The sequence below is a fragment of the Vicinamibacteria bacterium genome, from assembly GCA_035570235.1.
Taxonomy (GTDB): Bacteria; Acidobacteriota; Vicinamibacteria; order Fen-336; family Fen-336; genus DATMML01.
Map to the genome: position 1 here is coordinate 1 of DATMML010000015.1, position 114,878 is coordinate 114,878.

A 114,878-nucleotide genomic window follows, 5' to 3' on the forward strand; every position below is an offset into this window, starting at 1 on the left:
CCGCAGTCTCACGCCAACTCAAGACTCTCTCTCAAGGAAGCTCCGTCCCCCCCGGCCGTCCTGGCCGGAGGACAGTCAGGGCAGAGGGCCGTCCGCCTAGGCCCCGCTCCTGCAGCGGCATAGCGTCGCCCAAGAGTGGCACCATTTCTGCTTAGTGCAGGAGTGAGCGGCCGGTATCGTGCTTCCGCCGCGAAAGGAGGCGTCCGTGCAACGAGCCATGGCGGTCCTCACCTTGGCCCTTGTGGCGGCCGTGCCGGCGTCCGCGCGTGCAGGCGGTCTGGACCTGCGGCTGGGCGCGTTTTTTCCGAGCGGCAACAGCAACCTCTTCGACGACGATAATCAACTCTACCTTCACAATGGTCATCCCGTCACCAAGAGCGACTTCAACGGCATCTACGGCGGCTTGGAGTACAACGCCCGTCTCGCCCGCAATGTGGAGATCGGGTTCAGCGTCGACGGCTACGGCCGCTCGCTGGACACGTCCTACCGTGATTTTGTGTCGCCGAGCGGAGATGAGATCCGGCAGACCCTGCGACTGAACATCGTGCCGGTGGGGGTCTCGATTCGGATTGTGCCCACCAACCGCCGCGCCGCCCTGGCGCCCTACATTGCGGTGGGGGCGGACCTCGTCTTTTGGAACTACGAAGAATTTGGTGACTTCGTGGACTTCTCGGCCCCCGCTCCTCAGCCCATCGTCCCGGACCATTTCAAATCGAGCGGCGTCAGCCCGGGGGCGCACGTGGCGGTGGGCCTGCGGATCGCGCTAAGCCGCGACTTCAGCCTGGTGGGGGAAGGTCGGTACCTGTGGGCCAAAGCGGACATGGGGGGCGACTTCGCGGCCACCCAACCTGGCCTCGGGAACCGCATCGACCTAGGGGGCGCGAGCGCCACCCTGGGGATCCACCTCCGCTTCTAGCCCTTCGGCGACCAGACGCCCGCCTTGGCCCGGGACCGTCCCGGGCGAGGCGGGGCCGCCCTCCCGGGACTCGTCGCGACCTTCGCGGCTCGCGGGCACACTGCCGACCGTCTCTTTTCTAAGATCGCCGGCTCCAAAACGGGCGGTCGGGCGGGCCTGGGCCCGGAGGCCGGCGCGACGCTTTTGCCCTTCTGCCGCGCGAGCCGGTTAAACTATTAGGACCGTGTACGGATTCGTCCTGTGGGTGCAGGAGGTGCTGGTCCCGCTGCTCGGGACGGCGGGGTTGTTCGTGGCCGCTTTTCTGGACTCCTCGTTCCTGAGCCTGCCCGAAATCAACGATCTGCTGGTGGTGACCGCGGCTTCCGCTCGGCCGGAGACGGCCTGGTTCGCTGTAACCATGGCCACCTTGGGCTCCTTGACGGGGTGCTCCTTGCTCTGGTGGTTGGGGCGCCGGGGAGGCGAGGCACTCCTCGTGCGGCGCTTCGGGCCCGAGCGGACGGAGCGGACGCGGGCCGCGTTCCGGCGCTTTGGGGTGCTCTCCCTGGCCGTGCCCGCGCTCTTGCCCCCGCCCATTCCCTTCAAGATCTTCGTGCTGTCCGCGGGCGTGTTCGCCTTTCCCTACCGCCGCTTCTTGCTCACCCTCCTCGTGGCCCGGGGGCTTCGCTACACGTTTTGGGGCCTCATGGGCATCGTCTACGAGGATGAGGCCTTGAACCTGCTGCACACGATCGATCAATGGACGGCGGAGCACACCCCGATCCTGCTCGCGGTGGTGGCGGCGATCGCTCTGCTCGCCCTCGCGCGCTACCTCCGCCGTAGAACCCGCCCGGACGCCGGCATTGGTGGGGTCCGGTGAGTCTGGTATCATGGCCATCATGAAACCAGCCCGCTTCACCGCTCTCTGCATGGGGCTCTTGGCCGCATCCACGCTGGCCGGGGGTTTCTTGGGTGACCGGGTGCTCGCGGGGGGCGGCCGCCTCTCCGATCACCTGCGTCTGTACACCGCCATGCTGGGAGCGGTGGAAGACGAGTACGCGGAGGAGGTCAAGAGCGATCGCTTGGTTTCGGCTTCCATCCGGGAGCTGCTCCGGACCCTCGACCCCCACTCGAATTTCTTCGAAGCCAAGGAATACACGAACCTTCAAGAGCGGCAGAAGGGCTCCTACTACGGCCTCGGGATCACCGTGCAGGCCATCGATGGGAACATCACCGTGGTGGCCCCCTTCGAGGGCACGCCCGCCTTCCGGCTGGGCATCCGGGCCGGGGACGTGATCAGCCGTATCGAGGGACAAGACGCCCGAGGCATGACCATCGACGACGCCGTGAAGCGGCTGCGCGGCCCGAAGGGGACGCCCATCCACATCACCATCTTGCGCCAGGGCTACGAGGCCCCCCTCGAGTTCACAGTGATCCGCGACGCCATCCCCCTCCATTCCGTGCCCTATTACTTCATGGCCAACAAGACGGTGGGTTACGTGCGGCTCACCGATTTCAACGAGACCACCGCCTGCCGCCCCGGGGAGGGGACGGACTGCGAGCGGGAGCTGGAGAGAGCCCTGAAGAGTATGCAGCGGAGCGGGGCCACGTCGTTCCTGCTGGACATCCGGGACAATCCGGGAGGGCTGCTCGACCAGGCCTTCGCCGTCTCCAACCTCTTCTTGAAGAAGGGCCAGCTCGTGGTCTTCACTCGCGGGCGGGCGAAGCGGGACGAGTCGAACTACGTCACGGAGGCGGAAAGCCCCTTCGTGGGCGTCCCCCTCGTGGTCCTGACCTCCCGGCACAGCGCGAGCGCGGCCGAGATCGTGGCGGGGGCCATACAGGATCACGACCGGGGCCTGATTGTGGGGGAGACCACCTTCGGGAAGGGTCTCGTCCAGACCATCATGCCCCTGAGGAACGTGCGCGGCTACGCCCTCGCGCTGACCACCGCCCGCTACTACACGCCCTCCGGCCGGTCCATCCAGCGGGACTACGGCTCCACCGCCCTCGAGGAGTACTACTCCCCGCGTGACCGCAAGCCCTGCGACCAGGGGACGGGGGAGGCCAAGCTGACCGACGCCGGGCGCAAGGTCTACGGGGGCGACGGCATCACCCCCGATTACTGCGTGGAGCCGGAGACGCCTTCCAAGTTCGTCGCCGGCCTCATCACCCGCCAGGCCATCCTGAACTTCTCCCGCGCCTACGAGGCGGCGGAGGGGACGGGGGTCGCCCAGATCGCGGGCACGGGCTCGCGTTCCCAGGCCCAGTCGTCGAAGGTCCGGTTGATCGGGCGTGACTTCAAGGTGGACGACCGCGTGTTCGCCGAATTCCGGGCCTCCTTGAGCGCCCAGAAGCTGCGCTATACGGAGGAGGAGTTGACGGCGAACAAAGAGGCCCTGTCCCGATTGATCCTGGAGGAGGTGCTGCGCCAGGTCTTCGGGGAGGGGGAGGCGCGCAAGCGCACCCTGGCCTTCGACCCCCAGGTCAAGAAGGCCCTGGAGCTCGCCCCCCGCGCCGAGCGGCTCCTCTCGGACCCCCAGCGCTACGTGGCCGAGCGAGAGGCGGAGAGGCGGCTGGCCTCTCTGGCGAGATAACTCTCGGCGAGGCCGGCGGTTTGAGCCGGCCTCACAGGCGTGCTATCCTCCCGTCCCCGCGGAGGGCCAATCATGTTCACGCGCATCGGCCGTTTCTTTAAGGCCATCTTCAACGCCATCCTGGGCGAGGCGGAGGCCCAAGTTCCCCTCTCCATGCTGGAGCAGTCCGTGCGGGAGATGCTCGACAACCTCCGCTCCCTGCGGGAGGCCACCGCGACCACCATCGCCTTCGAGACCAAGGCCAAGCGGGACCTGGACGCCCAGAACGCCCGGGTCCGGAACTTGGACAAGCAGGCGGAGGAAGGGCTCCGCCAGGGGAACGAGAAGCTGGCCCGGCGCGCCCTGCAGCTCCAGGTCGAGGCCAAGGGCACCCGCGAGCGAGCGGATCAGACGTACAAGGCGTCCAAGCTGCGGGCGGACAACGCGCGCGCCAAGCTGACGGTGGAAGAGGAGCGGGTGCAGGGCAAGATCCGCCAGCTCGGCGAACTCAAAGCCATCCACCAAATGAACGAGGCCCAGCGGCGCATGCAGGCCATCACCGACGAGTACAACATCGACGGAGCGGTCAACGTGTTCGACAAGACCGCGGGCTCGATCCAGGAGCAGGCGGACAAGCTCTCCGCCATGGACACGATTGCGGTTTCGGAGGGCGAGGACCTGGACCGGCAGCTGGCGGCCATCAGCCAGAAGACCGAGGTGGACGCCGCCTTGGAAGCCCTGAAGAGCCGCCTGGCCGAGGCTCCGACCCCGAGCGCCGCTCCCGCCAAAGAGCGCCAGAAGATCTCCTCCGCCTTCGACGAGAAGTAGCCCCCCCGGGCGGCGTTCGCGAAAGTGCTAGAATGGGAGGTTGCCGCGCCCGGGGAGAGCCCGGGAGGCGGCGGCGCTCCATGCCCGCATCCATCGTCGCCCGCGGCGTCCGCGTCCACAACCTCAAGGGCATCGATGTCTCCATTCCCACCCGCAAGCTGGTGGTGGTCACGGGCGTCTCCGGTTCCGGCAAGAGCAGCCTGGCCTTCGACACCCTCTACGCCGAGGGGCAGCGCCGCTACGTGGAGAGCCTGTCCGCCTATGCCCGCCAGTTCCTGGAGAGGATGGAGAAGCCCGCGCTGGACGGCGTGGACGGGGTCTGCCCGGCCATCGCCATCCGGCAGCGTTCGCCCGCCCGCAACCCCCGCTCCACGGTGGCCACCGCCACCGAAGTTCATGATCATCTGCGGGTCCTGTTCGCCCGTATCGGCCACACGTTTTGCGACTCCTGCGGGAGCGAGGTCGTGCGGGACACCGCGGAGTCCGTGGCGGAGCGGCTCCTCGGACTCGCCCCCGGGACCCGGCTGCTTCTGGGCTTCCCCGTCTGGGCGGGGGGCACGCCGCCGGCCGACGTCTTCGAGCGCCTCCGCAAGCGTGGGTTCTCGCGGGTGCTCCGGGGTGAAGAGATCGCGTCCATCGAGGAGGGGGAGGCGGGGGGAGCCGTCCCGGACCCCCTGGTCGTGCTGGTCGACCGGCTGGAGGCAGGGGGGGCGGCGCGCTCCCGCCTGACCGACTCCGTCGAGACCGCGCTTGCCGAGGGCGGGGGCCAGGCCCAGGTGCAAGTGGTGGGCGGTCCTCTCCTCCGGTTCTCGGAGAGCTTCTCGTGCGCCCGCTGCGCCCGGTCCTTTCCCGAGCCCCAGCCCAGCCTCTTCTCCTTCAACAACCCGGTGGGGGCATGCCCCACCTGCCACGGTTTCGGGAACCTGATCCAAGTGGATCTCGACCTCGTGATTCCGGACAAGGAGAAGAGCCTGGCCGGGGGCGCGGTGGAGCCCTGGAACAAACCCCACTATCGGAGCCTGCTCGCCGACCTCAAGCGTTTCGCGCGGCGGCGGGGGATCTCGATCGAGACGCCTTGGTCGCGTCTCGACGAAGCCCACCGGCGGCTGGTCCTGGAGGGGGACGAGGAGTTCCCCGGGATCCTGGGCTTCTTCCGCTGGCTGGAGGCCAAGAAGTACAAGGTCCAGGTTCGGGTCTTCCTAAGCCGGTACCGGGGCTACCAGGAATGCCCGACCTGCCACGGCAGCCGCCTGCGGAAGGAGGCCCTGTGCGTCAAGATCGGGGGCCGCAGCCTGGATGAGGTATCGGCGTTTTCCGTCCGGGAAGCGCGCGCTTTCCTGGGGAGCTTGGACCTGGAGAAGGGGGAACGTCGGGTCGCTTCCAAGGTGCTCTCGGAGATCAATCGCCGCCTGGGCTTCCTGGGGGACGTGGGCCTCGACTATCTGACTCTGAACCGGCCGTCGGGCACGCTCGCGGGTGGAGAGGCCCAGAGGATCGCCCTCGCCACCGCCCTGGGCACGGGGCTGGTGGGAACGCTCTACGTCCTCGACGAGCCCTCGGTTGGTCTGCACCCGCGGGACACCGATCGGCTGATCCGGATCCTGGGCGCGCTGCGGGACCAGGGCAATACCGTGCTCGTGGTGGAGCACGACCCCGCGATCATGAGAGCCGCGGACTACATCATCGACCTCGGTCCAGGGGCCGGCGAACAGGGGGGACGGGTGGTGTTCCAGGGCAGCTTCCCGCAGCTGCTGGAGGACGGCCGCAGCCTCACCGGAAAGTATCTGCGGGGCGAGCTGCGGATCGGGGTCCCGCCCCGCCGCCGGCGGGGCAACGGCCTCAGCCTCGCCGTGCGGGGGGCCCGCACCCACAACCTCAAGAGCATCGACGTGCGGATACCGCTGGGGGCGTTCACCTGCGTGACCGGGGTCTCGGGCTCCGGCAAGTCCACCCTCGTCCATGACGTCCTCTGCGGGGCCATCTTGCGGCGTCGCCTGGGGGGCGAGCGCCCGCCGGGAGGGGAGACCGTCGAGGGCATCGAGTTCGTGGACGAAGTCGAGCTCGTCGACCAGTCGCCCATCGGCCGCAGCCCCCGCTCGAACCCCGTCACCTACCTCAAGGCCTTCGATGGGATCCGCGAGCTTTTCGCGGGCACCGCCGACGCCCGCCGGCTCGGCCTCACCGCCAGCCACTTCTCGTTCAACGTGCCGGGGGGCCGGTGCGAGGCCTGCGGGGGCGACGGCCAGGTGCGGGTGGACATGCAGTTCCTGGCGGATATCTACCTGGTCTGTGAAGCCTGCGGCGGCCGCCGCTACCGGGCCCCCGTTCTAGAGGTGCGTTACCGGGGCCGGACCATCGATCAGGTCCTGGACATGACCGTGCACGAAGCTCTCCACTTCTTCGCCGGCCAGCCGCGGGTGGTGCGCCGGCTCAAGGTGTTCGAGCAGATCGGCCTCGGTTACCTCCACCTCGGGCAGCCCGCGAACACCCTCTCCGGGGGAGAAGCCCAGCGGGTGAAGCTGGCCGCCCACCTTCTGCGACGGCCAGGTTCGAGGGTCCTGTACGTGCTCGACGAGCCCACCACCGGCCTGCACATGGGCGATGTGAGCGAGCTGCTGAGCTGCCTGCAGCGGCTGCTCGAGGGGGGAGCCACCCTGCTCGTGATCGAGCACAACCTGGACGTGATCAAGCAGGCGGACTGGGTGATCGACCTGGGGCCGGAGGGAGGGGTGGAGGGTGGCCAAGTGATCTTCCAGGGAACCCCGGAGGGCCTGGCCGCCCATGGTCGGGGGATCACCTCCTCTTACCTCCGCGCCGCCTTGAACGGCTCGCACGCGCGGGGGGAGGCAGCGAGCTGATCCCCGGGGGGCCGAAAGGCTTGTTGATCGGGGGATTCGATTTGATATCATCCCCGCGCATGACGGGCGCGACGAGGGGCAACCGGGGGAGGATGCAATGCGAATGACCCGCGCGCTGGCACCGGCCGTGCTGGCGATCGTGCTTTTTGTCCCCGACCCCGCGGGGGCGGTCGCCCGTCCTTCCTTCACCGATCTTATCGCCAACCTCAAGAGCCCGGTCGCCAAGACGCGCGAGGAGGCGGCGGTGGCCCTGGGCAAGAGCCGCCGGCGCGAGGCGGTAGCCCCGCTCTCCGCCCTCATCCGTGACCCCGAGCCCCGGGTGCGGCTGGAGGTGGTGCGGGCCCTGCGCGAGCTGCGTGATCTCTCCGCCGTGCCCGCGCTGGCGGCGGCGATCGCGGACGGCGACCTGAAGGTTCGGGAAGAGGTGATCGGGACCCTGGTCGAGCTCTACGCCGACCGCGACCGCAGCGGGCCCGTGGATCGCTTCCTGCAGCTGTTCTCCGACGAATACGACCGTTCCTCCCTCCCGCCCTTCACCACCGTGGACCCGAGCGTGGTCCGGGCCCTGGCCACGGCCCTCCGGGAGCAGGACAAGGGCATCCGGGAGGATGCGGCTTACGCGATCGGCATCGTCGACGGCCGCGGCGCGGTCCGCGACCTGGTGGCCGCGCTCCAGGACGCGGAGGCGCGGGTGAGGGCGGCCGCCGCCACCGCCATTGGCAAAGTGGGAACGGTGGAGGACGGCAAGGCTTTGATCCCGCTCCTGGGGGATGAGTCCACGGAGGTCCGCAACCGAGTGCTGCAAGCCCTGGGGGTCCTCAAGGTGAAGGAGGCGGGGCCCGCGCTGCGGGAGCTCTACGAGGCCAACCGGAGGAAGGACTTCGCGGTCAAAGTCCTGGCCTGCCTCAGTCGGATCGGCGACCCGAGCCAGGCCGATCTCTTCCGCCAGCTGCTGCAGGACCCCGACACGGACACGAGGCGGCTCGCTATCGAGGGCCTGGGGCGAATCTTGGATCCGTCGCTGCTGCCCGCCTTCAAGAAGGACTACCAGCGGGAGCGGAGCGACGAGCTGCGTCTGGCCTACAGCTTCGCCCTCACCTTGCTCGGGGACCACGCATTTGTCGACAGCCTCGTGCTCAGCCTGCCCTCGCGGACGCTCGGCACCCGGGCCCGGAACTACTTGCTCGAGATCGGTCCCAGCCTCCTCCCCGAGCTTTACCCCTACCTCAACGATCCCGAGGCGGAGATCCGGGCCAACCTCTGCGACATCATGGCCGAGCTCGGCAACCCGGAGGCCGTCCCCAAGATTGAGCCGCTCCTCAGCGATCCCAGCGCGAACGTGGCCGACCGGGCCAACCGAGCGGTGGAGCGCCTGCGCCGGAGCGCAGCCCCCCCCTCTGCCGCCCCTCCCGCCTCGCTCCGTTAAGCCGACCCGTCCGGGTGTGCTATGAGCCCTCGATTCCTGACCCTTCTCGTGATCCTTGCCGGCGTGGGGTGTCAGCGTCCGCCCGCGGGGGGCGGCGAAAGTGCCGGCCCTGCGGCCGCTGATCCCTGGAGGGAGGCCCGGGCCCTAATCGAGGCCGGGCAGCTCGACGCGGCCCTGGCCAAGATCCCCGGGGACTCCCGCGATCCGGAGGCGCTCGTCCTGCTCGGGAGGGTGTGGGCGCGGAAGGCGGCCACGGCACCCCTCCCCACACCTCCCCCGCCCCCCTCTCCCCTGGCGCGGGGGACGGCGCCCCCCGCCGCGCCCGAGTTCAAGCCCGAGGAGCTGCAGGCCCTCGAGTTCTATGAAAGGGCGGTGGGGGCGAGGCCCGACCATGCCGGCGCTCACCTGGGCCTGGCCGAACTCCTGGCGCCGCACGCGCATGCCCGGCTCGAGCGCGAGCGCGAGGCTGCGGCCCAGGCGGCCAGCCGGCGGGGCCGCAAGGGAAAGGCGCCCGAGCCCGCCGCGCCCGTGCCGGAGGGGCCGGACGCGAGCATCGAACGCGTGGTGCGCGAGTACCGCCTGGCCGCCCAGGGCGACCCTCGGGCCAAGGCCCCGGTGGAGGAGCTCATCACGTTTGCCGAAAACGCGGGGCGCTTGGAGGACGCCAACCTGGCCTTTCAGGAGCTGCTCCGGCGGGACAAGGAGAAGGCGGAGCCGTTTATTCGCTACGGGGACTTCCTCCTCCACCAAAAGAAGGACGGGATGGGGGCCATCGGCGAGTACGCCCAGGCTCTGATGTGGAAGCCGGACGACGACGCCACCCGGGCCAAAATCGCCGATATTTACTTGGCCATGGCCGCCGAGCATCTCGGCCAGCGCGAATATGCCTCCGCGGAGGCGCGCCTGAAGGACGCCCAGAGATACATCACGGATAAGAACTCGCCCCAGGGACTGAAGATCCAGGACGAGCTGTCACAGCTGATGCAGATCCGGGGGCGGCCGCCCGGCCGCTGAGGGGAGGGCGCCAGCCCCCGTTCCTCAGAAGGGGGTATGGCCCTGGCCGTTGTCGTCGATGTAGATGAGACCGCTCTCGCTGGGGGTCCCCGCGGAGTCGAAAGCGGTGATCACCTGGCCTCCCACGATCAGCCGAGAGGCGGCAACGCCTCCGCTCGCGGTCTCGACCAGATGGGGATCGTAGACCCGCACGAAGTAGGGCTCGTCGCGGGGAGGAAAGTTGGCGGGTACGCCCGTCACCGTCCCCGACCAGGTGAGGGTGCCGGGGGTGAGGGTGAGCAAGACCCCCGCCTGGATCCCGGGCGGCGGCTGGCGCATCCAGCTCCCGAAGAAGACTACGGGATTCTCGCAGAGGGCGACGTTGCTGGGGATTACGGCCACGCAGCCCGCGGGCTGGCGATACTCCAGCCGCACTGAAACCAGGCGGGGCACGGACACCGGGGAGGGCCCCTCCATGGTCTGCACCTGGAAGCAGGCGCTCGTGAGGCTGGCGGCCACCAGCAGCGCTCCCCGTCCCCCGCGCGCGATGACGGTCATCGTTCTCCCCGGGCCCGCGGGGGATTCGGCCGCCCCGCCGGGCTTCCCGCCATTTCGACCCGATGATACCATCTCCGCGTTCCCATGGCAGACCGCGCTCAGACCCTGGTCCTCGTCCTCGATGATGACGACGACGTGCGCCGCACGTGCCTGGACCTCTTGCAGGCGCGCGGTCATCAGGCGGTGGGAGCGGCGTCGGTGGGAGAGGGCCTGCGGCTGTTCGACGAGCGGCGCCCGCAGGCCGTGCTCCTGGACCTGAAGCTCCCGGATGGCGCGGGAATCGACGTGCTCCGAGAGATGGAGCGGCGGGCCCCGGGGACGCCGGTGGTGGTCATATCGGGGTATGGCAACGTCACGGAGGCGGTGGAGTCCATGCGCGTGGGGGCTGCCGACTTCATCGAGAAGCCGGTGGCCCGCGAGCGTCTGTTCCAGGTTCTGGACCGGGTCCTGGATTCGCCCAACCTGGGGCGGGAGGCGGATCTCGAGAAGCTGGCCGACGGTTCGCGCTATGGCACGGTGGGCCGATCCGATCCCATGCGGCGCATCTATCAACTCGTGGAGATGGCCGCCCCCACCAAGTGCCGGGTCCTGATCTCGGGGGAGCGGGGGACGGGGAAAGAGCTGATCGCACGCGCCATCCACGCCCTCTCCCCGCGGCGGGACAAGGCCTTCATCCAGATGAACTGTGCGGCCATCCCCGCGGAGCTCATCGAGAGCGAGATGTTCGGCCACGTTCGGGGGGCCTTCACGGGCGCCCTCGGCGACCGCAAGGGCAAGTTCGAGAGCGCGGCCCACGGCACCCTGTTCCTGGACGAGATCGGGGACATGAGCCTGATGACCCAGGTGAAGTTGCTCCGTGTCCTGCAAGAGGGGGAGGTCACCCCGGTGGGGAGCGCGGAGAGCCGGCCCGTCGATGTGCGCATCCTGGCTGCCACCAGCAAGAACCTGGTCGAAGAGATCGAGCGGGGAGCCTTCCGGGAGGACCTTTACGACCGCCTCAATGTCCTCAACATCGCCGTCCCCCCCCTGCGGGCGAGGCGGGAGGACATCCCCGAGCTGGCCCAGCACTTCCTGCGCCTGTCCAGCGTGGAAAACGACCTCAAGCCCAAGCGGCTCGCGCCGCGGGCAGTGGACTTCCTGACCCAGCTCCCCTGGCGGGGCAACGTGCGCGAGCTGCGCAACCTGATGGAGCGGCTGGTGGTGCTGGTGAGCAAGGAGGTCGTGACGCACCGCGATGTGATGGAGGCGCTCCAGATGACGGGGGCGGGGGCGCCCGCGGACGGCGGCCCCCTGCCCCTGCGCCAGGCGCGATCGCGCTTCGAGCGGCAGTACATCCTGGAGCGGCTCTCTGCGAACCGAGGGAACCTCGGGGAGACGGCCCGCGACCTCGGGATCGAGCGGACCAACCTCTATCGGAAGATGAAGCAACTCGGCCTCAGCAGCGATAAAGGGGCCCGCACCCACACGGGGGCTCGGAAGACAACGAGCTAGCGACGGTGGTGCCCCCCCGCACGGAACTAACCGGGATCCCCCCCCAGGGGCGAGCCTTCGCCCCACCGGGCCCAGGAGTTCCAGCAAGGCGCGGACATCGGCGGGGTCGGCGATTCCCATTGCCGAACCGATGTTGCAGGACCGATAGCGGCTAGTTGCAATCACGCAGCATTCTGGGGGCCCCTTTTTCGGCTACTCGCCCGCAAAGTGCTGATTTATTGGATAATTAGTCATTTGGCTGATCGTTGGCGCGCTTCCTGCTTTAGAGGGTGTGCGATTGGGATCGCTTCATCCAGCCCTTTGCCGGCTGGTAGCGTCGGGGCCATCCGAAGCGTTCGACGAGGTTTGGAGGGAGCCGCGTCGGGCGCATCGGGCGTGGGGGTCACGTCGACCCCGCGGGCATCCGATGACCTCCAGCCGGGCCAGGCGGGTGACAGCGATCCCTTTTTTCTTGCCCTTCCCGCCCCTTTGACCGCCTCCCGCCCTGCGGTGTAGATTCAGCGTTTCGCCCTTCGGCGGGAGATTCACGAGTGGCCGCAAAGAAAGCCTTCATCACCGGCATCACCGGCCAGGACGGCAGCTACCTGGCGGAGCTCCTCCTCGAGAAGGGGTACGAGGTCCACGGGCTGGTGCGTCGGAGCAGCTCGTTCAACACCTGGCGCATCGACCACGTGCGTGACCATCTGATCCTTCACTACGGGGACCTCGTGGACCAGAACAGCCTGATCCGCACCCTGGAGGGCGTTTCCCCGGACGAGGTCTACAACCTGGCCGCCCAGAGCCACGTCAAGGTTTCCTTCGAGATGCCGGAGTACACCGGCAACGTTACCGCGCTCGGGGTCTTGCGCCTCCTCGACGCCCTGCGCGAGCTGGGCTTCTCCGCCCGCGTGTACCAGGCGGGCAGCTCGGAAATGTACGGCCTCGTCCAGGAGACGCCCCAGACGGAGCGCACGCCCTTCCATCCCCGCTCGCCCTACGGGGTGTCCAAGGTCTTCGGCCATTGGACCGCGATCAACTACCGGGAAGGCTACGGCATGCACGTCTCCAACGGCATCCTCTTCAACCACGAGTCGCCCCGGCGGGGGGAGAACTTTGTGACCCGCAAGATCACCATGGGCCTGGCCGCGATCAAGAAGGGGAAGACCCGCGAGCTGCGGCTCGGGAACCTGGAGGCCCGCCGGGACTGGGGCTTTGCCAAGGACTACGCCGAGGCCATGTGGCTCATGCTCCAGCGCGATAAGCCGGACGACTACGTGGTGGCCACGGGGGAGAACCACTCCGTGCGGGAGTTCCTGGAGGAGGCCTTTTCCTACGCCGGCCTCGATTGGCGGGAGTACGTGAAGGTGGACCCCAAGTACTTTCGCCCCGCGGAGGTGGATCTGCTTCTCGGCGACCCCGCCAAGGCCCAAAAGGTCCTGGGCTGGAAGACCCGGGTCGGATTCCGGGAGCTCGTCCGCCTCATGGTAGACGCGGACATGGAGGGGCAGGGCCGCTAGGCGGCGGGGACGGGGCCGGCCTTGGTCTCGATGAGCGCGTCCAGCTCCTGCTTCAGGCGGCCCAGGATCTCGTCGTAGGTGAACATCCCCACCGTCTCCGTCTGGCGCTTCAGGTTGACGTGGGTGGGGCCGCACCAGAGACCGAGGTCCGCGTCGTCGGTCTCTCCGGGGCCGTTCACCCGGCAGCCCATGACGGCGATGGTGAGGGCGTGCCGCTCGGCGTAGACCGACATCTTCTTCACCGCCTCCGCCAGCTCCACGAATTTCTCGTTCTCCACCCTCGAGCAGGAGGGGCAGGAGATGATGTTGAGGCGGTCGTCGTCGAAGACAGGGACCGAGCGGTAGCGGCCGGCGGCGATGTCGGCCAGGATTTGCTGGCCGACCACCACCTCCTCGTACTTGCGGGGGTTGGGGAGGGTGAGGCTGACCCGCAGGGTGTCGCCGATCCCCCGGGAGAGGAGCTGCTCGAAGGCCACCCGGGTCTTTATGATCCCCTCGGGAGGGACACCGGCCTCGGTCACGCCCAGGTGGAGGGGGACGTCGGGGCGGAGGGCCGCGAAGCGGGTGTTGGCGTCGATCACCTTGCGGGGGTGTGAGTCCTTGAGGCTCACCACGTAGCGGTCAAAGCCCAGCTCGTCCAGCATCCGGCAATGGTCGAGGGCCGACTCCACGAGGGCGGCGACGTCGTCCTCGGGATGGCGGGCCTTGGTCTCCGGGTCCACGCTCCCGCAGTTGACGCCCACGCGAATCGCGCAATCGTGGTCGCGGGCGACCGCGGCCAGGAAGCGCACCTTCTCCCGGACCGGCTTCTCCTTCTCGTGATGGTAGAGATGGCCGGGGTTGTAGCGCACCTTGTCCACGTGGGGGGCCACCTGGGCGGCCAGGCGGTAGTTCTCCTGCAGATCCACGACCAGGTTGGCCGTGGTCTGCCGCCGGATCTCGGCCAGGGCTTCCACGTCCCGGGTGTTGTCGACGGCAATGCGGACGAGGGCCGCCCCCGCCTGGGCGATGGACTCTGCTTGGGCCACGGTGGCGTCGATGTCCTGGGTGCGGGTGGCGCACATGCTCTGCACCCCCACCGGGTGGCCTGCGCCCAGGGCCACCTTCCCGATGCGCACGGTGCGGGTCGGGTTCCGCTTCATACCTTCCCGCATCGTAACAGAGGCGCTCGGCTGCGCCAAGGCGCCCTCATTCCATCTGCTCCAGGGCCCGCACTCCCTGCCGCATGGGAAACCAGAAGGTGGCCAGGCTCGTGGCGAGGGCGGCCACGAGGCAGAGGGCCATCAGCACCCGGCGGCCCAGCGCGATCGGCTCCCCCCGGTATTGGTGCCAGAGATAGACGGATGCCGGCCAGGCGAGGAGACCGACCACGACCAGGATGAAGAGAACGGCGAGGACCATGAAGGCGATGCCCCCGTAGGAGCCCGCGACCTGGGTGAGGTTCTCGGCGGAGAAGCGCGGATACCGCGCCCCCATCCCCGCGGCCAGGCCCACGAGGGCGAAACTCATAAAGAAGATGGCCACCCCCCCCAGCACCCGCAGAACGGGGGTCACCCCCAGCAACTCGTTGGAGACGAGGGTCAAGGTCTCGGCCAGGAATAGGATGGGGACGAGGCCGGTCCAGAACTTCGACCACAGGAAGGCCGTCATGGTGACGGGGGAGGCCCGGACCAGCCAAAAGGCGGAGCCCTCGGCGGACACGGCAGGGAAGACGAAACGCACCGCGACCGCAGAGAGCACGAACGCGGCCATGCCCAGGTTCACAAAGGCGTAGGCGTTCTTGATCACGCCGCTCATGTAGGGGATCCGCTCCAGGTCCAGGACCCGGAAGTTGTAGACGTAGACCAGGGCCAAGGCCAGGAGGAGCAGGAGCTGCGACCACTGGGCGGTGTCCCGCAGGAAGACCTTGAGGTCCTTGAGGAGCAAGTGGCGGGAGACGGGCGTGAGGGGCAGGTAGGAGGCGAGGGTCTCCAGAAGCCGCAGGCGGGTGAAGCGCGCCTTGCGGGCCTCCTGCGCCTTGCTCCAGGCCGAGAAGTAGTGCCGGGTGAAGGCCAGGCGGGTCAGGATGGTGAAGGCGAGGGCGGTGGTCCACAGGGACCCCAGGTGCAAGACGTCGATCCCGCCCTGGAGGGCGGTGAAGAGGCTCTCCCCGGCCCAGAAGGAGGGCAGGAGGGGCGTGAGGGGGGACTGCAGGGTCGCGAAGAAGGCGGTCACGTCGGGGAGGGATTGGACGCTGAGCAGCCGCTCCGGGCGCAGAACCCGAAGGAGCAGGATCAGGCTGATGGCAAAGAGCACGCCCATCAGCATCAGGACATCCCGGGCCCGGCGGGCGGGGAAGATGCTGACCAAGAGCAGGGTCAACGCGCAGCCCGCGGCCACGGGGATGATCACGAAGGGCACGAGCGTCAAGCCGGCGGTCAGGTAGTAGCCAGCCCCCGCACAGCGGGCCAGGCCCACGGCCAAGAGCACGGGCAAGAGGAAGGTGACCACCATCCAGGAGGATTGGCCCAGGGTCTGGACGTAGCGGGAGTAGAAGAGACGGTGCCGGGGAACCGGGGCCGCCACCAAGAGGCGTAGGTCTTCGGAGAGGAAGAAGGTGGAGAGGGAGGTGACGAGGGCGCTGAAGGCGAGGAAGGAAAGGAAGGTCAAGAAGAGCCAGGACAGACCCAGGCGCACCAGGTAGTCCCCGAGTTCCTCGTAGTCCAGGAGCTGCAGGGTGAGGTAGAAGACGACCGCGAAGATGGCGACCCCAACCAGAAGGCCGATGCTCCCGAAGAGCGTGACCCGGGCCGCGTCCCCACGCTCCCGGCGGCGCATCCGGTTCCGCAAAGCCAGGAGGACGGGCCGCAGGAGGTAGGGGAAGGCCTCCGTCACAGCGCCTCGTCGATCTCCTGCAGGCCGCCGCCGCCGGTCAGCTTCAGGAAGACCGGGGTCAGATGCTCGGCCTCGCCTCCGGCCAGGATGCGCAGCTCGTCCACCGTCCCCCGGGCGATGATGCGGCCCCCCTGGATAATGCTGATGCGATCGCACATCTCCTGGGCCACCTCCAGGGTGTGGGTGCTCATCAATATGGCCACGCCCTTCCGGCTCATCACCCGGAACACATCCTTGATGAGCCGCGCTCCGCGGGGGTCAAGACCTACCATGGGCTCATCCACGAGGATGGCCCGCGGCCGATGAAGAAAGGCCGCGCATAGGACCAGCCGCTGCTTCATGCCGTGGGAAAAGCTCTCGATGAGCTCACCCTCCCAGGGGCCGAGTTCGAAGAGGTCCAGCATCTCCAGGAGGCGCCCCTGCACGGCCTGGGCTTCGAGGCCGTAGAGGCCCGCGTGGAAGCGAAGGAACTCGCCCGCGGTGAGCTTTTCGTAGAGGAAGGGCCGGTCGGGGATGAACCCGAGGGCGCTCTTGGCGGCCTCCGGTTCCCGGGACAGGTCGTGCCCGTCAATGACGATGCGCCCGCGGGTGGGCTTGAGCAACCCCGCGATGATACGGATGGTGGTGGTCTTGCCCGCCCCGTTCGGCCCCAGGAAGCCGTGGATCTCGCCTTTGGGCACCTCCAGACTGACGCCGTCCACGGCCGTGAACGCTCCGTATCTCTTGACCAGGTCTTGGACCAGGATCATTACCGCTCCCTACCGCCTGAGAAAGGACCAGCAGCCCCGTCCGCCGCCGTCCCGACGCGGGATCGGGATGTCGAGGGGCGGGCGGTCCATGTTTTGGCCAACCAGGACGGGGGTGGATCCGGGCCGTGTCTGGAGCTCGAGGATGCTGAGCCGTGCCCGGCCGACGATGCCGAGGATGGCGGCCTGACGGTCCAGCCCGCCGCGAGCCAGGCGGATATGGGTGGCATCGGCGGGGAACTGGTTCAGGGTGGGATCCACGGGCAGCCAGAGCCCGCGCCCGGGGGGCCCCTCCACGTAGACCTCGGGCCAGGCGTGGTAGTAGAAAGCGCCCCGCACGTACACGAGCCCAACCGCGATCCGGGAGGGGATACGGAGCGAGCGGGCCATGGCCACGTAGAGGACGGTGTGTTCGTTGCAGTCGCCGACGCGGGTGCGCAGGACCTCGAGGGCGTCGGGGAGGCTCACCGTCGGCTTCTTCTCCAGAATCGCGTGGACGTAGCGAACCAGTTTCTCGGCCCTCTCTCGGGGCCCGCGCGCCTCGGAAGTGGCCCCTTTGGCCTCGTTCACGATCGCAGGGGCATCGCTCTCCAGGAACGGCTCCGGAGCCAGGAAGCCCGCGGCTTCCGGGTCGGCGGGACCGGGGAGCAAGGTGCGGGCATCGACGATCTCGAAGACGTCGCCCGAGACCGACTGCCCGGCGCCTTGGAGCTCGGGGTCGGAGAAGCCCTCCCCCCCCGTGAGCCGCACCCGCAGGCGTTCCACCGCGGTAGGGTCATCGATCCGTCGGGAGGGGGGGGCCACCACCGGCACCGCGGCCGCCTCCAGCATGTCGGTCTGGATCTGACCGGGGACGGCCAGGGCGGTGGCCCGCTCCGGGGACTCCCGGACCACGATCATGCCGATCGGGCTCTCCTCGCGGACCACCTCCCCGAGGTCGGTCAGCCAGGAGGTGGACTTCACGCCAGCGAAGACCGTCTCCACGCGAAAGGCGGGCACGGGCCGGCCCGCCGACCCCACGATCTCGCGCGCCTTCACCTCCAGGACCATGCGCGCGTTGTGGAGCGTGGCCGGATCGAAGACCGAGACCTCGAACTTCTTGCCCGGGGCCAAGCCCTCCGCGGCCAACCGGCGGGGCAGGCTCATGGCCAGAGCCGGGGCCTCGGGAAGGATCCGGGTCTCGGACCGGGTGCCGGACGGCGTGCGCACGGTGAGGGTCAGGCGGAGGCCCTCCAGAACGCCCTCCACCACGGTGGGCCCGGTGCCGGGGTCGAGGGAGAAGGAAAACCTGCGCAGGGCGAAAGCGGAGTCGACCCGGGCCGTGCTCTGGATGCGGACCGCGGTCGGGGCCCCGAGCAGGTTCATTTGCAAGCGCGCGTCTTCCTGCAGGTCATAGCCCTCGGGGTTTGGGCTGACCTGGCTCACAGAGAATCCGATCTTCTCGTTGCGATAGTAGATGCCCCGCCATTGGGCGGTCGAGCCGTAGCGGGCCAGGTCGGCGGCGAGGGCCACGGCGGGCGTCAGGTAGGCCTGGCGAACCAGAAACCCCATCTGCGCGAGCCAGGCCAGAAGCACGAGCAAAGAGAGGCCGCGCCCCAGAAGGGGAGGGACGGGACGGAGGAACGTCACACCATGACCTGGAGCGCCCCGCCCGGCATGAGCCATTATACCGCCCGGGGCGGCGGGCCACGGCTCTGCGTCGGCCCTTGGGCGCGGTGCTAGACTCCCGGGGTGGACCCCTCCGCGGTCGAGATCGTGCTCGTGCGGCCCGCCCGTCCCGGCAACGTGGGGGCCGCCGGCCGGGCCATGAAGAACATGGGAATCCGCGTGCTCAAGCTGGTGGGTCCCCCCGTGGCGCTCCAGGGGCCGGAAGCGCGCCGGCTCGCGCACGGCGCCGAGGACGTGCTCGATGGCGCCACCGTTTGGGAAGACCTGGGCGCAGCCGTGGCCCCGAGCACGCTGGTCGTGGGTACGTCAGGCCGTCCCGCCCCCGGGGCTTGGACGCCCCGTCAGATGGCGCACGAAGCCACCGCCCTGGCCGGGGGGGGACGGGTCAGCCTGGTTTTCGGCCCCGAGGCCACCGGCCTGACGCGGGAAGAGCTGGCTCTCTGCCACCGGCGCGTACATATCCCGACCGACAGCGCCCAGCCTTCCTTGAATCTCGCCCAGGCCGTCCTCCTCGTGGCTTATGAGATCCGGCTCTCCTCGATCGGCCCCCGCGAGGAGGAGGCGGAGGCCCGCGCCTCCACGGGCGAGCAGGAGCAGGCCCTGGACGAACTGCGCCACGCCCTGCTCGGCATAGGCTATCTGAACCCGGACAACCCGGAGGCCATCCTGGCCGAGATCCGGGTCCTGCTCTCGCGGGCGGGACCGACGCCGCGCGAAGTGTCCCTCCTGCGTGGCCTCGCCCGCCAGATCGGCTGGGCGGCGCGGATTGCGCGCGGGCGGGCGGCGAGCAGATAATGTCGAACCGGTGGATCGCGGGAGGCGAGAGTGAGCGAGCTGCGGGTCCCTACCGTGGCCCTGAATGCCGAGGTGCTGTGCGGAGACGGTCGCACCTTCCTCGGCCGCATCTTCGTGCCTGCCTCCGCCCTAGGCCATGCCGGGGCCATGCGTCCTGAGGAGTGGATGAACGAGCCCTCCGACTTCTTCCCCTTCCTGCCCGACGACGCGGAAGGGCCGGTGATCCTCAACCGGCGGGAGATCCTCATCATCAGCGTCCCCGCATCTGCGGACGCGGACGAGGTCTTGGAAGAGGCCGCGAACCCCCGCCGGCGGGTGGCCATCGAGTGCGGAGGCCGCCGGTTGGAGGGCGTCATTGTGATCGACATGCCCCAGAACCAGAGCCGGGTCCTGGACTACCTGAACCGGGCGGGGGGGTTCCTGACCCTGCGCGCGGGCGAGCGGCACCACCTCATCCGGAAGGGGCGCATCACGCGCGTCCTGGAACTCCAGGGGGAATGAGGCCGTGTCCCTGGATCGGCTCATCCAGCAAGCGGCCAAGGCGGGGGGGCAGGAGCTGCGGCTCCTCCCCGGCCGCAGGATCGTGATCCTGACCCCGGCCGGGGAGCGCGAAGTGCAAGGCCCGCTCCAGACCCCGGCCAGCATCGAGGAGCTGCTCGCCCCCGTCCTCAGCGAGGACTCGAGGAAGAGCCTGGCCGCCGGCACTCGCGCGGAATGGCGGATGGAGGTGGCGGGGGTGGGAGAGGTACGAGCCCTAGCCGAGCTCCGGCCGGGCTCGACGCGGGCCGTGTTCAGCCTGGACAACGTTCGGGCCCCCGTCCCCGCCTCCGCCGCGCCCCGGGCCAAGCCCGCCGGCACCGCGGCCGAGATGGAGGAGCTGCTCACCCTGCTCTTCGACATGAAGGCCTCCGACCTGCACCTCTCCGTGGGCTCGCCCCCCCTGGTCCGCCACGATGGCGAGATTAAGCCGTTCCCCGGCCGGGCTGTACTGACCCCCGCCGACACCGAACGCCTGCTCTGGCCCATCGCTCCCGAGCGAAACCGGGACGAGTTCAAGCGGCGCAACGACACCGACTTTGCTTATGAAATCCCGGGGGTGGCCCGTTACCGCTGCAATTTCTTCCGGGATCGGAAGGGGATGGGGGGGGTCTTCCGCGTCATCCCCACCCAGATCATCACCGCCGAGGAGATGGGCCTCTCTAGGGAGATTCTCCAACTCTGTCACCTGCCCAAGGGCCTGGTCTTGGTCACCGGCCCCACGGGGTCGGGCAAGTCGACGACGCTGTGTGCGCTCATCGACTACATCAACCGCTCCCGCACCGACCACATCATCACCATCGAGGACCCCCTCGAGTTCGTCCACGAGAACAAGAAGTGCCTGATCAACCAGCGGCAGGTGGGAGACCACACCGCCTCCTTCAAGGACGCCCTGCGCGCGGCCTTGCGCGAGGATCCCGACATCGTGCTGGTGGGGGAGATGCGGGACCTGGAGACGGTGGCCATCGCCATCGAGACCGCGGAGACCGGTCACCTGGTCTTCGGCACCCTCCACACCTCGTCCGCCCCCTCCACCGTGGACCGGATCATCGACCAGTTCCCCGCCGATCGCCAGGGACAGATCCGGGTCATGCTCGCGGAGAGCCTGAAGGGTGTCATCAGCCAGATGCTGTGCAAGAAGATCGGGGGCGGCCGCGTGCCCGTGCTGGAGGTGCTGATCGGGATCCCTTCCGTCGCCAACCTCATCCGGGAGGCCAAGATCTTCCAGATCCCGTCCATCATGCAGACGGGAAAGAAGTACGGCATGTGCCTCATGAACGAGAGCTTTACCGACCTCGTGAAGAGGAAGATCGTGGATCCCCAGGAAGCCTACGCCAAGACGCTCGACAAGACGGGGTTGCTCTCCTCCTTCCGGAAGAACGGCATCGACACCTCCTGGGCGCCGGCCGAGCCAGCCACGGGCGCGGCTCCCCACGCATGATGGGCTCCGCGATGGCAGGAGGCGGCCCCCCATAAGCCCGCCCCGGGACGAGGTCAGCGCGGCCGCCGAGCGGGCCCTCCTCGTGGGGCTCACCGCAGGGCGAGGGACCCGGGTGCGGACCGAGTCGTCGGTGGAGGAGCTCGGCCTCCTCGCCCGCTCCGCGGGAGCGCGCGTGGTGGGCAGCCTGATCCAGGAGCGGAAGCGGCAGGACCCCGCCACCCTCATCGGTCGGGGCAAGGTGCAGGACGTGGTCCGCCTTTCCGAGGAGCGGGACGCGAACCTCCTTCTCTTCAACGACGAACTCACTCCCGCCCAGCAGCGGAACCTCGAGAAAGCGGTGGGGCGCAAGACCCTCGACCGCACGCAGCTCATTCTCGACATCTTCGCGCGGCGGGCGCGCACCCGGGAGGGCCGGCTCCAGGTGGAGCTGGCCCAGCTCGACTACCTGCTGCCCCGGCTCACGGGACGTGGCGTTCTGCTCTCCCGCCTGGGGGGCGGGATCGGAACGCGGGGGCCCGGAGAGACCAAGCTGGAGACCGACCGACGCCGGATCCGACAGCGGATCCAGGCCGTTCGGCGGGAGATCGAGAAGGTGGGGCGTGAGCGCAACACCCGCCGCGAGGCCCGGCAACGGGGGGCGGTGCCGGTAGTGGCCCTCGTCGGCTACACAAACGCGGGGAAATCCACCCTCTTCAACGCCCTCACCCGGGCACGGGCCCCCGTCTCGGATCAGCTCTTCCTGACCCTCGATCCCCTGGTGCGGCGGGTGCGGCTGGGGGCGGGCCGGGGGGTGCTGCTCGTGGACACCGTGGGGTTCATCCAGAAGCTTCCCCATACCCTCGTGCCCGCCTTCCGGGCGACCCTGGAGGAGGTGGTGGCGGCCGACCTCCTCCTCCACGTGGTGGACGGCTCCGCAGACGACGTGGAGGAGCGGGAGGGGGCGGTGGAGAAGGCGCTCCGGGAGATCGGAGCCGGCGAGCGTCCCTCCATCCTGGTCCTCAACAAGTGCGACCGCACGCTGCCCGCCCGATCCGCGGCCCTGAGGGGCGCCCGCCCGGGATCGCTCCTGGTCTCCGCGGAAACCGGCGAAGGCCTCCCCGAGCTCACCGCGGAGTTAGCCGCCCGCCTCGACCTGCTGCCCCGCAGCGTCCGCTTGCGTTTCCGGGCCGAGGACGCGCGCGGCATCGCCGGCGTCTACGCCTGCAGCCGCGTGCTCTCCCACGAGGTGATCGGGGAGGAGGTCCGGATCGACGCCGAGATTCCGGAGCGCCTCCTCCCTCGGTTCCGGGAGCACCTGATTTGAGGCCGGCCCGGGAAATCGCAGCCACCCTCCTGGCCGCAGCCGCTCTCTCCTGCGCGCGCCCCACCCCCCCCCGCGTGCCGGAGGGCGAGGACTACGTGTTTCCGGGCGCGCGCCCGGGAGAGCTGGGGCTGGAGGAGAGCCGCCGGATCGAGAAGGCCTGGCGGAGCCTGACCTCGGGGGACGCGGCCGCAGCCACGGAGAGCTTCCGCCGGCTGCTCGCGCAGCGGCCGGGCCTCGTCCCCGCGGAAACGGGACTCGGCTACGCGCGGCTGCGGGCCGGCCGCTTCGGGGAGGCCGGTACCGTCTTTGACTCCGTCCTCGCCCGCGCGCCGGACTATCTGCCCGCACTCCTGGGGGCGGGGTCGGCCGCGTCGCGGCGGGGCGAGGCCCTGGCCGCCCTCGGCTTCTACCGCCGAGCGCAGGTGGTGGCCCCCCAGGATTCCGTGGCCCGGCGGAGGCTGGCCGAGGTGAAGCTGCAGGTCACGGAGCGGCGGGTGGCGGAGGCCCACGCGGCGCTCCAGGCCGGGGACGGGGAACGGGCCGTCGAGATGTACCGCCTGGCCTTAGAGGTCGCTCCCGAAGTGGGAGGCCTGCGTCTGGAATTGGCCAACCTGCTTGTCTCCCGGGGCGAGGCCGCCGCCGCCGCCGCCGTGCTGGAGGCGGATCCGGAGGCGGATCGCCAGGTGCTCATCCGTCTGGGCGAGGTTCTGATCGGCCTCGGCGAATACCCCCGGGCCCTCGAGGCTTACCGGCGCCTCCTGGCCCGGGACCCCCGGGACCCGGAAGCGCTCCGGCGTTCCCGGGAGGCCCGCGAGGCCCTGGAGCTCCTCCAGATGCCGGAGGAGTACCGGCTCATCGCGGCCGCCCCTCGCATCACCCGGGCCGACCTCGCCGCCCTGGTGTCCGTGAGAGTGACCGCGCTTGCCCGGATCACGAATCGCGAGCCGAAAGTGGCGGTCGACATCTCGGGCTCCTGGGCCCGCGAGCACATTGTCACCGTCCTCGCTCTCGACATCATGGACGTCTACCCCAACCACACCTTCCAGCCGGGGGCCTTCGTGCGGCGGGGCGACCTCGCCCGCGCCCTAGGCCGCACCCTCGACCTCCTCCGCTACCCCCGCTCCCCGTCCCCGGCCCTGACCGACATGCCGCCCACCAACCTGTTCCACGACGACGCGGTGAGGGCGGTGGGAGCGGGGCTCCTCGAGCTGAGCCCGACCGGGGCTTTCGAGCCGTGGCGCCCGGTCTCCGGCCGCGAGGCCCTGGACGTACTCGAAGCCCTGGTCCGCCTGGTCGGGCCCTGACCTCTCGGGAACGGCGCTCCCTTTGGCCCCCGGGTAACACCCGCCCGGGAATGCTGATACCATCCGCCTCGGAGGCACCCTATGGACGAGCGTGAGCTCCTGCGCACCGTCCCGCTCTTCTCGGAACTGAGCGACACCGACATCGCCAGCCTCGGGCGCCTGGCCACGAGGCGAAAGTTCCCCAAGGACACGGTTGTCTTCTTCGAGAACGAGGAGGGCGACTTCTTCTTCATGATCCTGGAGGGGAGGATCAAGGTCACGATCCTGGGGGACGACGGCCGGGAGATCATCCTCTCCGTGCTCGGGCCGGGCGACTTTTTCGGGGAGATGGCGCTCCTCGACAACGAGCCGCGGTCGGCCACCGCCATCGCGGTGGAGGAGAGCGAGCTGCTCTCCCTCCACCGCACGGACTTCCAAAGCGTGCTCGCCGACAATCGGGCCATCACGACCGCCCTCATCCGGGTCCTCACCGCCCGCCTCCGACATGCAAACCACCAGATCTCAACCCTCGCCCTTCTAGACGTCTACGGGCGAGTGGCGCGGGTCATCCTGGACATGGCCCGGGAGGAGGGGCGACGGCTCAAGGACGGCCGGATCGCATTCCGGCGGGCCACCCACCAGGAGATCGCGAACCGCATCGGGACCACGCGGGAGACCGTGACCCGCATGCTGAAGGACCTAGAGCGCCAAGCCTTGATCCGGGTGGAGGGTCGCGAGATCGTGCTCCAGCCGGGGTTCGAGAAGGTCTTCGACTAGCCCGGCCGGGCGCCCGTGCTTGCCGGGCGCAACCCTTGCCGCATCGTCTTCGCCCCTGACCGCTCATCTCCCTCTCATCGGCCACGCCACCGTCCCTTGCCGCGCCTAGGAGGGTGCCTCTCCGCCGGGGCGGCGTCCAGCGCGTGCTATGCTGATCGCCCCACTGAGGTCGTTTGGCGGCTTTCATCGATCACGAGCGGCGTCTCCGAACACCCTGGCGGATCGCCATCTTCCTGGCCAGCATCATCGGTGTCGAGCTCGGCGGCGCCCTCGTGGTCGGAATCGGACTCGCGGGTCTGCTCCTCCTGGGCGGGAAGAACCTACAGACGCTGCAGACGCCGGACGGGCGCGTGTGGGGCCTGATCGCGGCCGCCTTTCCGCTCGCCGCGCTCACCCTGGGCGTGGTCTGGTTCTGCCGGAGGGTGCTCGATCGGCGACCGATGCGGTCTTTAGGCCTGGGTCGACCGCGGGCCTCGGCCCTCACGGGGTTTGCCGGCGGGCTCGCCCTGATCACGTTACCAGCCGGGCTGCTGATCGGGATCGGTGGCTATCGGTTCGTCGGAGTATCGGCTTCCCTGCAGACCGCCGCCCTGGTCCCCACGCTGCTGCTGGCCGCCTTCCAGGAGGAGATCGTTTGCCGGGGCTATATCCTGCAAAACCTGATCGACATAGGGCGCCCGATCACGGGTGTCCTGGTCTCGTCGGTTCTATTCTGGCTGTCCCACAGCTTCAACGAGGGCGTCTGGTCGTCTCCGCTCCCCTCGGTGAACTTGCTCCTGGCCGGCGTCCTCCTGGCCCTCGCCTACCAGGTGGGCGGCGACCTGTGGTTTCCCACCACCCTGCACTTCGGCTGGAACTTCGGACAGGGCGTCCTCCTGCAGTTGCCCATCAGCGGCCTCCGCACCGACGGGCTCTTTGATCTCGAGCTGACGGGGCGGCTCCCCGCCTGGATCACGGGCGGGGCCTTCGGTCTGGAGTCGTCGGCCGTCGTGGCCTCGGTACAGCTTCTGGCGGTTCTGGCGCTGGCCGGGATTCTCCGGCAGCGACCAAAGAACGACCCGCCTGCGGTCGAGCCCCCGCGGACGGACATCCTGCCGCCGCCGGCGCCCGCGGCCCCCCCTCCGGGACGACCCTTTCCTTGGCTCTACGTCGGTTTGGGCTGTGCGGTCCTGGCCGCAGGCGGGCTGATCCTGGCCGGGATCGTGGTGTACTACGCGGACCGCTCGATCAAACAGTGGGTGAGCGAGGCGAGAGACCCGGCGGCGCGAGAGGCCAAGGCCAAGCGCCTGTTGGGTGCCGCGGAGCTCCCGGAGGGATATGCCGCCGTGGCCTCAGCTTCCGTCCCGTACCTCTTCGACGTGGTCCTGCTGTCCGACTCACGGCCGAGGGCGGGGGGTCGCCCGCTGCTGGGTGAACAGGGCTTCTTATATACGAGGATGCGGTGGGCCCAACCGGCGGACCGCGAAGAGCTGCGCGAGGTGGTCGACGGCCGGCGGGGCCAGGCGCGCCTCCTGAGCCAGCAGCAGATCGCCGTCCACGGGAGTGTGTTGCGCCGGGGCCATCTGACGACGGCCGGAGCCTCCGTCACCTACACGGTGGAACGCGGCGAGTTTTCCTATACGTCGTTCTCGCACTCGGGGCTTCACGCCCTGCTCCTCATTGAGTGTGCCGCCGACCCCGGGGCCCGGATCGGCGTCTGGTTCACCCCGGAGGGGGCGGGAAGCGAGGTCTCGCCGCCTGGGCTTGAGGGATCGCCGGCCGACGATGCTGCGCTGAGCGCCTTCCTCGACCACTTCCGCTTCTGCGGCTAGGGCACCGCTCGCGCGGAGCGGCGGCCCGATGGGAGGCACGATTTTCGGGCGCCCCTGAGGCTAGTCGAGCCCGCCCCTCCCCCCGGCTCGGGTGCGGGCCTTGGGGGCTTCCAGTCGGAGCAGGCCGTCGCGAAAGGTGGCGGTGACGCGAGCCGGGTCCACCTCCTCTCCTAGGCGGAAGGTGCGGGAGAAGGACCCGTAGCTGCGCTCCATGCGGTGAAAGGACTCGGGCCGCGTGCCTCCCGCCCGCCGCTCGCCCTTCACGGCCAGGGTGTCGCCGTCGACCTGGATCTCGATATCGTCCTGCCCCATCCCGGGCAGCTCGATCTCCACCACGAAGGCCTCTCCCGTCTCGTACACGTCGGCGAGCGGGACCCAGCATCCGGAGAGGGTAAAGGAGTCCTCCATCCGGCCCCGGTCCAGGGATGCCTCGAACAGGCGGTTCATGCGTTCCTGGAGATTCAGGAGGTCCTGGAGGGGGTCGGACCGGTGAAGGGGCACGCCCCAAGTGTACGGCGGTCCGGGGGGCCGGGCAACGGGCTCACCCGCCCAGGCGCTTCTTCAACTCGGCCAGTAGGGCCAGGGCCTGGAGGGGGGTCAGCAGGTCGGGGTCCGCCCGGCGGAGTTCGTCGAGGACCGACTCATCCTGCCCGGAGAAGAGGGCGAGCTGGCGCCCCGTGGCCGTCGCTCCCCCCTCCGCGTGGGCGAGGCGGGGCCGGCCCTCGCGGTCGAATTCCGTCCGCTCCAGGTTGGCCAGGATCTCCTGGGCCCGAACCACCACGGGGGCGGGGAGGCCGGCCAGCCTCGCCACATGGATCCCGAAGGACCGGTCGGAGCCGCCGGGCTCGATCTTGCGGAGGAAGATTACGCTGTCGCGCCACTCGCGGGCGGAGACGTGGAGGTTGCCAACCCCGGGGCGGTCGGCCGCGAGATCGGTCAGCTCGTGGTAGTGGGTGGCGAAGAGGGTCTTGGCCCCCGCCTTCTCCGCGATGTGCTCGGCTACCGCCCAGGCGATGGAGAGGCCGTCGAAGGTGGCCGTGCCCCGGCCAATCTCGTCGAGCAGGATCAGGCTGCGGGGAGTGGCATGCCGGAGGATGTGGGCCGTCTCCTGCATTTCCACCATGAAGGTGGATTGTCCGCGCAGGATCTGGTCGGTGGCCCCCACCCGCGTGAAGATGCGGTCCAGCACTCCCACCTTGGCCTCGCGGGCGGGAACGAAGCTGCCCATCTGGGCCATGAGGGCGATGAGAGCGGTCTGGCGGAGGAAGGTGGACTTTCCGCCCATGTTGGGGCCGGTGAGAATGAAGAGACGGGGGCTGCCCTCCCCCTGAGCGAGGTCGTTGGCCACGAACGGCTCGGGGAGGACCCGTTCCATCACCGGGTGGCGGCCGTCCGCGTAGGTCAGCTCGTCCCCCCGCGAGACCCTGGGCTTCACGTAGTCGTAGCGGCAGGCCGCCTCCGCGAGGGCGGCCAGGACGTCCAGGCCGGCCGCGGCCCGCGACGTGGCCTGAAGGCCGCGCCCGGCCGCCGCCACCCGGCCGCGCAGGGCCTCGAAGAGCTCCTCTTCGCGCGCTTGGATCCGCTCGTCGGCGCGGAGGACCTTGTCCTCGTATTCCTTAAGCTCCGGGGTAATGAAGCGTTCGCCGCCGGCGATGGTCTGCTTGCGGATGTAGTCCGAGGGTACGAGGCCGAGGTTGGGCTTGCTGACCTCGAGGTAGTAGCCGAAGACACGGTTGAAGCGCACTTTCAGGGAGCCGATCCCGGTCCGGATCCGCTCCCGCTCCTCGATTCCGGCGATGGTGGTGCGCCCCCCGCGGCTGATCCCTCGCAGCTCATCCAGCTCGGGGTCCACCCCGTCGCGCACCACGCCGCCGTCCGCGAGCGAGGCGGGCGGAGCGTCCACGAGCGTGGCCTCGATGTCGGCCGCGACCTCCAGGGGAGGGTCCACCTCCTTGGCCAGGCGGCGGGAGAGGGGGGCCTGGCATTCCCCCAGGGCCTCCTGCGCGGCGGGGAGCGCGCGCAGGGATGCGGCCAACGCGATCAGATCGCGCGGCCCGGCCGTCCCCAGGGCCACGCGGCCGAGGATGCGATCCAGGTCCTGGACCCCACCCAAGGCCTCGCGCAGACGGCCGCGTTCCAGGGTGCGGAACGCCATTTCCTCCACCGCGTCCAGCCGGTCTTGGATCCGCTCCACCTCCAGCAAGGGGCGGAGGATCCACTCCCGCAGGAGGCGGGAGCCCATGGCGGTGCCCGTCTGGTCCAGGACCTCCAGGAGGGTGCCCTGGCGGCCCCCGTCCGCGAGGTTCTCTACGATCTCCAGGTTGCGGCGGGTGAGGCCGTCGATGACCAGCACCTCCGAGGGCCCCCGGGTGACGAGACCCGTCACGTGGGTGAGGTCCCGCTTCTGGGTCTCCTGGACGTAGCGGAGGGCAGCCCCCGCAGCCGCGGTGGCGCGGGGCCGGCCCTCGCAACCAAAGGCCTCCAGGGTCAGGACCCCAAATTGGGCGAGGAGCTGGCGCCGGGCAGCCCCGGGATCGAAGGCGCGCTCCTCCATCTCCGCGCGCGGGATTGAGGCCTCGGGCTGGACCGGGTCCGTGAGCCAGGAGGGGAGGGTCACGCCCCGCGGCACCAGGATTTCGCGGGGCCGGGTGGCTCCGATCTCATCCCGGAGACGCTCCCAGTAGCCCGGCGCCTCCCACTCCGCAACGAAGAACTCGCCCGTGGTGGGCTCGAGCCAGGCGGCCCCCAGGGTGGCGGGCCCGGGATCGAGGGCGAGCACGAAGGAGGTCTCGCGCGCCTCCAGGGCGGAGGCCTCCAGCTGCGTGGCGGGGGTGATCACGCGCACCACCTCCCGCTTGACCACGCCCTTGGCCAGCCGGGCATCCTCCATCTGCTCGCAGAGGGCGACCCGGAAGCCCCTCTTGACCAGACGGGCGATGTAGGTCGAGGCCGCATGGTAGGGAACGCCGCACATGGGCACCGGTGCTCCCTCCTTGTCCTTGGAGCGGGAGGTGAGGGCGATCTCGAGGGTCTTGGCCGCCACCACCGCATCCTCGAAGAACATCTCGTAGAAGTCCCCCATGCGGAAGAAGAGCAAGGCGTCGGGATGTTCCGCCTTGAGGCGGTGGTACTGCAGCATGGCCGGGGTGGGGACGGCAGCAGAGGCGGGCAAGGGGTGATCCAAAGCATAACCTAGCTCGCGCGCGAGCGTGAGACGCGGGGGCGCGCGACCAAAGTCTGGTTTGGATTGGTCTAAGCTTAGCTCGGCGCGCCTGGTCCATCTGGCCAGCGGGGAGGAGGCTTGCGCATCCTGGCCGTTGACACCAGCACCCCCTGGGGGAGCGTGGCGCTCCGCGAGGGGACAAAGACCCGGGGCGAGGTCCGCCTCCAGGGGGGCGAGGGCCACTCCCGGTGGCTCTTGCCCGCCATCGATTCCTTGCTCGGCGGGCTCGGCCTCGCGGCCTCCGATGTGGAGGCTTACGCCGTGGCCACCGGCCCCGGCTCTTTTACCGGACTCAGGGTGGGCATCAGCACGATCCAGGGCCTGGCCTTGGCCTCCCCTCGGCCCTGCCTCGGTCTTTCCACCCTCGATGCCCTCGCCGCGCTCGTCACGGAGGGTGTCGACCCCCGCCTGGCGATGATGGACGCGGGGCGGGGCGAGGTCTACGCCGCCCTCTACGAAGCCAGCGGCCCCCTCCGGGGGGAGCGGCGGGTGGGGGCGGTGGAAGCGTTCCTGGACGAAATCAAAGGCGAGGTCATCTTCGTGGGCGACGGCGCCGAGCTTCACCGCGCGCAGATCCAGGCCGCCCTGCCGGGGGCCCGCTTCGCCCCCGGCCCCTGGTTCGTGGCCGCCGCGCTGGGACGGCTGGCCGAGCCCCGTCTGGCCGCGGGCGAGGGGCAGGGCCCGGAAGCGCTGCGGCCCCTCTACCTGCGCCAGGCGCAGATCCGGAAGGCATCGCCTTGACCCTGCCTCCTCTCTTTTTGGAGCGGGCTCGCGAGGACGACCTCGACGCCCTCCTCGACCTGGAGCGCCGCTCCTTCACGCATCCCTGGACCGCGCAGCACTTCCGGGAGGAGCTCGCCCCGCCCGGGACCCTGCTCGTCCTGCGCGGGCCCGCCCCGTCCCTGGCGCCCGGGCGGGGGATCGCGGCCTACAGCGCCCATCGGCTGGTGGGGGAGGAGCTGAGCGTCCTCAACCTGGCGGTGTCGGCTCCCCACCGCCGGCGCGGCTTGGCCCGCTGGCTGCTATCCTTCGCGTTGGACACGGGCTCCCGTCGCGGTGCCCGGCGCGCCTTCCTGGAAGTGCGGCGCAGCAATAGGGCCGCTCTCGCCCTGTACCAGGGGCTGGGCTTCCAGGTCCAATCCATACGCCGCGGCTACTACGCGGACCCCGGGGAGGACGCCCTCGTCCTCGTGCACTCCCTGCTCCCCCGGGGGCTCCCACGGGGCCTCGGGGATGATCCTTGAAATCCGGGAAACCGCGTGTTACCGTCTCAGAAAAGGGGGAGAACGGCTCCGGTTCGTCGCCCAATGCCCCCGACCCAGTGTCTGGTTTCACCTTTGGAGCACTTGACCGACCGCGAGCCCGGCCGCCGGTTGCTACGAAGCAGGGGCGGCCCCAGGCGAGTGGATCCGACTCGGTGCCGTTCGTGGTACCGTGGCCCCCTGCCCCGCACATGACGGGCGCTGCGGCCAGGAGGGCAGGTAGACGTACGTGGAGCGGCCGGACTCCGCCGACGAATGGCGGACCGCCGCCGGAATCGTGAACGGCACGTCGAGGACGCCGACCCCGACTCAAGACAGCGACAGGAGGTGCCGATGTCCCAGGACCCGGTCAGGGACGATCTCCTCAGGCACAACGAGGAGTACCGCCGTCTGGACGAGCAGCACCATGAGTACGAGACCCGCCTGAACACCTTGACACAGAAGGCGGTCTTGACCGACGAAGAGCAGGTCGAAGAGATAACCATCAAGAAGAAGAAGCTGCAAGTGAAGGACCGGATGCAGGCCATTGCCCGTCAGGTCCGAGAAGGAGCCGTTCACCCCTAGGTCCTCCCGGCCCGTGGCTCGCACGGGCGGGGGGATCGGCACGACGACGATGTTTTGGGCGGAGGGCCCCGCACGGGCCCTTTGCCTTTCTCCCGCGGGCCGTCCGCGGGCGGAGGAGCCGGACAAGAGATGGCGATCGCCCGCGACGGATGGCCCTTCATCCTGATCCCCCTCCTGGTGAGCGCCGTCCTGTTCGGATTGCGGTTCCCCGGGCCGGGGACGGCGCTCGCCGCCCTCGGCCTCTTCACCGCCTTCTTCTTCCGCGACCCCGAGCGTCAGGTGCCGCAGGACCCGCGGCTCGTGCTCTCTCCGGCCGACGGCAAGGTGGTCGTCCTGGCGGAGGCGCCCCCCGGCCACCCCTTGGGCCCCGGGGCCTGGCAGCTCTCGATCTTCCTCTCCATCTTCGACGTCCACGTGAACCGGGCCCCGGTGGGAGGCCGGATCGTGGAGGTGGACTATCACAAAGGCGAGTTCCTGCCCGCCTTCGACGACAAGGCTTCCCTGCGCAACGAGCAGAATGCGGTCACCATCCAGGAGAGGCAGACGCGCGTGATCTTCAAGCAGATCGCCGGCCTCATCGCCCGGCGGATCGTGTTCGAGAAGCGCGTGGACGACCTCGTGACCCCCGGCGAGCGGGTGGGGCTCATCCGCTTCGGCAGCCGGGTGGACGTGTTTCTGCCCCGCGAGTTCAAGGCTCGGGTCAAGGTGGGAGAGAGGGTGCGGGGGGGCACCTCCATCCTCGCCGAGCGGTCCGCCCCATGAGCGCGGTCCCGCCCGACCGACTCCTGCAGGGCCCGCCCCGGCCGCGCCGCTTTCGGCGCGGGGCCTCCATCCTGCCCAGCCTCTTCACGACCGGAAACCTCTTCCTTGGCTTCTGGGCCATCATCAAGACCCTGGACGGGCGGTACGGGGAGGCCGCGCCCCTGATCGGGGTGGCCATCGTGCTCGACATGCTGGACGGGCGCATTGCCCGCCTGACCGGGACCACCAGCGAGTTCGGGGGAGAATTCGACAGCCTGGCCGACGCCATCTCCTTCGGGGTGGCCCCCGCGCTCCTCGCGTACCGCTGGGCCTTGGAGCCCCTCCCCCGGGTGGGCTGGCTGGCCGCCTTTCTCTTCGTGGTCTGCGGCGTCCTGCGCCTGGCCCGCTTCAACGTCCAGCGACACGCCGTGGACGGCCGCTTTTTCGTGGGCCTGCCCATCCCGGCCGCAGCCGGACAGATCGCGGCCATCGTCTACTTTGCCCCCGAGGCGGTCGGCTCCCGCCTCCACGGCTCGCTGGTCCTGACCCTGGTCGTGATCCTGGCCTTCTTGATGGTGAGTACGCTGCGTTACCGCTCCTTCAAGGGCCTCGACCTCCGCCAGCGCCGAAGCTACATCATCATCCTCCCCATCGCGGTGGTGTTCGTGTCCATCGCCACCCATCCCGGGTTCTCGCTGCTGGCCTTGGCGAGCCTGTATACGGTGTGGGGCCCCACCCTGTACCTGCTGGGTGCGCTCCGGCGCCGGCACGAGCCGCCGGCGGCGGTGGCCACGGGCGAAGCCCACTCCTCGCCGTGACGAGGGCGGCGGTCTCCCACCCCTCGATTGGCGTGGGGGGTGTGCTCATCCATGAGGGTCGGGTGCTCCTCATACGCCGGGGCAAGGAGCCCTTGCGCGGCCGCTGGGTGGTGCCGGGGGGGACGGTCGAGGTGGGGGAGACGCTGGAGACGGCCCTGGTACGCGAGATGGAGGAGGAGACGGGGATTCGGGTGAGGCCGTCAGACCTGCTCACCGTCTTCGACCGCATCCAGCGCGAGGGCAGCCGGGTGCTTTATCACTACGTGATCGTGGACTACCTCTGCGACTACCTGTCGGGGGCGCCCCGCGCGGGCTCGGACGCGGAGGCCGTGGCCCTGGTGAGCCCCGAGGAGCTCCCCGCCTACGACTTGCCCCCGAAGGCCTTGGAGGTCGTCCAGGACGCGTTCAAGAGGCGGTCCGGGTCCCCCTGACCGGCTCAGGGAGCGCCCTCCATGGGAAGCCACAGGATGGCGCGGGTGGGCGTGCCGGGCGCGCTCGTGAGGGAGACGCCCCCTCCGTGGTCCTCGGCGATCTTCTTGACGAGGGCGAGGCCGAGGCCGCTGCCGCTGGTCTTGGTCGAGAAGGAGGGCTCGAAGATCCGGTCTCGAGCCTCCGGCTCCAGCCCGGGGCCGGAATCCTCCACCTCTATCTCCACCCGGCCGGGCCCCGGACGCACGTGGACGGTGATCGTCCCCCTCTCGCCCACCGCCTGGAGGGCGTTCTCGACCAGGTTGAGGAGGGCCCGCTCCACCAGCCGGCGGTCCAGGCGGACGGGGAGGAGTGAGGGGGCGACGTCTAAGGTGAGGCGAACCCCCGGGGGCAGGCCGGCCAGGTAGGGATCGACCGCGTCCCGGGCCAGGGCGGCCAGATCCTGGGGCTCCAAGCGGGGGGCGGGAGGGCGGGCGAAGGCGGAAAACTCGGTCACGATTCCGCGCAGGGTTCGCACCTGCTTCAGGATGGTGTCCGTGCATGCGGCCAGGGTGGCCGCGAAGTCCACGCCGGGGTCATGGAAGACCCGCCGCAGGTGTTCGGCCGAGAGCTGGATGGGGGTGAGGGGGTTCTTGACGTCGTGGGCGACCTGGCGGGCCATCTCCGCCCATGCGGCCAGGCGGTTGCTGCGCTCCAGGTCTCGGCGCTGCCGGTCCAGGTCCCGCGCCATCTGGTTGAAGGATTCCACCAGCTCATGCAGCTCGTCGCGGCTGCTCGTGGTCACCCTCGTCTCCAGGTCCCCCGCGGCCACGAGCCGGGTGGCCCGGGTGAGGTCGCGGATCGGCCCCGAGATCCGCCGGGCCATCGACTGGGCGAGGGCCGCGGCCAGGACCAGGAACGCGACCGAAGCCAGGCGAATGGTCCGGTCCAACTCCTCGAGCGTGGTCTGCACCTCCTTCTGACCCAGGGCCAGGGGAATGGAGAGGACGCCGGGCTCGAGATCGTCGAGGTGCACCGGCACCGAGACCACCAGGGTGGAGAAACTGCCGATCCTCTCCGTGCCCACGACGGAAGGCATCTGGTCCAGGATCAAGGCCCGGAACACCGAGCCCGAGACGCGGGGCGGGAGAAGGCCCGAGGCATAGAGCTCGCGCTTGCTGGAGGCCAGGAGGCGCCCCCGGCCGAAGACGTCGAGGTCGTTGCGGATGAGGCTCGATACCCAGACGAGGGCGGCGTCGGTCACGGGCTCCTTGCCGGGGGCCTCGCCGCGCTGGAAGAACGCGAAGTCCTCCACCGCCTTCTTGGCCACCGCGGCTCGCTCCAGGGCCTGGTCCTCGGATTCCCGATGCAGGCGTTCGACCAGGAAGCGCCGCACCACCACCTCCAGCACGGTCACGGGGACGATGGACACCGCGATGAAGGCGAGAAAGAGGCGGAGCGCGAAACGACCCCGGATGGTCTCCCGCACCGAGGACAGCGAGAGGGTCGGCCTCCGGGCCAGGCTCCGGACGAAGATCAGGAGCAGGAGGACGAGGAGGGCGAGGAGGGTGAGGCCCGCGCAGGCCTCCACGAGATCGGCGGCGTAGCGCCCGGCGGCCAGCTGCGGGAAGGCGAGGCCATAGGTAGCCTGTCCGTCCGAGAACAGAAAGGTGTGGTGGGGTTGGCCGTCCAGCGGCAACGTGACCCAGAGCCCGGTCGGGTTCTGCCCCACGCGCGCCGCGAGCTCCGGGTGCAGGGCGGGTGGCCGGTCGGCGGAGCTGAAGGCGACGCGGCCCTGGCCATCGTAGACGAGGAGGCTCGCCGATGGGTCGCGGGCCGCGCTTCGCCCCCCCGTCCGGAAGAGGAGCGAATAGGGGTCGCGCCCGGGAATGAAGGGAAGGTTCCAGAAGTCCTCCGCCACGTACACGTGGACCGCCCCGTGGGCCGCACCGTGATAGGAGAGCCGTCGCCGTGCGTGCCGCACGTGCCGCTCCGCGCTGGCCAGGGTCATGCGCTCGTCCTCGACCCGCCAGGCATCGTCGGGGGGGAGGGGCCGCGGAGGGCCTGCCACGGAAAGGGTGGGCAGGTTGAGCGCGAAGCGGCTGATCACCACCCCCCCGCTGTCCTGGATCTCCACCGCCGAGGAGAAGGAGAAGGTGGCGAGGTCCGTGGCCGACCAGACCGCGAAGGCGAGCTCCTCGACGCCGGCGGGGCTGGGCCCGGGCGGGGTGTCCTCCAGCAGGTTCAGAGCGTCGATGCGCCGCTGGCTCTCCGCGAGCACGTACTCCCGCCATTGGGGCTGCCGCCGGATGAGGGGCGCATGGTCGCGCTCGATTTGTAGCCGGGTGTTCTTCTCCGCCAAGTGTACGAGGCTGGGATAGAGCAAAAGGCCGAGGAGCCCGACCGCGGCCACCGCCAGCCCGGCCCGCGCTCCCGCGGAGGCGACCCGGAGCGGGGGCTCCCAGAGATGCCGCCCCCAAGCGAGGGCGGCGGTGAGCAGCAACATCGCCGTTCCCGGAAAGAGGGGAAGGCCCACGAAGTCCCGCGGCCACGCCCGAAGCGCGAAGAAGAGGAGCCCGGCCCCCACCAGGAGGTAGCCCGCCCGCGCTCGCCGGCCGGGAGGCCAGGGACCGCCGAGGCTGAACAGCGCGGTCAGGAGGAGGAGGCCGGCGCTGAGCATAAAGAGAAGGGAGATCTGGATCACGAGGTGGGAGGCGCTGGCGGGAAAGAGGGAGATGGTCTCGAGGTCCAACGAGCAGTTGGCGGAGGTGTCGGAGACCCAGGCGAACACCCCGCCGAGGAGGGGCAGGGCGAGAAGCCCGCTGATGAGGGCCCGCAGGGCCGAGGGAGAGGCCGGCGCGAGCGCGAGCGCCCGCGCGAGTAGAAGCCCCGCCGCCACCAGCACCCAGAGAGAGGTCGCGAGGAGGTCGAGCGGGCTCTTCAGGAGGGGGCCGAGGAGGGTCGAAGCGTACACGTCTGGGGAGAGGAGGGGGGACAAGGGGGAGGGCAAGGGCGGGCCCAAGGCGAGCAGGACCAGCCGCAAGGCCGTGGTCGCGAGCAGGAGGCGCCACCCGAGGCGCGGTCGTCCCCCCGGGGGGGCCAGCGTCCAGAAGAGGATCGCCGCGCAGGCCAGAGCCGAGATCGCACGCCGGTAGAGCAGGCCCAAGGCGCGGCTGGTCTCCTCCCGGCCCTGGGCCGTGACGCGTAGGGCTCCGAGCAGCCCCGAGGGGCCCTTGAGCAGCGCCTCTCGGGAGGGAAGGCCGGCCGGGGGGGGAGGAAAGCCCCGCGGGCCCTCGTCCCGCGCATCCACGTAGTGGATGTCGATACCGGGATCACCGCCCGCCAGGCGGTCGAAGTCGCTCAGGTACTCGTTGTGAATGTTCCGCTGCACCTTGACGGGGATCTCGGCGGTGGCGAGGCCAAGGACCTGCCCACCCGGGCCCGAGACGGGGGCGGTGGCAACCAGGGTGGTGGTCACGCTCCCGGCGAGGACGAACACCCCACGCCGGATGCCGGCCACGGCCTCCAAGCCGCGTAGGTCGGCGGTACGGCTGGTCCAGGCGAGGGTAGCGAAGGGCAGGGCGTGAAGGGCGAGCGCGGGCCGCTCGTCGCGGTCTTCGCCGAGGGCGTCCAGGGCCCGGAAGAGCCGAGCCAGGCCGGCCCGGTCCCCGCCCAGGGCGGGGACGGCGTCGGGCAGGGCGGCCACGCGGTCGGCCGCAACCTCCAGCTCCGAGACCAGCCGCCGCGTGCGCTCTTGCACCCTCTCCAGGCGGGCCTGGAGCCGGAGGTCGACCTCGCGGTCCCAGGCCCGCTCCTGGAAGCGGACGTGCAGGCGGCCGATCCCACCCAAGAGGAGAGCCGCGGCCAGGAAGAGGAAGGGGAGCCGCCGCGGCCAGGGCCGGGCGGGGGGCGGCGGCCCGGTCGCCTCGTGCGCGGTCACATCAAGCGATCAGCGCGAGGAGCGGATCTCGAGGATGCGCCAGTCCCCGCCCTCCTCGCACAAGGTGAAGGTGAGGATGTCCGTCGAGTCGGGACCGCCGTGCCGGGGCCGGCGCAGCCAGCGGGCCCGGGCGAAGGCGGTTCCCGCCGACGAGAGGGTGACGTCGGTCTTAGGGAAGGCGAGCTCGCGCGTCGAGTATTGATCGAAAATCTGGGCGAAGATCACCTGGAGCTGGCTGGGGGCGTACCACCTCTGTCCGCCAGGCACGTCCTTGAGCTCCACCCGGACCTTGCCCGCGGTGGAGAAGGAGAGGCGGAGGGCGGTGGCATCCCCCTGCCGGAAGGCGTTCTCGATGCTGCGGAGCCGAGACCAGACCGCCTCGTTGGCTTGCGCGTGGCCGGTGGCCGCCACGAGGATCAGGGCGAACGCCCGGATCCCCACGCCGAGCCGATAGCACATCCGTCCTTGATCGTAGACCCGCACACGAATCCCCGTCAACGGAGGTGCAGAAGTGGTGCCGGGCCCAGCGGGCTCAAGCACAGTCAGTTGCGGGGAAGGCCTCGTCCTCGCCGGGGGACGCCCTGTCCCTGGGGGAGGCCGGCTCAGAGACGGTAGAGCATCCAGTAGATCACAACCCCGGTAACCGAGACGTAGCCCCAGAGGGGGAGGGTCACGCGAGCGACCCGGCGGTGGGCGTCGAAGCGCTCGCGGAGGGCCCGCACCAGGGTCACGAGCACGAGGGGCACGATGGCCACGGCAAGGAGGGTGTGGCTGAGCAGGATGGCGAAGTAGGCGGCGCGCAGGATCCCGCGGCCCCCGAAGGGCACCGAGCCCACGCGGGCGTGGTAGACGAGGTAGGACACGAGGAAGAGGCTGGAACTCACGACGGCGGCCAGCATGCAATTGCGGTGGGCGGAGCGGCGGCCGGTGCGGATGAAGCCGTAGCCGGTGGCCAGAAGAACCGCGCTCGTCGCGTTCAAGGTGGCGTTAAGGGCGGGAAGGTCGGCCACGCTCATGTGCCCGTCCGGCCCCCCGCGGGAAGGGGGAGAGGACCGGGCGACTTCACCTGAGGAGCAGCAGGAGCCGGGCCCAGCGGGCGATCTCGCGCGTGATGCGTACTCGGAAGAGGATGACGGCCAGGGAGCCGAAGACCAGGTAAGGAGCGAAAAGCATGACCAGGATCGCGGTATTGACGGTGCCCCCGATCTGACGGCCCTCGGGCGACTGGGTGAGGACGGTCTTACAGATGGAGCACTGGGCGGCGGCGGGCCCCCCGGCTAGCATCAGGACACCCAGGACCAAGAGGCCCAGGGCCAAGCGGCGTCCGGCCCGCCCCCTCATCGCAGCGTCTGGTGCATCACGTTCCAGCTCTCGGGCGTGATGAAGGCCAGAAGGATCAGGGAGGTGACCATGATGCCCGTGAAGACCATCACCGCCAAATTGGCCTTCTCGTACCGGAGGTGCATGAAATTCCCCCCGATCATGAGGGCCTTGACCATCATGAAGGAGACGAGGAACCCGATCAGGAACCAGCGGGGCAGGTGGAGGAGCTCCGCGGCCAGCATGGACACGGTGATGACGAGCAGTATCCCCCAGGTCACCCAGTAGACCCGGTAGGGGTTGGCATGGCTGGTATCGCTCATGGCTCTCCTTCCTATCCTACAGCAGGTAGAAGAGGGTGAAGATGAACACCCACACCAAGTCCACGAAGTGCCAGTAGAGGCCCGCCATCTCCACCCCCTGGGCGGGGGTCTTGCCCAGGGCGGTGCGGATGGCGGTGATGGTGAGGATCACCAGCCCGGAGAAGACGTGGGAACCATGAAAGCCGGTGAGCACGAAAAACGTCGCGGGAAACTGGGGCGGCACGCCGAGATGCCCGAGCTCGCTACCGGCCAAGGCGCCCGCAAGCCGGGCGCCCTCGCCGATGAAGTGGGTCCACTCGTAGGCCTGGCAGCCCAGGAAGGCCGCCCCCCCCAGGATGGTGAGGAAGAGGAACCGCGTCGCCGTCTTGCGGTCCCCCAGCTTCGAGGCGCCCACCGCCGTGCCCATGGTCGCGCTGGAAGTGATCAGGATGAAGGTCATGAGCGCGATGAAGGGCATGCTGAAGACCTCGGTCTGCTTTGGCCAGGGGAGCGGGCTCGCCATGCGTAGGAAGGCGTAGCCGCAAAGCAGGCCGGAGAAGAGCAGGCCGTCGGTGACGATGAAGATCCACATCATCGTCTTCTGCCAACTCGCGCCGAAGGGCGCGGCCCCTCCGCCCCAGTGGGCTTCCATCACGGCGGCGTGCGAGGCGTCCGACATCGTTCTCCTCCTTCAGAGCACGAAGAGCAGGAACAAGAGGTAGACCCAGAGGGCGTCCAGGAAGTGCCAGTAGGTGGCGAACAGGCGCAGGCCGTCCCCGCCCGGCAGGTAGGTCAAGCGGCGCAGACCCAGGAACGCCACCGCGAACCAGGCCAGGCCCCCGAGGAGGTGGGCCCCGTGGACGCCGGTCAACAGGTAGAAGAAAGAACTGTGGGGGTTGAAAGCCAGAAAAATGCCGCGGGCGGCCAGCTCCCGCCACGCCATGACCTGCCCGGTCAGAAAGAGACCGCCCAGAAGCCCGGTCACGCCGAGCAGGGCTTGGGCCGACCGCGCATCCCAGGCCCGCAGCCGGCGCCGGGCTGCCTCCAGGGTGGCACTGCTGGCGAGAAGGGCGGCGGTGTTGAGCCAGAGGACGGAGGGGGCGGGGAGGGGTCGCCAATCCCCCGAGGCCCGGCGCAGGATGACGGCGCTCGTGAAACCGATGAAGAGCATGCTGACCGTGCCCAGGAACGCCCAGAGACCGAAGCGCTCGGGGTCACCGAGGAGGCCCGCCGAGCCCTCGCCGGAGGGTCCGCCCTCCCCGCCCGCGCGTACCCCGCCTCCCCCCGGGCCACCGGGGCCGGAGAGGGCGGGCGCTTTCTCTAGGAGCTCCGCGGGCATGGATCAGTGGCCGGCCACGGCCCCGATGGGCGCGGGGTCGGTCTGCAGGACGTGATCGCGGGGGGCGTCGGGCACGCTGTAGTCATAGGGCCACCGGTGGACCTCCGGGATCGCCCCCGGCCAGTTCCCGTGGGGGGGCGGAGAGGGGGTCGTCCATTCCAGCCCGTTGGCTTGCCAGGGATTCTCCCCCGCCTTCTCTCCCTTGAATGCGCTCCAGAAGAAGTTGATGAAGAAGAGGACCTGGGAGGAGCCCAGCACGAACGCGCTGATGGTGATGAACTGGTTGATGGGCTGAAGGTCCTTCAGGAACGGGTACTGATAAGGGTCGTAGAGCCGCCGCATTTGCCCGGCCAGGCCCAGGTAGTGCATGGGGAAGAACGTGCAGTAGTAGGCCACGAAGGTGAACCAGAAGTGGACCTTGCCCAGGCCGTCGTTCATCAGTCGCCCGAACATCTTCGGAAACCAGAAGCTCGTGGCCCCGAAGACGCCAAACAGCGCCGCCCCCGCCATGATCAGGTGGAAATGGGCGACAACGAAATAGGTGTCGTGCACGTGGATGTCGACCGCGGACTGGGCCAGCCAGGGGCCGGAGAGACCCCCGCTGATGAAGAGCGAGACCACGCCCATGGCCCACAGCATCGGGGTTTTGTATTGGATGCGAGACCGCCAGAGGGTGGCCAGCCAGTTGAAGACCTTCACCGCGGAGGGAACCGCGATGAGCACGGTACCCACCGCGAAGGCCATGCCCAGGTAAGGGCTCATCCCGCTCACGAACATGTGGTGCCCCCACACCACGAAGCTCAGGCCCGCGATCGCCACCATGGCCCCCACCATGCTCCGGTAGCCGAAGATCGGGCGGCGGGAGAAGACAGCGATGATATCGGAGGTGAAGCCCAGAGCGGGCAGCATGAGGATGTAGACCTCGGGGTGGCCCAGGAACCAGAAGAGGTGCTGCCAGAGAAGCGGCGACCCCCCCTGGTGGAGGGGCGAGCCGTCGGGCGCGAGCAGAGGCACTCCCGAGAGAACGGTGCCGGCGGGAATGAAGAAGCTGGTCCCGAAGTGGCGGTCGAAGATCAGCATCAGGCAGGCCGCGGTCAGGGCCGGGAAGGCGAGCAGGCCCAGGATAGCCACCAGCATCATCGACCACATGGTGAGGGGCATGCGCATCATGGACAGGCCCTTGGTGCGCAGGTTCAGGATCGTGGTGAGAAAGTTCAGGCCCCCCATGGTGAAGGCGGCTATGAAGAACACCATCCCGATGATCCAGAGGGTCTGGCCGGTCTCCGACCCGGGCACCGCGTGCCGGAGGGCGGAGAGCGGAGGATAGGAGGTCCAGCCGCCGGCCGCCGCCCCCGCCCCCACGAAGAAGGAGCTCAGGATGACCAGGCAGCCGACCAGGAACGTCCAGTAGGAGAGGCCGTTCAAGAAGGGAAAGGCCATGTCGCGGGCCCCCGCCTGGAGCGGGATCAGGAGGTTCCCGAAACCGCTCACGGGAGCGGTGGAGAGCACGAAGAAGACCATGATCGTGCCGTGCATGGTGAAGAGCATGGCGTAGAACTCGGGGTTCATGACGCCGTCGGTGTAGCCGCTGGGGAGGATGCGAGTGAGCAGGGGCCAGGCTTTTTCCGGCCAGGCGAGCTGGAGCCTGACCATCATGGCGAGGAGGCCTGCCACCAGGGCCATGACCATGGCCGTGACGTAGTACTGGATGGCGATGACCTTGTGGTCCTTGCTGAAAACGTAGCGCCAGATGAAGGCCTGGGGCGCGTGGGCGTGGGCTTCCTCGGCGTGAGCCTCGGGGGCATGGGCCATGGGATGGAGTCTCCTTGTTCTCCCGCTACTCGGCCAGGGACTGCTTGATCCGGGCCTCCAGCTCCTCGGGGGGCACCACGTGGACCTGGCCGCGCATGCGGTAGTGGCCGAGGCCGCAATGCTGGGCACAGGCGATGTCGAAGTCCCCCGTCTGGGTGGGCACGAACCAGGTCTCCACCGTCATTCCCGGCATGGCGTCCTGCTTCACGCGGAAGTTGGGCAGGAAGAAGCTGTGGATCACGTCCAGAGAGCGGATGAGGACCCGCACCGGGCGCCCCGCGGGCAGGAAGAGCTGGTTCTGCATCATGATGTCGTCGGCCGCGTTGGGGTCCGAGCGGTCCAACCCGATGAAGTTGAAAGCCTCAGGGCTGACCAGTTTGGGGTCGGTCCGGCCGAAGATCCCGTCCTTGCCCGGATAGCGGATGTTCCAGGCGAACTGCTGGCCCGTGACCTCCACGACGAAGGCGTCCGCGGGGGGGGCGGACGTGATCTGGGCCCACAGCCCGAGGGCGTTGAACAGGAGCACGGTCATGATGCCGGCCGTAATCAGCGTCCACGTCCACTCCAGGCGGGAGTTGTGGTGCCAGTAGATGGCGCGCGCTCCCTCCCCGTCCTGGTAGCGAAAGCTGAACCACGCCAGGAGCAGGTTGGTGCCGATGAAGACCACCCCCGTCAGCACCAGGGAGACCCCGATGGCGTGATCGATAGCCCCTCGGTCGGAGTTGAGCGGGGGCAGCCACGTCTTGGTGAAAAAGAAGGTGGCCAGGGCCACCAGAGCGACGGTGGCTAGACCGAAAAGCAGGCCCGGCAGCTTTGCCATCCCGGTCCTCCGTTGCCCCCGGTTCTTGCGCCGGCCGACGGCCCCGAAGAGGAGCCGGGGGCACCTTCGCGGGCGGGTGAGAAGGAAAGAAGAAGAGGAAGTGGAAGCACGGTTGTGATGCGGCGAACACTACTCCAGGAGGGCGAGCCCGTCAATACCGCTCCCCGCGTGTCCCTCAACGCCGATCGGCCAGCAGAAGGAGGAAGAGCGCCGGCAAGTAGGTGACGGAGGCCAGGAAGAGGCCACGCGCCGCGGCCAGGCTGCGGAGCACGGCCAGGCGGACGGCGAACCCGAGAAGCACCACTCCCATGGCGGCCGCGCCCGCCAGGTAGACCACGCCCGCGCGACCGGCTACGGCCGGGGCCAAGCTCACGAGGAGAAGGGCGAGGCAGTGGAGGACGGCCTGTCGTCCGGTCAGGTGTCCCTCTCGATCCAGGACCGGGAGCACGGGCAGCCCTCCGCGCGCGTAGTCGTCGCGGTAGATCCAGGCAATGGCCAGGGTGTGGGGAACCTGCCAGAGAAACACGATCGCGAAGAGAGCGTAAGCGCCCGGTTCGAGGCCAGCGCCCGTGGCGGTCCAGCCGATCACAGGGGGCAGCGCCCCCGGCACGGCGCCCACCAAGGTGGAGAGCGAGGTCCGCCGCTTCAGGGGCGTGTAAAGAAAGAGGTAGCTCGCCCAGGTAGCCAGGGCCACGGCTGCGCAGAGCCACCCCGAGAGCCAGGCCAGCGTCCCCAGCCCCAGCCCGCTCAGGATCAGGCCAAAGAGCAGCGCTTCGACCGGGCGCAGACGCCCGGCCGGCAAGGGGCGCGGGCGGGTGCGCTGCATGAGGGCGTCGGTATCCCGCTCCAGGAGCATGTTGAGCGCGCTCGCGCCCCCCGCTACGAGCGCGATCCCCAAGAGCGCGGGGGTGAGAACGGCCCCCGACACCCGGCCGGGCGAGGCCATCACGAAGCCGACCAAAGCGGTAAAGACCACAAGGAGGGTGATCCGGGGCTTCGTCAACTCCAGGTAGTCGGCGGCCGAGGCTCGGCTGGCGGCGAGAGCGGGGCTGCTCATGCGGGGTCGCCGAGGGCGGCCATCCGGACCGCGTGGGCCTCGCGGGGGGGGCGAAGGAGGCGAAACGCCCGCAGAGCCGTGAACCAAACGACTCCGAGCAGGGCCGCCCCCACGGCCACGTGGGCGGTGGTGGGCAGAACGGCCTTCCCCGAGAGCACGGTCGTCGCCCCCAGGCCGATCTGGGCGACCACGAGGGCGAAGGCCAGTGCGGCGGGGCGCTGGAAGCGAGGATCCGCCGAGCGCCAGCTCCGCCCGAGGAGCCACAAGACCGTGCCCAGCACCATCAGGGCGCCTAGGCGGTGGGCGAAGTGCACCGCCACTCCGGGCCGATCGAACGCGGGCCAGAGGCGGCCGAAGGCGAGCGGGAAGTCGGGGATGGCGAGGCCGGCGCCCGTGTGGCGGAGGACCGCGCCCAGGATGAGCTGGCCGTAAGCCACAACCGCGGCAACCAGCGCGGCCCCCCGCAGGCCGACCTCGTCGGTCGTAACCCCCGCGGTGCGCCATTCGCGCGAGGTGGAGTAGGCGAGGGCGACGATGAGGCAGAAGAACGTCTGGGCCAGGCAGGCGTGCAGCACGGAGATGGCGGGGGGGAGGAGGTAGAGGACGGTCAGGCCCCCGAGCAACCCCTGGGCGGCGACCGCGGCCAAGGCGCCCCAGGCCAGCCCGCGAACCCCTCTCCGCCGCTCGTCCACCGTCGTCCAGACCGCGAGGACGAGGGTCAGGAGGCCGACCGTGGCCGCGGCCATGCGGTGCCCGTGCTCGTAGAAGACTCCCCCCACCATGGGAGGCATCAGCATCCCGTAAGAGAGCGGCCAGTCGGGGACAGCAAGGCCGGAGCCGGTGCTGGTCACGAGACCGCCGATGAAGATCAGGGCCAGGGTGGCGGCCAGGGTGAGCAGACACCACCGGTGGCGCCACGGATTGACCGCGACCGGTTGCATGCTCAAGAGGGTCGGACTCCTCGAGTCAGGGCTCCCCGGGAGCGGCAGCCCCGTTGGCCCTGGGGACTCAGCCTTTGAACGAGAAGTTCAGCTTGGCCGCCTCGCCGTCCTTCACCGTGAGCTTCAGATCTTGGGTCTTCAGCTTGCCGTGGTAGGCCTCGACTTCGTACTCCCCCGCGGGAAGGCCCTTGATCTCGAACGTGCCGTCCTCCTTGCTGACGGTGAAAAAGGGGTGGTCGAAGACAGAGATGAAGGCGCGCATCCAGGGGTGCACGTCGCAGCCCACGGGGATCATGATCTCCGGCTTCTCCATAGTCCTCTTGGATTCCATGCCCTGGTGGGGCTGTCCGATGTTGAACTCGGGGTTCACCTGCGGGCGGGGGTGGATGTTGTGGAGGGTATCGTCGCTGTTCCGGATGACCAGGGGCTGGCCCACCATCTTCACCACCATGTGTGGCCAATAGTCGCAGCCTTTCTGATCGAGGAGGACGGGCTCGCTGGAAGAGGGGTAGGTGCCGTGGAGACCGCTCTTCACGTAGACGAGCACGTCCGCCAGGCCGCCGTCCTTCACCCGCAACTGCCACCTCTCCAGACCCTCCTTGTGCATGGCCGCGCACTTGGGATCCGCGTTCAGCTTCACCCTCTCCGCGGGGGGGACCGTCCCCTCGAACGCGACCTTGCCGGAGACGGAGGCCGTCCCCGTGCTTGCCCCGGAAGCGGCGGTGGAGGCCGCGGCTCCCGTCGTGGCCGCCGCGGGGGCGGAGGCTTCCGACTTGGGGGACTCACCGCCCCCGCAGGCGACGCTGACCCCGAGGAGGCAGAGGGCCAAGAGGGCGAGGAAATTTCTCGTAATCATTGCGGGGCTCCTCAATTAGGAATGACTTCGGCTAGGGACATCGGCGACGCAGGCCTTAGTGTAGCCACGCCTCCCGCCTTGTCAAGGTTTGGAGGGAGACGGAGATGGAGAGGGAGCGGGGGATGGAGATGGAGAGGGAGGGGGACCGCCGGGTTCCCCCGGCTCCGCGAGCTTCAAGGCCACGACGGACCGGTTGCGGAGGCCCAGATAGAGCCGCCCGTCCAGGAGAAGCGGAGGAGTGCGGATCTGCGCGGTGGTCTTGAGGCCGCCGTGGCGGGCCCCCGTCTTCAGGTCGAAGCCCAGGATCTCGTTCTCGTGGCAGGCCACGAGCACGGCCGTCCCCACCGGCATCGGGCTGCAAAGGGGCCGCGAAGGGAGGGGCGCGCGCCAAGCCAAGTTGCCGTTGCTGCGGTTGATGGCGTAGAGGACAGCGTCGAAGGCGGCGACCAGGACCAGGTTTCCCTGCAGCGCGGGCGCGCTCTGGACGTCCGCCCCCACCTTCCAGCGCCAGGCAAGCCGGCCTTTCTCCAGGCTCAGGGCCACGACTCGGCGGTCAGTGGTGCCGAGGAAGATCCGGTGGTCCCCGGCCACCCGGGGGGGGGCCAGCAGGGTGGAGGCGGTGCGAAACGTCCAGAGGGAGACCCCGGTCGCGCGGTCGCGGCAGCGCAGGGTACCGTCCTGCTCTCCCACCAGCAAGCGCGCCCCAAAGACCTCGGGGAGGGAGCTCGCGGCCGTTCCTCCTCCCACCGACCACAAGACGGCACCCGTCTGGGCGTCGAGCGCGGCCAGCCCGTTGCCCGCCACCAGTATCCGGTCCCCATCCACGACCGGAGCCAGCCCGCCCGAGACCGCGGAGTTCGCGCGCCAGAGGACGGAGCCCGACTCCGGGTGGAGGCGCAACACGGTGCCGTCGGCCTGACGTAGCACGAGAGCGGTCGGCCCGCCGGCCACAAGCCCGGCCAGCCCGCTAACCTTCCAGGCCGGAGCCCCTGTGTCGCGGTCGAGAGCGAGCACCGTGCCGTCGCGGGTGGTGACGAAGATCCGCTTCTCGTCTGCGGCCAACGGTCCCTCCACGAGGTCCTCCAGGGCCGCGGTCCAAAGGGTGGTCATGGGAAAAAGGGCGGGGGAGGGGGGAGGCTTGAGGCGGCCGCCGCAGGCCACGAGCGAGGGGAGGAGGAGCAGGGAGGCGAGCCCGCGGACTCTCAAAGCGTCCGCACTATACCACCCAGCCGTGCGCGGACCCGATCCGCGCCGCGGGGAAGGTATAATCCCCGTTTCCTGGGGGGCCGCGCTTCGTTCATGGAACGAGACACCATCGCCATCCTCGATTTCGGCTCGCAATACACGCAACTCATCGCACGCCGCTTTCGCGAGCTGCAGGTCTATTCCGAGATCCTGCCCCCCAACATCCGCGCGTCTCGGCTCCGGGCACGGCCTCTGCGCGGAATCGTGCTCTCGGGGGGCCCGGACAGCGTCTATGCCCGAACCGCGCCCCGCTGCGATAAGGCCATCTTCGACCTGGGCGTGCCCGTGCTCGGGATCTGCTACGGCATGCAGCTCATGGCCCATACGCTCGGCGGCGACGTGCGGCGGGCGGGGGGGAGCGAGTACGGCCACGCCCTCTTCGAGCCCCGGGGCGACGGGCCCCTGCTGCGGGGGCTGAGGTCGCCGACCCGGGTCTGGATGAGCCATGGGGATTCCATCCTGCAGGCTCCCCCGGGCTTTCGGGTCATGGGGTCGAGCGGGGCCAACCCGGTGGCGGCCATGGAGGCTCCGGAGCGGCGCCTTTTCGGCATCCTCTTTCATCCCGAGGTCGTCCACACCGAGGAGGGAATGACCGTTCTCACCAACTTCCTCGACATCTGTGGCTGCGACCGGCACTGGAACGCGGCCTCCTTCATCGAGGATGCGGTGTCCAGGATCCGGGCCACGGTCGGTGAGGGGCGGGTGATATGCGCGCTCTCCGGGGGCGTGGACTCCGCGGTGACCGCCCTCCTCGTGCACCGCGCGGTGGGGGACCGGCTCACTTCCGTCTTCGTGGACAACGGCCTTCTCCGCCTCGACGAGGCGGCCCAGGTTCGGCAGCGCTTCGCCCAGAGGTTGAAGCTGAAGGTGGTCTTCGTGGACGCGGCCCGCCGGTTCCTGGCCCGGCTCAAGGGAGTCGCGGATCCCGAACAGAAGCGCAAGATCATCGGCCGGGAATTCATCGAGGTCTTCAAGGCCGCCAAGGCGGGCAAGGCCGACTTTCTGGCCCAGGGCACCCTCTACCCGGACGTGATCGAGTCCACGTCCGTGCGCGGCCCCTCGGTCGTCATCAAGAGCCACCACAACGTGGGGGGCCTTCCCAAGGGGCTGAAGTTCAAGCTGGTGGAGCCGTTGCGGGAGCTTTTCAAGGACGAGGTGCGGGCGGTGGGCCTGCGCCTGGGGCTGGACGAGGAGTTCGTCTATCGGCAGCCGTTTCCCGGCCCTGGCTTGGCCGTGCGCTGCCTGGGCCCGGTCAGTCGGAAGCGGCTCGACCTGCTGCGGGCTGCGGACGCCGTGCTCGTGCAGGAAATCAAGGCCGCCGGCCTTTACCGCTCCCTCTGGCAGTCGTTCGCGGTCCTCTTGCCCGTGCGCTCGGTGGGGGTGATGGGAGACGACCGCACCTACCAGTTCACCGCCGCCATCCGGGCGGTGGACTCCAAAGATGGCATGACCGCGGACTGGGCCCGCCTGCCCCACGACCTCTTGGCCCGGATTTCGAGTCGGATCGTCAACGAGGTGCGGGGGATAAATCGCGTGGTCTATGACGTGAGCAGCAAGCCTCCTTCCACGATCGAATGGGAATGACGGACGGACGGACGGGTGCGGGGAGGGCGTGTCGCTCGCGCCGGCCCCCAGCTCTTGATCTCTCGCCCCCCGCGCGGACATCGGCATGACTGAGTTCGTCCATCTCCACCTGCATACCGAGTACAGCCTGCTCGACGGGGCTATTCACGTTGACGAGCTCGTGGACGAGGCGGGCCGCCTGGGCATGAAGGCCATGGCCATCACCGACCACGGCAACCTGTTCGGAGCGGTGGCCTTCCACGACGCCTGCCGGGAAAGGGGCCTCCGGCCCATCCTGGGCTGCGAGATCTACGTGGCAACGGGAAGCCGCCTCGACAAATCAGCGGCCGGAATCACGGAGGCCTACAACCACTTAACCCTCCTCGCCTCCGACGCAAACGGCTACCACAACCTGGTGAAGCTGGTCTCCCTCGCCTATACCGAGGGCTTTTATCACCGGCCGCGAGTGGACAAGGAGCTCTTGGCGCGCCACCACGAGGGTCTCGTCGGCCTCTCCGGGTGCCTCTCGAGCGAGATCTCGGTCCACCTGCGCAACGGCCGGGAGGCCGCCGCCCTGGAGGCGGTCGGCCAGTTCACGGAGATCTTCGGTCGGGAACGCTTCTACTTGGAGATCATGGACCACGGCATCGAGGAGCAGCGGCGGGTTAACCAAGGCCTGCTCCGCCTCCGGGACCGGACCGGTCTTCCCCTCGTGGCCACCAACGACGCCCACTACCTGCATCGGGACGACCACCAGGCCCACGACGTGCTTCTGTGCATCGGCTCCGGGAAGAAAGTCCACGACAAGGACCGGCTGCGCTTCGACACCCAGGAGTTCTACCTCAAGAGCCCGCAAGAGATGGCCGCGCTTTTTCCGGACCACCCCGAGGCCATCCGCAATACGGTGCGCATCGCGGAGATGTGCGACTTCACGCTCAAGGGCGTCTCCAGCCTGCCCGCCTTCGACGTCCCCCCTGGCTTCACCGTGGACAGCTACTTCGAGAAGGTGACCCGGGACGGGTTCCGCGAGCGCCGCAGCCTCCTGGCCCCGCGGGCGGAAGCGGGTAGCCTGCGCTATCCGCTCAGCCTCTACGAGGAGCGTCTGGAGAAGGAGATTGGGGTCATCCACCGGGTGGGCTTCGCCGGCTACTTCCTGATCGTCTGGGACTTCATCCGCTACGCGCGCGAGCAGGGCATCCCGGTGGGTCCCGGACGGGGCTCGGCCGCGGGCAGCCTCGTCGCCTATAGCCTCCGCATCACCGACATCGACCCCATCGAGTACGACCTGATCTTCGAGCGCTTCTTGAACGAACAGCGGGTCAGCCCCCCCGACATCGACATCGACTTCTGCGAGGCCCGCCGGGGCGAGGTCATCGAGTACGTGACCCGCAAGTATGGCCGCGAGAACGTAGCCCAGATCATCACCTTCGGGACCATGAAGGCCAAGGCGGTGGTGCGGGACGTGGGCCGCGTGCTCGACATGACCTATGCCGAGGTCGACAAGATCGCGAAGATGATTCCCTTCGACCTGCGCATGACTCTGGATAAGGCGCTCGCCGAGTCTCCACCCTTGCAGGATGCCTATGAGAGAGACCCCAAGGTCAAGGAACTGATCGACATCTCGCGCCGCCTGGAGGGCACCACCCGCCACGCCTCCACCCACGCCGCGGGCGTGGTCATCTCCCCCCAACCCCTCACGGACGTGGTGCCGCTCTTCAAGGGCAGCACCGCCGACATCACCACCCAGTTCGACATGAAAGGGGTGGAGCGGGTCGGTCTCTTGAAGATGGACTTCCTGGGTCTGCGCACCCTCACCCTCATCGACAACTGCGTGAAGATGATCGCGGCCCAAACCGGCGAGCGCCTGGAGCCGGAGAAACTTCCGCTCGACGATGCCCGGACCTACGAATTGTTCACCCAGGGCCGCACCAGCGGTCTCTTCCAGTTCGAGTCGGACGGCATGCGCGACATCCTCAAGCGCTTCAAGCCCGACCAGCTGGAGCACCTGACCGCTCTCAACGCTCTCTACCGGCCGGGACCGATGCAGATGATCGATGACTTCATCCGGCGTCGGTACGGGCAGACCAAGGTCACCTACGAGCACCCCGCCCTGGAGCCAATCCTGAAGGGCACGTATGGGGTCATGGTCTACCAGGAGCAGGTCATGCAAATCGCCTCCGCTCTCGCCGGCTTTGCCCTGGGCGAGGCCGACATCCTTCGCAAGGCGATGGGCAAGAAGAACGCAGAGGTCATGGCCACCCAGAAGCAGACGTTTCTGGAGGGCTGCAAGGCCAGGGGCGTCCCCGAGAAGAAGGCGGGCCGGATCTGGGACCACATGGAGCAATTCGCGGGGTATGGCTTTAACAAGTCCCACTCCGCGGCTTACGCCTGGCTGGCTTACCAGACCGCATACCTGAAAGCGAACTACCCCCCCTTCTTCATGGCCGCCCTCCTCACCTCGGAACGCGCCAACACGGACAAGATGGTGAGCTACATCGGGGAGTGCCGGGAGATGGGGATCAACGTGCTCCCCCCCGACGTCAACCAGTCCGACATCTTCTTCACCGTGGTCGAAGGCCAACACCTCCGCTTCGGCCTGGCCGCCATCAAGAACGTGGGCGAGGGGGCGGTGGAGGCGGTGCTGCGCGCCCGCGCGGACGGCCCCTTCCGCTCCCTTTTTGATTTCTGCGAGCGCGTGGACTTGCGGGCGGTGAACCGGCGGGTGGTGGAGAGCTTCATCAAGAGCGGCTCCTTCGACTCCCTGGACTTCCGGCGGGCCGCCCTTTTCGCGGCCATCGACCGAGCGACGGAGGCGGGCCAGAAGCGACAGCGAGACTACGAGCAGGGCCAGTCCAGCCTGTTCGGGGAGGGGGGAGCGACGGGGGAGACCGCGACCGGGGGGGATCGGATACCCGACGCGGTACCCTGGGGAGAGGGCGAGCGGCTCGCCCACGAGAAGGAGTCCCTGGGCTTCTTCATCACTGGCCACCCCTTGGAGCGTTTTCGAGCCGAGCTCGCGCAGTGGGCCACCGCGACGACGGGCAGCCTCGCCGAGCGGGCGGAGGCCCCCGAGGTGACGCTGGGAGGGATCATCACCGCCCTGCGGCTCATCAAGACCCGCAAAGGCGACCGCATGGCCAGCTTCCTTCTGGAGGACCTCGAGGGCAGCGCCGAGGCCCTCGTCTTTCCGGAGACCTACAAGAAAATGGCCGGGCGGCTGGCCGATGACGAGCTGGTGCTGGTGAAGGGGAAAGCCGAAGTGCTCGACGAGGGTCGCGGCCGCCTCCTGGTCTCCGAGGTCCTGCCCCTCGAGGCCGCTAAGCTCGCCCAAGCCCGCTACGTGACCATCCGGGTCCCCCTCGCGGTCTGGGACCGCTCCAAGGGGGAGAGGCTCCGCGATATACTCGGGTCGCACCGCGGCGAGTGTCCGGTGACCCTGGAGTTGGTGCGGCCGGGGGCCTTCGCGGTGGCCCTGGCCCCGAGCGCGTACTATCGGGTCAAGCCCGACGCTCTGCTCCGGGACGAGGTCGAGGCCCTGCTGGGCCCGGGGACACTGATCCTGGCCCGTACGAACGGCGCGGCACAAGGGCAAGCCTGATGGCCAACGGCGACTTTGAAGCTCCCCTCCTGGATCTGCAGAAGCGGATCGACGCTCTGGCCGCGTTCCCCGGGGACGAAGCCAAGGAGAAGGAAGCCAAGCGCCTGCGCGCCGAGCTCGACGAGAAGCGCCGCGACGTCTTCGCCCGACTCACGCCCTGGCAGAAGACGCTGGTAGCCCGGCATCCGAACCGGCCCTACACCCTCGACTACGTCCAAGCCCTCTTCACGGAGTGGACGGAGGTGCACGGGGACCGGAGATACGCGGATGACCCGGCCCTGGTTTGCGGCTTCGCGCTCTACAAGGATCGACCCGTGGCCGTGATCGGCCACCAGAAGGGTCGCGACACCAAGCAGAAGATTTATCGCAACTTCGGCATGCCCAAGCCGGAGGGCTACCGGAAGGCGCTCCGCGTGATGCGATTGGCGGAGAAGTTTTCGCGTCCCCTCATCAGCCTGGTGGACACCCCGGGGGCCTACCCGGGGGTGGACGCGGAGGAGCGGGGGCAGGCGGAGGCCATCGCCTTCAACCTGCGCGAAATGGCGGGCCTGCGGACACCCATCGTGGTCACCATCACCGGGGAAGGGGGCAGTGGGGGCGCCCTCGCCATCGCGGTGGGCGACCGCGTGAACATGCTTGAGCACGCCGTGTACTCGGTCATTTCCCCCGAAGGCTGCGCGTCCATCCTCTGGCGCGATGCGGGGCGGGCGGAAGAGGCGGCTACCGCAATGAAGATCACGGCCGGGGACCTGAAGCAGCTCGGCCTCGTGGACCAGATCGTGCCCGAACCCCCGGGAGGCGCCCACGTGGCCCCCGAGATGCTCTTCAAGAACCTCGACGCCGTGCTGTCGGCCCAGCTCGGGGAGCTCACCGCCTTGAGCCCCGAGGCCCTGCTGGAGGCCCGCTACCAGAAGTTCCGGAACATGGGCCGCGCGGGTCGGGAGTTCCTGGAGGCCCCGCCCTGAACGTCCTCCGCCGGGTCCCCCGGGCCCGGACAATCGCGGCCCCCGGGGCCACCCCCGGGCGTGCCCGCCGCTAACCCCCTAAACACCGCCGCCGGTAGAATGATCGAGTGGAGGCGCATAATTGCGGTCGTCATTCCGCCCGCGTCGTGCCCCTCGCGCCCGGAGCCACGGGCTCGGGCGACGAACGCCGACGAACACCTAAGAGAGCCCCCAGCCCCGGGGAGCCGCTGATCGCGCGCGGGTCGTCCCGCACGGCTTTCCCCTTCCCGCTTTCATGACCCCCGACGCCACGCGTACGTTGCGGAGGGCTCTCCTGGGCCTCCTGGTGGTGGTGACGGCCGCGGTGGCCTGGAGCCTGCGCCGGCCGCCGCCACCCCCTCCGGCGGCCGGTCCGACCGGCACCCAGTCCTCGGGGGCCAGCTTCGGGGGGCTCGTCTATCGGAGCTTCCAGGAAGGGAAGGAAAACTACGTCGTCCGCGCTCGGGCCAGTGCGGGTCAGGACCAAGAGGGAATGCATCTTCAAGGTGTCGAGGTGACTTTCCCCCGCATGGTCGACGGAAAGCCGGCCGACTCCACCGTCTCCTCCGAGGAGTGCCTCTACGATCCCGTCCGCCAGAAAGCGTTCTTCCACGGTCACGTGCGGGTGGTGACGGGGGAGGGGCTCGAACTGGAGACGGAGTCCTTGAGCTACCGGGGCGATCAAGGACGGGCGGAGAGCAAGGAAGCCGTCCGGTTCAAGCGCAACACCCTCTCCGGAAGCTCCACCGGCCTCGTTTATCAAGCGGGGGAGGGCCGAATCGAACTCCTGGCCGACGCCGTCCTGCACATCGAGAACGGCGGCGACCGTCCCCCCACCGAGATCCGAAGCGCCTACGCCTCCGCCATGCGTGACCAGTCCGCGGTGCGCTTCGACGGCGACGTGCAAGTCACCCAGGACGCGGACAGCCTCCGAGCCGACCACCTCACCCTCGACCTGACCTCCGACCGCGAGGCTATCGACCACGCGCTGGCCCTCGACAACGTCGAGGCGCGGACGGGCGCCGCCTCCGCGCTGCCCGGGGTTCCCTCCACCGCGGGCCGGGGCCCGCGCATCCTGCGTTGCCGCCGCCTGGCCATTTGGTTCCGCGAGAACCGTCAGCCGCAGGAGGCGACCGCGGTTCGGAACGCGGAACTCGAGGCCTTCCCCGGCCCCGGCGAGCCCCCCGAGCACCGCCGCCTCCAGGCCCACGCCATCACCTTCCGCTTCGACGAGGAAGGGCGGCTCCAGCAGGTGGAGGCCGGGGTGGGCGTGCTCCTGAGCGCGGAGCCCATTCCCCCCGCCCAGGCCCTGCCCCGCACCGTACGCTGCGAAAGCCTCACGGCCATTATCGACCCTCTTCTCGGTGACCTGCGGACGGCCGACTTCGCGGGCTCCGTGGAGTTCACGCAGGGGAAGCGGCGGGCCACCAGCCAGACCGCGCGGTACGACCAGGCCCTGTCCACCCTCAACCTCAGCCTCCAGCCCCGCCTCGTGGACGAGGAGCAGGGGAGCGATCTCCGGGCCGACGGCATCGACCTCGGCACCCAGAACGGAAACCTGGCCGCGCGTGAAAACGTGCGCCACCTCTTCGCGGGCAAGCACGGTCCCCTGCGCTCGGGCGCCCTGGCCCGCGACACCCCGACCGTGATCATCGCGGACAAACTCGACTACGACGGGGCCTCCCACACCGCCCGCTACCAGGACAATGCCCTCCTCCGCTCCGGTCAGGACGAGACCCGCGCGCCCCTGATCATCCTGGAGGAGCCGGTGGGCGCTCCGCGCCGCCTCCGCGCGCGGGGAGGGGTGGTCTCAGTCCTGAACCCGCACTCCTCCTCAACCCCGGGGAAGCCGCCCGCTCCCGTGGAGGTGCGGGGGCGGGAAATGGTCTATGAGGAAGCGAAGCAACGGATCGTCTACACCGGGGAGGTCGCCATCCGCCAGGGGGACATCCGGTCGAAGAGCCCCGAGGCCACCGTGTTCCTGTCCCCGGACGGCTCGGCCGTTAAGACGGTGGTGGCGGGGGAGCCGGTGGAGGTGGTGCAGGGGGAGCGCAAGGGTGTGGGGGCGCGTGGCACCTACACCCCGGACACCGAGACCTTCAATCTGGTCGGAGAGAAGGTGACCGTCAACGACCCCACCCAGCAGGTGGAGGGCCGATCTTTGACCTTCCATGTGGGCGACGATAGGATCCTCGTCGATGGCCGGGAGGAGGTCCGCACCGAGTCCATCTTCAAACGGGCTCCCCCGAAGAAATGAGATGACGATCCTCCGAGCCGCCGCTCTGACCAAGTCCTACGGCCGGCGCGTCGTGGTGGGAGAGGTGAACCTCGACATCCAGAACGGGGAGGTGGTGGGCCTTCTGGGCCCGAACGGAGCGGGTAAGACCACCACCTTCTACATGGTCGTGGGCCTGACCCGGCCCGACCGCGGCCAGGTCTTCCTGGGCGACGAGGACATCACCGCCCTTCCCATGTACCTGCGCGCGAGGGCGGGAATCGGCTATCTGCCCCAGGAGGCCAGCGTCTTCCGCCGGCTGACCACGGAGGAGAACGTGCTCGCCATCCTGGAGATGCTGGGCCTGCCCGCTTCCCAGCGCCGGCCGCGCGCGCGGAGCCTGCTCGAGGAGCTGGGCATCCTGGCCAAGGCCCGTCAGCCCGCCTACACCCTCTCCGGGGGGGAGCGCCGGCGGCTCGAGATCTGCCGCGCCCTGGCCACCTCCCCCTCTTTCATCCTCCTGGACGAGCCCTTTGCCGGCATAGACCCCATCGCGGTCATCGACATCCAGAAGATCATCGCCCACCTGAAGGATCGCGGGATCGGTGTCCTGATCACGGACCACAACGTCCGCGAGACCTTGAAAATCACGGACCGGGCCTATATTCTGAGGGACGGCAATGTATTCCGTTCCGGGACCCCTCGCGCGCTGGCCTCCGATCCGGAGGTACGCCGGGTTTACCTCGGCGAGGCCTTCCATCTCGACGACCGTGGCCCCGAGGCCTGAGGACAGCGGAGCGCGACGCTCCGGGGTCTGAGCTTGGCCATCCACCAGAAGTTGGGGCTCTCCGCCCGCCTCTCCCAGAGGCTCATCCTCACCCCCTCCCTCCAGCAGGCCATCAAGCTGCTCCCCCTGACCACCCTGGAGCTGGCGGAGGTCCTGGAGCAGGAGGTGATGGAGAATCCCCTGCTGGAGGAGGTGCCCGCCCAGGAGGTCGCCGCGGAGGAGGTGGCCCAGGAGGAAGCCAAGGAGGAGCAAGCCCGGACCGATCCCCTGAAGGACATCGAGATCGAGAAGTTCTTCGAGGATTACTTCGACGACGGGGCAGCGCGGCGCAGCCGGCCCTCCGAGGTGCCGGAGATGCCCCCCATCGAGAACACCCTCACCGAGTCCCCCGACCTCTACGACCACCTCCTTTGGCAACTCCACATGTCGCCGTCGGACGAGCTCACGGTCGAGATCGCGGAAGCGATCATCCACAACCTGGACGAGGACGGGATGTTGCAGGCCTCCCTGGAGGAAATCGCGAACATGGGCCCCTACCCGCCGGAGGAGGTTCAGAAGGCCCTGGACGCGGTCCAGGCCCTGGACCCGCGGGGGGTCGCCGCCCGGGACCTCACGGAATGCCTCCGCCTCCAGCTTAAGTTCCTCGGGTTGGAGGGCTCTCCCGCCGACGTCATGGTCCGCGACTACCTGAAGCAGCTCCAGAGCCATCAGTACGCCGAGATCGGCCGCCAGATGGCGCTCACCCCCGAGGAGGTGTCCCAGCACCTGGAGATCATCCGTCGCGAGCTGGACCCCAAGCCGGGCAGCAAGTACTGCCCCGACCGCGCGACCTACATCCTGCCTGACGTGTTCGTGGTCAAGGAGGGCGACGACTACAAGATCGTGCTGAACGACGACGGGCTGCCCAAGCTGCGAATCAGCCCCACCTACCGGAGGATGCTGGACGAGAAGGAGGCGGGCTCGGAGGAGACGCGGAACTACGTGAAGGACAAGCTCCGCAGCGCGCTCTGGCTGCTCAAGAGCGTCGACCAGCGCCAGCGCACCATATACAAGGTCGCGGAGTCCATCGTGCGCCACCAGCGCGCCTTCCTGGACCACGGCGTCACGCAGCTGAAGCCGCTGGTCCTGCGCGATGTGGCCACCGACATCGGCATGCACGAGTCCACCGTCTCCCGGGTGGTGGCCAACAAGTACATGCACACTCCGCGCGGGGTCTACGAGCTGCGCTTCTTCTTCCACAGCGGGATCACCTCCACCATGGGGGAAGCCATAAGCTCCGTGACCATCAAGGACCGAATTCGCAAGATGATCGACAACGAGGACACCGCCCATCCCCTTTCCGACTCCCGCATTGCCGAAGTGCTGGAGGCGGACGGCCTGCCGCTGGCCCGGCGGACGGTGGCCAAGTACCGGGAGGAGTTGCGCATCCCCCCCTCCAACCTGCGCAAGGCGGTCCACTGAAACCCGCAGGGAAGCGCCGGCCGGGAGGTGAGGGGATGAGGATCGAGTTCACGGGGCGTCATGCGGAGGTACCCCCGGAGATAAAGAGGCTGGCAGAGCGAAAGCTCGCGAAGCTGGCCCGGGTGCTTCCTAGCGGCATCATCCGCGCCCACGTGATCGTGACCACGGACAAGCACCGGCAGATCGCGGAGGTCAGCGTTCACTCCAAACACCTGGACCTGACCGCCGAGGAGGCGAGCTCGGATCTGGGAGCCTCGCTCTCCACCGTAATCGACAAGCTGACGCGTCGGGCCCAGCACCAGGTGGGCAAGTGGCGGACGCGCAAGCGGGCGGGGCCGGACCGCACCCGACTCCGCCCCCCCGAGGAGCAGCCGGCGGAACTCGGGCCCCGGGTCATCCGCAGCCGTCGCTTCCCGTTGAAGCCAATGACCCTGGACGAAGCGGCCCTCGAGGTGGGCCACAGCCCGGAGGGCTTCCTGGTCTTCCGCGACGCCGCCACCGAGCGGGTGAGCGTGCTCTACAAGCGGAAGGACGGAAACCTGGGCCTCATAGAGCCCGAGGCCTGATGCGCGGGGTAGCCTCCCCGCGCCCCCGGTCGGCGGAGTCGGCCCGGAAGGGGAAGGGTCGGCGGGGGGGGAAAAGGGGGCGGGCTCTCCCCGCCCCCGCCGGGACCGCGGTCTCGGTGCGGGACCTCCTGGGACCGGAGGCCGCGGCCCTGCAGCTCCGCATCGCGGCGGGGCGGGCGGGCCTCGATCACGAGGTCCAGCAGTCCCGGGTCCAGCGGCCCGGCCTCGCCCTCACCGGCTACACGGACTACGTCCGCTACGGCCGCGTGCAGATCATGGGGGCGAGCGAAATCGGATACCTGCGCAAGCTCAGCCCCCGGCGCCGGGCGGCCATCCTGGCCAAGCTCGCCCGCTGCCGGATTTCCTGCTTCGTGGTGACCAAAGGGCTCGCCCCGCCCCCGGAGCTGCTGGCCGCCGCCGAGGCCCGCGGCATCCCGCTGCTCCTCACCCCCCTGGAGTCCACCCCCCTCATCAAGCACCTCTCGAGCTTTCTGGACGAGCGGCTGGCCCTGCGGCTGCATCTCCACTCGGTGCTGATCGATGTGTTCGGCCTGGGCGTGCTGATCATGGGCGAGAGCGGGATCGGAAAGTCGGAATGCGCGCTCGACCTCATCGACCGCGGCCACCGCCTGGTGGCCGACGACGTGGTGGAGATCAAGCGCATGGCGGACACCTTGGTGGGATCCTCCCCCGACCTCACCCGGTACCACATGGAACTGCGCGGGCTGGGGGTGATCAATATCAAGGACCTCTACGGCGTCTCCTCGATCCGCCTCTCTAAACGGGTGGAGCTCGTGCTGAACCTCGAGCGCTGGGAAGCGGGCAAGGAGTACGACCGCTTGGGGCTCCAGGGCGAGACCTTTCTGATTCTCGGGGTGGAGGTTCCCCTCCTCCGGATGCCGGTGGCCCCCGGGCGCAACATAGCCATCCTGGCCGAGGTCGCCGCCCGCAACCAGCTCCTCAAGGAGCGGGGCTATGACGCTGCCCGGCGCTTCGCGGATCGGGTGGACGAGATGATTGAGGGGGAGGGAGAGCCGGTCCTGGGGCGGGCGGCGGGTGCGCGCCCGCGGCGGAGGGCGCGCGCGAGGAGCCGGGCGTGAGCCCGCGGCCGGGGGCCGGTCCCCGCATCCTCATGATCACCGGCCTCTCCGGCTCCGGGAAGACCCACGTCTCCCGGGCCCTCGAGGACATCTCTTGGTTCTGTGTGGACAACCTGCCGACCCCCCTCATCCCGCGCTTTGCGGAGCTGATCCGCGGATCCCGCCAGCTCCAGCGCTCGGCCCTGGTCGTGGACGTGCGCGAACCGGGATTTCTGAAGCGCTTCCCCCAGGTCTACCGGAAGCTCCGCGAGAAGGGGGTAGCGGCCAGCCTCCTCTTCCTGGAGGCAGATGAGAAGGTGCTCGTGCGGCGCTTCAGCGAGACCCGCCGGCCCCACCCCCTGGCCGTGAACCAGCCCGCCATCGACGGGATCCGGGAGGAGCGGGAGGCCTTGCGCCCGATCCGCAAGATGGCGGATCTCATCCTGGACACCTCCCAATACACCGTGCATCAGCTCCGCGACTACATCCGGGAACACTACGACGTGCGCGGGGAGTCCCCTCTGGTGGTCTCCGTGGTCTCCTTCGGCTACAAATACGGTGTTCCCTCGGAGGCCGACCTCGTGTTCGACGCGCGCTTCCTTCCCAACCCGAACTTCGTCCCCTCCCTGAAGTCCTTGACCGGTCACCACCCCCGGGTGGTGCGCTTCCTCCGCCGGCAGAAGGAAACCGCCACCTTCCTCGCCCGGCTAAGGGGCTTCCTGGCCTACGCCCTGCCGCGCTACTTGAAGGAGGGAAAGACGTACCTCACGATCGGGATCGGTTGCACCGGGGGCCGGCATCGTTCGGTGATGATCGCGAACGCGCTGGGGGCGGCGCTCCCCCGCGGGCACTACACCATCCACGTTTATCATCGGGATTTGAGGCCCGCATGAGGGGGGCAGGGGAATGATCGGCATCGTGGTGGTGACCCACGGGCGAGTGGCGGAGGAGCTGGTCCAGGCCGCGCGCGCGATCGTGGGAGAGATCCCCGCCATCGCGGCTGTCTCCATCGGCTGGACCGACGACGCGTCCGTGGCCAAGGAGGCGATCGCGCGGGCCCTGGCCGAGGTGGGGGGCGGGGATGCCCTGATTCTCACCGACATGTTCGGGGGGACCCCCACCAACCTCAGCCTGCCTTTCCTCTCCCCACGCTTGGAGATTGTGACCGGCGTGAACCTTCCCATGCTGATCAAGCTCACGACTCTACGGGAGGGCGATCTCCTGGAGGTGGCGCGGGCCGTGCGCGAGCAGGGGAAGGGGGCCATCTACGTTACCAGCGAGGTCCTCGAGAAGAAGCCGACTTGACCCGGAGAGAGGTCCGGATTACGAACCGGCTGGGGCTGCACGCGCGGGCGGCCGCGCGGTTCGTACACACCGCGAACCGCTTCTCTTCCCACATCACGGCCAGCCGGGAGGGGAAAACCATGGACGGGAAGTCGATCCTGGGCATCCTGCTCTTGGCCGCCTCTCAGGGGACGGTCTTGGAGCTGGCCGCGGACGGGGACGACGAGGTGGCGGCGCTAGACGCCCTGGTCAAGCTTGTGACCAGCGGCTTCGGGGAAGATCGGTGAGCAGGGCACGGGGGTCCGCCGCGTGGGAATGATGGAGCTCAAGGGCACGGGGGTCTCGCCCGGGATTGCGGTGGGGCACGCCCTCATCGTGGAGCGGGACGCCGCCCCCGCCTTCCGCCTCATCCTCGCCCCGGAGGAGGTGGAGCGCGAGGTCGAGCGTCTGACCTCGGCGGTGGACGCCTCGCGGGCTCAGGTCCAGGCGGTCAAGGACCGGCTCTCCCGGGAGGCCGGGCTGCCCCACGCTTACATCTTCGACGCCCATCTGCTCATGCTCGAGGACCCCCTCCTCCGCGACCGCGCGCTGGCAGTCATCCGGGACGACCACGTGAACGCGGAGTGGGCCTTGCGCACGGTTGCCGACCAGCTCCACGCCCTATTCAACGAGTTCACGGACGCCTACCTACGGGAGCGGAGCACCGACCTGGACGACGTGCTCGGTCGGGTCCAGCTGAATCTGGCGGGCGAAGCGGACGCGCTCTCCCTGTCGCGCTTGCCCCGCAACGTCGTGCTGGTGGCTTCCGACCTGACGCCCTCGCAGGCGGCGGAGCTCGACTGGAAGAAGGTCCTGGCCGTGGCCACGGATGTCGGTTCCTCCACCTACCACACCGCCATAATCGCCCGCTCCCTCGCCATTCCCGCGGTCGTGGGCCTGAAGGATGCCACCCGGCGGATACCGCCCGGCAGCCTGGTGGTGGTGGACGGAACCCGGGGCGAGGTCGTGGTGGAGCCCTCGGGCCCGACCCTGGCCGGCTTTCGGGCCACCCAGGAGCGGGACCGCCAAGAGGAGCAACGGCTGCAAGGCACGCGGGGCCTGGCCGCGGTCACCCGCGATGGCGTCACCGTCCGCCTCCAGGCCAACATCGAGTTCCCGGAGGAGGCGGCGACCGCGCTCCTCTACGGCGCGGAAGGCATCGGCCTCTTCCGCTCCGAGTACCTCCTGGGGCGCGCACAGCGTTGGCCCTCCGAGGAGCGGCAGCTGGACGTCTACCGACGCCTGTTGGACCAGATGCGGCCCTTTCCGGTGACGGTGCGCACCTGGGACGTGGGCCTCGAGGAGCTGGCCCCGGGGGGGCCGAGCTGCCCCAACCCCGCGCTCGGAGAACGGGCTCTCCGCCTCCTGCGGCGGTCCCCGGAGCCCTTCCGCGTGCAGCTGCGAGCCCTCCTGCGGGCCGCCGAGCACGGCCCCCTACGGGTCATGTTTCCCTTCGCGGGCGGCCCCGCCGACCTCCGGCTCGCCCTCGACACTCTGGAGGAAGCGCGCGCGGAGCTCCGTCGCGAGGGTCTGTCCTTCTGCGAGGACGTGTGCGTGGGTCTGAACCTGGAAGTCCCGAGCGCGGCCCTGACCGCCGACCTCCTGGCCCCTGACGTGGAGTTCTTCAGCGTGGGCACCAACGACCTCATCCAATACTTGCTGGCCGTGGACCGGGCGGACCCCCGGGTGGCCGCCCTTTACCAGCCGCTCCATCCGGCCGTGCTGCGCATCATCCACCAGGTCGTGCAGGCGGCGGACGCCCAGGGGGTACCCGTCTCCCTCTGCGGGGAGATGGCCGCCGATCCCCTGGCCGCTCTCCTCCTCCTCGGTCTGGGGGTGCGCGAGCTCTCCATGACCCCGGCCGCCATTCCCCGGGTCAAGGCCGCCCTGCGCGAGGTCCGCGCGGACCGGGCCCGGGAAGTCGCCCTCTACTGCCTGTCCATCCGCACCGCGGAGGAGATCGAGGACACGCTTCGACGCGAGCTGGCGGGGGCCCTGCTCCCCGCCGAACTACCAAAGGAGTGACAAGGTGTCGGAGATTCCAAAGAGGGTAGAGAAGCCGTGGGGCCACGAGATTTGGTGGGCCCTCACGGACCGCTACGTCGGCAAGATCCTCCACGTCAAGAAGGGGGAGAGCCTCTCCCTCCAGTACCACGAGGTCAAGGAGGAGACGATCCGGGTGCAATCGGGACGGCTTCTACTGGAGACCCGGCCCCCCGGCCAGGAGGGCGAGCTACGGCGGATCGAGATGGAACCGGGCGATGTCTTCCACATCGCGCCCGGCGTCCTCCACCGCATGACGGGCCTGGAGGACTGCGACATTTTCGAGGTCTCCACCCCCGAGCTGCAGGACGTGGTGCGGCTGGAGGACCGCTACGGTCGGGCGGGAACGAGCAAGCCCTGACCGGCGGCCGCGAGCGGCTCGGGGGTCCGCTGCTTCCTGCTCTCCCGGGAGTCGTGCGGAGGCTAGTAACGCTTTAGGTCCCGGATCGCCGCCGCGATCGTCGAGACCTGGGGCAGGATGGCGTCCTCCAGCACCGGGTTGTAGCCGACAAAAGTATCGAGGGCCCCGATGCGTCGAACGGGGGCATCCAGGTTCTCGAACAGCTCGTCCGCGATGCGGGACGCGATCTCCGCTCCGTAGCCCCAGGATCGCGCGTCCTCGTGGGCCACGATGACCTTGCCCGTCTTGCGCACGCTCCGGGCCACGCTCTCCCAGTCGTAGGGTGAGAGCGAGCGCAGGTCCAGGATCTCGGTCTGGATCCCCTCCGCCTCCAGCTGCCGGGCGGCCACCAGCGAACGCTGGACCAAGGCCCCGAAGGTCACGACCGTCACGTCCGATCCCGTGCGCTTCACCGCCGCCTGGCCGAAGGGGATCCTGTATTCGGGGCCCGGATACTGGCCCTTGTTGTAGGTCTGGCGGTAGAGGTGCTTGTGCTCGAGGAATAGGACGGGGTCGTCGCAGCGGATGGCGGTGCGGAGAAGGCCGTTCGCATCCTGGGCGTTGGAAGGTATGACCACGCGCAGGCCGGGAATGTGGGTGAACAAGACCTCCCCGCACTGACTGTGGTAGATGGCGCCCCCCTGCAGGTAACCCCCGTAGGTGACGCGGATGACGACCGGGCACTTCCAAGCCCCCGCCGAGCGCCAGCGGATGAGGGCGAGCTCGTTACGGATCTGCTGGAAGGCGGGCCAGATGTAGTCGATGAACTGGATCTCCACCACGGGCTTCAGCCCCCGGGTGGCCATGCCGATGGCCCGGCCCACGATGTTGGCCTCTGCGAGCGGAGAGTTGAAGACGCGCTCGGAGCCGAACTTGCGCTGCAGGTTGTAGGTGACCTTGAAGACGCCGCCCTTGCCCTTCACCAGGGGGAGATTTTCCTCGCGGCTGCAGTCGGCCACGTCCTCCCCGAAGACAACGATGCGGCGGTCACGGCCGAGCTCGTCGTGGAGGCAGGCGTTCAGAAGGTCCACCATCGTCTTGGGATCCCCGGTGGGGGCGGGCTCCGTGGCGAAGGCATCGGAGGTGGGATCCACATCAGGCGAATAGACGTGGAGGGTCACGCTCTCCGCCTCGGGGGAGGGCGCGGCGAGGGCGGCGTCGGCGGCCGCCGCCACCTCGCGGTCGGCGTCCTCGCGGAGGGCGGCCAGCTCCTCGGCGGTGGCCACGCCCTCCGCCAGGAGGCGCTGGGGGTAGGAGACGAGGGGGTCGCGGCGGGCGGCCTCCTCCCGCTCCGCGGGAGGCCGGTAGAGGGTCTCGTCGTCGGAGAGGGAATGAGAGTAGGGCCGGATCACATGGGCGTGGACGAGGGCCGGGCCCTGGCGCGCCCGGCACCAGGCCACCGCCTCCTGGAGGACGGTCAGGCTGGCCAGGGGATCGCAGCCGTTCACCTCCCGCACGAGCAGGTTGGGAAAGGAAGCCAGGAGGCGCGAGACGCTACCCCCCGCCGTCTGCACCTCCACCGGGACCGAGATGGCGTACCCGTTGTCCTCCACCAGGTAGAGGACGGGCAGACGGCGATTGCAGGTGGTGTTCAGGCTCTCCCAGAACTCGCCCTCCGAGGTGGTGCCGTCGCCGGCCGAGCAGTAGACGACCTCGTCGCTCGCGAAGGCCAGGGGCGGGGCAAGCGCCCCCGCCTCCCGGGCCAGATAGAGGCCCGCCTCCGCGCAACCCGTGGCCTGGAGGAACTGGGTGCCGGTGGGAGAGGACTTGGTCACCACGTGCAGTCGGGAATGACCCCAGTGGGACGGCATCTGGCGCCCTCCCGAGGTGGGGTCGTCCTTGGCCCCCACCGCCGCCAGCATCATTTCCGTGGGCGTCATCCCGAGCTGGAGCATGAGGGCCCGGTCCCGGTAGTAGGCGTAGAACCAGTCGTGCCCGGGCTTCAAAGCCAGGCCCGCGGCCACCAGCACCGCCTCGTGCCCGGCCCCGCTGATCTGGAAGAAGATCTTGTTCTGGCGCTTGAGCTGGATTTCCCGGTCGTCCAGCCTCCGGGAGAGATACATAGTCCGGTAGATTCCGAGAAGGCGTTTGCGGTCGAGCACTAGGTCTTTGTCGAGAGACTGGATGGCCAAGGCATCCCTCCCCGAGAGCGGCCGCGCGAGCGTCCGATCCGGGCGCGAAACCGGCCAGAGCCCATATCTTACCGCAGGGCCCCCGAATTGGTACCCTCGGCCGCCCCCGGCCTATTCCTCCCGCAACTGCTGCCCGCGAGCAACGTGACCCCAGGTCACGACGCCGACCGGGAGCGCCTCAGCCGAGCAGCAACTCGCGGAGGAATCCGGGGCCCAGGGCCGTCCGGGCCGGCACGAAATCACCCGCGATGCCCACCAGCCGGTCCGCGAGGTCCGGCTTCCGGGTGAGGCGGCGGGCCACCGCGTTCCCCAAGGCGGGCCAGGTCACGACAAACTGGATCAAGTGGTTGAACCGGAACTTGTCCCGCGTCGCCTCCCGCCGAAGCCGGTCATACTCCGTGAGGTCCCGCGTGCGGCCCCCCTTGAGGGCCCGGTCCGCCACCTCCGCCGCGAGCTCAGCGCTCCGCAGGGCGAGAGTCACGCCCTCTCCGGTGAAAGGATCGAAGAACCCGGCGGCGTCGCCGACGAGGAGGGCCCCGGGGGCGGAGACCTGGCGGGCCTCCAGAGCCAGGGGGCCGATCGCGCGGGGGGAGGCGAGGAGGCGGGCCTGGGCGAGCCGCTCCGCCAGACGCGGCCAACGGAGAAGCGTCTTTCGATAAAACGCCTCCAGGTCGCCCGCGGCCGCCGCCATCCCGCCGCGGTCCAGGACGAAGGCCACGTTGGCGCAGGTCGGGGAGAGGGGGGCCACCCCGCAATAGCCGCCGCCGCCCACGTGCATCTCGCCATGGTCGGTGAGACCCTCCATTCCTTCCCAGTGGCCCCGCACCGCGAACTTATGCCCGCGGGGAGACTCGCGGAGCAGGCCCAGGTCCCGCGCCACGCGACTGCGGCGGCCGTCCGCCCCCACCACCAGCCGCGCCTCCGAGCTCTTCGGGCCGTGGCCGTTCTCCCAGGCCACGCCTACCACCGATCCCCGGTCCCGGAGCAGGCCGGTGACCCGGCTCCCTTCCTTCACCTCCACCCCCGCGGCTCGCGCCCGCCCCAGGAGGGCGAGGTCGAGGGCGTCGCGGCGCACCGCAAAGCCGGGCTCCCGACCGTCCCCGTAGTGGCCGGCGAAGGTCGTGCCGTCTGAAGAGGTGAGGGTCATGCCCCGCAGGGCATGCGGACGAAGGGCCCGCACGGCGCCGTCCGCGTCCAACGCCCTGAGCAGACGCCAAGCCTCGGGCGAGACGCCCTCCCCGCAGACCTTGTCCCGGGGGAACCGTGCGGCATCCATGAGCAGGACGTCGTGGCCGCGCTGGCGCAGCAGGAGGGCCATGGCGGAGCCGGCGGGGCCCCCGCCCACCACGATCGCGTCTCTCATGGCTCGGGCCCGCCATTGCCCCCGCGCTCCGCGACCGCCACCAGCCGGTAGGGAAAGCGGCGCCAAATCCGGACTCGGCGGAGGTCGGCGGCGGCGAAGGCCTCCTCGAGTTCGTGGGGGCGGAAGCCCCGTTGCACGGACACCAGCCCGTCGGCCACGCTGACCGGGCTCCGGAAGAGGAACGGGAAGACGGCCTGGCCGAAGAGCAGGGGCACGCGGGCCCGCCGGAGGTCGTTCACCACCAGGGCGCGGCGGGCGAGGGAGAAGAGCGCGCGCAGCACCCCCCCGACCTCGGGTTCGTCGAAGTGATGGAGGAAGAGGGAAACCGTGACCACGTCGAATGAGAGGGGGGCGAAGGGCAGTCTGCGCACGTCCGCCACTACCCGGTGGACGCCCGGGGGCGCCTGCCGCAGGTGGAGCAGCTTGAGGTCCACGCCCACGACCATGATCCGCGAGGGAGTCGTCCGTAGCAGCCAGGCCGGAAGGTCGGCGGAGCCACAGCCCACGTCCAGGACCCGCGCTCCCTCCTGGAGGAAGGGCCGCACCGCGCGCAGCAGGCTCCGCCGGCCGCCTAGCCACCGGTTCACGAGTCTTAGGTCGCCTAGGCTCCGCAGCGCCTCCTCCTCCGCGACCCCGACGTCGAGGCGCTCCGCCTCCCGCGAGCGCTGGCGGAGGTCGATCACTACCGGAACTCCATGAGGGCGAACTCCGCGCCGAAGCCGGGCCCGAAGGCGCCCAGGACTCCCCGGGCCCCTGGGGGCGGGCGATGGGCGCGGAAGATCTCGTGGAGGACGAAGAAGACCGTCACCGAGCTCATGTTCCCATGCTCGGAAAGCACGGCTTCGGTGGGGGCGAGATCGGTGGGGCCGAGGCCGAGGCACTCGCTCATGAGCTCGATGATGCGCCGTCCCCCCGGGTGCAGGATCCAGCGAGCGATGTCCTCCCGGCGTAGCCCCCGCGGCTTCAGGAAGGACTCCACCGCGCCCACTACGTGCCGTCGCAGGAAGGGGGTCAGGCCCTTATCAAGGACGATTTGGAGACCCTGGTTCCGCAGGCGAAAGCCCATGAGATGGGTCGTACCGGGGAAGAAGAAGCTCTCCGTGTCGAGAATCTGGCCGAGCGCGGGGCCGCGGGCGAGCGGATGCTCCCGACCCACGAGGACGGCGGCTGCCCCCCCGTCTCCGAAGATCGCGGAGGAGACGACGTTGGTGGGGGAGCGGTCCCAGCGCTGGAAGGTGAGGCTGGAGAACTCCATGGCCAAGACAAGGGCGGTCCGGGAGGGGTGGGCGGCCAGGTAGTCGGCGGCGCGGGCCAAGCCCACGACGCCGCCCGCGCAGCCGCTCTCCGTGATGGGGAGCCTCACCAGCCGCGGGCCCATGCCCAGCTCGTTGGCCACATACGCTTCCAGGGCCGGGATCATGAAGCCCGTGCAGGAAACGCTCACCACCAGGTCCACGTCCTTAGCGGCCAGGCCCGCGGCCGCCAAGGCCCGCCGGGCCATGTCGACCCCCGCGGAACGGGCGATGGCGCAGTAGCGGTCGTTCTGGGCCTCGAAGTCGCCGGGGGCAAAGGCCTCCGAGATGGGAACCACGCTGGCCCGCCGCTTGACCCCCGCCGAGGCGTACACGGAGAGGAGGCGGGAGGCGTCTCCGTTGCCGCTCTCCTCCAGCCAGGAGCGCACCCACCGGGTGACGACCTCCTGGTCGTAGCGGTACGGCGGAAGGAACCGCTCCACGGCGAGGAGGGTGGGCATGTACGGGACGCTTCTCTCGGGTTTCCGGGACGCTCTGGGCTAGGAACCGCCTGGCCGGCTCAGAAGGGCACGTCGTCGTCGGAGGCCTGGAAGTCGCTGGCGGGGGGACTGCCCGCCACCTCCGGCGGGGGCGCCGGCCCCCCGCCGCGGGGGCCGCCCTCGCCACGGGAGCCCAGGAGCACGAGCTTCGAGTTGGGGCCGCTGATCCGAATCTTGGTCGTGTTGCGCTTGTTGCCGTCCTTGTCCGTCCACTCGTCGTAGCGGATGCTGCCCTCGAGGTAGACCTGGCGACCCTTGGTCAGGTAGTCACGCACAACCTGGGCCGGCTTGCCGAAGACCTCGACCCGGTGCCACTCCGTGCGCTCCTGCTTCTGCCCGCTCTTGTCCGTCCAGGCCTCGTTGGTGGCCAGGGAGAAGTTGGCGATGGGCTCTCCCCCCTGGGTGTAGCGGATCTCCGGATCCTTGCCCAGGTTGCCGATCAAGATGACCTTGTTCACGCTGGCCATGAAAACCGTCCCTTCTCGAGCCTCGCTGCCCTCGGCACGCTAGCGAGGGGTCAGCTTTTCCCGGGCCTTTTGGGCGGCGGGGGTGTTGGGGAAACGATCCACCACGTAACGCCATTCCACCATGGCCTGGCTTCGTCGTCCAAGCTTCTCCAGGGCCACTCCCTTCTTGTAGCGGGCGTCCGGCAGCTTCTCACTGGACGGATAGTCCCGGAAGAAACTGTTCCAGGCCTCGACCGCTTCCGCGTACTTTTGCTTGCCGTAAAGGCATTCGCCCACCCAGTACTGAGCGTTCCCGGCCAGGCTCTCCGTGGGGTAGAGCCGTATGACGTCCTGGAACTCTTGGGTGGCCAAGTCGTAATTGCCCCGCGCGTAGTCCGCGTAGGCTTGGCTGTAAAGCTCGCGGGGGGCGGGGGGGCTGGCGGCGGGAGGGGTTCCGGGCGCGGCGGGCCCACCCGCGCCCCCGCTGACACCCGGCGGGGTCTCCGCGCCCCCCACCACCGCGGGGGCGGCCTTCAGCGCGCGCACGCGCTCGCCTATCTCGGCCACGCGGTCCGTGAGGTCCTTCATGGTGGCGGCGGTGGCCTCGGATTGGATCCGCTGATCTTGGAGGCTCTTCTTGAGGGAGACGTTCAGCTCAGCCAGCGCTTCGTTGAGGCGCCGGAGCTCGCGCTGGCTGTCTTCGAACGCGCGTTGCAAGTCCAGGAGCTGGCCCTGGAGGCCACTCATCTGGGTCTGGAGGCGGTCGACCTCTTTGCTCGCGGCCCGGGCGGGGCCGGACAAGATCAAGAGCGCCGCCACAAAGGCGAATCGACGGATCACAGCTATCCTCCCAAAGCCTGTTTCCACGACCGACATCCGATCATATCAGAGGGCCGGACGGTGGAGCTCGACGTTCCGGACGCGGCCGGCCTTCAGCGAGCGACCGCGAAGTGGTCTCGGCGGTTCCGGGCCCAGGCCGCATCGTTGTTGCCGGGATCGAGAGGCCTTTCCTTGCCATAGGAGACGGTCGAGAGGCGATCGGCCGCCACCCCCAGGCTGGCCAGGTAGTCCCGGGCCGCGCGCGCCCGTTGCTCGCCCAGGGCCAGGTTGTAGTCCACCGTTCCTCGCTCGTCGCAGTGACCCTCCACTCGCACCCGGACCTCCCGGTGGCTCTGCAGCCAAAGCGCGTGCTTCTCGAGGATGCCCCGCGCGGCGTCGGACAGCGTGGCCCGATCGTACTCAAACTGGATGTCGGCCAGCGGCCCACCCTCGCCCGAGGCGTCCGCGGCGCTGAAGTCCTGGCCGCGGGGCCCCTCGTCGCCCGCCGGCTGCACATCGGGGCCGGAGTCCACACGTTGGGTGGGCGGACGCGTCGCGGAGCCTGTCTGGCCGGGCTGAGCGGTGCTGAGAACGGGCGGCCGCTTCCCGCCACAACCCCCGAGGAGCAGTGAGGCGGCCACGGCCAAGAGCAGTAGCGATCGATGGCGGTTCATGAGCCCTCCCCTTGGAAGAAACCTCGCGCCCCCCACGGTGCCATCCGTGACGCGCATCAGGGCCCCCAGTCGGGTTGCGCGTTGTTGCCGGGTCCGGTCGACAGGGTCTGCAGGCTCCGGCCATCGCGGTCGGCCACCGTGATCTGCCAGGTCCCGCCCCGATTGCAGGCGAACACCAAATGCCGGCCGTTGGGGGCCCAGGCGGGGTATTCGCAGCTGCCGCGCCCCTGTGTGATCTGGCGGACTTGGCGGCTGGCCAGGTCCACGACCGCGATGTCGAAGCCGCCGCTCTCCAGGCGCGAGGTATAAGCGATCTCGGCGTACTGCTTCGAGGGGTTCCAAGCGGCGGCGTCGTTCCAGTTTCCGACCGTGGTGAGGCGGCGCACGTTCAGCCCCTCGCTGTCCATGAGAAAAATTTGGGGCGTGCCCCCCCGGTTGGAGGTGAAAGCGATCTCCTGGCCGGTGGGGCTCCAGCAGGGTGCGGTGTCGGAGGCGCTTGTGCTGGTAAGGCGGTGGGCCCCACCCCCGTCCGTGTTGACAACCCAGATGTTCATGCTTCCGCCACGGTTGCTGGCGAAGGCAATGCGCTTCCCGTCCGGGCTAAAGGCAGGGGCGAAGGCCATGCTGTCCCCCTTCTCGCCGCTCACGTTGGGCGTGCTCTTCCCCTCGAAGATGGAGGCCAGGAAGATGCGCGGGCTGCCCTGGCGGTAGGAGACGTAGGCGATGGAGCGGCCGTCGGGGCTCCAAGCGGGGAGGATGTTGAGGGAGCTGTTCACGGTCACGCGCCGCGGGTTGAACCCGTCGTAGTCCACGATGTAAAGCTCCTTCGACCGCCTTTCCTTGCCGGCGTCCCGATCGGAGGTGAAGGCGATGCGCGTCCGGGCCACCCCCCGGTACTGGGTGAGGGCCGTGATGTCATCGGAGGCCTGGTGGGCAAAGACCCGCGGATTGTCGGGGCGGCCGGAGTAGCGCTTGGCGAGCATGCTCTGGCCGGAGTCCACGAAATAGACCCGCAACTCCAAGGTGAGCTCGCCCGAAACCACCTCCGCCCGGGTCACAACCAGGAGCTTCGCCCCGATGCCCTTCCAGTCCTCGAACTTGACCGCGTCGGGGTTCAAGGCGGGGATGGCGCCAAAGAGGCTCTCGGGCACGAACTGGAACAGCTCCTCAAACTTGAGGTCGCTCCTGAGGACCTGACTGATCGTGCGACAGGCCTCGGTCGTGGCTTCGTCGGGCTTGCGGGGGATGCAGTCGGGCACCGCGAGCCGCGGGGCCCCGGGGCCGCCGATCACGATCCTGGCGTCGGGCGGCGGTGCCTGGGCCGCAGTCAGCCCGAGCAGTGAGGCCGCAAGCGTGAGGCCGACCATGGCCGACCTACGAAGTCGGCTTGAAAAGCGCCTGAATAGTCTTTCGGTTCGTTCCATAGTCCTTGGGGAGCGGGCCGAACGGGGCCGCAGAGTAGATGGCTCGCAGGGCAGCGTTGTCCAGCAGGGTCGCGCCGCTCGGCTGTGTTACATGGACCTCGGCGACTTGCCCGTCCGCGAGGATGGTGAAGGTCACGCCGATGGGTTGGGTGAAGCCGACCTTGATCTCCTGCGTCCAGATCATCCAGATCTTCTGCTGGACCGTGGCCAGGTACCAGTCGCCCCCGGAATCGGTGCCTTCGGGCACGCCCGGGCCGGGCGGCCCGATCGCCAGCCCGGGCGTCTGGCTGGGAGCCCCCGTGCCCGGGGCGGCGGCGGCCGGGCGCATGGGAGCCTTCTCCAGCTTCCGTCCCTTCTTCGCGTCGAGCTCGGGGAGTCCCTTCGTGTGCCGCGGCTCCTCCTTGGTAGGAGGCTTCAGGACCTTCGGCGGGGGCTCCGCGGCCGGGGGATTTGGGTTATCCACGGGCGGCGCGGGAGCGCCGGCGGGTGCCGGCAGCTCCAAGGGCGCCCCGCCTCCGCGGGGGAGGGGCACCGCGAACCCGTCGGCCACCCGGAGCAGGGGCTCGTGGGGCAAGAGATAGGGCGCCGCCACTGCGCCCCCCACGATCAGGAGGTGCACGACGAGCGAGAGCCCGAGGCTGCCCGGGAAACCCGCGTCCATCGCCTCCCGCTGGAGGATGACCCGATCGACGGCGTCGTTCACGGCCTCTCCTTGGGCAACGCGTATACAAAGCCGATCTGATCCACGCCCGCCTTCTTGATCTTGTCCACCACCTCGATGACCTTGCCGTAGCGCAGGGCCTCGTCGGCGCGAAGATAGACGACGGTTTTCGCCCGCCCCGTCATCAGGGAGCGGATCTGGTCCTCTAGGAGGACGATGTTCACCGGGCGGTCCCCGACGTAGATCCGGCCGTCGGCCTTGATCGACACCGTCACGCGATCCTCTTCCGGGATCTGGGGCTGGTTGGCCACGGGGAGGGCGACGTCGATGCCTCGGCTCATCATGGGCGCGGTCACCATGAAGACGAGGAGCAAGACCAGGACGACGTCGACCAGGGGCGTGACGTTGATCTCGCCGAGAACGGGCGCGCTCTGGCGCCCGCGGAAGCCACGGTAGATGGATCCTGCGCGTCCTCCGCCTTCACCGCCGCCTCCGCCTCCCCCCATCATGCTAGGTAAAGTTACGCTCGACGATGTTCAGGAATTCCAGGGCGAAGTCGTCCATCATCGCCGTCAGCACCTTGATACGACTGCTGTAGAAATTGAAGAACACCGCGGCGGGGATGGCCGCGGCCAGGCCCATGGCGGTGGTGATCAGGGCCTCCGAGATGCCGGGAGCCACCACGGCCAGGTTCGCGGAGCCCATGCGCCCGATGTCCGCAAACGCGGTCATGATCCCCCAGACCGTGCCGAAGAGGCCCACAAACGGGGTGACGCTGGCCGTGGTGGCGAGAAAGCTGACCCGCCGCTCGATCCGCGTCACCTCGACCCCGGCCGCGCGCACCAGCGACCTTGAGAGGGCTTCCAGGCTCTTCACGGTGGGGCGGGCGGCGGGGGTGGCGCTGGCACCCGATCCGCCCCGCACCTGCTGGTTCACCTCTATATACCCGGCCTGAAAGACCCCGACCAGCGGGCTCGCCTTGAGCTGGAGACAGACGGAGTTCACCTCCGAGAACTTGCTGCTCTTCCTGAAGATCTGGAGGAAGGTCTGGGACTGTGTATGAGCCCGGTGCAAAACGATTCCCTTGTAGATGATGATCGCCCAGGAGACCAACGAGAAAATGAGCAGGATGACGAGGACGACCCGGGCGACGGTCCCACTCTGGGCGATTAGGCTGCCGGGTCCCCCTGAGAACGCGGTGGCCTGGGCTAGGATCGGGAGGGGGGACAGGAGCACGCACACCTCTCTAAATAGCGCTGTCGGTTGAGGATGCCACAATAGCTTGTGGCTGTCAATGCTCTTCCCCTCTAGTCCGGAAACTCCTCCCGACCGGCCCCAACCTGACCTCCCCTCGATGCATCATGCATTTACAGCCCCCGGGCACTGTGCTATTCTCCGCGGGGACTCGTGCGAAATGCTTAAGTTGCTTAGAATCAATAACATCGCCCTGATCGCCTCGCTTGAGCTGGAGCTCGGGCCCGGCCTCACCTCCCTCACAGGCGAAACGGGAGCGGGGAAGTCCATACTGATAGACGCCATGAGCCTCCTGCTGGGCGAACGAGCCTCCGCCGACCTCATCCGGACGGGTGAGGAGAAAGCGACGGTCGAGGGGGTCCTAGAGTCGGCCGAAGCGCGCGCGTCCCTCGAGGTCCACGGCCTGCCCGTCGATGGGAACGAGATCGTGGTGCGGCGGGAGCTCCAGGCCACGGGCAAGGGTCGGGCGACGATCAACGGCGCCCTCGTGCCCCTCTCCGTGCTCAAGGAGTTGGCCCCCCTCCTCGCCGCGATTCACGGACAGAACGAACCGCAGGGGCTGCTCGATCCCGAAACGCACGTCGACCTCCTCGACCATCATGCTCGCCTCACGGGCGGCGAGGCCGTGGGCGAGGCCTACCGGCGACTGCGGCAGGTCGAGGGGGCGCTCGAGGCCCTGCGGCGCGACCGACGCGAGGTCGAGCGCCGCCGGGAGATGCTCGAGTACCAGGCCGGCGAGATCGATAAGGCCGGTCTCGCCGGCGGGGAGGAAGAGGGGCTCCGCCGGGAGAAGGTCCTCCAGGCCAACGCCGGCCGGCTCGCCACCCTCTCCGGCGAGGCCTACGCCCTCCTGTACGAGGCCGAGGATGCGGTCGTCACCCGGCTCGCCCAGGTGTATCGCAGAGTGGAAGAGCTGGCCAGCATCGACCCTGCGTTCGCCCCCCACATGGAGGCCCGGTCGGCGGTTGGGGCCCAGATCGAGGACTTGGCCCTCTTCCTGCGCGACTACCAAGAAGGCCTGAGCGTCAGCCCCGGCCGTCTGGACGAGATCGAGTCGCGCCTGGCCCAGATCGACCGCCTCAAGCGCAAGTACGGGGCCACCCTGGAGGAAGTACTGGCCTTTTCCGAGCGCTGTCGGCGCGAGCTACAAGAAATGGGAGCGCCGGAGGAGCGGGAGCGGGCGCTCGAGAGCGAGAGCTCCGCCCTGGCCACCCGCTACTTCGACCTCGCCCGGGAGCTGTCTCGCCAGCGGCGAGCCGCCGCCGCCGACTTGGAGCGCAAGGTTCAGGCTGAACTCGCCCTCCTGGCCATGGAGAAGACTCGCTTCAAGGTGCTCTTCCGGCCGGAGACGTCCCCTCCAGATGCCGGGGAACGCTCGACTTGGACGGAGCGGGGACTGGAGGCGGTGGAGTTCCTGCTCTCCCCAAACCCGGGGGAAGAGCTCCGGCCCCTGGCCCGGATTGCGTCCGGCGGGGAGCTGTCCCGGATCCTGCTCGCCCTCAAGTCGGTAGCCAGCCTGGACACCATCGGCAAGACCCTAATCTTCGATGAGGTGGATGCCGGCATCGGCGGACGCGTGGCGGAGGTCGTGGGCCGGAAGCTGCGGGCCATGGCTTCCCGGCACCAGGTCCTCTGTGTGACCCACCTTCCCCAGATAGCGTCCCTGGCGGATCGTCATTGGGCGGTGCGGAAGCGCGTGGAGCGCGGGCGGACCCTAACGGAGGTGAGAGCTCTGTCCAAGGACGACCGGGTGGAGGAGATTGCGCGCATGCTGGGTGGTGCGACCATCACGGAAACGGCCCGGGACCATGCTCGGGAAATGGTGAACCAAAACCTCAAGCGCTGAGGGCGACCTTTTGATCAACAAAAGAGAAAATACGTTCTTCATCGAAACCTTCGGCTGTCAGATGAACGTCAACGACTCTGAGAAGGTGGCCGGGTTGCTCCAGGCTGAGGGCTATGCCTCGGTGGGGGAGCCGGCCCGGGCCGACGTGGTTTTCATCAACACCTGCGCCGTGCGGGAGGGGGCGGCCGAGAAGCTCTACCATTCCCTCGGCCGTCTACGGCAGCTGAAGACCCAGAACCCCCAACTCGTCATTGGCGTGGGCGGGTGCGTCGCCCAACTCCAGGGCCAGAGGGTCCTGAAGAGAGCGCCCCACGTCGATGTCCTGGTCGGCACCCACAACTTCAGTCGGGTACCGGAGCTCATTCGACAGGCCCGAGTAGGACAGATTCCGAGCGTAGACCTTGATCGGGGAGCCGACGCCTTCACCGTCCCCTCGGGCGCCATCGCCCACACGAGCACCGTCCGCGCCTACGTCACGGCCATGGAGGGCTGCAACCACGTCTGCAGCTTCTGCGTCGTTCCCAAAACGCGCGGGCCGGAGGTGAATCGGCCTTCCGAGCAGATAATGGCCGAGGTCAGGTCGCTCGTCGCACGGGGCTTTTCGGAGGTCATGCTCCTCGGACAGACCGTCAACGCCTACCAGGACGGCGACGTGGACTTTGCCGAGCTCCTAGCCCGGGTGGACGGTGTGGGCGGCCTCCGGCGGATCCGTTTCACGACCTCCCACCCGGGGCATATCACCCCGCGCCTGGCCGACGCCCTGCGCGACCTGCCCAGGGTGTGCCCCTACCTCCACCTACCCGTCCAGTCCGGCTCGGATCGGGTCCTGACCCATATGCGGCGGGGCTACACGCGCCAGAGGTACCTCGACACGGTGCGACTCCTGCGGGATCGGGTTCCGGGCCTCGCGTTCTCCAGCGACATCATCGTGGGGTATCCCGGCGAAAGCGAGAGGGACTTCGAACAGACCCTGGATCTGGTAGAGGCCGTTGGCTTCGACGGAGTGTTCGTATTCGGCTATTCCGCCCGGCCGGGCACGTCGGCGTTTCGCGTCCCCGACGACGTGCCGGAGGCGGAGAAGCGGCGGCGGGTGACGCTCCTCAACGACCGCCAGCAAGAGACCCAGGCGCGGCGAAACCGGGAATGGGTTGGGAGTCGGGTCGAGGTCCTTGTCGACACCATCCGGGAGGGGGGAAGCGTCTCAGGTCGGACGCCACACTTCCGGATCGTGCATCTGGAGGGCTCGGCCGCCTTGCTCGGCCAGTTCGTGGAGGTCCAGGTTACCGGGGCCGGGGCCAACTCGCTGAGTGGACGGCCGTGCGGGCGGCTCTCGTCCGCCCCAACTCACGCAAACAATTCATTGACAGCAAGTTCCGGCAATCCTATATTGTGAGCCGCGGGCCCGTTGGAGGCGGCATGGAAATCGAGATGACCATAAAGGGGCTCATGATTGACCCCATCACCAACATGCCCATCATCGTCCTCCGCGACCGAGAGGGTCAGCGGATCCTGCCGATCTGGGTGGGCGTGTTTGAGGCGAACGCCATCGCCCTGCAAATCGAGAACGTACAGACCCCCCGCCCCATGACGCACGACCTGCTGAAGAACGTGATCGACGACTTAGCAGGACAAGTCGAGCGAATCGTGGTCTGTGAACTCAAGGAAAACACGTTCTACGCAGCCATCCACATCCGAGCTGGCAGTGGCCTGGTGACCGTCGACGCCCGCCCTTCGGACGCGATCGCCCTGGCTCTGCGCACCCACTCCAAGATCTTCGTGGAGGAGTCGGTCATCCAGAGCGCGCGCAGCGTGGAGATGAGCAAGGAGTCGATGGACGTCGGCCGCCTGCAAAAGTGGCTTGAGAACCTGTCCGAGGACGAGCTCGGCAAGTACAAGATGTAGGCCCGGGCCACCGCCCACCCCCAATAGCTTGTTTTTGTCCTTGACCGCTTGTTGCGGTTTTCTCTAAGATGCCCCTGTCTGCCGTTTCCCCTCGTGACAGGGAGGGCCTTCGTGATCGTCATAGCGATTGCAAACCAGAAGGGCGGCGTCGGAAAGACCACGACCGCCATCAACTTGGCCGCGGCCCTGGCCATGCGGGGTCGGCGCACGCTTCTTGTCGATCTCGATCCCCAAGCCAACTCTTCGATCACGTACCTGGACGTGCGAACGCTTGAACGGTCGATGTACGAGGTGCTCGCCAACGTCAGCACGCTGGCGGAAGTGATCGTCCCCTCGCCGGTGCCGAACCTCGACATCGCTCCTTCGCGGATAGCCCTCGCCAAGCTCGAAGCGCAGCTCGTGGGTGAGCTCGACGCGCACTTCCGCCTGAAGGATCGACTGGAGACGGTGCGCGAAGTCTACGAGTTCGTCATCATCGATACGCCTCCCGCACTCGGCTTCATAACGGTCAACGCTCTGGTAGCCGCCACCCATCTCTTGATTCCCGTTCAGTCGAGTTACTTCGCTCTTGAGGGGACCGACGACCTGCTGGAGACGGTGGAGAAGATCCGCTCGCGGCCCAATCCGGCGCTCAAGCTGCTGGGAGCCGTGATCACACTCCACGATCGCCGGACCACGCTCTCCCGCGACGTTCAGAAGGCCGTGACCCAAGCCTTCGGCGGGAGGGTCTTCGACACCACGATCACCAAGAGCATCCGCTTGGAGGAGAGCCCCGCCCACAAGGAGTCGATCTTCAGTTTCGCACCACAGTCGAGTGGCGCCTACGAGTACTACCGCCTCTGCGAGGAGGTTATCGAACGTGTCTAGCCCGCGGCGTGTTGGACTGCCCGAGTCGCTCCGCATGCGCCATGACCCTCACTTCGTAGACCAGCTGGGAAGGCCGGGAGGCGTGGCCATTGGGCGCCTCATCCCAATCGAGGATATCGAGCCCAATCCGCGACAACCCCGGCAGAACCTAGGGGATCTTTCCGAGCTCACGGCCTCGATCCGCGAGAAAGGCGTCCTTGAGCCGATCCTCGTCCGGCAAAACGGAGCGCGCTATCAGATCATCGCCGGGGAGCGGCGCTACCGGGCTGCCTTGGAGGCCGGGCTGGCGGAGATGCCTTGCATCGTGCGGGACAGCACGGACGCCGAGACGATGGAACTGGCGCTCGTCGAGAACCTCCAGCGGAAGGACCTGACGGCCTTTGAAGAGGCGGAGGGACTGAAGGCTCTGGCCGAGATGTACGACTACACCCACGAGAGGATGGCTGCGAAGCTGGGGAAGAGCCGCACGTCGATTACGGAGAGCCTGTCCCTGACCGCAATGCCAGAGCAGGTGCGGGAGGCTTGTCGGCTGGCCGACATTGCCTCTAAGTCAGTGCTTCTACAGGTAGTTAGGCAAGCAGATCCGGCGAGAATGATTGCGCTCGTTGAGCGACTGCAGAAAGAGGGCTCGACTCGACAAGAGGCGCGGCGCATCACGCGCGAAGTCAAGCCGGGGACAGGGAAGGGGCGAGCGAAGCCCTTCGTCTATCGATATCAGCCCCCAGAGAAGACCTTTAGCTTGGCCCTCCAATTTAGGAAAGCGCAAGTGGCGCGGGACGAGATCGTCCGCGTCCTCCTGGCCATCATCGAGGACCTCAAGCGAGAAGGCTCCTGAGACCGCCCGCTCAATAAGTTCTTTAGTATCAATAAATAACAGGAGCTACTCGAACGACAAGGCCTGGATGGGGTCCATCCGAGCGGCCTTGAGGGCGGGATAGATCGAGCCGAGCAGACCTCCCGTGAGTCCGAGGCACGCCGCGATCAGAGCCCAGTCGCGCGTCAGCGTTACCGACAGCGTTGGGAAGACGTGGGGCAGGAACCAGCGGCCGCCCACGGCGAGGAGCATCCCCACGACCACGCCCGCCACGCAGATCAGAGCGCTCTCCGCCACCACCAGGCGCACCACTGTCCGCTGGCTCGCCCCAATGGCGCGCAGAATCCCGATCTCGCGCGTGCGCTCGATGATCGTCGTGTACATGGCCAGCAGCACGACGAGGAAGGAGATGATCACGGCCATGCCCGTCAGGGCCTCCTTGAACTGCTTGAGGCCGACCGCGTTGTCCTGCATGGCCTTCGAAACCTGCCCGATGGGCGTGATCTTGTACCCCTTGAACTTCTCCTCCAGAGCCCGGGCGAGGTCCTCGCCCTTCTCTTTGGAGGCGGCCTTGACCAGAAAGAAGGAGGCCTTGCCGGGCGTGCCGATCGCCTCCTGCACGTCCTCGATCCTCGCGTACAGCCGCCCGCCCGCGCCGGCGCGACAGATCCCCGCGATGTGGAAGTCGCGGTTCAGCATGTGCAGCATGTCTCCGGTCTTCATGCCCGTCGCCCGGGCCAGCACCGTGTCCATGACTAGCTCGTTGGGCTCGGCGAGCGGGCGGCCTTCCACCATGTCGAAGCCCCCTGAGATCGCCGCGTAAGTGGGGTAGTCGATCGCCCACAGGTTCACGGCTCGCGATTCACCCCCGATCTGCGAGACGAGCCAGTTGAGGACGGGCGTCACCTCTTTTACGCCCGGCACCTGTTTCATGATTTCCATGTACTTCAGGGGCATGACGGCACTGGTGGCTCCCAGGATGAGCGAAGCGTCGGGAGGCTGGAAGAGCACATCCGCACCGACGTTCTGCAGGCGGTCGACGATGTCGCTCAGGGTTCCGTTGGCCATGCCCACCAGGAGCATGACCATCGCCACTTCCATGGCCACGGCCAGCACCGACACCGCGGTCCGGGTCTTGCGGTGCATCACGTTCGCGGCCGGAAGATTCGCCATGGCTGAAGAGTCTTGGAACCACGAACGATAACCGCGCCCCGATCCGAGGTCAAGAATCGGCGTCCCCGTCCTTTAACGTACTTAACAAGCCAGCCAAGGCGGCCATCGGCCTGGGGCGTGCCCCGGCGGTCGGCCGAGCCATGCCGTTCGAGGAGAGCGGGTCACGGCTCTTGCAACTTCTGGTATCATCCCCGCGCCCAAAAGCGCGAGGCAGCCCCGACATGCGACTGAGAACGCGACTCCACCAGACCGCCCGCATAGTCGCCAAGCTCTTCCTGGGTCTCATCGATCGTGATCGTCCGCTCCTCGTCCACATCATCCCCATGCGGCGTTGCAATCTGTCCTGCTCCTACTGCAACGAGTACGACGCCGTGTCCTCCCCGGTGCCGATCGAGGTCATGCTCCGAAGGATCGACCTTCTGGCCGACCTGGGCACAGGCACCATCACCGTCAGCGGCGGGGAGCCGCTCATGCACCCCGAACTCGAGGCCATCGTCGCCCACATCCGCAAGCGGGGCATGATCGCGACCCTGATCACCAACGGTTATTACCTCTCCCGGGAGCGCATCGAGCGGCTGAATCGCGCGGGCCTCGACCACCTGCAGATCAGCGTCGACAACGTGGAGCCGGATGAGGTGTCGAAGAAGAGCCTGCGGCTCCTGGAGCCGAAGCTCCAATGGCTGGCCGCCCACGCCCGGTTCACGGTGGCGATCAACTCCGTGATCGGAAGCAGCATCCGCAATCCCGAAGATGCCCTGGTCGTGGCGCGGCGCGCCCAGGAGCTGGGCTTCGCCAACTCCCTCGGCATCGTGCACGACGGCGCGGGCCAGCTCCGGCCGCTGGGGGAGCGCGAGATGGACGTGTACCGCCAGCTCCGCAAGATGGCCTCGCGTTGGAGCCCCGTCCGCTTCAACGCCTCGTTCCAGGACAAGCTGGCGCGGGGGCTTCCCAACGACTGGAGCTGCCGGGCGGGATCGCGCTACCTGTATGTCGACGAGGCGGGCACCGTTTCGTACTGCTCGCAACAGAGGGGCACCCCGGGCATCCCTCTCGAGGCCTACACCCGCGACCGCCTCCGCCTCGAGTTCAACACCCGCAAGCCTTGCGCCCCCTATTGCACCGTGAATTGCGTGCAGCAGGTGGCCTTCCTGGACCGATGGCGGTCGCGGCAGCGGGAAGTGGCCCTGCCTGTCGTGCCACCCGCCGCCACCCCCGCACCCGCGGCCACGCCCGGGGACGGAGCCCTCGCCGGTTGAGCAGGCCGGACGGCCCCGAGGCCGGTTTCCGCGCCCTCGTTACGGGGGCCTCCAGCGGGATCGGCGTGGCCTTCGCGCGCGCCCTGCGGGCAAAGGGCGAGAAGCTCGTTCTCGTGGCCCGACGTCGTGATCGGCTTCAAGAGCTCTCCCGCGAGCTCGGGGGAGAAGACACCGCCGCCGTCCTGGCCGCGGACCTCACCGAGCCGGGGGCGATCGATCGGCTGGCGGAGGAGATCCGGGCCAGCGGGTTCGTGGTCGACCTCTTGGTCAACAACGCGGGAGCGGGCCACACCGCGCGTTTCCACGAGGAGCCCCGGGAGACCGTCCTCGGCATGATTGACCTGAACGTGCGTGCATTGGTCGCCCTTACCCACGCGTTCCTGCCCGGCATGATCGAGCGCGGGCGAGGGCGGATCATCAATGTGGCTTCGAACGCCGCCTTCCAACCCGTGCCTTTCCTCACCGTTTATGCCGCCACCAAGGCCTTCGTGCTCTCCTTCACCGAGGGCCTGGCCTCCGAACTCGAGGGAACAGGGGTCAGGGTGCAGGCCCTCTGCCCGGGCCTCACCGCCACCGAGTTCCTGGAAGTGGCGGAAACGGGGCCCGGCCTGCTCATCAACCGAATGCCGGCCATGTCCGCTCAGGACGTGGTGGCCTGCTCGCTGCGCGGTCTGGAGCGGGGACGCCTGCGGGTCGTGGCCGGCCTCACCAACCGCTTGATGGCCGGTGTGCAACGCTTGGTGCCGAGGTCGATCGTGCGCGGGGTCGCGGCCCAGCTCTACCGGCCGCGCTCCGGTGGCTCCTCTTGAGGGCACGGCTTTCTTAACCGGGGGGCTTCCCTGGGGCCGGTTCCGCTGGTAGAATGTCGGGTCACTTCGTGAGACCGACCGGCGCTCGGGGGTCAAGAGCGCACTTCAGACGAGAGAGGATCATTTATGGAGGCGGCCCCGAAGAAGGAAGCCGGCAAGACGGCGTTCACGGACTACGACTACAGCAATTTCTACTACGGGGCCGGCGACGACCCCCTGAACCTGCTCGCCCCCTTCAACGACTGGTACCAGGAAGCCCTCCCCAACGGCTACTACCTGTACTCGGAGCCCTTGTCCACCGCGCCCTCCACCCGCGTCACCGTGCGCAGCCGGAAGACCGGCGAGATCCACGAACTCATCAACATGGCTTCCTACAACTACCTCGGTATCTCCTACCGCGAGGAAGTGAAGGAGGCAGCCATCGAAGCAACCCGCAAGTACGGTCTGGGGGCTTCGGGTTCGCCCATCCTCTCCGGCACCTTCGAAATCCACAACGAGTTGGCCGCGGAGGTGGCCGCGTTCAAGGACAAGGAAGCGGCCATCTTGTTCCCGACCGGCTACAGCGCCAACGTGGGCTTCATCTCCAGCGTCATGCGGGCGGGCGACACCATCCTCCTCGACCAGTACTCCCACGCCTCCATCGTGGACGGGGCCATCCTGGCCAAGTCCAAGACCGTCTTCTTCCGCCACAACAATCCACTGGACCTCGAGCGCAAGCTCACGGGGGTGAAGGGCAAGAAGCTGGTCGTGGTGGAGGGTGTCTACTCCATGGACGGGGACGTGTGCCTTCTCCCCGAAATCGTGGAGGTCGCGAAGCGCCATGGGGCCCGTATCCTCATCGATGAGGCCCACTCCACGTTCCTCTTCGGGGCCAACGGCCGCGGGGTGGCCGAGCACTTCGGCCTGGACAAGGAGGTGGACTTCCACCTGGGCACGTTCTCCAAGAGCCTGGGCGGGCAGGGCGGCTTCGTGTGCGGGACCCGCGCCCTCATCGACTACGTCAACGCCTTCGGTCGCTCGCGGTTCTTCTCCTGCAACCTGGCTCCCAACATCGCGGCCGGCCTACTGGCTGGGCTGCACATCGTGGAGCGGGAGCCCCAGCTCCGGGCCCGGCTCTGGAGCAACGTGGCCTTCCTGCGTCGGCGCTTCGCGGAGGAGGGGATCGACATCGGCAAGTCCACCTCCCAGGTCATGCCCGTGATGGTCAACAACGACGCCAAGGTCTTCGCCATCGCGGAGAGAGTCCAGGAGCGCGGCCTCTTCCTGAACCCCGTGACGTACCCCGCCGTGCCCAAGCACAAGTCTCGCCTCCGCATCTCCGTCTCCGCCGCCCACAGCGAGCAGGAGCTGGAGACGGCGGTCCAGGTCATCGCGGGCGTGCTGCGGGAGGCAGGCATCATCCGGGCCGAGGGGGCATGACCCTGACCCGTTACGGGTACCGCAACGCCATCAGCGGGTTTTTCGAGTTCCCAACCGAGAACGCCCGCCGGATCCTCCCTCGCCACCTGGAGCCGGCGGAACTGCACCATGGCAGCAGCATCTTCTCCTTGACCGCCTTCGACTTCACGGAGAGCGAGGTGGGAGCGTACGGGGAAGTGGTCATGTCGGTGATCGTGGCGCCCCTCATCAAGCCGGGGGAGAAGCTGCCCAAGTCCGCGTTCTACCCCTACCTGGTCGCCACCACCACCAAGGCCGCGCGCGACCACGCCATCGAGCGCTGGCACCTGCCGCACTGGATGGAGGACGTGGGGGTGGTCTTCCAGCCCCAGGGTCGCACCATCACGGCCCGCGTGGCGGCAGACGGAGCCCCGGTGGCCGAGCTGACCATTACCGACTACTCCTGGCAAAAGGTCTCCCACCTCTATCAGTCCTTCATGAAAGACGACGAGGGGGCGTACCTGGCCAACATCACCATGGAGGGGAGCCAGAGCGAGCACGAGGAGGAGACGGGGCGCCTCAAGCTCCACGAGCACCCGTTCAACAAGGATCTGGCCATCTCCGAGATCTACGAGAACCCCTTCCGCGAGCTCTGGATGCGCGACGGCGGCCAGACCTTCGAGCCCCTGATCCAGCTCCAGACCGCCTGAGCGCAAACGACGCCATCTTCGTGGTCTTCAACCCCCACTCGGGCAAAGGGCGGGGAGCGCGGTTCGTGGAGCCCGTCCTGGCCGCGCTCGCCCCCGCCCCCGCCCTCGAGCACGCCCTGACCACCGCCCCGGGGGACGAAGCCCGGCTCACGGAGTTGGCCTTGGCCCGTGGCTTCCGGAAGATCGTGGCCGTGGGGGGGGACGGCACCTGGAGCAATGTGGGCAACGCCATCCTCCGCTCCGGCCTCCCGGCCAGCCTGGGCCTGGTGCCCGGGGGCACGGGATGTGACCTCGCCAAGTCGCTCGGCATTCCCGGCCGCGACGTCCCCGCCTGCGCGCGCATCATCCTCGGCGGCCACACCCGGGCCATCGACGTGGGTCGCATCGAGGACCGCTACTTCCTCAACATCGCCGGCTTCGGCTACGACGTGGCCGTCATCGAGGACTCCTGGAGCGTCGGGTATCTCGAGGGAGAGCCCCTCTATCTCTACTGCGCGCTGCGCCAGATCGGGTCCTTCGAGGGATTCCCGGTCGACCTCGAAGCGGACGGTGCTGCTCTGGGCCGACAGGACCTGCTCATGCTGATCCTGGCCAACGCCCGCGTCTTCGGGGGGGGATTCCAGATAGCCCCCCGGGCCGAGCTCGAGGACGGGCAGCTCGACGCCATGGCCTTCCGCAATATGGGACTCTTCGCGCGCCTCGGCATCATGGCCCGGCTGCTCCGAGGCACGCACGAGGGGTCGGGGAGGGTCACCGCGACCCGCGCCCGGAGCTTCCGCCTCCGGTTCGACCGCCCGCCCACCTACGAGACGGACGGGGAATGGAACCGCGCCAAGGGGACGGACCTCCGCGTGGATACTGTTTCTCGGGCCCTGCCGATCCTCGTCCCCCGGCCGTGAGCTCGCCCCCCGTCGCCCTCCGCGAGGCCATTCGGGCCCGGACCCGGCCCGCGGTGGCGCGGGCGGCGGCGGCGGCGGCCGCGCAGGTGCTGGCCCAGGCCGCGGGGGCCGAGCTACGGGGTGTCGTCTTCTTCGGCTCGCGCCGCACCGAGGCCGGGGCCGACCCCTGGAGCGCCTACGATTTCTTCGTTCTCACCCGCGCCTATCGGGGCTTCTACTCCGCCCTCCGGAAGGCAGGGAAGGTGAAGCGGAGCCCGGCCGTCCTCGCCCTCCTCAACGCCCTCCTGCCCCCGAGCCAGGTCTCGCTCTGGCTCGGCACCCCCGACGCCCCCCTGCATGCCAAGTGCTCCGTGCTCTCCTTCACCGCCTTCCTCCGGGAGACGTCGAGGCGGCGGCACGACCACTTCTGCATCGGGCGGCTCTTCCAGCCTAGCGAGATCGTGCACGCGGCCGACGAAGCCACCGCCGAGCGTATCCTGGACGGACTGGTGAGCGCGCATGAGGAGACCTACCGGTGGGTGCGCCCCTGGCTGCCGGCACAGTTCGACGCCGAGGCCTACGGGCGCACATTGCTGCGGGTCTCGATGGCACGGGAGATCCGACCCGAGCCTCCCGGTCGGGCGGACGCCCTCTGGGAGGTCCAACGCCGCGAGCAGGGCCCCGTCTACGCCCTGCTTCTGGAGACGCTGGCGGCCGGGGGCGAGCTCCGACCCTCGGGGGAGGCACCCGGCACTTACCAGCTGGTCCGGCCGGTCTCCGCGGCGGAGCGACTGGGTATCCAGGCCTACTTCGCTTGGTCCCTCCTCCGCGCTACCGCCCGCTGGGGCAAGCACGTCTTCACCTTCGAGGGCTGGCTCGATTACATCCTGCGCAAGGCGCGCCGGCACGTGGGGGAGGAGATCGTCCTCAGCCCCCGCGAGCGCCGCTGGCCCCTGCTCTTCCTCTGGCCCCGGTTCTTCCGATACCTCCGCCGCCGGGGCCGCGGAGGGCCGCCGTGACCGCGGCCTTCCCGGTCTTCGCCGTGGTCCTGGCCGCCGCTCTCCTCTCCATCGCGGTATACGGGCTCTTGCCTCGGAGGGACGCCGATGCCGACCGCAGGGGCTCCCGGTTCCTGCTCGGGCTCGGCGATTTTCTCCTGCACTGGTTCCTGTGGGCGATCGGCCCCGCCGAGAGGGCCGCCCTCCGCCTCGGCCTCACCCCGAGTGGCCTGAACGCGACGGGCCTCGGCCTCGGGATTCTGGGCGGTCTTTTCATCGGTTTCGGGGGCCTGGAGTTGGGGGGGTGGGCCATCGTGCTCTCCGGGGTCTGCGACGTGCTGGATGGTCGGATCGCACGAGCCCGCAGCCTCACTTCCGCTTACGGGAAGTTCATGGACAGCACCCTCGACCGCTTCGTGGAGGCCTTCACCTTCCTGGGCTTCGCGGCCTACCTCCGCCACCGGCCCTGGGGATCGTTCATGGCGACGGCTGCCCTCGCCGGATCCCTGCTCGTGAGCTACGCCCAGTCCCGGGGCGAGACCGTGGGAGTGACGGGCGCGGGCGGCCTCATGCAGCGCGGGGAGCGCCTGTTACTCATCTGCTTGGCCTGCCTCGTCGACCCCACCCTCACCCTCTGGCGTGCGCAACCTGAGGGAACGATCGTGGTCTGGGTGCTGGCTTTCATAGCCGTCGCCACCTTTGGCACCGCCATCTATCGGACGGCCTGGATCGCAGGTCGGCTTCGGGGACACGGGGATCCCTGAGGGCCTTCTCCTCGCCGCCGTGAGGAGCGAGCCTTCCGCGACCGTGTTTGACGGCCCCCCGGGCCCGGCGTAACGTGGGCCCGTCATGGGTCGGACACTGGAACCCGAGTTCGTAGGCCGGACCTACGATGATTTCCTCTTCCGGCCCCAGGCCGGACGCGCCGCCTCGCGGCGGGAGATCCGCCTGACCAGCCGTCTCTCCCGCGGCCTCTCCGTTGAGCTGCCCGTCTGCTCCGCCAACATGGACAGCGTGACCGAGGCCGGCATGGCCAAGACCATGGCCCTGGAGGGCGGCCTCGGCTTCATCCACCGCGCCATGCCCGTGGCCGCCCAGGCCCAGAGCGTGGCCCGCGTGAAGCGCAGCTACGGCCACTTGGTGGAGCGGCCGCTCTGCCTTCCCCGCGAGGCCAGCATCCGGGAGGCTCGGGATTTCACCCAGAAGCACAACATCACCGGCATCCTCATCGAGGAGACGCGGGGCAGCAACCTCCTGGCGGGTCTCCTCTCCAACCGGGACATGCCGTGGGGGCCGATCAACGAGGGCCGGCGGGTGGACGAGTTCATGACCCCGCTCGCCAAGCTCGTGACCGGGCCCCCGGAGATCGGGGTGGAGGATGCGGAGCGGCGGATGTTCGAGCGCCGCATCGAGAAGCTGCCCCTCCTCGACGACCACGGCCAGATCCGGGGTCTCATCACGAAGAGGGACATCATCCTCGCCCGCCAGCGGCCCTACTCCACCAAGGACGGCAAGGGACGGCTCCGGGTGGGGGCGGCCATCGGGGCGCGGGGGGACTTCTTGGAGCGGGCGGCGGAGCTGGTCAAGGCGGGCGCAGACGTCCTCGTCATCGACATCGCCCACGCCCACTCGGAGGTCATGCGGCAGGCAGTGGAGCGCTTCCGGGCCCGGTTCCCGGACGTCGAGCTCGTGTGCGGAAACGTAGGGACCGCGGCCGGGGCCGAGTTCCTCAAGAACCTGGGGGTGGACGGCATCAAGGTCGGGATCGGGCCCGGCCGGGGATGCCGGACCCGCCTCGAGACCGCGGCCGGCGTCCCCCAGCTCCAGGCCATCCGCGAGGCCTGGTGTGCGGTGGGGGAGTCGGTCCCCATCATCGCGGACGGCGGGATCAAGGAGGACAAGGACATCTTCCTGGCCCTGGCTTGCGGGGCGTCCTCGGTGATGCTCGGGAGCATGATCTCCGGCACCGACGAGGCCCCCGGCCACATGATCGAAGACCCTGGCACGGGGGAGAAGCGCAAGATCTACCGGGGCATGACCTCGCCCCAAGCCGTCTTCGAGGCTCTCTACGACGACGAGAGCGCGGAGGCGGTGACGGCTGCCCTGGACGTACCGGCCGAAGGGCAGGAGATCCAGATCCCCTACAAGGGGACGGTGGTGGATATCCTGCGCCGGATCCGTGGTCACCTCCGCTCGGCGGTGAGCTACGGGGGCGCGGAGGAGTTGGCCGAGGTGCGGGCCCAGGTCACGCCCGACCCCCTCAAGTACCTGATTCCCCTCTCGGAGGCCGCGCGGCACGAATCCTACGACCGCTGAGGCCCCGACCCCACCCGCCCTCGCCCGGGCGGGCTCAGCGACGGGCCAGGATGGCGAGCACCTCGTCGCGACGGGTCTTCGCCCGCTCGAGGAGGGACTCGACCTCGGCCGCCGTCGCCTTCCGGAAGGCCTCGTCCTCGAGGCCGGGCAGGTTCGTGCTCACGTTCCTCGCCGCCCCCCAGACGCCGGCTTCCAAGGACTTGGCGCCCACCTCGAGGTCGGACCGCGAGGCCAGGTTGCCGTGCGCGGCCATCTCCACCATGGCCTCCCAGCAGGCGTCGGCGACGCGCATGGTCCGCAACGGGACCTCCACCGTCTTCCTCAGCCCTTCCTGCAGGCGCTGGTGACGCCGGGCCGCCTGCTCCGGCGTATCCTTCGGCAGCCCCAAGGCGGCCATGTACTCGTTGAAGGCCGCGGTGTCGGCGTCGATCATGGGGATGAGATCGGTCATGGCTTGATGAAGGGTAGGGATGATCCGTCGCATCACGGCGTCTTCGTTCTCGAACTTCCTCTTTCCGTAAGTCGTCCAACCCACCATGGCGCCGAGGGCGGCGCCCATGGCCGCGCTCAGGGCCGCGGCCGAGCCGCCCCCGGGGGCGGGGGCCCGGGAGCCCAGAAGCTCCACGAAGGTTCGGACCGACCCGCCGGCGAGCGGCTCCTCGGCCTTGTCCGCGATCATGTGCTCGATGATGCGCTTCTCCGCCCGGAAAGGCGAGACCGAGCTCAACCCCAGGCGCTCTACGGCTAGGCGAATCTTCTGGCTCTCGTCCAGTATGAAGAGGTCCTCCCGGGAAATGTAGTAGTCGGCCGCGGCTAGCAGGGCCTGGAGGGGGATCAGCCCCACCAATTCCGACCCCGCCACCGCCACCTTGAGCTTCCGCGCCTCCTCCACGCAGGCCTCGAAGGCGACGTGGGGGGGAGTGACGGTGTAGTCGTCGAGGTTCATGGATACCTGGGCCATGCCGTATTCCTCCACGTACCACCCAATTCCCTTCACCGCCTTGAGCTTCCCGGGCGCGTCCGGGCCGCGGCCCTGCTCGCGCACGCTCAAGGCGATGCGATGGGCTTGCTCCTTGGTACCGAGGATGTTCACGTTGTAGGCGATCAGGAAGAAGCGCGCCCCCGCGGCGGTGGCCCCCCAAGCGGGGAGGAAAGCGGAGGGGCCAAAATCGGGCCGCCATTCCGGCCGCACGATCTTTTCCGCCAGGCCCTCGTACTCTCCGGCCCGGATCTGCTTGAGGCTCTTTCGGTGGGCTTCGGTGGCGGCCGCCTCGTAGAGGTAGATGGGGATGCCCAACTCCTCGGCCACGCGCTGCCCGAACGACTTCGCGCAGGCCACGCAGTCGGCCAGGCTCACCCCCGAGACGGGCACGAAAGGGCAGACATCCAGGGCCCCCATCCGCGGGTGGGCTCCCTGGTGGCGCCGCATGTCGATCCGTTCCTTGGCCGCACGGGCGGAGTTCAAGGCGCCCTCTACCACCGCTTCCGGGTAGCCCACAAACGTGTACACCGTACGATTGGTGGACTGACCGGGATCCACGTCCAGCAAGGTGCAGCCCGGGGTCTGGCGGATGCTCTCGGCGATGGCGTCGATGATGGCGCGGTCACGCCCTTCAGAGAAGTTAGGCACGCACTCGACCAACCTTCTCAAGCCCGACCTCGCTCTCGCGGCGAGCAACCGGAGGAAGCGGGGGGGGCGTCGAGCAAGAGGCGCCGCCGAGGGTGCTTCACGCCGTGGCTCCGGGCGGCCCGCGCGCGCGATGCCCCTGCAGTTCCCCTAACCCTCATTACCGCCATGCTAGCAGGGTCCCTCGCCGGGGGGTCGGTTTGACCGCAAGAATTGGGCTTTGTGCGGCCCTCCCGCCGCTCTATCCTGGAACCGGAGGCAAGAAGCCATGAGCAAGGCGGACGGGCCCACCATCTCGGCCCGCCTGGCCCAGCTGCCCTGGACGGAGATCGAGGCCGTGCTCTGGGAGCGCGGCTACGCCCGGACCCACGCTCTGCTGACCGCGGAGGAGTGCCGCCACCTGGCCGCCCTCTACCCGGCCGATGCGCTCTTCCGCAGCCGCATCGACATGGCCCGCCACCGCTTTGGCTTCGGTGAGTACAAGTACTTCGCGAGGCCGCTGCCTTCCCTCGTCGAGGGGCTGCGCACTTACGCCTATCCTCACCTCGCGCGTATCGCAAATCGCTGGATGGAGGCCCTTGGTTCCCCCGCGCGGTACCCGCCGCGCCACAAAGCACTCCTGCGGCTCTGCGCCGAGCACGGCCAGACCCGGCCCACCCCACTTCTGCTGCGCTACGAGGCGGGCGGCTACAACTGCCTGCACCAGGACCTCTACGGCACCCTCCAGTTCCCCCTGCAGATCACCGCCTTCCTGAGCCGGCCCGGGCTGGACTACACGGGGGGGGAGTTCCTGCTCGTGGAGCAGCGTCCCCGCGCACAGTCGAGGGGGGAGGCCTTGCTCCCCGGCCAGGGCGAGCTGCTGATCTTTACCACCGCCCACCGGCCGGCCCGAGGGGCCCGCGGCTATCACCGGGTGAATGTCCGCCACGGACTGAGCCGCGTGCGCAGCGGGCGACGGTACGCGCTGGGCATTATTTTTCACGATGCGCGCTGACCCGCCGGAAGGCGCGGAGTGTCGTACCATGCGGGGCGGGGAGAGGAGGAGGAGCGGTGAAGGGGCCGGCCACGGACGCATTCGCGCAGGTCGAAGAGGAGCTTCTCCGGGAGCGGGCCGCCGCTCTCAAACGCATTGCGGAGACGCTCGAGGAGTTGCTTTCGGGGCTCGGCGCCCTCCGCGCCCTCCTGGACCGGCTCTCGGGCCCCGAGCGCGCCGCCCAGGCCAGAGCATACCGCGCGCTAGGGGAGCAGGCTCGGCTCTACCGCTGGTATCTAGAGGTTCAAAGAGAGGCCCTCGGCCTCCGCGGGCACGACGTGCTCGACGAAATCTATCCGCGGCCGGCCCCGATCCTCGATTGAGCCCGGGGCCGACCCTGACCACAAGCCTCGACTCATGAACGGGGAAATGACCCACGAAGGCAGGACGCGCCGGCTCGCGCAGGCCATCGCGCGGGAGGGCCCCGCACCCGGGGAGCCCTTCCCTTGCCCCTACCTGCCCGGCCGGATGGCCCGCCAAGTCACTCTTCTGCCCACCCCCCTCGCCGCGGGGGTGTACCACTCCCTCATGGATCTGAACTTTCGGCGGCTCGGCCTTGTCTTTTATCGCCCCGACTGCGAGGGCTGCGGGGAATGCCGGATGATACGCGTGCCCGTGAGCGCGTTCCGGCCCTCCCGGAGCCAGCGGCGATGCTGGGCCCGCAATGCCGACCTGACGGTTGAGGTCGGCCGCCCCGTACCCACCGAGGCCAAGCGCCGCCTGTATAAGCGCTACCTGGATCATCGGCATGACGGGCAGATGGACGGCTCGCCCGCCGAGTTCCGTTTGTTCCTCTACACCTCCAGCGTTCGGACGGTCGAGATCGCCTACCTGTGCCGGGGCCGCGTCCTGGGCGTGGGACTCGCCGACCTTGAGCCCCAGGCCATGAGCGCGGTCTATTGCTACTTCGAGCCCGACGCCGAATCGCGCTCCCTAGGTGTCTTCAATGTGCTCCGCATGATCGAGGAATGCCGGCGGCGGGGGCTGCCTCACCTCTACCTCGGGTACTACGTGAGGGAGTGCGGACGGATGAGCTACAAGGCTGCCTACCGTCCCTGTGAGATACTGGATCCGACCGGACGCTGGGTTCGTGACGGGTCCGGAAATGAGACAGTGAGCGGCCGCTAAGGACTGGAAACACAGGACTTCCTGGGAAGCACACTGCAGTCGCTACCGGGTGTGAAACTTGCATCCACCTTAGGATGCAATGCCTTCGCGAAAACGAGCAGGGTCCGAGCCGCCTGGCCATTGTGACGAAGGTGATCCGCTGACGAGCGAATCCGACCGCACCGCGCCCATCAGCGCGACCGCCGCAGGAGCGGAAAAAACGCCCGCCATCGAATGGCCTTGCGTTCCCGGACCCGTGGCCTCCACGGAAGGACGGACGGGTCCCGGCCCCCCGCCGCCGCGCTGGGTCCTCGAGAGTCGGGCCGAGACCGGAAGTCAGTTGCGGCGGGTGCCCATCCACCCCCTGCCCTTCCGCATCGGACGCCGCCCGGGTCTCGACCTTACCCTCCCCTCCCTGGCCGTGTCCAAAACCCACGCGGAGATTTACGCGGCGGGCGACCTCCTCCGCTTGCGGGACCTGGGCAGCACCAACGGCACGTTCCTCAACCACGAGTTGATCACCGACCGGCCGGTCAGCGACGGCGACATCCTCCACTTCGCGGATTTCGAGTTCCGCTTGGGTCGACAGGAGGGGGGAGGAAAGGCCGCCCCCGTGCGCTCGGATTCGGATACCACGATCACGATGCACCGAGGGGACCTCTCCCGGCAGTTCGCGGAGGGGACTCGCGAGCTCACGGAGCTGATCCGGGACGGGGCCGTTACCATCGCCTTCCAGGCCATCGTCGAGATCCCGAGCGGCGCGGTCGCCGCCTACGAGGCCCTCGGCCGCGGGCGCCATCCGCGCCTCCCCGAGAGCCCGAGCGAGCTGTTTCGCATCGCAGAGAGCCTGGGGGCGGAGGCGGAGCTGAGCCGGCTCTTTCGCCGCCGGGCGGTGGAGCTGGTTCGGGATCGCCCGCATCTGCCCACCCTCTTCCTCAACACTCATCCCACCGAGTTGCGGCAGCCCGGCCTGGTGGAGTCGCTGGAGGAGCTTCGGGGTGTGGCCCCCCATCTGGACCTCGCCCTGGAGATCCACGAGAGCGCCCTCGCCGCACCCGCCGTCATCGGCGCGCTGCGGGAGCGACTGGCGGAGATGAACGTGGGCCTGGCCTACGACGACTTCGGCGCCGGCCAGGCGCGCCTCCTCGAGCTAGCGGAGGCCCCCCCCCACTACCTGAAGTTCGACCGGCGCTTCGTGACCGGCATAGATCAAGCGCCGGCCTCGCGACGGAGGGTCCTCACCTCCCTGGTGACGGTAGCCCGTGAGCTCTTGGTCAGGACGGTGGCGGAGGGCATCGAGACCGCGGCCGAGTACGAGGTTTGCGCCAGCGTCGGTTTCACGCACGGCCAGGGATTCCACCTGGCCCGGCCCGTCCCGGCCGAAGACCTGTAAGTGACCTTCCGCAGGTCCCCCTCGGCCGGAGGGCTCCTGGTCGAGGCCCGGAAGAAAAGGCTCCACGCGTCGCGGCCCCAACCTGGACCACCCGATGGGGGAGACGGCGGGCGTAGTCGCGGCCCACGATGGACCACCGCGCGGTGGACAGAACCGGCCGGGAGCCTTGCCTCAGCGTCCGGGGGCGACCCCCGCAATGTTCCCGTCGAACCGCCAGGAGCCCGTCCGGCTGGGGTGGGTGAGGGCCTGCTGCAGGGCGGCCAAGTAGCGGGCGCGCGGCCACTCCTCGGCTCCGAAACGGGCCAAATGCGAGGTGTAAACCTGGCAGTCGATGAGCTCGATGCCCCAGCGGGCCAGTTGCTCCACGAGGGTGACGAAGGCCGCCTTGGATGCGTCCGGGGCGCGCGCGAACATCGATTCCCCGAAGAAGGCCGCCCCCAGCGACACCCCGTAGACGCCCCCGGCCAAGGTCCCGTCGCGCCACGCCTCGACCGAGTGGGCGAACCCCCGCCGGTGCAGCTCGGTGTAGGCCTCGATCATGGCGCCGGTGATCCAGGTGCCGGGCTGGTCGGGACGCGGCGCGCTCGCGCAAGCCTCGATCACGGCCGGGAAGGCGGTGTCCAGGGTGAACCGATAGAGCCCCTTGCGCAGAGTCTTGCGCAGGCTCCGCGAGACGCGGAGCTTTGGGACCCGGAGCACCGTTCGTGGATCCGGGGAGTGCCACAGGATCGGCTGTCCGTTCGAGTACCAAGGGAAGATGCCGGAGGAGTAGGCGAGGATGAGGCGCTCGGGGCGGAGGTCGCCCCCCGCGGCCAGAAGGCCGTCGTCCTCGGAGTACTCCACCGATGGGAACAGCAGCCGCCGGTCGAGACGGAAGACAGGCACCGGAGATCCCCTCCCTTATTGTACGTTCGACGGCGGGGGGCAAATCCCCCAGCGTGCACCTCGAGGTGAACGTGGACTTCAGACCTCCGCTCGCGCTATCCCTTTTACTCGCCCTCCTCCCGGCCGCGCACGCCGCGGACCTGCCCGCCATCCGGGAGCGGGGCCACCTCCGCGTGCTCACCGTGCTCACCAGCCAGCAGAGCGACTTTTTCTCCGCCCAACCCGGCAAGGGCTTCGACCGGGAGCTGCTGGAGGGCTTCGCGACCCTCGTGCGGGTCAACCTCGAAACCGTCGCCCAGTCCAGCTGGGACGCCCTTGTCCCCGCCCTCCTGGCGGGGAAGGCGGACCTCATCGCCGGCCGTTTCACGGTGACGGAGGGCCGCCGCAAGCTCATCGCCTTCACCAGCGAGGTCTTTCCCACCCGCAACGTCGTCCTGACCCGCAAGCCCCACCGCGTGGTGACGACCCTGGAGGAGCTTCGGGCGGAGAAAGTCGGGACGGTAAAGGGTACGAGCATGGCGGAGGCGGTACAGGCGGCGGGGATCCCCGGGGGAAACGTCGATGAGACGATCCCCACCGGCACTCTCCCCGCCGCCCTCAAGGCGGGAAGGGTCACCGCCGTCGTCCTCGGGGTCGAGAACGCGATCGACGCTCAGCGCCAGGATCCCGACCTCCAGCTTGGCCTCTTCCTCGGCCCGCCCCGCTCTCTCGCCTACGGCGTGCGAAAGGAGGACACCGAGCTTCGCCAGGCCCTGAGCGACTACATCGACAACCTGCGGCGGACGCCCACCTGGAGCCGGCTCGTGGTCAAGTACTTCGGGGAGGCGGCCCCCGACATCCTCAGGAAGGCGCGCCAGGAGTGAGATCGTGCGCTCAGGATGCTCCCGGGGAGACCGTCTCCCGGGGGCCCTCGACCTCGAAGGTCAGCTTGTCCTCCCCGAGGCCCAGGGTGACCGTCCCCCCGTTCTCCAGTCTCCCGAACAGGATCTCTTCCGTCAGGGGATCGCGTACCTCGGTCTGGACCAGCCGGGACAGATGCCGCGCGCCGTATCTCGTGTCGTAGCCCTTGCGCGCCAGGTAGGCCCGCGCTTCCGGGGCGAGGGTGATGGCCACGCGCCGCTCCGCGAGCTGGGCCTCCAGCTCCAGGATGAACTTCTCCACGATGGTCTCCATTACCTCGGGAGAGAGCGGGTTGAAGCTCACGGTGGCGTCCAGTCGGTTTCGGAACTCGGGGCTGAAGAGGCGTTCCAGGGCGCGCTTGCCCCGGTTCCGCGCGTCCCGGGCCTGGTCGCCCGCGAAGCCGATGCTGCCCGCCGTCATTTCGCGCGAGCCCGCGTTGGAGGTCATGATTAGGACCACCTGGCGGAAGTCGGCCTTGCGGCCCGTGTTGTCGGTCAGGGTAGCGTGGTCCATCACCTGAAGGAGGATGTTGAAGAGATCGAAGTGAGCCTTCTCGATCTCGTCCAGGAGGACCACGCTGTAGGGATGGGCGCGCACAGCATCCACCAGCACCCCCCCCTGCTCAAAGCCCACGTAGCCGGGGGGGGCCCCAATGAGCCGCGCCACCGCGTGCTTCTCCATGTACTCGCTCATGTCGAAGCGATGGAACTCGTTGCCCAGGTGGCGGGCGAGCTGCTTGGCGAGCTCGGTCTTGCCGACCCCGGTAGGGCCGGTAAAGAGGAAGCAGCCCGCCGGGTGGTCGGGATGGCCGAGCCCCGCCCGCGAGCGCTTGATGGCCCGCGCCACCGTGCGCACCGCCTCCTCCTGGCCGAACACCACCCGGCCCAGAGACTCCTCCAGCGTGCGCAGCCGCTCCTTCTCGGAGAGCGTGGCCTGCTTCTCGGGGATCCGCGCCATCCGCGCAATCACGCGTTCGATCTCCGGAGTGTCCACCCGCTTGCCGGGCTCCGCGGAGTGGAGCCGCAGGGCGGCCCCCGCCTCGTCGATCACGTCCACCGCGCTGTCGGGAAGCTTGTGCTCGCGTAGGTGGCGCGCGGCCAGGCGCACCGCCGCCTCCAGCGCGGCCTCCGTGTAGACGACCCCGTGGTGGGCCTCGTAGCGCGTCTTCAAGCCCTTCAGGATCTTCGCCGTATCCTCGAAGGACGGCTCTTCCACCGCGATCTTCTGCAGCCGACGGAAGAGGGCGCGGTCACGCTCGATGTGCTTGAACTCCTCGAAGGTGGTCGAGCCGATGAGGCGGATCCGTCCCTCGGTCAGAATGGGCTTCACGAGGTTGGCCAGGTCCATGGTCCCGCCCGTGGTCGCCCCCGCCCCCACCATGGTGTGGAGCTCGTCGATGAAAAGGATCGCCTTCGGCCGTTTACCGAGGGCCCCCATGAGCGCCTTGAAGCGCTCCTCGAAATCGCCCCGGAAGCGCGTCCCCGCCAGGAGGGACCCGCTATCCAGGCCGAAGATCTCGGCGCCCTTCAGGATCTCGGGGACGTCGTCGGCCAGGAGACGCTGGGCCAGCCCCTCCACGAGCGCGGTCTTGCCCACCCCCGCCTCGCCCACGAAGACGGGGTTGTTCTTGCGTCGCCGGCAGAGAACCTCGAGCGCGCGCTGGATCTCCGGGTGGCGGCCGATCAGGGGATCGAGCTGGCCCAGGCGGGCACGCTCGGTCAGGTTGACGGCATAGGCGGAGAGGGGATCGCGGGGAGGGAGGGGTGCCTCCTCAGCTTCGCCTGCGGGCACCGTGGGCTCGGGCTCGCCCCGGGGGACCTTGGTGATGCCGTGCGAGATGTAGTTCAGCACATCGAGGCGGGTCACGTCCTGGCCCGCGAGCAGCTTGGCGGCCTGGGACTTCGGCTGCTGAAGGAGGGCGGCCAGAACGTCGCCCACGTTGGCCTCGTCGCGCCCCGCGCTCTGGACGTGCAGGACGGCCGCCTGCAGCACCCGCCGGAAGGCCAAGCTCTGGATGGGCTCTTGCTCCAGCCCCTTCGGGAGGCGCTCGATCTCGTCCTCCAGGTGGCGGCGCAGGTCCTCGCGCAGGCGGTCCAGGTTTGCCCCGCAGGCCTTCAGGATCTCCTCCCCCAAGGGGTCGTGGGCCACCGCGTAGAGCAGGTGCTCCAGGGTCAGGTGGGCGTGGTGCCGGGCCAGGGCCTCCCGCTCGGCAACGTTGAGGACCATCTCCAGGGTCATGCTGAACATGCGGGGCTTCTCACTCCTCTTCTAGGCTCGCCCGCAGGGGATACCCGTGCTCGCGGGCAAGGTCGTGAACCAGCGCCACCTTGGTCTCGGCCACCTCGTGGGGGTAGGCCCCGCAGACCCCGAAGCCCCGGGTGTGGACCTGCATCATGATGCGATGGGCTTCGGCGGGGGACTTGTGGAAGACGGACTCCAGGACCTCGACCACGAACTGCATGGTGGTGTAGTCGTCGTTGTGAAGGATCACTTTGTAGAGCTGCGGCCGCTTGATCTTGGGTCGGGTCTTCTCCTGCACCTCCCCGTCGGTGCGTCGCTCTTCGCCGGCCATACCCCATTTTACGCCGGGCTCGTGCGCGGGCGCGAGGCGGGGACCCGCGGGGAGGCCAGCGGTGGTAGGCTTGCCCCACCAAGCCTTCCCGGCACCTGCGAAAGGGGATCTCATTGAGCGCCTGCGGCCGCCGTTTCCCCGCTTGGCTGGCCCTTGCCTTCCTGGCCGCCAGCCAAGCTCCGCGGGCCCACGCCGCCCAGGTTCCCCTGCCCCCCCGGCCGGCCCAGTACGCTACCGATCGCGCCCAGGTGTTCCCACCCGCCCGGCTCGCCGCCCTCAACGCAAGACTCGCCGACTTCGAGCGTGTGACCTCGAATCAGGTCCTGGTCTACGTGGACCGGTCCCTCCCACCGGGCACGAGCCTGGAAGAAATGGGGGCCACGGCCATCCGGCAGTGGGGGGTCGGCCAGAAAGGCAAGTCCAACGGCGTCATCATCTTCGTCTTCACCGACGATCGCGCCCTGCGGTTGGAAGTGGGCTACGGCCTCGAAGGCGTTCTGCCCGACGCCCGCGCCCGTCAGATTACGTCCGATGTCATCAAACCCTTCCTGAAGAGGGGCGACACGGCGGGTGGGATTGAAGCTGGCGTGGAGGCCGTCTTCGCCGCCGTCCGGGGCGAGGGCTTCCAGGGAACGGGACGCACCGCGGCCGAGGGCCTCCGAGGGAGGGCGTCGGGCGGATACTCCTTCGCGCTGGTGGTGTTCCTGGTGGCGGGAGTCTTCATCATCCTGGTCGTTGCCCTCATCATCTGGGCCGTGAAGCAGGCCTCCGGGGAGGGGAGAACTTCGTCCCCGTCCGACCCGTCGTCGGCTTCATCTTCGTCCTCGGACTCGTCCTCGTCCTCGTCCTCCGCCTCCTCGTCCTCCTCGGACTCCTCGGACTCCTCGGACTCCTCGAGCTCATCGAGCTCGGACTTCTCGGGCGGGGGAGGGGACGGTGGTGGCGGGGGATCTAGCGACAGCTGGTGAGGCACGAAAGAGCGGCTTCGGTAACCGAGAGCAGCTTGAACAAGGTCCGCCTCGCCGGTCGCCCGGAAGCGAAGCCCGCCCAGGGGCCGTGGACCCGACCGGCCTCCGTTCGTGGTAGCGTGGGGCACCCTGATTCACGGGCATGACAAGCTCTACGGCCCGGCGGGCGCCGGACGCGAGAGAACAGAGAGCCTCGAGGCCTCGTCGAGGTCTTGGCAGAGGGGGCGGAAGTCGGCAAGGTCTCGTCGCGGACGCCGACTCTGAGTTGTCCAGTCTCGGGCCGACGAAGCGCGCAAGGAGGTTGTGATCATGCGTAGAGAGCTCACGTGGGTGGCGGCCCTCGTCGCCGGCTCCCTGGCCCTGGCCTGCGGGAAGGCCCCCGCCCAAGTCGCCCTCAAGGCGGCCGACGCGGCCATCGAGGCCGCCCGCCCCGAGGTCGAGAGATTCGCTCCCCAGGAGTTCAAGTCCCTGGCCGATTCCTCGCGGGCCGCCCACGACCGATTCAACCAGGGAGACTACAAAGGCGCCCTCACCGAGGCCGAGGCCCTCCCCGCCCGGGTCAAGGCCGCCTTGGCCGCCGCCCAGGCTAAGAAGGGAGAACTGGCCCGGGCCTGGGCCGATCTCCAGGCCAACCTGCCCGCGACGTTGGCCACGGCCACCACCCGGCTCGCCGAGCTCTCGACCAAGCGGAGGCTCCCCGCCGGCCTGGACAAGGCCAAGCTCACCCAAGCCAAGAGCGATTTGGACGCCATCACCCAGACATGGACCGAGACCACCGCTTCCTTCCAAAAAGGCGACGTGCCGGAGGCGGTGGCGAAGGCCAGGACCGTCAAGGCCCGGCTGGATGGGCTCATGACCGGTCTCGGGATCACCGCCCCCGCGTCTCCAGCCCCTGCGCCCTGACCCCGGCCCTCCGGTCGAGCCCCCCCGGCCATTTCCCACATGAGGGCGGGGAGACGGATGACGCCCGCCGGTGTCCTTGTCTGCCTGGCCACCCTTCTGCCCCCAGGCTGCCGCGCCCGGCCGGAGGCGCGGACCGTGGAGGAGACCATCCTGGACCGGCGGAGCGAGGGCCTGGAAGCCCTGACCGAGGGCGCCCGCAAGAATAGCGGCCGCCTCCTCGCGCCCGAAGACATCCTGATCGTGGTGGGGCAGGGCCTCGTCCAGCAAGTGCTCGACGGCGCGGTGCCCTTCGAGCGGACGATCGGCAATCGCTTCCGCGTCCGCGTGGCCCACTGCACCGTGCACTTGGAAGACGGGCTCGCCTTGGTCCAGTTGGAGGGGCGGGCCAGCCTGGCCGGGGGAGAAGAGGTGGGCGCGGAGCTCACGGTTTACGGCGGGCTGGACGTGGTGGACTTGGACCCGCAGTCGGGGGTGCTCCGGGCAGGGGTCCACGTCTTCGCGGTCGAGGCTAAGAGAGGGGGCCTGCTCGGCCTGCCCACTCCGACGGAGAGGCTGGCGGAGGAAATCGGCCGGGAGAAGCTGGAGAGCTTCTCCCTCCTGCTCTCCTCGGTCGAGATCCCCGTCCGGCTGGAGCGCGCCGTCACGCTTCCTGCCATCGGCACGGAGAGCGGGGTGTCGATCGCGGCCGCCCACCTACCCTTGAACCTCTCCGTGGTCGAGGTCCTCTCCTTCCAGCGCCGGCTATGGGTGACGATCCGAGCTTCGCCCACGGGCCCTCCGGGGACGCGATGAGAGCGGGAATCGGTACGGTCCTCGCCCTCCTGCCCCTCTTCGTGGCCTTGGGATGCGACCAGGGGCCGGGGCGCGCGGCCAAGGAGCGCCTAGCCCGGAAGCGTGCCCGCCAGGAGAGGCTCGGAAGGCGCTTCCCGGAGGTGGCAACCCAGGATCCCATGGTGAGGCAGGTCCAGGCGGATGAAGGGCAGGTCCTCCTGGCCCTCCGGGCCTCGTTTCTCCAGCGGGCGATCGAGGACGTCGCCCAAACCTACCTCGATCGCGTCAATCTCGACCTGCGCTTGAATGCAAAGGTCGATGCCGAGGGCGAGGCGAGGCTGGACAGTAAGCTGCTGGGCGAATTCACGGCCGGGGCCTGGAGAGTGCACGTCGAGATCCCCCGGGTGCGGGCCGTCCTCCGTGCGGGAAAGCCCGTGCTCCGGCTGCCCGCAGCCGACCGGATCGCGCTCGAGATGCCCGTCACGCTCATCAACGGCGAGGGCTCCGCCACCATTCACTTCGAATGGAGTGCCCGCGGGTTGGCGGGGCTCGCGTGCCACGACTTCGAGCTGACGCGGGTATTGCGGGGGATCGCAATTCCCGAGACCTACGCCCTCTCGGGGGCCCTCGTCCTCGCCGTCGAAGACAACGCCGTCCTGGCCCGCCCTGACTTCCCGGACGCCAGGGTCCGCCTCCGGGTGGGCCTGCCGCCCGAGGCCTGGAAGGAGGTCCGGGACGCTCTCGACGAGCAGAAGGCGTTCTCCAAGTGCGGGCTCGCCCTCAAGTTCGTGAACACCGCGACCATTCTGGAGAAGCTGGAGGCGGTCATGCGGCGGGGCTTTGAGGTGAGAATCCCCCAGAGGTTGCTTCGGGCATTCCGGCTTCCCGTCCGGGTGGAGCCGTCGGTGACGATCGAGGGCCGCCGCCTCGCCTTGAGGGTCAAGCCGCACGAGGTACGCACGGCCGAGGACGCTCTCTGGCTCGCCGCCGAGGTGGAAGCCCGCGCCGAACCCGCCTCGCCGCCGCCCTGAACCGGGGCGGCACGCCCCTTCCGTCCGGAGCGCAGAGCGGGCGCCCGGGTTCGCCGGTTGCGCGGGAAGCCTAGGCGCGGGCCAGCGCTTCCGCGAGCGCTCCCGCCACCCGGGCGTTGTGGCGCAGGAGAGCCCGGTTGGAGAAGACGCTTCTGCCCTCGGTCAGCTCGCGCAGCCGCTCGAGGAGGAACGGCGTGACGCCGCGACCCCGAAGGCGGGCGCGGGCGGCGTCGGCCAAGGCCTGGGCCAGGGCTCTGTCGTAGAGCGGGCCCGGCATCTCCTCCTCCGGGGGAATGGGGTTGGCCACCACCACCCCGGTGCCGAACCCGAGGGACCAGTGGGCCCGCACCGCCCTCGCCAGTTCCTCCAGGGCGTCGAAGCGCCGGTCCACAGGCAGATCGCTTTCCCGCCGGTAGAAGGCGGGGAATCTGTCCGTGCCCAGGCCATAGGTGGGCACGCCCAGGGTCTCCAGCGCCTCCACCGTCTTGCCGAGATCGAGCACCGCCTTGGCCCCCGCGCAGACCACCGCCACCGGGAAGCGGGCAAGGGCGCTCAGGTCGGAGGACACGTCCCCGCTCTCGGCCGCGTCGCGGTGGACGCCCCCGATCCCGCCCGTGGCGAGCACCTTGATGCCGACCCGGTGGGCGAGGAAGAGAGTGGCGGCCACGGTGGTGGACCCCGCCCGGCCGCTCGCAAGCTGGGCCGCCAGGTTGCTGAGGTTGAGCTTGGCCACCTCCTTTGACATGGCCAACCGCTCGAGTTCGCCCGCATCGAGACCCACGTGAGCCCGGCCGTCCAGGACGCCGATGGTGGCCGGCACCGCCCCCGTCGCGCGCACCTCGGCTTCCAGCTCCGCGGCCGCGCTCACGCCCTCCGGGTGGGGCAGCCCATGGGTGACAAGCGTGGTCTCGAGAGCCACCACCGGGCGCCCGGCGGCGAGGGCCTCCGCCACGTGGGGAGCGACGGTCCAGAGGTCGCTCACGGTGGGGACCACTCTCCCAGCCGGATCCGGGCCCGCTCCGGCGTGGCTCCCAGCAATCCTGTCGGACCCCAGTCCGCGATGGCGAAGCTGGCGGCCACGATGCCCCGCTGGAGCGCGCGCTCCAGGGGGTCGCCCTGGAGCCAACCGGCGAGCAGACCTCCCGCGAAAGCGTCCCCCGCCCCCGTGGGGTCCACGGCTTCTCCCCGGGCCGCCCATTCCACGAAACGGTCCCCGCGGACGTCGAGGAGCAGCCCTCCCCGGAGCCCACGCTTGAAGACCACGTAGCGCAGCCGTCCCCCCGTCAAGGAGCGGAGGGCGGGTCGGGGATCTTCCCGGGCGCCCTCGAGCTCCATCTCGTCCTCGCTCAGGAAGAAGGCATCCACCCGCGCCAGCACTTCCCGGAAGAGGGGAAGCGTCTCCCGGCGGAGCAGGAGGAAGGGATCGAGAGAGAGAAACGCTCCTTCGCGCGAGGAGAGCGAGTCCACGAGCGCCTTCTGGACGGCGAACGGCATGGGGGCCAAATGGAAGGCGCGCGCCTCCCTCCAAGCGGCGGGAATGCGATCGGCGGTGGGGGAGACCTCGGCATGGGAGGGACGGTCCAGACGGTGCACGATCTGGCGCCGGGTCCCCTCGTAGAGGAGCCAGGTGCGGGCGCCCGGGCGGCCGAGGTCGTGCACGCCTTCAAGCTCGACTCCGCGGGTGGCCACCGCTTCCAGGGCCCAAGCGGGGTAGTCGCGGCCGCGCCAGCTCACCAGGCCGGTAGGGAGCCCCCAGAGGGCCGCCCCCAGGGCCGCGTAAAGGATCGCCCCCCCGGGCTCGCTCATGCGCGTGCGCCCGTCCGGGAAGACCAGATCGTCCACGAGCAGGTTGCCAAGCACGACCAGGTCCGGGCCCACCGCGGCCCTAGCCCTGTACCGTGGGCAGCTTCGCGAAGGCGCGGACCAGGGCCTGGGCCCGGGCGGGGTCAAGAGGGTTGGACCAGAGCCCGCCCTCCTTGAGGGAGGAGCCGACGATGAAGGCATCCGCGGCTGCGTAGTCCCGGATATTCTCCGCGCTCACCCCCGAACCCACGAGGGTGGGCACTCCCGCCGCCGCGCTCACCCTCCGCACTTCCTCGGGGTCGGCGGGACGGCCGGTGGCCGGCCCGGTGACGATGACGGCGTCGGCCAGGAAGAACTCCGCCGCGTGCGCGGTCTCCTCGAGGTCCACGTCCGCGGTGATGGCGTGGGCGGCGTGCTTCTTCTTTATGTCCGCGAAGACGCGGACCCCCTCTGCGCCGATGGCCCGCCGGTAGCGCAGCACGTCCCCCGCACTGGATTCGATCAGGCCTTCGTCGGCCACGTGGGCGAAGACGAAGCCCTCCCCCCGCACGAAGGACGCCCCGCAGGCGTGGGCCACGGCCAGAGCCTCGCGGTTCGCCCCCGCCAGCACCTGCACCCCGAGGGGCAGGGGCACCGCCCGGCGGACCTCGCGGCCCGCCACCGCCATGGCGGCCACCACCTCCGGCCCCACCGCTCCTTTGAGGTACGGTCGGTCATGCATGTTCTCGATCATCAGGCCCTGGAAGCCGGCCGCGGCATAGATCCGGGCTTCCCCCACCGCTTTCTCCGCGATGGCCTCGACGCCCTTGGCGGCAGCGGGCGTCCCCGGCAGCGCGTCAAGGTGGATCACGCCGATGAGGACGCGGGGAGCGCCGAAGAGAGAGGCCACGAGGCGGCGGGGATCCATTCGCGTCTCGATGATAACCCCAGACGGGTTGTCACCGTCCGGGGGGCGGCGGGGGAAGCCTGGTGTCCGGGACGTCGAGGGCCCGCGCGAGCTCTCTGAGTTTTGCCTGGACCTTCTTCATGTTGCGGGGACCGATGCGAAGGAACTGCTTCTGGGCCGGGGTCAAGGCCTCCAGCTTCCCCTCCGCGAACTCGTAGGTCGTGGCATGTCGGACCACGGGCACGTCGCCCGCCAGTACCGGGGTCTGGAGGAGGGCGACGAACGCACGTTCCAGGGTGGCGGGGAAGCCGCCCTCCGGATGGCCCAGCTCCTTGTGCGCGGCCTCCAAGAGGGGGGCGAGGACACGGAGCGCCCGCGCACACCCCGGGGCGTCCACGGAGTCCACGGCGTCGGCGAAGGCATCGTATTCCTCGTAGCTCTTGGGGTCTACGAGGAGCCGACCGCGCTCGGAGCGCGTGCGGAAACCGGCTTTGGGAGCCAGGAAGCCCAAATGGGGCCGGGGCGTCTCGCCGTCGGCCACGTTCTCGACCACGGCCACTGCGGTCCTAATGAGTCCGCGGGTTGCGAGCCAGGCCACGAAGGAGGGGCTCGAGGACAGACCCCGAGCGAGCTCACGCACGAGCGCGTCGCTAGCGTCCAAGGCAGGGAGCGGAATCGATTCCGGCGAGGGAGCGCCGGGAGAGGGGGAGGCGGCAGTGGGGGTGGGCGGGGGAGCGGGGGAGGGGGCGTGGGGCCGGGGGAGGAAGAAGTAGAGCAGCGCAGAGATCCCTGCGATGAGAAGACCGAGTCCCGCCACCCAGGCCGTGAGGGGCAGGGCCGGCCGGGGCCCGCCCCAAGGCTCCGGGGGCGGGGGCGCCCCCGCGTCCTTAGCTGTCCGGTCGAGATCGAAGTCGTCCAGATCAGGCATGGGCGCGGGCCGTCAAGCCAAGTCGGCGGGCTGGATGGGCAGACGCCGAATCCGCTTGCCGGTAGCGGCGAAGATCGCGTTCCCGACTGCGGCCGCGATCGGAGGCAGCCCCGGCTCCCCGGCTCCGGTCGGGGCTTCGCGGCTGGGCACGATATGCACCTCCACCACGGGCATCTCGTTGATGCGCAGCACCTCAAAGTCGTAGAAGTTGTTTTGCTGCACGCGGCCTTCGGCGATGGTGATACCGCCCTTGAGGGCGGCGCTGAGCCCGTAAACGATCGCGCTCTCCATCTGCGCCCGTACCCCGTCCGGGTTCACCGCCCGCCCGCAGTCCACCGCGCAGACCACGCGGTGGACGCGCACGCCGCCGTCCTGGTCCACCGACACCTCCGCCACCTCGGCCACGTAGGTGTCGAATGAGAAGTGGCACGCGAGGCCGCGGCCCCGCCCCGGGGGAAGGGGCTGGGTCCAGCCCGCGCGCGCGGCCGCCAGCTCCACCACCGCCTTGAGCCGGGAGGTGTTGAGGACGGACTCGTTGTCCGGGGGGAGCCGGATCTGGCGTGGCTCGGCCAGCAGGCGCCGCCGCAGCTCCAGGGGGTCCACCTTGGCCGCGGCCGCCACCTCGTCCAGGAAGCTCTCGGTGACGAAGCCGTTGATCGAGTGCTCCACCGACCGCCACCAGGCCACGGGCACTCCGGTGGGCGCGGGTGAGAACTCCACCCGCACACTCGGAAACGCGTAGGGCAGGTTGACGGCGCCCCCGATCTCGCTCTCCTCGGGCCGGGCCTGGTCGGGATGCCAAAAGTCACTGATGGAGGTCGAGACCAGCCGGTGCATCCAGGCACGGGGCCGGCCCTCCCCGTCGAGGGCCGCGCTCAGCCGATGGTAGGCCGCGGGCCGGTAGAAATCGTGCTGGATGTCGTCTTCCCGCGTCCAGACCAGGTGGATGGGGGCGCCCACGGCCTTCGACACCTGGGCGGCCTCGACCACGAAGTCGGCCTGATACCGCCGGCCGAATCCGCCTCCCATGAGCGTGGTGTGGACGGTGACGGCTTCGGGCTTGAGCTCGCCGATCTTCGCGATCACGTCCAGCGCCCATTGCGGGCCCTGCGAGGGAACCCAAGCCTCCGCCCGGTCGGCGCGAATGTCCACCGTGCAGTTCATAGGCTCCATGGTGGCGTGGGCCTGGAAGGGGAGCTGGTAGACGGCCTCCAGCTTGCGGCCCGCGCCGGCGAGCGCGGCCAAGGCGTCGCCGTCGTTGCGGACGATCTTGCCGGGCAGCTGCGACAGCTCCTCACACTTCTTGAGCAGCGCGGAGCTGCTCTCAGCGGCGTGGGGTCCCAGGTTCCACTCGATCTTCAAGGCCTCGCGCCCCTGCATGGCGGCCCAGGTGTTGTCCGCCACCACCGCCACACCACCCGCGCTGTGGGCCCCCTGCGCCACGGGCGGGATCTCCACCACCCGGCGCACGCCCGGCACGGCCAGGGCGCGGGCGGGGTCGAACTTGGCGGGCCGCCCTCCGAAGACGGGGCAGCGGGCCACGACCGCGAAGAGCATGCCCGGCACCCGCACGTCGAGGCCATAGCGGGCGCTGCCATCCACCTTGGAGGGGATGTCGGTGCGGGCGAGCGACTCCCCGACGACCACGAACTCGGCGGGGTTCTTGAGGCTCACCGTCTTGAGATCGGGGACGGGCAGACGGGAAGCGGCGGCCACCAGATCCCGGTAGGGGAGCCGCTTCAGCCGCGGGCCGTGGACCACGGTCCCCTTCTCCGTCCTGCAGGTGTTGGCGTTCACCTGCCAAGCCGCGGCCGCGGCTTGGACGAGCATGGCCCGGGCCGCCGCCCCCGCCTGGCGCAGGGGCAGCCAGGAGGTGCGGACGCTGCCGCTGCCCCCGGTCCCGTGGTCGTAGACGGTGGGCTGGGTGGGGGCCTGCTCGACGCGAACGCTTGGCCACTCGACGTCCAGCTCTTCGGCCAAGATCATGGCCATCGACGTCAGGACGCCTTGGCCCATCTCGGACTTGGCCACGATCAGGGTGACCTCGCCTTCCTTGTCCATCCGGATCCAGGCGTCGAACGGGTTGGGGGCCTTCCTCTCCTGCGGCCCTTGGGCCCCCAAATCTGCGGAGAAGCGGAAGCCGATGACCAGGGCCGCACCCCCGCTCACCCCCGCCCTCAAGAAAGTGCGCCGCGACAGACCGGCGGGGGTCATCGCGCGACTCCCTTGCCCTCCGCGGCCCGGTGGACGGCGCGCCGGATGCGCTGATAGGTCCCGCAGCGGCAGATGTGCCCGCCCAAGGCGGCGTCGATGTCCTCGTCGGTGGGTTTGGGCTTTCGCGCCAGGAGTTCGGCCGCGGTCATCAGCATGCCGGACTGGCAGTAGCCGCACTGCGGCACCTGTTCCGCGATCCAGGCCTGTTGGAGGGGGTGGCTGCGGTCCGGGGATAGACCTTCGATGGTCGTGATCTTGTGGTCGCCCACGGTTTCTATGGCGGCCATGCACGAGCGTATGGCCTCGCCGTCGACGTGCACGGTGCAGGCCCCGCATTGGGCGACCCCGCACCCGAACTTGGTGCCCGTGAGGCTGAGCCCGTCGCGCAGTACCCAGAGCAGGGGCGTGCCCGGCTCCGCCTCCACGCGCCGGCTCTGGCCGTTGACGATGAGGGTGTAAGCGGCCATGCGCACCTCCGGAGGTGAGAAGCGAGCCTAGCATGGCCGGCGGCGGGCGCGAACCGCCCCCCGGCCGGCTCAGCCCTGACCGACGAGCTCCCGAAACCGGGCCTCGCCGCGCAGGCCCCCCAGCGCGGGCTCGATCCGGGCGCGGGTGATCGTGAAGCGGCGACGCATGGCGGCCGCCTTCTCCAGGCAATCCAAGGCCTCCCCGGTCTCCCCGCGGAGAGCGTGAATGCAAGCAGCGTAGTAGCGGGTGAAGGGGTCGTCGGCGCCCAGGCGGATCCGCTGCTCGAAACCCTCGAGGGCGGTCGCGAAGGCCGCGCCCGCCTCCTCCCTCCTCCCCTCGCCCAAAAGGGCAGCGCCCAGCCGCATGTGCAGCTCGATGGAGGTTCGATTTCGGAGGGCGTGATCGACGCGTTGCATGAAGGCCAGCTCCCGCTGGAAGTGTTGGATGGCCTCGCCGTGTCGGCCCTGGAGAGAGGCCAGGTGCCCCAGCCGCATGTAGGCGCCCACGATGAGAATCCCCTCCTGACCCGAGAGGAAAGCCTCCTGCAGCTCCACCGCGCGTTGGGCCACGGCCTCCCCCCGCGCGAACTCGCCGAGCAGGGCCAGGCAGTGCGAGAGCTGGAGGGCCGACCAGCCCGCCTGGGGGTTCCGGACGAGCGCTTTCTCGTAGTACGCCGTCGCCTCCCGGAAGCGGGCCAGGCCCACGAAGTGGGCCCGGCCCATTGCCCCCAAGGCGCCGGCGTCCTCGGGGTCCAGCTCCAGCGCCCGGCGGATGGCCTGGACCCCCTCGTCCTCGCGGCAGAGGGAGACGAGGACGGCGCCCAGCTCGCGCCAGCCGCGGACGAGGCCGGGACGCAGCGCGAGAGCCTTGCGAAAGCTGGCCAGGGCCCGCTCGTGGAGGGCGGGGATGGCCAAATAGTCGGCTTTGTTGGCGTAGGCCGAGCCCAACTCGAGGTGGGCCCGCGCGTAGGCGGGGTCGAGCTCCACCGCCCGCTCGAAGAGGAACACCGCCCGGTCCAGCGACTCAAAAGTCTCCACCTGCAGGTTGATGACGCCCTTGGCGAAGGCCTCGTAGGCTTCGATGACGCGGGTTTCGTCGGGGCCACGCTCGGCGGGGGCAGGCGTCAGACGCAGGGCGGAAGACAGCTCCCGTGCAATCCGGTCCTGGAGCTCGAAGATCTCCGAGAGGCGTCCATCGATCTTGACCGTGTGCACGACCAGGCCCGTCTGGACCTCCGTCAGGCGGGCCGTCACCCGCACGGTCTCCCCCGCGCGCTGGAAACCGCCCAGCAGGACCCAACGGGCCCCGAGCTCACGCCCCGCGCGCAGGGCCACGCCCTCATCCGCTTCTCCCCCTCCCGCGCCCAGCTTGCGCAGCATCTCGTGGATGCGCCCGCGGGCCACGACGGTCAAGCCTTCCGCGCTCCTCAGGTCCGCCGTCACCGTCTCCGCGATGCCCGTTCCGAGCCAGTCATCCTCATGGTTCCTCGTGATGTTGATGAAGCTCATGACGGCCACTGCGGGGGCGCCGGGGGGCAGGGGAGCGGGGGCCGGGAGCGGGCTCCCGTTCCTCACCGCCGAGAGCTCCGTGCAGACCTCGCGCATGTCCGCCTGCCGCTGGTCCCGGTCCTTGGCCAGCATCCGTAGGAGGATGGCCTCGACCCCGGGCAGCCGAGGATCGGTCAGGCGGGGGACCAGCGCGGGTGGGTCCCGGCGCAGGATTCCGTCCAGGATCTGGACCGCGTTGGCACCGACGAAGGGCGGATGTCCGGACAGAAGCTCGTACAGGACGACGCCCAGGGAAAAGATGTCGGCGCGGCCGTCGGTCTCCTGTCCCAGGGCTTGCTCCGGTGCCATGTAGGCCACCGTCCCCGCCAGCTCGCCCGCCGCCGAGCGGCGGGCGGGATCGCGGCTCCATGTCGACTCGATATCGCCGGCCAGGACCTGCCGGTGGGCGAGGCCGAAATCCAGCACCTTGACCCGGCCGCTCTCCGTCACCATCACGTTGGACGGCTTCACGTCCCGGTGCACCACCCCCCGGGCGTGGGCTTCGGCCAGGGCCTCCGCTACCTGGCCCACGGTGTCGAGGATGGCGTCCAAGTCCAGGTCGGGCCGACGGGAGAGCTCGGCCAAGGTGCGGCCGGCCACGTACTCCATGGCGATGAAGGGGACGGGGCCCTCCCCGCGGTCCAGCTCGTCGACCTCGTAAATGACGGCGATGTTGGGGTGGTTCAGGGCGGAGGCGGCGCGGGCCTCCCGCAACAAGCGGGCGCGCGCCTCCTCGTCGCGGTGGGCCTCCGGGCGGAGCATCTTCAGAGCCACCGGCCGGCGCAGCCGCAGGTCCTCCGCTCGGTACACTTCGCCCATCCCGCCCTCCCCCAGGCGCTCCAGCAAGCGGTAGTGGGACGCGATCTCGCCAAGCACAGGGATCATTATGGGCCCCGGGGAGCGGGAGCGGAAAGACGCGGCGCGGGGACGGGAATCGGCCCGGACCCAGGAGCGGGCAGGCCCTTTTCAGTTTCTCCGGGCGATCGCGGGGGGTTCGGCTTCGATCGCCTTCCGCGGGGCTGCTAATATTCCGGGCCGCGCCATGCCCTTCGCCTACTACGACCGCCTCTCCGCCCGCGCCCAGGACATCTACCGACGCAGTGACCGCGTCTCCGAGATCCGCCTGCCCCACCCGGAGGCGCTCCGCGACCTCGTGGCGGGCCTCCGCACGGCCTTGGAGAGCGGCGACGGCAAGGCGGTGGAGGTTGCGGCGGGCTTGCTCGGGCGGGGCCTGACCGAGATGTTGGAGGTGCGGCCGGTCGCCGTGCAGGTCCTCCGCGTGCGGCCGAGCTCCAGCGGAGGCGAGCTGCAGGGCCTCTACACGCCCGACCCCCGTCGTACCCCGCAGATCCAGCTGTGGATGCGCACCGCCCATCACCGCCGGGTGGTGGCCTTCCGCACTTTCCTCCGCACGCTGCTCCACGAGATCGGCCATCACCTGGACTACGAGTACCTGAAGCTGGCCGACTCCTTCCATACCGAGGGCTTTTTCCGCCGGGAGTCCAGCCTCTTCACGCAGCTGGTCCCCACCGCTCCGGCCGGCGGCGCCCCGGTGTAGTCTAGGCTCCGAGGGAACCTGGATGACCCGCCTTGTCGGCCTCGCCTGCGTCATCGTGTTCACCGCCTGCCGGGCATCCTCTCCCGGAACGCCCCCGCCCCTGTTCGATTGCCGCGTGGCCGTCGAGCCGCTTTTGGTCAAGCTGAAGGCGAGCGGAGGAGACCCGGGCCGCATCCTCCGGCCCCGAAGCTCGGCGGACCTCCTGTCGCTAACGAGCGGGAAGCGGTACAAGTTCGCCAGCCTGCGGGACGGCCGGCTCGCGATCGCCCCCCTGCCGGCGGATGCGGAGGCGAACGAGTACGTCCACCCGGTGCTGGCCGGGGGCACCCCCGTGCGCACCGCGGGAGGACTCTGGGTCGAGCACGACGGCTCGAGCCTCCGCAAGGTGACGGTGGACCAGGACAGCCGGGCCTATTGCCCCACCGCCGCCAGCTTGTCCGCCGCTCTCGTCGAACTCGCGCGCGTGGGGGTGCCCGCGGAAATCCTGCGGGTCGAGAATCGGCCCCCCGCCTGTGGGGAGACACCGGCGCCGGAGAGCAGACCCCGCTACGGTGAGCTGATGACGGAGGTGGGCCGGCGTTTCGAGCTCGCGGGTCGCAGCGTACGCAGCGGGCGCCTGGCCCTGGCCGCATACGAGCTGGGGGAGCTGCAAGAGATCTTCGATGACGATCTCCCCAAAGCGGCGCCTCCCCGCCGGACCGGGGCTGCGGACCTGCCCGGGGTCGCGGCGGCCTTCCGGCAAACGAACCTGCCCGAGTTGCTGGCCGCGGTCCGCGCGCGCGACGCTCGCGCTTTCGCGGCCGCCTATGCGCGGGCCGCCGAGACCTGCAACGGCTGCCACCGCGCCAGCGGCCACGAGTTCATCGAGGTTCCGACCCTGTCCGGGGCGCCCGTGCCGAGGCTCGATCCGCAGCGGTGAGGATCGAGACCCCGGCGCTGCCCCGGCCCCGACCCCATCCCCAGGGCCGCCCAGGGCCGCGCGCTCAGGACGCCTCGCCAGGCGCTACAATCGGGCACCGCCAGCGGAGGAAACAGTCATGGCCTACACGTACCACGAGCTGAAGAAGAAGACGATTGAGGAGCTGCGGGAGATCGCCCAGGGGATTACGCACGACGCTCTGAAGGGCTACACCCAGTTGAACAAGGAGCACCTGCTCCCGGCCCTCTGCACCGCTCTCGGTATCGATGCCCGTGAGCATCACACGGTCGTGGGCATCGACAAGAGCGCGATCAAGGGGAAGCTCCGTGAGCTCAAGGGCGAGCGCGACAAGGCCCTAGGTGCGCACGATCATAAGCTGCTCAAGCAGATCCGCCGCCAGATGCACCGCCTCAAGCGCCGGGTCCGCGCGGCCACCGTCTGAGGGCTCTCCCCCCCGCCGCCCGAGGCCAAACCCAGCGCGAGGACTCTGGGTAGGGCCCTCCTCTTGCCGGAGGGCTGGGGGCAAGGGATCATGCGCGCGTGGCCACACCTCGCCCGGACCCGACCTCGGAGGGAGTCCCCCTTGCCCGAGGCCTCCTGGCCGGCCTGAGCACGGCCAAGCTGCTCATCCACGTCCTCCTCGCCAATCGCTATGGCTACTTCCGCGACGAGCTCTACTTCCTGGATTGCGGCCGGCACCTAGACTGGGGCTACGTCGATCACGCTCCCCTCATCGGCCTCGTGGCCAGGCTCGCCCTCTTCCTTGGTGGCTCGCTGCCCGCGCTGCGGATCTTTCCCGCGGTGGCGGGGGCGGCGCTGGTGGCCCTGACGGGCTTGATCGCCTGGCGGCTGGGAGGCGGGCGCTTCGCTCAGGGCCTCGCCGGTCTGGCCGTCATCGTCATGCCCATCTACCTGGGCATCGACAGCATCCTCACCATGAACGCGTTCGAGCCCCTCTTCTGGATGGGGTGCGTGTATTTGCTGGTCCGCATCATTCAAACCGGGTCATCCCGCTTGTGGATTCCCTTCGGGGTCCTGGCCGGCCTCGGCCTCATGAACAAGCATTCGACGGCCTTCTTCCTGCTCGCGGTGGCAATCGGCCTGCTCCTCAGCCCCGAGAGGCGCGAGCTGCGCAGACCGGGGCCTTGGCTGGCTTGCGCCGTCGCTCTCTTGATCTTCCTCCCCAACCTCTGGTGGCAGGTCCAGCACGGCTTCCCGACCCTCGAGGATCTCCGGAACGTAGCCCGTATCGGCAAGAACGTCGTGCTGGGGCCGGCGGCGTTTGTGGGCCAGCAGATCCTCATCATCCATCCCGTGCTCATGCCCGTCTGGCTCACCGGGCTGGGTTATCTGCTCCTCGCTCGGCGGGGCCGGTATCGCGCCCTGGGGGTCGCGTTCGTGGCCTTCTTTCTGATGCTCTTCGCGCTCAAGGGCAAGAACTACTACCTGGCCCCCATCTACCCGATGCTTCTTGCCGCGGGGGCGGTGGCCATCGAGGACGGCCTCGCCCGCGGGCCACGCTGGCTCCGCGGCCTCTGGCCGAAGGTCCGCATCGTGGCCGTGATCCTGGTCGCGGGCGCGGTGACCGCCCCCTTGGTCCTGCCCCTGCTCCCGCCCGAGAAGTACGTCGCCTACCAGACGTGGCTCGGCGTCCGCCCGCCCCGGACCGAGGTTCACCATGACGGCCCGCTGCCCCAACTCTTCGGCGACCAGTTCGGTTGGGAGGAGCTGACCGTCGAGGTAGCGAGCATTTACGCCGCCCTTTCCCCGGAGGAGCGCGCGCGCGCAGGCGTCTTTGCGAACAACTACGGAGAGGCGGGCGCCATCGACCTCTTCGGCCCGCGCTACGGGCTACCCGCCGCCATCAGCGCGCACCAGACCTATTTCTTCTGGGGACCGCGGGGATTCCAGGGAGACGTGCTGATCGTGCTCCAGGATAACCGGCAGAGCCTGGAAAGGCTCTGCGCGTCCGTGGAGCAGGCGGGCGAGCACTATCACCCCTGGGGTATGGAGGAAGAGAATGGCCCCATCTTCGTCTGCCGCGGCTTGCGCACGCCGCTGGTCGAGCTCTGGCCCCGGCTCAAGAATTGGAATTAGGGCCTCATCTCCTCCAGGCGGTCAAGGATGAGCCCGTGGAACTGGGAATCCGCTCTGCTGAAGAGCCAGCCCAGGTGTTCCTGGCAGCGCGGGCAGTGCTCGATCTGCCAACGGTAGGGGGGAAACCAGCTCCAGTACGGGCTCGGCTCTCCGACCGGGATCAACCCCTCTGCCCGGGCGAAGCAACCGATGTGGTAGTGGATGCCGGCGGGGTTCACGAACCCGTGCTCGTGCCCGCCCGCCATCTCTATCCGCGCCGCGTGGGTGGTGACGGGAAACCGGCAGCGGGCGCAGGCCAGGATCCGATCCTCGTCCTTGGCCTCCCCACGACCGGGCACCGGTGCGACAGTCTCCGCCCGCCGGTCGGCTCGCGCCCGAAGGCAAAGGCGCTCCCCAGAGACCGCACCCCGGTCCCACCATTTTGCGGCCGCCCGGCGCGGGTCGCGAAAGGCGGGGTCGAGTATTGCTTGCGGCGCGCCGGGGAGGGGATGCTGCCCCCTCCCTTCCGCGGCGGCGGCCACGCTCAGGGGCAACGGCAGGGAGGACAGCCGCTGTCGAGGACGATCCTCCATTTTCCCTCCTCCTCCCGGCGCCAGACCGAGGTGAAGGTTCCGACGCGGTTCCCCCCTGGATCGCGCACCGGGCCGGTACTCAGGGCCAGGGTGCCGGAGTCGAGCACCTCGACCCGCTCCGGCTCCCAAGAGAAGGGGGCGTGGGGTTGCTCGTAAAGCGCCTTCC

General features: G+C 69.1%; 106 protein-coding genes (1 of these 106 running past the window's edge). 61 read left to right on the plus strand and 45 right to left on the minus strand.

All coding sequences use genetic code 11. The features are described from left to right. The first annotated feature begins 205 nt into the window (after positions 1 to 205). The 7 genes from VN461_02260 (at position 206) to VN461_02290 (ending at position 9,594) form a co-directional block, all read left to right on the plus strand. Positions 206 to 916, plus strand: a complete 711-nt coding sequence (locus tag VN461_02260) for an outer membrane beta-barrel protein (protein ID HXB53574.1) — start codon at positions 206 to 208, stop codon at positions 914 to 916. Positions 917 to 1,139: 223 nt separating this feature from the next. Beyond that, a complete protein-coding gene (locus VN461_02265; protein HXB53575.1) occupies positions 1,140 to 1,772 on the plus strand; it encodes a VTT domain-containing protein in 633 nt (210 codons plus the stop codon). Between the two features lie 19 nt (positions 1,773 to 1,791). Continuing rightward, positions 1,792 to 3,489, plus strand: a complete 1,698-nt coding sequence (locus tag VN461_02270; GenBank protein ID HXB53576.1) for a S41 family peptidase — start codon at positions 1,792 to 1,794, stop codon at positions 3,487 to 3,489. A 72-nt stretch (positions 3,490 to 3,561) separates the two neighbouring features. Next, the gene (locus VN461_02275) at positions 3,562 to 4,296 is read left to right on the plus strand and encodes a PspA/IM30 family protein (protein ID HXB53577.1); all 735 of its coding nucleotides are present in this window, start codon (positions 3,562 to 3,564) and stop codon (positions 4,294 to 4,296) included. Between the two features lie 80 nt (positions 4,297 to 4,376). Beyond that, complete coding sequence (uvrA, locus tag VN461_02280; protein HXB53578.1) at positions 4,377 to 7,154, plus strand: excinuclease ABC subunit UvrA; 2,778 nt, start codon at positions 4,377 to 4,379, stop codon at positions 7,152 to 7,154. Between the two features lie 103 nt (positions 7,155 to 7,257). Beyond that, complete coding sequence (locus VN461_02285) at positions 7,258 to 8,580, plus strand: HEAT repeat domain-containing protein (GenBank protein ID HXB53579.1); 1,323 nt, start codon at positions 7,258 to 7,260, stop codon at positions 8,578 to 8,580. Between the two features lie 21 nt (positions 8,581 to 8,601). Continuing rightward, positions 8,602 to 9,594, plus strand: a complete 993-nt coding sequence (locus tag VN461_02290; protein HXB53580.1) for a hypothetical protein — start codon at positions 8,602 to 8,604, stop codon at positions 9,592 to 9,594. A 24-nt stretch (positions 9,595 to 9,618) separates the two neighbouring features. Here VN461_02290 and VN461_02295 read toward each other — a convergent pair whose 3' ends face one another. Then, positions 9,619 to 10,131: a hypothetical protein gene (locus tag VN461_02295; protein ID HXB53581.1), complete on the minus strand. Its 513-nt coding sequence runs from the start codon at positions 10,129 to 10,131 to the stop codon at positions 9,619 to 9,621. An 84-nt stretch (positions 10,132 to 10,215) separates the two neighbouring features. Between VN461_02295 and VN461_02300 the strand changes: the two genes are divergently transcribed. Continuing rightward, the gene (locus VN461_02300; protein ID HXB53582.1) at positions 10,216 to 11,622 is read left to right on the plus strand and encodes a sigma-54 dependent transcriptional regulator; all 1,407 of its coding nucleotides are present in this window, start codon (positions 10,216 to 10,218) and stop codon (positions 11,620 to 11,622) included. Between the two features lie 530 nt (positions 11,623 to 12,152). After that, positions 12,153 to 13,118: a GDP-mannose 4,6-dehydratase gene (gene gmd / locus VN461_02305; GenBank protein ID HXB53583.1), complete on the plus strand. Its 966-nt coding sequence runs from the start codon at positions 12,153 to 12,155 to the stop codon at positions 13,116 to 13,118. Here the strand turns inward: gmd and ispG are convergent. The 4 genes from ispG to VN461_02325 are packed head-to-tail and all read right to left on the minus strand — an operon-like array spanning position 13,115 to position 18,367. Beyond that, complete coding sequence (ispG, locus tag VN461_02310; protein HXB53584.1) at positions 13,115 to 14,272, minus strand: (E)-4-hydroxy-3-methylbut-2-enyl-diphosphate synthase; 1,158 nt, start codon at positions 14,270 to 14,272, stop codon at positions 13,115 to 13,117. The two genes, gmd and ispG, sit on opposite strands and share 4 nt — an antisense overlap. A gap of 34 nt (positions 14,273 to 14,306) precedes the next feature. Continuing rightward, positions 14,307 to 15,992 carry a hypothetical protein gene (locus tag VN461_02315; GenBank protein ID HXB53585.1) on the minus strand — a complete coding sequence of 562 codons (1,686 nt, stop codon included), beginning with the start codon at positions 15,990 to 15,992 and terminating at the stop codon, positions 14,307 to 14,309. Beyond that, positions 15,989 to 16,741, minus strand: coding sequence for an ABC transporter ATP-binding protein (locus VN461_02320; protein HXB53586.1), 753 nt, complete (start codon positions 16,739 to 16,741; stop codon positions 15,989 to 15,991). Before VN461_02320 ends, VN461_02315 begins: the two co-directional genes overlap by 4 nt. A 9-nt stretch (positions 16,742 to 16,750) precedes the next feature. Continuing rightward, positions 16,751 to 18,367, minus strand: coding sequence for a transglutaminase-like domain-containing protein (locus VN461_02325; GenBank protein HXB53587.1), 1,617 nt, complete (start codon positions 18,365 to 18,367; stop codon positions 16,751 to 16,753). Positions 18,368 to 18,469: 102 nt separating this feature from the next. Between VN461_02325 and VN461_02330 the strand changes: the two genes are divergently transcribed. From VN461_02330 to VN461_02360, 7 genes are all read left to right on the plus strand, one after another. Further along, a complete protein-coding gene (locus tag VN461_02330; GenBank protein HXB53588.1) occupies positions 18,470 to 19,201 on the plus strand; it encodes an RNA methyltransferase in 732 nt (243 codons plus the stop codon). A gap of 30 nt (positions 19,202 to 19,231) precedes the next feature. Beyond that, positions 19,232 to 19,702, plus strand: a complete 471-nt coding sequence (locus tag VN461_02335; GenBank protein HXB53589.1) for a hypothetical protein — start codon at positions 19,232 to 19,234, stop codon at positions 19,700 to 19,702. Positions 19,703 to 19,706: 4 nt separating this feature from the next. Continuing rightward, complete coding sequence (locus tag VN461_02340) at positions 19,707 to 21,179, plus strand: type IV pilus twitching motility protein PilT (GenBank protein HXB53590.1); 1,473 nt, start codon at positions 19,707 to 19,709, stop codon at positions 21,177 to 21,179. A gap of 82 nt (positions 21,180 to 21,261) precedes the next feature. After that, positions 21,262 to 22,482: a GTPase HflX gene (hflX, locus tag VN461_02345; GenBank protein ID HXB53591.1), complete on the plus strand. Its 1,221-nt coding sequence runs from the start codon at positions 21,262 to 21,264 to the stop codon at positions 22,480 to 22,482. Continuing rightward, entirely contained in the window at positions 22,479 to 23,786 is a 1,308-nt protein-coding gene (locus tag VN461_02350; protein HXB53592.1) for a tetratricopeptide repeat protein, read from the plus strand. Before hflX ends, VN461_02350 begins: the two co-directional genes overlap by 4 nt. 81 nt (positions 23,787 to 23,867) lie before the next feature. After that, a complete protein-coding gene (locus VN461_02355) occupies positions 23,868 to 24,542 on the plus strand; it encodes a Crp/Fnr family transcriptional regulator (GenBank protein HXB53593.1) in 675 nt (224 codons plus the stop codon). Between the two features lie 173 nt (positions 24,543 to 24,715). After that, positions 24,716 to 26,353, plus strand: a complete 1,638-nt coding sequence (locus VN461_02360) for a CPBP family intramembrane glutamic endopeptidase (GenBank protein ID HXB53594.1) — start codon at positions 24,716 to 24,718, stop codon at positions 26,351 to 26,353. Positions 26,354 to 26,413: 60 nt separating this feature from the next. On the opposite strand, the gene VN461_02365 is transcribed toward VN461_02360, so the two are convergent. Further along, entirely contained in the window at positions 26,414 to 26,854 is a 441-nt protein-coding gene (locus tag VN461_02365) for an Hsp20/alpha crystallin family protein (protein ID HXB53595.1), read from the minus strand. 40 nt (positions 26,855 to 26,894) lie between these two features. After that, on the minus strand, positions 26,895 to 29,492 hold the full coding sequence (gene mutS, locus VN461_02370) for a DNA mismatch repair protein MutS (protein ID HXB53596.1): 2,598 nt from the start codon (positions 29,490 to 29,492) through the stop codon (positions 26,895 to 26,897). A gap of 162 nt (positions 29,493 to 29,654) precedes the next feature. On the opposite strand from mutS, the gene tsaB reads away from it, so the two are divergent. The 6 genes from tsaB (at position 29,655) to VN461_02400 (ending at position 33,392) form a co-directional block, all read left to right on the plus strand. Further along, positions 29,655 to 30,317, plus strand: coding sequence for a tRNA (adenosine(37)-N6)-threonylcarbamoyltransferase complex dimerization subunit type 1 TsaB (gene tsaB, locus VN461_02375; protein HXB53597.1), 663 nt, complete (start codon positions 29,655 to 29,657; stop codon positions 30,315 to 30,317). Next, entirely contained in the window at positions 30,314 to 30,820 is a 507-nt protein-coding gene (rimI, locus tag VN461_02380) for a ribosomal protein S18-alanine N-acetyltransferase (GenBank protein HXB53598.1), read from the plus strand. The genes tsaB and rimI overlap by 4 nt, the downstream gene beginning before the upstream one ends. 351 nt (positions 30,821 to 31,171) lie before the next feature. Next, complete coding sequence (locus VN461_02385; GenBank protein HXB53599.1) at positions 31,172 to 31,402, plus strand: YdcH family protein; 231 nt, start codon at positions 31,172 to 31,174, stop codon at positions 31,400 to 31,402. A 129-nt stretch (positions 31,403 to 31,531) separates the two neighbouring features. After that, complete coding sequence (locus tag VN461_02390) at positions 31,532 to 32,164, plus strand: phosphatidylserine decarboxylase family protein (protein HXB53600.1); 633 nt, start codon at positions 31,532 to 31,534, stop codon at positions 32,162 to 32,164. Beyond that, positions 32,161 to 32,961 (plus strand): CDP-diacylglycerol--serine O-phosphatidyltransferase, encoded by an 801-nt coding sequence (gene pssA, locus VN461_02395; GenBank protein HXB53601.1) that lies wholly within the window; start codon positions 32,161 to 32,163, stop codon positions 32,959 to 32,961. Before VN461_02390 ends, pssA begins: the two co-directional genes overlap by 4 nt. Further along, positions 32,958 to 33,392, plus strand: coding sequence for an NUDIX hydrolase (locus VN461_02400; GenBank protein ID HXB53602.1), 435 nt, complete (start codon positions 32,958 to 32,960; stop codon positions 33,390 to 33,392). Before pssA ends, VN461_02400 begins: the two co-directional genes overlap by 4 nt. Positions 33,393 to 33,397: 5 nt before the next feature. On the opposite strand, the gene VN461_02405 is transcribed toward VN461_02400, so the two are convergent. From VN461_02405 to VN461_02465, 13 genes are all read right to left on the minus strand, one after another. Continuing rightward, positions 33,398 to 37,309 (minus strand): ATP-binding protein, encoded by a 3,912-nt coding sequence (locus VN461_02405; GenBank protein HXB53603.1) that lies wholly within the window; start codon positions 37,307 to 37,309, stop codon positions 33,398 to 33,400. 9 nt (positions 37,310 to 37,318) lie between these two features. After that, positions 37,319 to 37,768, minus strand: coding sequence for a hypothetical protein (locus tag VN461_02410; GenBank protein ID HXB53604.1), 450 nt, complete (start codon positions 37,766 to 37,768; stop codon positions 37,319 to 37,321). A gap of 143 nt (positions 37,769 to 37,911) precedes the next feature. Beyond that, on the minus strand, positions 37,912 to 38,325 hold the full coding sequence (locus tag VN461_02415; GenBank protein ID HXB53605.1) for a DUF420 domain-containing protein: 414 nt from the start codon (positions 38,323 to 38,325) through the stop codon (positions 37,912 to 37,914). Positions 38,326 to 38,371: 46 nt separating this feature from the next. Continuing rightward, on the minus strand, positions 38,372 to 38,650 hold the full coding sequence (locus VN461_02420; GenBank protein ID HXB53606.1) for a hypothetical protein: 279 nt from the start codon (positions 38,648 to 38,650) through the stop codon (positions 38,372 to 38,374). Further along, positions 38,647 to 38,952 carry a cytochrome C oxidase subunit IV family protein gene (locus VN461_02425; protein ID HXB53607.1) on the minus strand — a complete coding sequence of 102 codons (306 nt, stop codon included), beginning with the start codon at positions 38,950 to 38,952 and terminating at the stop codon, positions 38,647 to 38,649. The genes VN461_02420 and VN461_02425 overlap by 4 nt, the downstream gene beginning before the upstream one ends. 16 nt (positions 38,953 to 38,968) lie before the next feature. Then, positions 38,969 to 39,610 carry a cytochrome c oxidase subunit 3 gene (locus VN461_02430; GenBank protein ID HXB53608.1) on the minus strand — a complete coding sequence of 214 codons (642 nt, stop codon included), beginning with the start codon at positions 39,608 to 39,610 and terminating at the stop codon, positions 38,969 to 38,971. Between the two features lie 12 nt (positions 39,611 to 39,622). Continuing rightward, complete coding sequence (locus VN461_02435; GenBank protein ID HXB53609.1) at positions 39,623 to 40,270, minus strand: cytochrome c oxidase subunit 3; 648 nt, start codon at positions 40,268 to 40,270, stop codon at positions 39,623 to 39,625. A 3-nt stretch (positions 40,271 to 40,273) separates the two neighbouring features. Then, on the minus strand, positions 40,274 to 42,082 hold the full coding sequence (locus VN461_02440) for a cbb3-type cytochrome c oxidase subunit I (GenBank protein HXB53610.1): 1,809 nt from the start codon (positions 42,080 to 42,082) through the stop codon (positions 40,274 to 40,276). A gap of 25 nt (positions 42,083 to 42,107) precedes the next feature. Then, positions 42,108 to 42,902 carry a cytochrome c oxidase subunit II gene (coxB, locus tag VN461_02445; GenBank protein ID HXB53611.1) on the minus strand — a complete coding sequence of 265 codons (795 nt, stop codon included), beginning with the start codon at positions 42,900 to 42,902 and terminating at the stop codon, positions 42,108 to 42,110. A 175-nt stretch (positions 42,903 to 43,077) separates the two neighbouring features. Then, positions 43,078 to 43,959 (minus strand): heme o synthase, encoded by an 882-nt coding sequence (gene cyoE, locus VN461_02450; protein HXB53612.1) that lies wholly within the window; start codon positions 43,957 to 43,959, stop codon positions 43,078 to 43,080. Beyond that, entirely contained in the window at positions 43,956 to 44,900 is a 945-nt protein-coding gene (locus VN461_02455; protein ID HXB53613.1) for a COX15/CtaA family protein, read from the minus strand. Before VN461_02455 ends, cyoE begins: the two co-directional genes overlap by 4 nt. Before the next feature lie 67 nt (positions 44,901 to 44,967). Beyond that, positions 44,968 to 45,756 carry a hypothetical protein gene (locus VN461_02460; GenBank protein ID HXB53614.1) on the minus strand — a complete coding sequence of 263 codons (789 nt, stop codon included), beginning with the start codon at positions 45,754 to 45,756 and terminating at the stop codon, positions 44,968 to 44,970. Positions 45,757 to 45,837: 81 nt separating this feature from the next. Beyond that, complete coding sequence (locus tag VN461_02465; GenBank protein ID HXB53615.1) at positions 45,838 to 46,962, minus strand: PQQ-binding-like beta-propeller repeat protein; 1,125 nt, start codon at positions 46,960 to 46,962, stop codon at positions 45,838 to 45,840. Between the two features lie 93 nt (positions 46,963 to 47,055). Here VN461_02465 and guaA point away from each other — a divergent pair, with 93 nt between their 5' ends. The 13 genes from guaA (at position 47,056) to VN461_02530 (ending at position 62,980) form a co-directional block, all read left to right on the plus strand. Further along, positions 47,056 to 48,585, plus strand: coding sequence for a glutamine-hydrolyzing GMP synthase (guaA, locus tag VN461_02470; protein ID HXB53616.1), 1,530 nt, complete (start codon positions 47,056 to 47,058; stop codon positions 48,583 to 48,585). Between the two features lie 85 nt (positions 48,586 to 48,670). Further along, on the plus strand, positions 48,671 to 52,162 hold the full coding sequence (dnaE, locus tag VN461_02475) for a DNA polymerase III subunit alpha (protein ID HXB53617.1): 3,492 nt from the start codon (positions 48,671 to 48,673) through the stop codon (positions 52,160 to 52,162). Further along, positions 52,162 to 53,127: an acetyl-CoA carboxylase carboxyltransferase subunit alpha gene (locus tag VN461_02480; protein ID HXB53618.1), complete on the plus strand. Its 966-nt coding sequence runs from the start codon at positions 52,162 to 52,164 to the stop codon at positions 53,125 to 53,127. Before dnaE ends, VN461_02480 begins: the two co-directional genes overlap by 1 nt. A 274-nt stretch (positions 53,128 to 53,401) precedes the next feature. Continuing rightward, positions 53,402 to 55,402, plus strand: a complete 2,001-nt coding sequence (gene lptC, locus VN461_02485) for an LPS export ABC transporter periplasmic protein LptC (GenBank protein ID HXB53619.1) — start codon at positions 53,402 to 53,404, stop codon at positions 55,400 to 55,402. A 1-nt stretch (position 55,403) separates the two neighbouring features. After that, a complete protein-coding gene (gene lptB / locus VN461_02490; protein HXB53620.1) occupies positions 55,404 to 56,147 on the plus strand; it encodes an LPS export ABC transporter ATP-binding protein in 744 nt (247 codons plus the stop codon). A 33-nt stretch (positions 56,148 to 56,180) separates the two neighbouring features. Then, positions 56,181 to 57,608: an RNA polymerase factor sigma-54 gene (gene rpoN, locus VN461_02495; protein HXB53621.1), complete on the plus strand. Its 1,428-nt coding sequence runs from the start codon at positions 56,181 to 56,183 to the stop codon at positions 57,606 to 57,608. A gap of 35 nt (positions 57,609 to 57,643) precedes the next feature. After that, positions 57,644 to 58,174 carry a ribosome-associated translation inhibitor RaiA gene (gene raiA, locus VN461_02500; protein HXB53622.1) on the plus strand — a complete coding sequence of 177 codons (531 nt, stop codon included), beginning with the start codon at positions 57,644 to 57,646 and terminating at the stop codon, positions 58,172 to 58,174. Further along, the gene (hprK, locus tag VN461_02505; protein ID HXB53623.1) at positions 58,174 to 59,274 is read left to right on the plus strand and encodes an HPr(Ser) kinase/phosphatase; all 1,101 of its coding nucleotides are present in this window, start codon (positions 58,174 to 58,176) and stop codon (positions 59,272 to 59,274) included. The genes raiA and hprK overlap by 1 nt, the downstream gene beginning before the upstream one ends. Further along, positions 59,271 to 60,146 (plus strand): RNase adapter RapZ, encoded by an 876-nt coding sequence (gene rapZ, locus VN461_02510; protein ID HXB53624.1) that lies wholly within the window; start codon positions 59,271 to 59,273, stop codon positions 60,144 to 60,146. Before hprK ends, rapZ begins: the two co-directional genes overlap by 4 nt. Before the next feature lie 13 nt (positions 60,147 to 60,159). After that, on the plus strand, positions 60,160 to 60,558 hold the full coding sequence (locus VN461_02515) for a hypothetical protein (protein ID HXB53625.1): 399 nt from the start codon (positions 60,160 to 60,162) through the stop codon (positions 60,556 to 60,558). Continuing rightward, complete coding sequence (locus VN461_02520; protein HXB53626.1) at positions 60,555 to 60,824, plus strand: HPr family phosphocarrier protein; 270 nt, start codon at positions 60,555 to 60,557, stop codon at positions 60,822 to 60,824. The genes VN461_02515 and VN461_02520 overlap by 4 nt, the downstream gene beginning before the upstream one ends. Positions 60,825 to 60,852: 28 nt before the next feature. Then, entirely contained in the window at positions 60,853 to 62,601 is a 1,749-nt protein-coding gene (gene ptsP / locus VN461_02525) for a phosphoenolpyruvate--protein phosphotransferase (protein ID HXB53627.1), read from the plus strand. Between the two features lie 4 nt (positions 62,602 to 62,605). Continuing rightward, entirely contained in the window at positions 62,606 to 62,980 is a 375-nt protein-coding gene (locus VN461_02530) for a cupin domain-containing protein (GenBank protein ID HXB53628.1), read from the plus strand. 62 nt (positions 62,981 to 63,042) lie between these two features. On the opposite strand, the gene VN461_02535 is transcribed toward VN461_02530, so the two are convergent. The 11 genes from VN461_02535 to VN461_02585 form a co-directional block, all read right to left on the minus strand. Beyond that, entirely contained in the window at positions 63,043 to 65,151 is a 2,109-nt protein-coding gene (locus VN461_02535) for a dehydrogenase E1 component subunit alpha/beta (GenBank protein ID HXB53629.1), read from the minus strand. 178 nt (positions 65,152 to 65,329) lie between these two features. After that, positions 65,330 to 66,514 (minus strand): NAD(P)/FAD-dependent oxidoreductase, encoded by a 1,185-nt coding sequence (locus VN461_02540; GenBank protein ID HXB53630.1) that lies wholly within the window; start codon positions 66,512 to 66,514, stop codon positions 65,330 to 65,332. Continuing rightward, entirely contained in the window at positions 66,511 to 67,197 is a 687-nt protein-coding gene (locus VN461_02545) for a methyltransferase domain-containing protein (GenBank protein HXB53631.1), read from the minus strand. Before VN461_02545 ends, VN461_02540 begins: the two co-directional genes overlap by 4 nt. Then, on the minus strand, positions 67,197 to 68,267 hold the full coding sequence (locus tag VN461_02550) for a 3-oxoacyl-[acyl-carrier-protein] synthase III C-terminal domain-containing protein (protein ID HXB53632.1): 1,071 nt from the start codon (positions 68,265 to 68,267) through the stop codon (positions 67,197 to 67,199). Before VN461_02550 ends, VN461_02545 begins: the two co-directional genes overlap by 1 nt. Positions 68,268 to 68,326: 59 nt before the next feature. Beyond that, positions 68,327 to 68,773 (minus strand): single-stranded DNA-binding protein, encoded by a 447-nt coding sequence (ssb, locus tag VN461_02555; GenBank protein ID HXB53633.1) that lies wholly within the window; start codon positions 68,771 to 68,773, stop codon positions 68,327 to 68,329. A gap of 39 nt (positions 68,774 to 68,812) precedes the next feature. After that, positions 68,813 to 69,592, minus strand: a complete 780-nt coding sequence (gene ybgF, locus VN461_02560) for a tol-pal system protein YbgF (GenBank protein HXB53634.1) — start codon at positions 69,590 to 69,592, stop codon at positions 68,813 to 68,815. Positions 69,593 to 69,684: 92 nt separating this feature from the next. Next, a complete protein-coding gene (pal, locus tag VN461_02565) occupies positions 69,685 to 70,245 on the minus strand; it encodes a peptidoglycan-associated lipoprotein Pal (protein ID HXB53635.1) in 561 nt (186 codons plus the stop codon). A gap of 56 nt (positions 70,246 to 70,301) precedes the next feature. Continuing rightward, positions 70,302 to 71,612 carry a hypothetical protein gene (locus VN461_02570; protein ID HXB53636.1) on the minus strand — a complete coding sequence of 437 codons (1,311 nt, stop codon included), beginning with the start codon at positions 71,610 to 71,612 and terminating at the stop codon, positions 70,302 to 70,304. A 7-nt stretch (positions 71,613 to 71,619) separates the two neighbouring features. After that, positions 71,620 to 72,372 carry a TonB family protein gene (locus tag VN461_02575; protein ID HXB53637.1) on the minus strand — a complete coding sequence of 251 codons (753 nt, stop codon included), beginning with the start codon at positions 72,370 to 72,372 and terminating at the stop codon, positions 71,620 to 71,622. Further along, positions 72,369 to 72,839 carry a biopolymer transporter ExbD gene (locus VN461_02580; GenBank protein ID HXB53638.1) on the minus strand — a complete coding sequence of 157 codons (471 nt, stop codon included), beginning with the start codon at positions 72,837 to 72,839 and terminating at the stop codon, positions 72,369 to 72,371. The genes VN461_02575 and VN461_02580 overlap by 4 nt, the downstream gene beginning before the upstream one ends. Position 72,840: 1 nt before the next feature. Continuing rightward, on the minus strand, positions 72,841 to 73,566 hold the full coding sequence (locus VN461_02585; GenBank protein ID HXB53639.1) for a MotA/TolQ/ExbB proton channel family protein: 726 nt from the start codon (positions 73,564 to 73,566) through the stop codon (positions 72,841 to 72,843). 187 nt (positions 73,567 to 73,753) lie between these two features. Here VN461_02585 and recN point away from each other — a divergent pair, with 187 nt between their 5' ends. The 5 genes from recN to VN461_02610 all read left to right on the plus strand — a co-directional run bounded on the left by recN (position 73,754) and on the right by VN461_02610 (position 79,034). Then, positions 73,754 to 75,430, plus strand: coding sequence for a DNA repair protein RecN (gene recN / locus VN461_02590; protein ID HXB53640.1), 1,677 nt, complete (start codon positions 73,754 to 73,756; stop codon positions 75,428 to 75,430). A gap of 10 nt (positions 75,431 to 75,440) precedes the next feature. After that, positions 75,441 to 76,823 carry a tRNA (N6-isopentenyl adenosine(37)-C2)-methylthiotransferase MiaB gene (miaB, locus tag VN461_02595; protein HXB53641.1) on the plus strand — a complete coding sequence of 461 codons (1,383 nt, stop codon included), beginning with the start codon at positions 75,441 to 75,443 and terminating at the stop codon, positions 76,821 to 76,823. Positions 76,824 to 76,846: 23 nt separating this feature from the next. Next, the gene (locus VN461_02600) at positions 76,847 to 77,332 is read left to right on the plus strand and encodes a bifunctional nuclease family protein (protein HXB53642.1); all 486 of its coding nucleotides are present in this window, start codon (positions 76,847 to 76,849) and stop codon (positions 77,330 to 77,332) included. Between the two features lie 111 nt (positions 77,333 to 77,443). Beyond that, positions 77,444 to 78,199 (plus strand): ParA family protein, encoded by a 756-nt coding sequence (locus VN461_02605; GenBank protein ID HXB53643.1) that lies wholly within the window; start codon positions 77,444 to 77,446, stop codon positions 78,197 to 78,199. Beyond that, positions 78,192 to 79,034 carry a ParB/RepB/Spo0J family partition protein gene (locus VN461_02610; GenBank protein HXB53644.1) on the plus strand — a complete coding sequence of 281 codons (843 nt, stop codon included), beginning with the start codon at positions 78,192 to 78,194 and terminating at the stop codon, positions 79,032 to 79,034. Before VN461_02605 ends, VN461_02610 begins: the two co-directional genes overlap by 8 nt. Positions 79,035 to 79,079: 45 nt before the next feature. Here the strand turns inward: VN461_02610 and VN461_02615 are convergent, their stop codons facing one another. Further along, on the minus strand, positions 79,080 to 80,186 hold the full coding sequence (locus tag VN461_02615; GenBank protein ID HXB53645.1) for an FtsX-like permease family protein: 1,107 nt from the start codon (positions 80,184 to 80,186) through the stop codon (positions 79,080 to 79,082). Positions 80,187 to 80,407: 221 nt separating this feature from the next. On the opposite strand from VN461_02615, the gene VN461_02620 reads away from it, so the two are divergent. From VN461_02620 to VN461_02655, 8 genes are all read left to right on the plus strand, one after another. Beyond that, entirely contained in the window at positions 80,408 to 81,442 is a 1,035-nt protein-coding gene (locus VN461_02620) for a radical SAM protein (GenBank protein ID HXB53646.1), read from the plus strand. After that, on the plus strand, positions 81,439 to 82,251 hold the full coding sequence (locus VN461_02625) for an SDR family oxidoreductase (GenBank protein ID HXB53647.1): 813 nt from the start codon (positions 81,439 to 81,441) through the stop codon (positions 82,249 to 82,251). The genes VN461_02620 and VN461_02625 overlap by 4 nt, the downstream gene beginning before the upstream one ends. A gap of 126 nt (positions 82,252 to 82,377) precedes the next feature. Continuing rightward, complete coding sequence (locus VN461_02630) at positions 82,378 to 83,670, plus strand: aminotransferase class I/II-fold pyridoxal phosphate-dependent enzyme (protein ID HXB53648.1); 1,293 nt, start codon at positions 82,378 to 82,380, stop codon at positions 83,668 to 83,670. After that, complete coding sequence (locus VN461_02635; protein HXB53649.1) at positions 83,667 to 84,338, plus strand: hypothetical protein; 672 nt, start codon at positions 83,667 to 83,669, stop codon at positions 84,336 to 84,338. Before VN461_02630 ends, VN461_02635 begins: the two co-directional genes overlap by 4 nt. 20 nt (positions 84,339 to 84,358) lie before the next feature. Continuing rightward, positions 84,359 to 85,237: a YegS/Rv2252/BmrU family lipid kinase gene (locus tag VN461_02640; GenBank protein ID HXB53650.1), complete on the plus strand. Its 879-nt coding sequence runs from the start codon at positions 84,359 to 84,361 to the stop codon at positions 85,235 to 85,237. Further along, positions 85,234 to 86,235: a hypothetical protein gene (locus VN461_02645; protein HXB53651.1), complete on the plus strand. Its 1,002-nt coding sequence runs from the start codon at positions 85,234 to 85,236 to the stop codon at positions 86,233 to 86,235. The genes VN461_02640 and VN461_02645 overlap by 4 nt, the downstream gene beginning before the upstream one ends. After that, positions 86,232 to 86,978, plus strand: coding sequence for a CDP-alcohol phosphatidyltransferase family protein (locus tag VN461_02650; GenBank protein HXB53652.1), 747 nt, complete (start codon positions 86,232 to 86,234; stop codon positions 86,976 to 86,978). The genes VN461_02645 and VN461_02650 overlap by 4 nt, the downstream gene beginning before the upstream one ends. Before the next feature lie 85 nt (positions 86,979 to 87,063). Then, positions 87,064 to 88,530 (plus strand): IMP dehydrogenase, encoded by a 1,467-nt coding sequence (locus tag VN461_02655; GenBank protein ID HXB53653.1) that lies wholly within the window; start codon positions 87,064 to 87,066, stop codon positions 88,528 to 88,530. A 34-nt stretch (positions 88,531 to 88,564) separates the two neighbouring features. Here the strand turns inward: VN461_02655 and ftcD are convergent, their stop codons facing one another. Next, entirely contained in the window at positions 88,565 to 90,208 is a 1,644-nt protein-coding gene (ftcD, locus tag VN461_02660) for a glutamate formimidoyltransferase (protein ID HXB53654.1), read from the minus strand. A gap of 217 nt (positions 90,209 to 90,425) precedes the next feature. On the opposite strand from ftcD, the gene VN461_02665 reads away from it, so the two are divergent. From VN461_02665 to VN461_02680, 4 genes are all read left to right on the plus strand, one after another. After that, on the plus strand, positions 90,426 to 91,151 hold the full coding sequence (locus VN461_02665) for a 2OG-Fe(II) oxygenase (GenBank protein ID HXB53655.1): 726 nt from the start codon (positions 90,426 to 90,428) through the stop codon (positions 91,149 to 91,151). Positions 91,152 to 91,207: 56 nt separating this feature from the next. Next, positions 91,208 to 91,513 (plus strand): hypothetical protein, encoded by a 306-nt coding sequence (locus VN461_02670; GenBank protein HXB53656.1) that lies wholly within the window; start codon positions 91,208 to 91,210, stop codon positions 91,511 to 91,513. Between the two features lie 34 nt (positions 91,514 to 91,547). Further along, positions 91,548 to 92,318, plus strand: a complete 771-nt coding sequence (locus tag VN461_02675; protein ID HXB53657.1) for an arginyltransferase — start codon at positions 91,548 to 91,550, stop codon at positions 92,316 to 92,318. A 328-nt stretch (positions 92,319 to 92,646) separates the two neighbouring features. After that, on the plus strand, positions 92,647 to 93,690 hold the full coding sequence (locus tag VN461_02680) for an EAL domain-containing protein (protein HXB53658.1): 1,044 nt from the start codon (positions 92,647 to 92,649) through the stop codon (positions 93,688 to 93,690). 171 nt (positions 93,691 to 93,861) lie between these two features. Here VN461_02680 and aat read toward each other — a convergent pair whose 3' ends face one another. Then, positions 93,862 to 94,575 (minus strand): leucyl/phenylalanyl-tRNA--protein transferase, encoded by a 714-nt coding sequence (gene aat, locus VN461_02685; protein ID HXB53659.1) that lies wholly within the window; start codon positions 94,573 to 94,575, stop codon positions 93,862 to 93,864. A 71-nt stretch (positions 94,576 to 94,646) separates the two neighbouring features. On the opposite strand from aat, the gene VN461_02690 reads away from it, so the two are divergent. Next, entirely contained in the window at positions 94,647 to 95,438 is a 792-nt protein-coding gene (locus VN461_02690) for a transporter substrate-binding domain-containing protein (GenBank protein ID HXB53660.1), read from the plus strand. Between the two features lie 10 nt (positions 95,439 to 95,448). On the opposite strand, the gene clpA is transcribed toward VN461_02690, so the two are convergent. Together clpA and clpS are read right to left on the minus strand one after the other, a co-directional pair. Beyond that, entirely contained in the window at positions 95,449 to 97,722 is a 2,274-nt protein-coding gene (clpA, locus tag VN461_02695; GenBank protein HXB53661.1) for an ATP-dependent Clp protease ATP-binding subunit ClpA, read from the minus strand. A 10-nt stretch (positions 97,723 to 97,732) separates the two neighbouring features. After that, entirely contained in the window at positions 97,733 to 98,047 is a 315-nt protein-coding gene (gene clpS, locus VN461_02700) for an ATP-dependent Clp protease adapter ClpS (GenBank protein HXB53662.1), read from the minus strand. Between the two features lie 113 nt (positions 98,048 to 98,160). Between clpS and VN461_02705 the strand changes: the two genes are divergently transcribed. From VN461_02705 to VN461_02720, 4 genes are all read left to right on the plus strand, one after another. Continuing rightward, positions 98,161 to 99,015, plus strand: a complete 855-nt coding sequence (locus tag VN461_02705; protein ID HXB53663.1) for a TPM domain-containing protein — start codon at positions 98,161 to 98,163, stop codon at positions 99,013 to 99,015. Positions 99,016 to 99,324: 309 nt separating this feature from the next. Then, positions 99,325 to 99,918: a hypothetical protein gene (locus VN461_02710; protein HXB53664.1), complete on the plus strand. Its 594-nt coding sequence runs from the start codon at positions 99,325 to 99,327 to the stop codon at positions 99,916 to 99,918. Positions 99,919 to 99,975: 57 nt separating this feature from the next. Then, a complete protein-coding gene (locus VN461_02715) occupies positions 99,976 to 100,710 on the plus strand; it encodes a hypothetical protein (GenBank protein ID HXB53665.1) in 735 nt (244 codons plus the stop codon). After that, positions 100,707 to 101,720: a hypothetical protein gene (locus VN461_02720; protein ID HXB53666.1), complete on the plus strand. Its 1,014-nt coding sequence runs from the start codon at positions 100,707 to 100,709 to the stop codon at positions 101,718 to 101,720. The genes VN461_02715 and VN461_02720 overlap by 4 nt, the downstream gene beginning before the upstream one ends. Before the next feature lie 70 nt (positions 101,721 to 101,790). Here the strand turns inward: VN461_02720 and VN461_02725 are convergent, their stop codons facing one another. The 7 genes from VN461_02725 to VN461_02755 all read right to left on the minus strand — a co-directional run bounded on the left by VN461_02725 (position 101,791) and on the right by VN461_02755 (position 110,451). Next, positions 101,791 to 102,702 (minus strand): pseudouridine-5'-phosphate glycosidase, encoded by a 912-nt coding sequence (locus VN461_02725; protein HXB53667.1) that lies wholly within the window; start codon positions 102,700 to 102,702, stop codon positions 101,791 to 101,793. Continuing rightward, positions 102,699 to 103,598 carry a carbohydrate kinase family protein gene (locus VN461_02730; protein ID HXB53668.1) on the minus strand — a complete coding sequence of 300 codons (900 nt, stop codon included), beginning with the start codon at positions 103,596 to 103,598 and terminating at the stop codon, positions 102,699 to 102,701. Before VN461_02730 ends, VN461_02725 begins: the two co-directional genes overlap by 4 nt. Before the next feature lie 7 nt (positions 103,599 to 103,605). Further along, positions 103,606 to 104,430, minus strand: a complete 825-nt coding sequence (locus VN461_02735) for a BtpA/SgcQ family protein (GenBank protein HXB53669.1) — start codon at positions 104,428 to 104,430, stop codon at positions 103,606 to 103,608. A gap of 31 nt (positions 104,431 to 104,461) precedes the next feature. Next, positions 104,462 to 105,337 carry a DUF3014 domain-containing protein gene (locus VN461_02740; protein ID HXB53670.1) on the minus strand — a complete coding sequence of 292 codons (876 nt, stop codon included), beginning with the start codon at positions 105,335 to 105,337 and terminating at the stop codon, positions 104,462 to 104,464. A 12-nt stretch (positions 105,338 to 105,349) separates the two neighbouring features. Next, positions 105,350 to 107,551 (minus strand): xanthine dehydrogenase family protein molybdopterin-binding subunit, encoded by a 2,202-nt coding sequence (locus VN461_02745; protein ID HXB53671.1) that lies wholly within the window; start codon positions 107,549 to 107,551, stop codon positions 105,350 to 105,352. Further along, a complete protein-coding gene (locus VN461_02750; protein HXB53672.1) occupies positions 107,548 to 108,018 on the minus strand; it encodes a (2Fe-2S)-binding protein in 471 nt (156 codons plus the stop codon). Before VN461_02750 ends, VN461_02745 begins: the two co-directional genes overlap by 4 nt. Positions 108,019 to 108,087: 69 nt before the next feature. Continuing rightward, a complete protein-coding gene (locus VN461_02755; GenBank protein HXB53673.1) occupies positions 108,088 to 110,451 on the minus strand; it encodes a protein kinase in 2,364 nt (787 codons plus the stop codon). Positions 110,452 to 110,608: 157 nt separating this feature from the next. Between VN461_02755 and VN461_02760 the strand changes: the two genes are divergently transcribed. The 4 genes from VN461_02760 to VN461_02775 all read left to right on the plus strand — a co-directional run bounded on the left by VN461_02760 (position 110,609) and on the right by VN461_02775 (position 114,140). After that, a complete protein-coding gene (locus tag VN461_02760; protein HXB53674.1) occupies positions 110,609 to 111,124 on the plus strand; it encodes a hypothetical protein in 516 nt (171 codons plus the stop codon). Positions 111,125 to 111,146: 22 nt separating this feature from the next. Next, positions 111,147 to 112,043, plus strand: a complete 897-nt coding sequence (locus tag VN461_02765; GenBank protein ID HXB53675.1) for a hypothetical protein — start codon at positions 111,147 to 111,149, stop codon at positions 112,041 to 112,043. Positions 112,044 to 112,161: 118 nt separating this feature from the next. Further along, a complete protein-coding gene (locus VN461_02770) occupies positions 112,162 to 112,485 on the plus strand; it encodes a hypothetical protein (GenBank protein ID HXB53676.1) in 324 nt (107 codons plus the stop codon). Between the two features lie 98 nt (positions 112,486 to 112,583). Then, positions 112,584 to 114,140 (plus strand): glycosyltransferase family 39 protein, encoded by a 1,557-nt coding sequence (locus VN461_02775; protein HXB53677.1) that lies wholly within the window; start codon positions 112,584 to 112,586, stop codon positions 114,138 to 114,140. Here VN461_02775 and VN461_02780 read toward each other — a convergent pair. Both VN461_02780 and VN461_02785 read right to left on the minus strand, forming a co-directional pair. After that, the gene (locus VN461_02780; protein ID HXB53678.1) at positions 114,137 to 114,712 is read right to left on the minus strand and encodes a cereblon family protein; all 576 of its coding nucleotides are present in this window, start codon (positions 114,710 to 114,712) and stop codon (positions 114,137 to 114,139) included. The two genes, VN461_02775 and VN461_02780, sit on opposite strands and share 4 nt — an antisense overlap. Beyond that, a protein-coding gene (locus VN461_02785) for a nuclear transport factor 2 family protein (GenBank protein ID HXB53679.1) crosses the window boundary here: on the minus strand, positions 114,664 to 114,878 show its final stretch. It continues 229 nt past the right edge of the window; 215 of the gene's 444 nt are visible here — the last part of the coding sequence; the start codon falls outside the window, past its right edge — the gene reads right to left on this strand; its stop codon occupies positions 114,664 to 114,666. Before VN461_02785 ends, VN461_02780 begins: the two co-directional genes overlap by 49 nt.

What these genes read in the sequence shown, in the direction of transcription:
- pal (HXB53635.1), bottom strand. Translation starts at nt 70,245, where the DNA reads ATGAACCGCCATCGATCGCTACTGCTCTTGGCCGTGGCCGCCTCACTG.
- VN461_02780 (HXB53678.1), bottom strand. Translation starts at nt 114,712, where the DNA reads ATGGAGGATCGTCCTCGACAGCGGCTGTCCTCCCTGCCGTTGCCCCTG.
- raiA (HXB53622.1), top strand. Translation starts at nt 57,644, where the DNA reads ATGAGGATCGAGTTCACGGGGCGTCATGCGGAGGTACCCCCGGAGATA.
- VN461_02635 (HXB53649.1), top strand. Translation starts at nt 83,667, where the DNA reads ATGACCCTGACCCGTTACGGGTACCGCAACGCCATCAGCGGGTTTTTC.
- VN461_02270 (HXB53576.1), top strand. Translation starts at nt 1,792, where the DNA reads ATGAAACCAGCCCGCTTCACCGCTCTCTGCATGGGGCTCTTGGCCGCA.
- lptB (HXB53620.1), top strand. Translation starts at nt 55,404, where the DNA reads ATGACGATCCTCCGAGCCGCCGCTCTGACCAAGTCCTACGGCCGGCGC.
- VN461_02320 (HXB53586.1), bottom strand. Translation starts at nt 16,741, where the DNA reads ATGATCCTGGTCCAAGACCTGGTCAAGAGATACGGAGCGTTCACGGCC.
- VN461_02480 (HXB53618.1), top strand. Translation starts at nt 52,162, where the DNA reads ATGGCCAACGGCGACTTTGAAGCTCCCCTCCTGGATCTGCAGAAGCGG.
- VN461_02430 (HXB53608.1), bottom strand. Translation starts at nt 39,610, where the DNA reads ATGTCGGACGCCTCGCACGCCGCCGTGATGGAAGCCCACTGGGGCGGA.
- VN461_02665 (HXB53655.1), top strand. Translation starts at nt 90,426, where the DNA reads ATGAGCAAGGCGGACGGGCCCACCATCTCGGCCCGCCTGGCCCAGCTG.
- VN461_02735 (HXB53669.1), bottom strand. Translation starts at nt 104,430, where the DNA reads ATGGATCCCCGCCGCCTCGTGGCCTCTCTCTTCGGCGCTCCCCGCGTC.
- VN461_02515 (HXB53625.1), top strand. Translation starts at nt 60,160, where the DNA reads ATGATCGGCATCGTGGTGGTGACCCACGGGCGAGTGGCGGAGGAGCTG.
- coxB (HXB53611.1), bottom strand. Translation starts at nt 42,902, where the DNA reads ATGGCAAAGCTGCCGGGCCTGCTTTTCGGTCTAGCCACCGTCGCTCTG.
- mutS (HXB53596.1), bottom strand. Translation starts at nt 29,492, where the DNA reads ATGCTGCAGTACCACCGCCTCAAGGCGGAACATCCCGACGCCTTGCTC.
- VN461_02285 (HXB53579.1), top strand. Translation starts at nt 7,258, where the DNA reads ATGACCCGCGCGCTGGCACCGGCCGTGCTGGCGATCGTGCTTTTTGTC.
- VN461_02435 (HXB53609.1), bottom strand. Translation starts at nt 40,270, where the DNA reads ATGCCCGCGGAGCTCCTAGAGAAAGCGCCCGCCCTCTCCGGCCCCGGT.
- dnaE (HXB53617.1), top strand. Translation starts at nt 48,671, where the DNA reads ATGACTGAGTTCGTCCATCTCCACCTGCATACCGAGTACAGCCTGCTC.
- VN461_02425 (HXB53607.1), bottom strand. Translation starts at nt 38,952, where the DNA reads ATGAGCGATACCAGCCATGCCAACCCCTACCGGGTCTACTGGGTGACC.
- VN461_02720 (HXB53666.1), top strand. Translation starts at nt 100,707, where the DNA reads ATGAGAGCGGGAATCGGTACGGTCCTCGCCCTCCTGCCCCTCTTCGTG.
- ptsP (HXB53627.1), top strand. Translation starts at nt 60,853, where the DNA reads ATGATGGAGCTCAAGGGCACGGGGGTCTCGCCCGGGATTGCGGTGGGG.
- VN461_02540 (HXB53630.1), bottom strand. Translation starts at nt 66,514, where the DNA reads ATGAGAGACGCGATCGTGGTGGGCGGGGGCCCCGCCGGCTCCGCCATG.
- VN461_02615 (HXB53645.1), bottom strand. Translation starts at nt 80,186, where the DNA reads ATGGCGAATCTTCCGGCCGCGAACGTGATGCACCGCAAGACCCGGACC.
- VN461_02745 (HXB53671.1), bottom strand. Translation starts at nt 107,551, where the DNA reads ATGACCCCCGCCGGTCTGTCGCGGCGCACTTTCTTGAGGGCGGGGGTG.
- VN461_02275 (HXB53577.1), top strand. Translation starts at nt 3,562, where the DNA reads ATGTTCACGCGCATCGGCCGTTTCTTTAAGGCCATCTTCAACGCCATC.
- clpS (HXB53662.1), bottom strand. Translation starts at nt 98,047, where the DNA reads ATGGCCGGCGAAGAGCGACGCACCGACGGGGAGGTGCAGGAGAAGACC.
- VN461_02440 (HXB53610.1), bottom strand. Translation starts at nt 42,082, where the DNA reads ATGGCCCATGCCCCCGAGGCTCACGCCGAGGAAGCCCACGCCCACGCG.
- pssA (HXB53601.1), top strand. Translation starts at nt 32,161, where the DNA reads ATGAGCGCGGTCCCGCCCGACCGACTCCTGCAGGGCCCGCCCCGGCCG.
- cyoE (HXB53612.1), bottom strand. Translation starts at nt 43,959, where the DNA reads ATGAGCAGCCCCGCTCTCGCCGCCAGCCGAGCCTCGGCCGCCGACTAC.
- guaA (HXB53616.1), top strand. Translation starts at nt 47,056, where the DNA reads ATGGAACGAGACACCATCGCCATCCTCGATTTCGGCTCGCAATACACG.
- VN461_02675 (HXB53657.1), top strand. Translation starts at nt 91,548, where the DNA reads ATGAACGGGGAAATGACCCACGAAGGCAGGACGCGCCGGCTCGCGCAG.
- VN461_02570 (HXB53636.1), bottom strand. Translation starts at nt 71,612, where the DNA reads ATGGTCGGCCTCACGCTTGCGGCCTCACTGCTCGGGCTGACTGCGGCC.
- VN461_02460 (HXB53614.1), bottom strand. Translation starts at nt 45,756, where the DNA reads ATGATTACGAGAAATTTCCTCGCCCTCTTGGCCCTCTGCCTCCTCGGG.
- VN461_02300 (HXB53582.1), top strand. Translation starts at nt 10,216, where the DNA reads ATGGCAGACCGCGCTCAGACCCTGGTCCTCGTCCTCGATGATGACGAC.
- VN461_02550 (HXB53632.1), bottom strand. Translation starts at nt 68,267, where the DNA reads ATGCCCACCCTCCTCGCCGTGGAGCGGTTCCTTCCGCCGTACCGCTAC.
- VN461_02385 (HXB53599.1), top strand. Translation starts at nt 31,172, where the DNA reads ATGTCCCAGGACCCGGTCAGGGACGATCTCCTCAGGCACAACGAGGAG.
- VN461_02710 (HXB53664.1), top strand. Translation starts at nt 99,325, where the DNA reads ATGCGTAGAGAGCTCACGTGGGTGGCGGCCCTCGTCGCCGGCTCCCTG.
- VN461_02765 (HXB53675.1), top strand. Translation starts at nt 111,147, where the DNA reads ATGACCCGCCTTGTCGGCCTCGCCTGCGTCATCGTGTTCACCGCCTGC.
- ssb (HXB53633.1), bottom strand. Translation starts at nt 68,773, where the DNA reads ATGGCCAGCGTGAACAAGGTCATCTTGATCGGCAACCTGGGCAAGGAT.
- VN461_02770 (HXB53676.1), top strand. Translation starts at nt 112,162, where the DNA reads ATGGCCTACACGTACCACGAGCTGAAGAAGAAGACGATTGAGGAGCTG.
- VN461_02390 (HXB53600.1), top strand. Translation starts at nt 31,532, where the DNA reads ATGGCGATCGCCCGCGACGGATGGCCCTTCATCCTGATCCCCCTCCTG.
- VN461_02415 (HXB53605.1), bottom strand. Translation starts at nt 38,325, where the DNA reads ATGAGCGTGGCCGACCTTCCCGCCCTTAACGCCACCTTGAACGCGACG.
- VN461_02630 (HXB53648.1), top strand. Translation starts at nt 82,378, where the DNA reads ATGGAGGCGGCCCCGAAGAAGGAAGCCGGCAAGACGGCGTTCACGGAC.
- clpA (HXB53661.1), bottom strand. Translation starts at nt 97,722, where the DNA reads ATGTTCAGCATGACCCTGGAGATGGTCCTCAACGTTGCCGAGCGGGAG.
- VN461_02620 (HXB53646.1), top strand. Translation starts at nt 80,408, where the DNA reads ATGCGACTGAGAACGCGACTCCACCAGACCGCCCGCATAGTCGCCAAG.
- VN461_02655 (HXB53653.1), top strand. Translation starts at nt 87,064, where the DNA reads ATGGGTCGGACACTGGAACCCGAGTTCGTAGGCCGGACCTACGATGAT.
- VN461_02760 (HXB53674.1), top strand. Translation starts at nt 110,609, where the DNA reads ATGCCCTTCGCCTACTACGACCGCCTCTCCGCCCGCGCCCAGGACATC.
- VN461_02410 (HXB53604.1), bottom strand. Translation starts at nt 37,768, where the DNA reads ATGTGCTATCGGCTCGGCGTGGGGATCCGGGCGTTCGCCCTGATCCTC.
- VN461_02750 (HXB53672.1), bottom strand. Translation starts at nt 108,018, where the DNA reads ATGGCCGCTTACACCCTCATCGTCAACGGCCAGAGCCGGCGCGTGGAG.
- VN461_02715 (HXB53665.1), top strand. Translation starts at nt 99,976, where the DNA reads ATGACGCCCGCCGGTGTCCTTGTCTGCCTGGCCACCCTTCTGCCCCCA.
- VN461_02580 (HXB53638.1), bottom strand. Translation starts at nt 72,839, where the DNA reads ATGATGGGGGGAGGCGGAGGCGGCGGTGAAGGCGGAGGACGCGCAGGA.
- VN461_02740 (HXB53670.1), bottom strand. Translation starts at nt 105,337, where the DNA reads ATGCCTGATCTGGACGACTTCGATCTCGACCGGACAGCTAAGGACGCG.
- uvrA (HXB53578.1), top strand. Translation starts at nt 4,377, where the DNA reads ATGCCCGCATCCATCGTCGCCCGCGGCGTCCGCGTCCACAACCTCAAG.
- VN461_02420 (HXB53606.1), bottom strand. Translation starts at nt 38,650, where the DNA reads ATGAGGGGGCGGGCCGGACGCCGCTTGGCCCTGGGCCTCTTGGTCCTG.
- hprK (HXB53623.1), top strand. Translation starts at nt 58,174, where the DNA reads ATGCGCGGGGTAGCCTCCCCGCGCCCCCGGTCGGCGGAGTCGGCCCGG.
- VN461_02295 (HXB53581.1), bottom strand. Translation starts at nt 10,131, where the DNA reads ATGACCGTCATCGCGCGCGGGGGACGGGGAGCGCTGCTGGTGGCCGCC.
- VN461_02355 (HXB53593.1), top strand. Translation starts at nt 23,868, where the DNA reads ATGGACGAGCGTGAGCTCCTGCGCACCGTCCCGCTCTTCTCGGAACTG.
- VN461_02455 (HXB53613.1), bottom strand. Translation starts at nt 44,900, where the DNA reads ATGCAACCGGTCGCGGTCAATCCGTGGCGCCACCGGTGGTGTCTGCTC.
- VN461_02755 (HXB53673.1), bottom strand. Translation starts at nt 110,451, where the DNA reads ATGATCCCTGTGCTTGGCGAGATCGCGTCCCACTACCGCTTGCTGGAG.
- lptC (HXB53619.1), top strand. Translation starts at nt 53,402, where the DNA reads ATGACCCCCGACGCCACGCGTACGTTGCGGAGGGCTCTCCTGGGCCTC.
- VN461_02290 (HXB53580.1), top strand. Translation starts at nt 8,602, where the DNA reads ATGAGCCCTCGATTCCTGACCCTTCTCGTGATCCTTGCCGGCGTGGGG.
- ispG (HXB53584.1), bottom strand. Translation starts at nt 14,272, where the DNA reads ATGCGGGAAGGTATGAAGCGGAACCCGACCCGCACCGTGCGCATCGGG.
- VN461_02600 (HXB53642.1), top strand. Translation starts at nt 76,847, where the DNA reads ATGGAAATCGAGATGACCATAAAGGGGCTCATGATTGACCCCATCACC.